Source organism: Peribacillus sp. NPDC096622 (genome assembly GCF_044762665.1).
Classification (GTDB): domain Bacteria; phylum Bacillota; class Bacilli; order Bacillales; family DSM-1321; genus Peribacillus; species Peribacillus frigoritolerans_B.
In genome coordinates, this window is record NZ_JBIWES010000011.1 from 1 (window position 1) to 115343 (window position 115343).

Annotated in this window: 104 protein-coding genes and 4 pseudogenes (1 of these 108 running past the window's edge); 80 read left to right on the top strand and 28 right to left on the bottom strand. The window is 39.0% G+C overall.

Features of this window, described 5'->3' with window-relative positions; translation table 11 throughout:
- The first annotated feature begins 236 nt into the window (after positions 1–236).
- The 3 genes from ACIQYG_RS18470 (at position 237) to ACIQYG_RS18480 (ending at position 1632) form a co-directional block, all read left to right on the top strand.
- Positions 237–812: a histidine phosphatase family protein gene (locus ACIQYG_RS18470; protein WP_402840737.1), complete on the top strand. Its 576-nt coding sequence runs from the start codon at positions 237–239 to the stop codon at positions 810–812.
- A gap of 39 nt (positions 813–851) precedes the next feature.
- Entirely contained in the window at positions 852–1061 is a 210-nt protein-coding gene (locus ACIQYG_RS18475; protein WP_402840739.1) for a hypothetical protein, read from the top strand.
- A 388-nt stretch (positions 1062–1449) separates the two neighbouring features.
- On the top strand, positions 1450–1632 hold the full coding sequence (locus tag ACIQYG_RS18480) for a hypothetical protein (RefSeq protein WP_100533861.1): 183 nt from the start codon (positions 1450–1452) through the stop codon (positions 1630–1632).
- An 857-nt stretch (positions 1633–2489) separates the two neighbouring features.
- Here the strand turns inward: ACIQYG_RS18480 and ACIQYG_RS18485 are convergent.
- A complete protein-coding gene (locus ACIQYG_RS18485) occupies positions 2490–2891 on the bottom strand; it encodes a hypothetical protein (protein WP_402840742.1) in 402 nt (133 codons plus the stop codon).
- 27 nt (positions 2892–2918) lie between these two features.
- Here ACIQYG_RS18485 and ACIQYG_RS18490 point away from each other — a divergent pair, with 27 nt between their 5' ends.
- Positions 2919–3164 carry a hypothetical protein gene (locus ACIQYG_RS18490; protein WP_402840745.1) on the top strand — a complete coding sequence of 82 codons (246 nt, stop codon included), beginning with the start codon at positions 2919–2921 and terminating at the stop codon, positions 3162–3164.
- Between the two features lie 15 nt (positions 3165–3179).
- Complete coding sequence (locus ACIQYG_RS18495; RefSeq protein WP_402840748.1) at positions 3180–3380, top strand: GNAT family N-acetyltransferase; 201 nt, start codon at positions 3180–3182, stop codon at positions 3378–3380.
- Positions 3381–3448: 68 nt separating this feature from the next.
- Here ACIQYG_RS18495 and ACIQYG_RS18500 read toward each other — a convergent pair whose 3' ends face one another.
- Complete coding sequence (locus ACIQYG_RS18500) at positions 3449–3682, bottom strand: CotD family spore coat protein (RefSeq protein ID WP_402841151.1); 234 nt, start codon at positions 3680–3682, stop codon at positions 3449–3451.
- A 205-nt stretch (positions 3683–3887) separates the two neighbouring features.
- Positions 3888–4808, bottom strand: coding sequence for an aminoglycoside phosphotransferase family protein (locus ACIQYG_RS18505; protein ID WP_402840751.1), 921 nt, complete (start codon positions 4806–4808; stop codon positions 3888–3890).
- 190 nt (positions 4809–4998) lie between these two features.
- Between ACIQYG_RS18505 and ACIQYG_RS18510 the strand changes: the two genes are divergently transcribed.
- Positions 4999–5775, top strand: coding sequence for an alpha/beta fold hydrolase (locus ACIQYG_RS18510; RefSeq protein ID WP_402840753.1), 777 nt, complete (start codon positions 4999–5001; stop codon positions 5773–5775).
- Between the two features lie 310 nt (positions 5776–6085).
- Complete coding sequence (locus ACIQYG_RS18515) at positions 6086–6775, top strand: N-acetylmuramoyl-L-alanine amidase family protein (protein ID WP_402840756.1); 690 nt, start codon at positions 6086–6088, stop codon at positions 6773–6775.
- A gap of 1112 nt (positions 6776–7887) precedes the next feature.
- Here ACIQYG_RS18515 and ACIQYG_RS18520 read toward each other — a convergent pair.
- Complete coding sequence (locus tag ACIQYG_RS18520) at positions 7888–8526, bottom strand: LexA family protein (RefSeq protein WP_402840759.1); 639 nt, start codon at positions 8524–8526, stop codon at positions 7888–7890.
- 136 nt (positions 8527–8662) lie between these two features.
- Between ACIQYG_RS18520 and ACIQYG_RS18525 the strand changes: the two genes are divergently transcribed.
- Both ACIQYG_RS18525 and ACIQYG_RS18530 read left to right on the top strand, forming a co-directional pair.
- The gene (locus ACIQYG_RS18525) at positions 8663–8887 is read left to right on the top strand and encodes a helix-turn-helix transcriptional regulator (RefSeq protein ID WP_402840762.1); all 225 of its coding nucleotides are present in this window, start codon (positions 8663–8665) and stop codon (positions 8885–8887) included.
- A gap of 747 nt (positions 8888–9634) precedes the next feature.
- Complete coding sequence (locus ACIQYG_RS18530; RefSeq protein WP_402841154.1) at positions 9635–11167, top strand: esterase/lipase family protein; 1533 nt, start codon at positions 9635–9637, stop codon at positions 11165–11167.
- A gap of 612 nt (positions 11168–11779) precedes the next feature.
- Here the strand turns inward: ACIQYG_RS18530 and lexA are convergent.
- On the bottom strand, positions 11780–12403 hold the full coding sequence (gene lexA, locus ACIQYG_RS18535; RefSeq protein ID WP_048685959.1) for a transcriptional repressor LexA: 624 nt from the start codon (positions 12401–12403) through the stop codon (positions 11780–11782).
- A gap of 155 nt (positions 12404–12558) precedes the next feature.
- Here lexA and yneA point away from each other — a divergent pair, with 155 nt between their 5' ends.
- From yneA to ACIQYG_RS18585, 10 genes are all read left to right on the top strand, one after another.
- The gene (gene yneA / locus ACIQYG_RS18540; RefSeq protein WP_402840766.1) at positions 12559–12870 is read left to right on the top strand and encodes a cell division suppressor protein YneA; all 312 of its coding nucleotides are present in this window, start codon (positions 12559–12561) and stop codon (positions 12868–12870) included.
- A 19-nt stretch (positions 12871–12889) separates the two neighbouring features.
- Positions 12890–13546 carry a YneB family resolvase-like protein gene (locus tag ACIQYG_RS18545; protein WP_402840769.1) on the top strand — a complete coding sequence of 219 codons (657 nt, stop codon included), beginning with the start codon at positions 12890–12892 and terminating at the stop codon, positions 13544–13546.
- Between the two features lie 65 nt (positions 13547–13611).
- The gene (locus ACIQYG_RS18550; RefSeq protein WP_063592970.1) at positions 13612–13845 is read left to right on the top strand and encodes a DUF896 domain-containing protein; all 234 of its coding nucleotides are present in this window, start codon (positions 13612–13614) and stop codon (positions 13843–13845) included.
- A 227-nt stretch (positions 13846–14072) separates the two neighbouring features.
- The gene (tkt, locus tag ACIQYG_RS18555; protein ID WP_402840773.1) at positions 14073–16076 is read left to right on the top strand and encodes a transketolase; all 2004 of its coding nucleotides are present in this window, start codon (positions 14073–14075) and stop codon (positions 16074–16076) included.
- A gap of 297 nt (positions 16077–16373) precedes the next feature.
- Positions 16374–16814: a sporulation inhibitor of replication protein SirA gene (gene sirA / locus ACIQYG_RS18560; RefSeq protein ID WP_402840776.1), complete on the top strand. Its 441-nt coding sequence runs from the start codon at positions 16374–16376 to the stop codon at positions 16812–16814.
- Between the two features lie 84 nt (positions 16815–16898).
- The gene (locus tag ACIQYG_RS18565) at positions 16899–17114 is read left to right on the top strand and encodes a YneF family protein (protein WP_034312934.1); all 216 of its coding nucleotides are present in this window, start codon (positions 16899–16901) and stop codon (positions 17112–17114) included.
- A gap of 778 nt (positions 17115–17892) precedes the next feature.
- Positions 17893–18312, top strand: coding sequence for an RrF2 family transcriptional regulator (locus ACIQYG_RS18570; protein ID WP_034312932.1), 420 nt, complete (start codon positions 17893–17895; stop codon positions 18310–18312).
- Positions 18313–18412: 100 nt separating this feature from the next.
- Entirely contained in the window at positions 18413–18796 is a 384-nt protein-coding gene (locus ACIQYG_RS18575) for an IDEAL domain-containing protein (RefSeq protein WP_402840779.1), read from the top strand.
- A 51-nt stretch (positions 18797–18847) separates the two neighbouring features.
- Complete coding sequence (gene trxA, locus ACIQYG_RS18580; protein WP_402840782.1) at positions 18848–19162, top strand: thioredoxin; 315 nt, start codon at positions 18848–18850, stop codon at positions 19160–19162.
- 81 nt (positions 19163–19243) lie between these two features.
- A complete protein-coding gene (locus ACIQYG_RS18585; protein WP_402840785.1) occupies positions 19244–20365 on the top strand; it encodes an NADH-dependent flavin oxidoreductase in 1122 nt (373 codons plus the stop codon).
- An 865-nt stretch (positions 20366–21230) separates the two neighbouring features.
- Here ACIQYG_RS18585 and ACIQYG_RS18590 read toward each other — a convergent pair.
- Both ACIQYG_RS18590 and ACIQYG_RS18595 read right to left on the bottom strand, forming a co-directional pair.
- Positions 21231–21629: a DoxX family protein gene (locus ACIQYG_RS18590; protein WP_214749530.1), complete on the bottom strand. Its 399-nt coding sequence runs from the start codon at positions 21627–21629 to the stop codon at positions 21231–21233.
- Between the two features lie 769 nt (positions 21630–22398).
- The gene (locus ACIQYG_RS18595) at positions 22399–22572 is read right to left on the bottom strand and encodes a Spo0E family sporulation regulatory protein-aspartic acid phosphatase (RefSeq protein WP_402840788.1); all 174 of its coding nucleotides are present in this window, start codon (positions 22570–22572) and stop codon (positions 22399–22401) included.
- A gap of 246 nt (positions 22573–22818) precedes the next feature.
- Between ACIQYG_RS18595 and ACIQYG_RS18600 the strand changes: the two genes are divergently transcribed.
- The 8 genes from ACIQYG_RS18600 (at position 22819) to ACIQYG_RS18635 (ending at position 31187) form a co-directional block, all read left to right on the top strand.
- Entirely contained in the window at positions 22819–23526 is a 708-nt protein-coding gene (locus ACIQYG_RS18600; RefSeq protein ID WP_402840790.1) for a cytochrome c biogenesis protein CcdA, read from the top strand.
- Between the two features lie 317 nt (positions 23527–23843).
- Positions 23844–24320 (top strand): CcdC family protein, encoded by a 477-nt coding sequence (locus ACIQYG_RS18605; protein ID WP_305161405.1) that lies wholly within the window; start codon positions 23844–23846, stop codon positions 24318–24320.
- Between the two features lie 163 nt (positions 24321–24483).
- The gene (locus tag ACIQYG_RS18610) at positions 24484–25539 is read left to right on the top strand and encodes a YeeE/YedE thiosulfate transporter family protein (RefSeq protein WP_402840793.1); all 1056 of its coding nucleotides are present in this window, start codon (positions 24484–24486) and stop codon (positions 25537–25539) included.
- A gap of 41 nt (positions 25540–25580) precedes the next feature.
- Positions 25581–25808: a sulfurtransferase TusA family protein gene (locus ACIQYG_RS18615; RefSeq protein WP_048685981.1), complete on the top strand. Its 228-nt coding sequence runs from the start codon at positions 25581–25583 to the stop codon at positions 25806–25808.
- A gap of 128 nt (positions 25809–25936) precedes the next feature.
- Positions 25937–26242: a DUF3219 family protein gene (locus ACIQYG_RS18620; RefSeq protein WP_402840796.1), complete on the top strand. Its 306-nt coding sequence runs from the start codon at positions 25937–25939 to the stop codon at positions 26240–26242.
- A gap of 80 nt (positions 26243–26322) precedes the next feature.
- Positions 26323–26751, top strand: a complete 429-nt coding sequence (locus ACIQYG_RS18625) for a DUF2621 domain-containing protein (RefSeq protein ID WP_034312903.1) — start codon at positions 26323–26325, stop codon at positions 26749–26751.
- Between the two features lie 162 nt (positions 26752–26913).
- Positions 26914–28056 carry an exonuclease SbcCD subunit D gene (locus tag ACIQYG_RS18630; protein WP_402840800.1) on the top strand — a complete coding sequence of 381 codons (1143 nt, stop codon included), beginning with the start codon at positions 26914–26916 and terminating at the stop codon, positions 28054–28056.
- Positions 28056–31187 (top strand): AAA family ATPase, encoded by a 3132-nt coding sequence (locus tag ACIQYG_RS18635; RefSeq protein WP_402840802.1) that lies wholly within the window; start codon positions 28056–28058, stop codon positions 31185–31187. Before ACIQYG_RS18630 ends, ACIQYG_RS18635 begins: the two co-directional genes overlap by 1 nt.
- Before the next feature lie 67 nt (positions 31188–31254).
- Here ACIQYG_RS18635 and ACIQYG_RS18640 read toward each other — a convergent pair whose 3' ends face one another.
- The 5 genes from ACIQYG_RS18640 to ACIQYG_RS18660 all read right to left on the bottom strand — a co-directional run bounded on the left by ACIQYG_RS18640 (position 31255) and on the right by ACIQYG_RS18660 (position 37394).
- Positions 31255–31662 carry an Hsp20 family protein gene (locus ACIQYG_RS18640; RefSeq protein ID WP_402840805.1) on the bottom strand — a complete coding sequence of 136 codons (408 nt, stop codon included), beginning with the start codon at positions 31660–31662 and terminating at the stop codon, positions 31255–31257.
- Positions 31663–32670: 1008 nt separating this feature from the next.
- Positions 32671–33873: an aminotransferase-like domain-containing protein gene (locus ACIQYG_RS18645; protein WP_402840808.1), complete on the bottom strand. Its 1203-nt coding sequence runs from the start codon at positions 33871–33873 to the stop codon at positions 32671–32673.
- Between the two features lie 114 nt (positions 33874–33987).
- A complete protein-coding gene (locus tag ACIQYG_RS18650) occupies positions 33988–35292 on the bottom strand; it encodes an MFS transporter (RefSeq protein ID WP_402840811.1) in 1305 nt (434 codons plus the stop codon).
- Between the two features lie 116 nt (positions 35293–35408).
- A complete protein-coding gene (locus tag ACIQYG_RS18655; protein ID WP_402840813.1) occupies positions 35409–36797 on the bottom strand; it encodes an aminotransferase-like domain-containing protein in 1389 nt (462 codons plus the stop codon).
- Positions 36798–37178: 381 nt separating this feature from the next.
- Positions 37179–37394 carry a hypothetical protein gene (locus ACIQYG_RS18660; protein ID WP_402840816.1) on the bottom strand — a complete coding sequence of 72 codons (216 nt, stop codon included), beginning with the start codon at positions 37392–37394 and terminating at the stop codon, positions 37179–37181.
- A gap of 203 nt (positions 37395–37597) precedes the next feature.
- On the opposite strand from ACIQYG_RS18660, the gene ACIQYG_RS18665 reads away from it, so the two are divergent.
- Entirely contained in the window at positions 37598–40249 is a 2652-nt protein-coding gene (locus tag ACIQYG_RS18665) for a hypothetical protein (protein ID WP_402840819.1), read from the top strand.
- Positions 40250–40385: 136 nt separating this feature from the next.
- Here ACIQYG_RS18665 and ACIQYG_RS18670 read toward each other — a convergent pair whose 3' ends face one another.
- The 3 genes from ACIQYG_RS18670 to ACIQYG_RS18680 form a co-directional block, all read right to left on the bottom strand.
- Positions 40386–40508, bottom strand: coding sequence for a hypothetical protein (locus tag ACIQYG_RS18670; RefSeq protein ID WP_402840822.1), 123 nt, complete (start codon positions 40506–40508; stop codon positions 40386–40388).
- 581 nt (positions 40509–41089) lie between these two features.
- Entirely contained in the window at positions 41090–41503 is a 414-nt protein-coding gene (locus ACIQYG_RS18675) for a hypothetical protein (RefSeq protein WP_402840824.1), read from the bottom strand.
- Positions 41504–42117: 614 nt separating this feature from the next.
- Complete coding sequence (locus ACIQYG_RS18680; protein ID WP_402840827.1) at positions 42118–42858, bottom strand: TylF/MycF family methyltransferase; 741 nt, start codon at positions 42856–42858, stop codon at positions 42118–42120.
- Positions 42859–43198: 340 nt separating this feature from the next.
- Here ACIQYG_RS18680 and ACIQYG_RS18685 point away from each other — a divergent pair.
- The 8 genes and pseudogenes from ACIQYG_RS18685 to ACIQYG_RS18720 form a co-directional block, all read left to right on the top strand.
- Positions 43199–43734 (top strand): annotated as a pseudogene (locus ACIQYG_RS18685) (HTH domain-containing protein); the annotation flags it as partial.
- A 733-nt stretch (positions 43735–44467) separates the two neighbouring features.
- Complete coding sequence (locus ACIQYG_RS18690) at positions 44468–46069, top strand: long-chain-fatty-acid--CoA ligase (RefSeq protein ID WP_402840830.1); 1602 nt, start codon at positions 44468–44470, stop codon at positions 46067–46069.
- A gap of 94 nt (positions 46070–46163) precedes the next feature.
- Complete coding sequence (locus ACIQYG_RS18695; RefSeq protein WP_402840832.1) at positions 46164–47432, top strand: MFS transporter; 1269 nt, start codon at positions 46164–46166, stop codon at positions 47430–47432.
- A 94-nt stretch (positions 47433–47526) separates the two neighbouring features.
- Positions 47527–48699 carry a thiolase family protein gene (locus ACIQYG_RS18700; RefSeq protein WP_402840835.1) on the top strand — a complete coding sequence of 391 codons (1173 nt, stop codon included), beginning with the start codon at positions 47527–47529 and terminating at the stop codon, positions 48697–48699.
- 111 nt (positions 48700–48810) lie between these two features.
- The gene (locus ACIQYG_RS18705; protein ID WP_402840838.1) at positions 48811–49959 is read left to right on the top strand and encodes an acyl-CoA dehydrogenase family protein; all 1149 of its coding nucleotides are present in this window, start codon (positions 48811–48813) and stop codon (positions 49957–49959) included.
- Between the two features lie 68 nt (positions 49960–50027).
- Entirely contained in the window at positions 50028–51212 is a 1185-nt protein-coding gene (locus ACIQYG_RS18710) for a thiolase family protein (protein WP_402840841.1), read from the top strand.
- 86 nt (positions 51213–51298) lie between these two features.
- Positions 51299–51703, top strand: a complete 405-nt coding sequence (locus tag ACIQYG_RS18715; RefSeq protein WP_063576637.1) for a PaaI family thioesterase — start codon at positions 51299–51301, stop codon at positions 51701–51703.
- Between the two features lie 71 nt (positions 51704–51774).
- Positions 51775–53373 carry a long-chain-fatty-acid--CoA ligase gene (locus ACIQYG_RS18720; RefSeq protein WP_402840844.1) on the top strand — a complete coding sequence of 533 codons (1599 nt, stop codon included), beginning with the start codon at positions 51775–51777 and terminating at the stop codon, positions 53371–53373.
- A 113-nt stretch (positions 53374–53486) separates the two neighbouring features.
- Here ACIQYG_RS18720 and ACIQYG_RS18725 read toward each other — a convergent pair whose 3' ends face one another.
- Positions 53487–54251: a hypothetical protein gene (locus ACIQYG_RS18725; protein ID WP_402840847.1), complete on the bottom strand. Its 765-nt coding sequence runs from the start codon at positions 54249–54251 to the stop codon at positions 53487–53489.
- 340 nt (positions 54252–54591) lie between these two features.
- Between ACIQYG_RS18725 and ACIQYG_RS18730 the strand changes: the two genes are divergently transcribed.
- The gene (locus ACIQYG_RS18730) at positions 54592–55164 is read left to right on the top strand and encodes a hypothetical protein (RefSeq protein ID WP_402840849.1); all 573 of its coding nucleotides are present in this window, start codon (positions 54592–54594) and stop codon (positions 55162–55164) included.
- Between the two features lie 162 nt (positions 55165–55326).
- On the opposite strand, the gene ACIQYG_RS18735 is transcribed toward ACIQYG_RS18730, so the two are convergent.
- On the bottom strand, positions 55327–55743 hold the full coding sequence (locus ACIQYG_RS18735) for a PaaI family thioesterase (RefSeq protein ID WP_402840852.1): 417 nt from the start codon (positions 55741–55743) through the stop codon (positions 55327–55329).
- A gap of 1247 nt (positions 55744–56990) precedes the next feature.
- Between ACIQYG_RS18735 and ACIQYG_RS18740 the strand changes: the two genes are divergently transcribed.
- The 15 genes and pseudogenes from ACIQYG_RS18740 to ACIQYG_RS18810 all read left to right on the top strand — a co-directional run bounded on the left by ACIQYG_RS18740 (position 56991) and on the right by ACIQYG_RS18810 (position 76281).
- Positions 56991–57848, top strand: a complete 858-nt coding sequence (locus ACIQYG_RS18740; protein WP_402840854.1) for a MurR/RpiR family transcriptional regulator — start codon at positions 56991–56993, stop codon at positions 57846–57848.
- A gap of 45 nt (positions 57849–57893) precedes the next feature.
- Positions 57894–59024: an amidohydrolase gene (locus ACIQYG_RS18745; protein ID WP_402840857.1), complete on the top strand. Its 1131-nt coding sequence runs from the start codon at positions 57894–57896 to the stop codon at positions 59022–59024.
- A 37-nt stretch (positions 59025–59061) separates the two neighbouring features.
- Positions 59062–60546, top strand: a complete 1485-nt coding sequence (locus ACIQYG_RS18750; RefSeq protein ID WP_402840859.1) for an amino acid permease — start codon at positions 59062–59064, stop codon at positions 60544–60546.
- 155 nt (positions 60547–60701) lie between these two features.
- Positions 60702–61532, top strand: coding sequence for a GNAT family N-acetyltransferase (locus tag ACIQYG_RS18755; protein WP_402840862.1), 831 nt, complete (start codon positions 60702–60704; stop codon positions 61530–61532).
- Between the two features lie 111 nt (positions 61533–61643).
- A complete protein-coding gene (gene menC, locus ACIQYG_RS18760; RefSeq protein WP_402840864.1) occupies positions 61644–62780 on the top strand; it encodes an o-succinylbenzoate synthase in 1137 nt (378 codons plus the stop codon).
- A 239-nt stretch (positions 62781–63019) separates the two neighbouring features.
- Positions 63020–64993, top strand: coding sequence for a transporter substrate-binding domain-containing protein (locus ACIQYG_RS18765; RefSeq protein ID WP_402840867.1), 1974 nt, complete (start codon positions 63020–63022; stop codon positions 64991–64993).
- 19 nt (positions 64994–65012) lie between these two features.
- Entirely contained in the window at positions 65013–66368 is a 1356-nt protein-coding gene (locus ACIQYG_RS18770; RefSeq protein WP_402840869.1) for a sigma-54-dependent transcriptional regulator, read from the top strand.
- Between the two features lie 364 nt (positions 66369–66732).
- The gene (gene hutG / locus ACIQYG_RS18775) at positions 66733–67677 is read left to right on the top strand and encodes a formimidoylglutamase (protein ID WP_402840872.1); all 945 of its coding nucleotides are present in this window, start codon (positions 66733–66735) and stop codon (positions 67675–67677) included.
- A gap of 5 nt (positions 67678–67682) precedes the next feature.
- The gene (gene gltS, locus ACIQYG_RS18780) at positions 67683–68876 is read left to right on the top strand and encodes a sodium/glutamate symporter (protein WP_402840875.1); all 1194 of its coding nucleotides are present in this window, start codon (positions 67683–67685) and stop codon (positions 68874–68876) included.
- A 394-nt stretch (positions 68877–69270) separates the two neighbouring features.
- On the top strand, positions 69271–69885 hold the full coding sequence (locus ACIQYG_RS18785; protein ID WP_402840877.1) for a HutD/Ves family protein: 615 nt from the start codon (positions 69271–69273) through the stop codon (positions 69883–69885).
- 684 nt (positions 69886–70569) lie between these two features.
- Positions 70570–71757, top strand: a complete 1188-nt coding sequence (locus tag ACIQYG_RS18790; protein WP_402840880.1) for a hypothetical protein — start codon at positions 70570–70572, stop codon at positions 71755–71757.
- Between the two features lie 17 nt (positions 71758–71774).
- Positions 71775–73008: pseudogene (locus tag ACIQYG_RS18795) on the top strand (allantoate amidohydrolase).
- Entirely contained in the window at positions 73001–74176 is a 1176-nt protein-coding gene (locus ACIQYG_RS18800; RefSeq protein WP_402840883.1) for a M20 family metallopeptidase, read from the top strand. Before ACIQYG_RS18795 ends, ACIQYG_RS18800 begins: the two are co-directional and overlap by 8 nt.
- Before the next feature lie 630 nt (positions 74177–74806).
- The gene (locus ACIQYG_RS18805) at positions 74807–74965 is read left to right on the top strand and encodes a hypothetical protein (protein WP_156500350.1); all 159 of its coding nucleotides are present in this window, start codon (positions 74807–74809) and stop codon (positions 74963–74965) included.
- A 455-nt stretch (positions 74966–75420) separates the two neighbouring features.
- The gene (locus ACIQYG_RS18810) at positions 75421–76281 is read left to right on the top strand and encodes an amidohydrolase family protein (protein WP_402840885.1); all 861 of its coding nucleotides are present in this window, start codon (positions 75421–75423) and stop codon (positions 76279–76281) included.
- Between the two features lie 136 nt (positions 76282–76417).
- Here the strand turns inward: ACIQYG_RS18810 and ACIQYG_RS18815 are convergent, their stop codons facing one another.
- Together ACIQYG_RS18815 and ACIQYG_RS18820 are read right to left on the bottom strand one after the other, a co-directional pair.
- Positions 76418–77407 (bottom strand): CobW family GTP-binding protein, encoded by a 990-nt coding sequence (locus tag ACIQYG_RS18815; RefSeq protein ID WP_402840888.1) that lies wholly within the window; start codon positions 77405–77407, stop codon positions 76418–76420.
- A gap of 38 nt (positions 77408–77445) precedes the next feature.
- Positions 77446–77814 carry a (2Fe-2S) ferredoxin domain-containing protein gene (locus ACIQYG_RS18820; RefSeq protein WP_402840891.1) on the bottom strand — a complete coding sequence of 123 codons (369 nt, stop codon included), beginning with the start codon at positions 77812–77814 and terminating at the stop codon, positions 77446–77448.
- A gap of 902 nt (positions 77815–78716) precedes the next feature.
- Between ACIQYG_RS18820 and ACIQYG_RS18825 the strand changes: the two genes are divergently transcribed.
- The gene (locus ACIQYG_RS18825; protein ID WP_402840894.1) at positions 78717–79118 is read left to right on the top strand and encodes a YybH family protein; all 402 of its coding nucleotides are present in this window, start codon (positions 78717–78719) and stop codon (positions 79116–79118) included.
- A gap of 272 nt (positions 79119–79390) precedes the next feature.
- On the opposite strand, the gene ACIQYG_RS18830 is transcribed toward ACIQYG_RS18825, so the two are convergent.
- The gene (locus ACIQYG_RS18830; RefSeq protein ID WP_402840897.1) at positions 79391–80824 is read right to left on the bottom strand and encodes an aldehyde dehydrogenase family protein; all 1434 of its coding nucleotides are present in this window, start codon (positions 80822–80824) and stop codon (positions 79391–79393) included.
- A 27-nt stretch (positions 80825–80851) separates the two neighbouring features.
- A complete protein-coding gene (locus ACIQYG_RS18835) occupies positions 80852–82486 on the bottom strand; it encodes an acetolactate synthase large subunit (RefSeq protein WP_402840900.1) in 1635 nt (544 codons plus the stop codon).
- A 532-nt stretch (positions 82487–83018) separates the two neighbouring features.
- Here ACIQYG_RS18835 and ACIQYG_RS18840 point away from each other — a divergent pair.
- The 11 genes and pseudogenes from ACIQYG_RS18840 to ACIQYG_RS18890 all read left to right on the top strand — a co-directional run bounded on the left by ACIQYG_RS18840 (position 83019) and on the right by ACIQYG_RS18890 (position 89400).
- Positions 83019–84002 carry a tRNA dihydrouridine synthase gene (locus ACIQYG_RS18840; protein ID WP_402840903.1) on the top strand — a complete coding sequence of 328 codons (984 nt, stop codon included), beginning with the start codon at positions 83019–83021 and terminating at the stop codon, positions 84000–84002.
- Positions 84003–84517: 515 nt separating this feature from the next.
- Positions 84518–84778 carry a metal-sensitive transcriptional regulator gene (locus tag ACIQYG_RS18845; RefSeq protein ID WP_402840906.1) on the top strand — a complete coding sequence of 87 codons (261 nt, stop codon included), beginning with the start codon at positions 84518–84520 and terminating at the stop codon, positions 84776–84778.
- A gap of 38 nt (positions 84779–84816) precedes the next feature.
- A complete protein-coding gene (locus ACIQYG_RS18850) occupies positions 84817–85122 on the top strand; it encodes a monooxygenase (RefSeq protein ID WP_402840909.1) in 306 nt (101 codons plus the stop codon).
- A 113-nt stretch (positions 85123–85235) separates the two neighbouring features.
- Complete coding sequence (locus tag ACIQYG_RS18855) at positions 85236–85715, top strand: DsrE/DsrF/DrsH-like family protein (protein WP_402840912.1); 480 nt, start codon at positions 85236–85238, stop codon at positions 85713–85715.
- Between the two features lie 26 nt (positions 85716–85741).
- A pseudogene (locus ACIQYG_RS18860) lies at positions 85742–86060 on the top strand (rhodanese-like domain-containing protein).
- 17 nt (positions 86061–86077) lie between these two features.
- Positions 86078–86380 (top strand): rhodanese-like domain-containing protein, encoded by a 303-nt coding sequence (locus tag ACIQYG_RS18865; protein WP_402840915.1) that lies wholly within the window; start codon positions 86078–86080, stop codon positions 86378–86380.
- Positions 86381–86423: 43 nt separating this feature from the next.
- Entirely contained in the window at positions 86424–86996 is a 573-nt protein-coding gene (locus tag ACIQYG_RS18870; RefSeq protein WP_402840917.1) for a sulfurtransferase TusA family protein, read from the top strand.
- A gap of 22 nt (positions 86997–87018) precedes the next feature.
- Positions 87019–87120, top strand: a pseudogene (locus tag ACIQYG_RS18875) (DsrE/DsrF/DrsH-like family protein); the annotation flags it as partial.
- Positions 87121–87168: 48 nt separating this feature from the next.
- Positions 87169–88299 carry an MBL fold metallo-hydrolase gene (locus ACIQYG_RS18880; protein WP_402840920.1) on the top strand — a complete coding sequence of 377 codons (1131 nt, stop codon included), beginning with the start codon at positions 87169–87171 and terminating at the stop codon, positions 88297–88299.
- Positions 88300–88341: 42 nt separating this feature from the next.
- Positions 88342–88569 carry a sulfurtransferase TusA family protein gene (locus ACIQYG_RS18885; protein WP_402840923.1) on the top strand — a complete coding sequence of 76 codons (228 nt, stop codon included), beginning with the start codon at positions 88342–88344 and terminating at the stop codon, positions 88567–88569.
- 51 nt (positions 88570–88620) lie between these two features.
- Positions 88621–89400 carry a sulfite exporter TauE/SafE family protein gene (locus ACIQYG_RS18890; RefSeq protein WP_402840926.1) on the top strand — a complete coding sequence of 260 codons (780 nt, stop codon included), beginning with the start codon at positions 88621–88623 and terminating at the stop codon, positions 89398–89400.
- 198 nt (positions 89401–89598) lie between these two features.
- On the opposite strand, the gene ACIQYG_RS18895 is transcribed toward ACIQYG_RS18890, so the two are convergent.
- The 4 genes from ACIQYG_RS18895 to ACIQYG_RS18910 all read right to left on the bottom strand — a co-directional run bounded on the left by ACIQYG_RS18895 (position 89599) and on the right by ACIQYG_RS18910 (position 94073).
- On the bottom strand, positions 89599–90081 hold the full coding sequence (locus tag ACIQYG_RS18895) for a DUF456 domain-containing protein (RefSeq protein ID WP_402840929.1): 483 nt from the start codon (positions 90079–90081) through the stop codon (positions 89599–89601).
- 242 nt (positions 90082–90323) lie between these two features.
- Positions 90324–91646: a CitMHS family transporter gene (locus tag ACIQYG_RS18900; RefSeq protein WP_402840932.1), complete on the bottom strand. Its 1323-nt coding sequence runs from the start codon at positions 91644–91646 to the stop codon at positions 90324–90326.
- Between the two features lie 392 nt (positions 91647–92038).
- On the bottom strand, positions 92039–93166 hold the full coding sequence (locus ACIQYG_RS18905) for an AbrB family transcriptional regulator (RefSeq protein WP_402840935.1): 1128 nt from the start codon (positions 93164–93166) through the stop codon (positions 92039–92041).
- A gap of 46 nt (positions 93167–93212) precedes the next feature.
- Positions 93213–94073 carry a LysR family transcriptional regulator gene (locus ACIQYG_RS18910; RefSeq protein ID WP_402840938.1) on the bottom strand — a complete coding sequence of 287 codons (861 nt, stop codon included), beginning with the start codon at positions 94071–94073 and terminating at the stop codon, positions 93213–93215.
- Positions 94074–94342: 269 nt separating this feature from the next.
- On the opposite strand from ACIQYG_RS18910, the gene tcuA reads away from it, so the two are divergent.
- On the top strand, positions 94343–95854 hold the full coding sequence (gene tcuA / locus ACIQYG_RS18915) for an FAD-dependent tricarballylate dehydrogenase TcuA (RefSeq protein WP_402840940.1): 1512 nt from the start codon (positions 94343–94345) through the stop codon (positions 95852–95854).
- A 694-nt stretch (positions 95855–96548) separates the two neighbouring features.
- Here tcuA and ACIQYG_RS18920 read toward each other — a convergent pair.
- Complete coding sequence (locus ACIQYG_RS18920; protein WP_402840943.1) at positions 96549–97676, bottom strand: 2-methylaconitate cis-trans isomerase PrpF family protein; 1128 nt, start codon at positions 97674–97676, stop codon at positions 96549–96551.
- 149 nt (positions 97677–97825) lie between these two features.
- Between ACIQYG_RS18920 and ACIQYG_RS18925 the strand changes: the two genes are divergently transcribed.
- Both ACIQYG_RS18925 and ACIQYG_RS18930 read left to right on the top strand, forming a co-directional pair.
- The gene (locus tag ACIQYG_RS18925) at positions 97826–98689 is read left to right on the top strand and encodes a LysR family transcriptional regulator (protein WP_048677804.1); all 864 of its coding nucleotides are present in this window, start codon (positions 97826–97828) and stop codon (positions 98687–98689) included.
- Between the two features lie 212 nt (positions 98690–98901).
- Positions 98902–100212: a CitMHS family transporter gene (locus ACIQYG_RS18930; RefSeq protein WP_402841157.1), complete on the top strand. Its 1311-nt coding sequence runs from the start codon at positions 98902–98904 to the stop codon at positions 100210–100212.
- A gap of 64 nt (positions 100213–100276) precedes the next feature.
- On the opposite strand, the gene yyaC is transcribed toward ACIQYG_RS18930, so the two are convergent.
- Positions 100277–100810 carry a spore protease YyaC gene (gene yyaC / locus ACIQYG_RS18935; RefSeq protein WP_402840947.1) on the bottom strand — a complete coding sequence of 178 codons (534 nt, stop codon included), beginning with the start codon at positions 100808–100810 and terminating at the stop codon, positions 100277–100279.
- Between the two features lie 607 nt (positions 100811–101417).
- Here yyaC and ACIQYG_RS18940 point away from each other — a divergent pair.
- The 10 genes from ACIQYG_RS18940 (at position 101418) to ACIQYG_RS18985 (ending at position 111480) form a co-directional block, all read left to right on the top strand.
- Positions 101418–102863, top strand: coding sequence for an alkaline phosphatase PhoX (locus ACIQYG_RS18940; RefSeq protein WP_402840950.1), 1446 nt, complete (start codon positions 101418–101420; stop codon positions 102861–102863).
- Between the two features lie 57 nt (positions 102864–102920).
- A complete protein-coding gene (gene tatA / locus ACIQYG_RS18945; protein ID WP_402840952.1) occupies positions 102921–103151 on the top strand; it encodes a twin-arginine translocase TatA/TatE family subunit in 231 nt (76 codons plus the stop codon).
- A gap of 43 nt (positions 103152–103194) precedes the next feature.
- On the top strand, positions 103195–104208 hold the full coding sequence (locus ACIQYG_RS18950; RefSeq protein WP_402840955.1) for a bifunctional metallophosphatase/5'-nucleotidase: 1014 nt from the start codon (positions 103195–103197) through the stop codon (positions 104206–104208).
- 937 nt (positions 104209–105145) lie between these two features.
- Positions 105146–106045: an ABC transporter ATP-binding protein gene (locus tag ACIQYG_RS18955; protein ID WP_402840957.1), complete on the top strand. Its 900-nt coding sequence runs from the start codon at positions 105146–105148 to the stop codon at positions 106043–106045.
- Positions 106038–107288: an ABC transporter permease gene (locus ACIQYG_RS18960; protein WP_402840960.1), complete on the top strand. Its 1251-nt coding sequence runs from the start codon at positions 106038–106040 to the stop codon at positions 107286–107288. The genes ACIQYG_RS18955 and ACIQYG_RS18960 overlap by 8 nt, the downstream gene beginning before the upstream one ends.
- A 151-nt stretch (positions 107289–107439) precedes the next feature.
- Positions 107440–107742 (top strand): hypothetical protein, encoded by a 303-nt coding sequence (locus tag ACIQYG_RS18965; RefSeq protein ID WP_402840963.1) that lies wholly within the window; start codon positions 107440–107442, stop codon positions 107740–107742.
- 350 nt (positions 107743–108092) lie between these two features.
- The gene (locus tag ACIQYG_RS18970; RefSeq protein ID WP_402840965.1) at positions 108093–108263 is read left to right on the top strand and encodes a hypothetical protein; all 171 of its coding nucleotides are present in this window, start codon (positions 108093–108095) and stop codon (positions 108261–108263) included.
- 164 nt (positions 108264–108427) lie between these two features.
- The gene (locus ACIQYG_RS18975; protein ID WP_402841158.1) at positions 108428–108766 is read left to right on the top strand and encodes a metal-sensitive transcriptional regulator; all 339 of its coding nucleotides are present in this window, start codon (positions 108428–108430) and stop codon (positions 108764–108766) included.
- Positions 108767–108782: 16 nt separating this feature from the next.
- Entirely contained in the window at positions 108783–108989 is a 207-nt protein-coding gene (gene copZ / locus ACIQYG_RS18980; protein ID WP_402840968.1) for a copper chaperone CopZ, read from the top strand.
- A gap of 76 nt (positions 108990–109065) precedes the next feature.
- Complete coding sequence (locus ACIQYG_RS18985; RefSeq protein ID WP_402840971.1) at positions 109066–111480, top strand: heavy metal translocating P-type ATPase; 2415 nt, start codon at positions 109066–109068, stop codon at positions 111478–111480.
- 171 nt (positions 111481–111651) lie between these two features.
- Here the strand turns inward: ACIQYG_RS18985 and ACIQYG_RS18990 are convergent, their stop codons facing one another.
- Positions 111652–112155, bottom strand: coding sequence for a DinB family protein (locus ACIQYG_RS18990; protein ID WP_402840974.1), 504 nt, complete (start codon positions 112153–112155; stop codon positions 111652–111654).
- Positions 112156–112899: 744 nt separating this feature from the next.
- Between ACIQYG_RS18990 and ACIQYG_RS18995 the strand changes: the two genes are divergently transcribed.
- The 3 genes from ACIQYG_RS18995 to ACIQYG_RS19005 all read left to right on the top strand — a co-directional run.
- A complete protein-coding gene (locus tag ACIQYG_RS18995; RefSeq protein ID WP_402840977.1) occupies positions 112900–113820 on the top strand; it encodes a patatin-like phospholipase family protein in 921 nt (306 codons plus the stop codon).
- A 704-nt stretch (positions 113821–114524) separates the two neighbouring features.
- Positions 114525–115109: a hypothetical protein gene (locus tag ACIQYG_RS19000; protein ID WP_402840979.1), complete on the top strand. Its 585-nt coding sequence runs from the start codon at positions 114525–114527 to the stop codon at positions 115107–115109.
- Positions 115110–115133: 24 nt separating this feature from the next.
- Positions 115134–115343 carry the 5' portion of a hypothetical protein gene (locus ACIQYG_RS19005; RefSeq protein WP_402840981.1) on the top strand. 147 nt of this gene lie beyond the right edge of the window, so 210 of the gene's 357 nt are visible here — the first part of the coding sequence; the start codon lies at positions 115134–115136; its stop codon lies off the right edge, out of view.

Genomic DNA, 115343 nt, shown 5'->3' on the forward strand with positions numbered 1-115343 from the left:
GTACATTATATGGTAAAATATGGAGTGATAACTGACTCCTTTATTTAACTATGCCTTCACGAAGCCTAACTGATCTGAACTCATTTCATTTACCCATAAGTCTAATTAAAAGGGTTGTGAAATCCTGCGAATAAGTGAGCATTCGAGAGATATTCGCATCAAACTGAGGGAGTTCAAGAAGGAAATTATCGAGAAATATAGAAACTAGTATTTACTACTTATGTGGGAGGATCTGTATGAAAAAGAAGATTTACATTGTCAGACATTGTGAAGCACAGGGGCAACCTTCGGAATCTCAATTAACAGAAAAAGGTTCGAAACAAGCGAAATATTTAGTTGATTTCTTCAGTAATGCAAAAATTGACCGAATAATATCGAGTCCCTTTTTGCGTGCTATTCAATCAGTAGAACCATTAAGTGAGAAAACAAATATTAAAATAGAGATTGATGAACGCCTCTCAGAACGAACACTAAGCACAACGGACTTACCTGATTGGTATGAAAAACTAAAAGCAACATTTAATGATATGGAATTAAAATTTGAAGGAGGAGAGTCAAGCCAAGAAGCGATGAATCGAATCGTAGATGTTGTAGAAGAAGTCTTTAAAAGTGGGACTGAAAACACAGTAATCGTCAGTCACGGAAATATAATATCCTTACTTTTAAAGAATTATAATCGTGACTTTGATTTTGAGAGTTGGGAAAACCTTAGTAATCCTGACGTTTTTCAAATAAACTGTATTAATAATGAAGTGATCTTGGAACGTATATGGGGTGAAGATAAAATGAATGGGTGTAGCGTGATCCTCTAGTAAGTATCGCGCAAATAAGATACCCGAAGGGAAAGTCTTATGCAAATTATTAGTGTTAGAGAACATCCAGAGTATAAAGAAAAAGCAATAAAATATTTTCAGTGCAAATGGGCAAACGAAAACAGTATGAAAGTATATGAGGCCTGTATTACACACAGCATAACAACGGATAGTCCATTTCCTATTTGGTATTTAATGGAGGATTCTGGTGAAGTTATTGGCTGCGCAGGTCTTATTAGCAATGACTAACGATGCGTTATTTTTTATATTAGGGGCTGATCATCAGCTCTTTTTTTATGGAACTATCTGGGCAGGTTAGTTCCATAAGAAATGATATTTATATGTTAATAATACAAACAAGATATTGAAAAGATTAAAAGTAAAAGAAGAAAATTTAATATAGGGGTCTACACATTGCCATCAATTTAAAGTTTTGTAGTACCCCTAGAACGAAATTTTGGACTCGGGCTTATGGTAGGACTCCTATTAGAAGTTGTATTTTAGTAAGAATTAATTAAAATTGTAAATGAAAGGGATTTTATTGTGGATTTAAGGCGATGGTAGGTTGGTAAAGATAAAACCTCCATTAAAATAATAAATTTCATTCTAAAATCTTTTGACCAAAGGAGGAACTTAAATGTATCGAAAAATTATGATTTTTCTTTCCCTGTATTTTATAAGTGCTTTTATTCTTTATTTTGTAATTGAGAAAACATCTTTTTTATTACCAGCAATCTTCCTTGGAGCATTAGCAGCACTAATCTTTTTAATAGGTTATCTTGCTTATTATTATTACACAAAAAAACAACAAAACAATTAATAAGAAAATAGTACATCATCCATCTAAATCTCACTTTATTTTACATAAAAGTAAGATTTTTTAGTTCTTTGATTTATACTATAATAGTATGTTAAAAACTAGGAGGCTATTTATGTTTAAAAAAGTATATATGTCAATGATGACCCTTGTTATTGTAGGTGGTGTTTCTGCTTCTTTTGCTAATGCTGAGACCCCTGAACCAAAAAAATGACAAGATTGATGAAGCTAGAGAGTATATCCTAAAAAAGTAAGGAGGAAACTATAAATTTTCTTGAAGATTTACAAAAAGTAAATCCTACTTTAGAAAATGTAGAAAAGACAATTGATAATGTGTGCTTCCCGTAGTGCGACAGTCGGTGGTACACCGTGGTCGTCGGAGTCAGACTAACGGATGGGCTCAAAGGCACCATAGTTCATCGACCTTCCTCTCCCAGCCGTAGAATTAGTATTGACTGTTCTGAACCATTTTTATTCTCTGTGGTGAAGCGCTGATTTTTGCGCTTCATGGATGGCTAACGGGTGCGTTAGCTGAAGATCTGGACTATTGGTAATTATATATGCTTATGATGCTGTTTAAGGAGTGAGATAAAATAATAAATTTATTAAGCTTTTCAAAAGTGAAGATATTAAAACTATCTGTTCATGCATTGTTAATAGGTGTTTTATTAACTTTAGTTAGTTTAATTGTCAATGATGTTATTTCAATTATTTTGAATGAAAGAATTACCTTGAATTTAATTTTTATTCATTTAATTATGGTTTTTTGGGTTTTGTGGGCAATACAAAATACAAAATATCAGAAATGATGAACTTGAGTTTAGTTAAATAAAGCATTTGTTATTCAGCTAACGGGTGCCTTACTTTCTCCAAGCTGTTGCACTCTCAAATACTGTTTCGGCATCTAGCGCTTCTCGGCCCATATTAGCAGCTTCTTTTACTCTCTCGTAAAAAGCTTCATATTCTTGTTCCTGATAGTCTATCGAAAACATCATGTTCAGGAACCCCATGATCTGGCATTTTCGGCTTCGCTTGATAATTAGCAACAATTTCTCCAAGGTGAGCATAATTCCTTCAGCAACGGAATCTATTGCTTCAGGAAAACTTTGACCAATCAGATGTTCTAATGGGGAACTTTTCGGCTGTTTTCCTTCAGGATCGTCAATTCTGCGCCACCATTTTAGTGCCTTTACAAGATTGACATAATGTTTAATAAATTGTACTTTGGAATGTGGACGTTGCTTGGTTAGTAATGTAAACATTCACAGGGTATAGACAGGGGGATAATTATGAATGTTATTCAAACCTGGGATCATGAAGTAATCGCAAAATTAAATCGAAATGTTCACAATCTGCATGCAAAACTATATCCTAAGTATTTTAAGGAATATAATTATAATGCAATGAAAGAAACCTTCAAAAATTTGGTTAAAAATAACAGTTTTGTTTTTCTGGTTATAAAAGATCATGAAGTACCAATCGGTTACGCATGGATTGAAATTAAAAACTATCCAGAAAGTGCTTTTAAAAATTAGTATAAATCAGTATATGTGCATCAGCTTAATATCGTTGAAAGTCAAGCCCATAAAGGCTACGGTAAAAAACTAATGAATGAGGTCTATGAAATTGCTAAAAAGAATGATATAGATTTAATTGAACTGGATTATTGGTTTGAAAACATAGCAGCAAAAGAGTTTTATAAGAAACAAAATTTTAAAAAATATAGGGAGTTTGCATTTAAACAGTTGTAAATCCTTTGTAAGATAATTCAAGAGGTTGAAGGAATTAATAAAAAAACCCCGATCCGGGGTTTTTTTAATTAATATCTTAACATTCTCCTCGAATAACTGGGGGGTTGAGGAACTCCACAAACAAAGCTTTGGGAATAACACTCTTTCACGATACTTCGGGTATGCGGTATATATGTGTTGAAGTGTTTATTCACGGTAGTTGTATGTGTCGGGTGAAAAACTGGAATCACAGTGTTAATGACATTGGTTTTAACATATTGCTTGGTCGGGGAGGTTTGAGATGGATTATATTGAGTATGCATTCTGTGAGGTGGGCAATATTGTGGTGGATATTGACCGCCTTTTGGATGCCCCCAGGGCTTATTATACATTTAAACACCTCCTGGATTTTTTTTGAAAGTCATTATTAGTTTATGATAATAAATGATAAAGGGACTGGTATAAATGCCTTTATCAAATATCCTGGGCATATCAAAATTTTCGCTCATTAAAAAAATTGATTAAACACTAATTTGAACGAATTTGGGCAATCGCTTGACGAACAAATGAATTGTGTCTTTTCCGCCATTTATTTTCCTTGCTCTTTTCCAAGCCCCATTCAGGAAATGTAGATAACCGTAAGGCGGCAAATAATTGCCAGTAGGGTAAGTTTGTAAAATTCACCTCCGGCATCATGGATTTATATTGATTGGTGAAGTCATTCATCGCTTGCATCCCAAAATGATATAAAATTTCGAGTTGACTATTGGCAAGGTCAGCCAAAGGGTCCCCTAAGCCTGAGTCTTCCCAATCAATTATGGAAACTAGTTTATCCTCTTTCCATAATATATTTCCTGGCCAATAATCGCCATGAAGGATCACTTCCTTATTCATGGAACGTAATGGCATGAAAGATTTTAGCAAATCTCTAATCAAGCTAAGATTTAATGTTTCGTCCAGGATTACCCTATCTTTATCATTTAACATCTCGATATATGTATTCCCTAATTTAGGCAGGAATGATAAAGCTAGTTTCGCACAATCAACACGGTGGATTTTTGCTAGATTGATTGCCAATTGTAAGATATGATCATTAAGATTTGAGGGCGTGAATTCTGACTTACCCTCAATAAACTCGATAAGTAAGCATGGCTTGGAAAAAATCTCGCAGGATTGCTCGAAGTAATATGGCATTGGTACAGGCAAGCCGGCAGCTTTCAATATCATTAAGAGCTTGTGTTCATTTGCTGCAATATTTGGATTCCGTTTATAGTCATTATCACCATGCTGACGAACGATCATTTTTACGATCCGCCCTGACGATTGTAATATTTCCAGTCCTGTCACCTGTGCAGAAATTCCGCCTATTAATTCCCATGCACGAATTAGCTTGTTTCCTTGATCCAACTTTTTAACTAATTGTTCAAATTTTCCATATTCATTTATCATACGATCTCTCCTTTTAAAATCCCGTACAATGTTTAGGGTTTAAAGTTCACATTCCCTCCATAGGATAAGTGTACAGTTTTTCTATAGCTTTCGAAAAAAATTCAAAGAATCCATTCAGCATTTTTTATAAATGAAACCCCTAGCTTGTTACACACGTAAAGTAATCTAAACAAAGTGGGGTGTGCTGACATTGAAAATAGAAAAATATAAAGTGGAAACACCAAAAGGGACGCTTCAATATAATATTAGTGGAAACGGCAAACCAAATATAGTTTTGATTAACGGTGGTTCTGGCCCGATAGAGGGTTGGATGAAAATACTGCCGGCAATTTCGGAGTCATCATCAGTATTTTCCTATAATCGTTTTGGTGTTGCTGGCAGTGATAAACCTAAGGAAAGCCAAGACGGGTTTAATATTGTTAACACTTTACGTGAAGTGTTAACAAGCGTGGGATTTGAACCTCCATTCTTATTGGTTGGACATTCGCTAGGCGGCCTATATGCTAATTTATATGCTCGCCTATACCCAAATGAAGTGGCGGGAATTGTTTTTTTAGAATCCAGTACCACGAAAGATAGCAGCCTTAATGAATATCAAGGCAAGGCAGTAAAAACCATTAATAAGCTGTTCAAGCTGTTTGATTCCTTGTCTTCACATCAACAATTCAATGAAGTTAATTTTGTGGGAAAAACTGTTGATCAAATCCATCAAACTGATACATTTCCCGAAATACCTGTATATGTCATTACTGGGGGACAAGAAAATCGAATGATGCCTGAGGAAGTTCGAAAAAAACGACTTGAGAATCAATTGGAATTACTTTCATTGACAAGAAACAGCAAACACATTGTCGCTGAAAAAAGTGGACATTTTCCGCAATTATCGGAACCGAATATAGTGATTGACTCAATCAAAGAATGTGCAGAAGCACTAAATAAAACAAACCTAAACCGATCCTTTTTGTAAAAGTATTTTTGTTAAAGTTGACTTTTTTTAAATCTCTCTATCTCCTTCCATCCCTTTGTTTTAAAGATGGCTTATTCTCCCAAAAAACTCCTGATGTGAAAGTGAAAAAAAAGAAGAAGTCTTTTTCAAGAAATTCTCGCCCATTGTGCAACTGTCATCATATAATGCCATAACACCTTTAAGGGTGTATTTTTTTTTGGAACTGCAGCCAAGAAGTAGAATTCTATATTATTTTGAAATTTCTTTATCCGATAGTTATGTGTACAAGCATTTGTTAATACGTAACATAAGATTAATAGAGGTGATAGAAATGGTAAAAGTATTTATTGATCCCGGCCATGGCGGTACGGATCCAGGCTCGGTGGGGAATGGATTGAGAGAAAAGGATTTAACTTTATCCATTGCAACTCGAATCAAAGACATCTTATTAATAGAATATAATAACGTTTCTGTGAAAATGAGCAGGACCCAAGATACCTACCCCTCCTTAAACGATCGTACGAATGCAGCGAACGCGTGGGGAGCTGACTTTTATCTCTCCATCCACATTAATGCCGGCGGCGGAACCGGGTACGAGGATTACATTTATACGTCCACAAACCAGATAACGAAAACGTATCAAGATCATATTCATTCAGAGGTCATGAAGCTTATCAACATCCAGGACAGGGGACAAAAAACAGGAGATTTACATGTACTCCGTGAAACGGACATGCCTGCACTCCTGACTGAAAATGGATTTATCGATAATGTCAATGACGCAGCCAAATTGAAAACGTCATCCTTTATCGAATCACTGGCTCGCGGACATGTAAACGGTTTAGTTAAATGCTTCAATCTTACAAAAAAAAGTACAGCTGTATACCACACTGTCGTTAGTGGGGATACAGTATATTCCTTAAGCATTGCTTATGGCAGTACGGTTCAGCAAATTAAAGATTGGAACGGTCTTGACAGTCAGTACACCATAACAGTAAACCAGAAATTGCGGGTGAAATGAATAATTAATAATTGACTGGTTAAATTATTTATAACTTCCAGAAGCAAACCACGCAGTAGGCCCTTCTCAAAAAGAGAGGGGCTTTTTTGGTTCAGGAATATGCATGTAATGAAATAACCATATACATTCTGCCATCCTGATTCGGTCCATTACTTCGATAATAGCGGTAGAAGTGTAAGGGGCAAATAATTTACACAGATGGCAAAAGAGGACTTGTGCAAATGGGAGTCACTTTCTGTGAGTATATATAATCGCAGTTTTCAGGAAACAAGCCTCTGACGGGATTCGAACCCGCACTCCTTTCGTAAGCATAGGCTAGGGGAGAACACGCTTCCCTACGGATTTTCACCGGCAGGAATTTCACCTGCCTCAGCGTAATTGCTTTTCGGTGCTTCTGAAACCCTTACCTTGCGACCCCTGTGGCTACAATGTTTTCCGGCGCTCTTCCCTTCTAGAGCTACAGAGGCAAATGCTTATCATCAATTATAAGATTCTTATATGAGGTTGTGAACCGAATATTAAAAATTAAGATAATTTTAATGCCCAATATAAACAATTTTATTCTTTTGCATGAAAGGAAAATATACTGATAGTTTCCAAATACATTCACTCAATGAAATAAGTAATCTGGGGATAACGGATATGATATATTTTAAATCACCGATAGATAATTGAAGGTGATCAATAGCGATTCCGGTTAGTTACGAAAATGATCGTTTTTCCTGAATTCATCAGTAGATGGTCAAAGAAAACTGATTCTGTAGGAATTGTATAAGGTGGTGATAAAGTTTTCATCGTTTGCGGGAAGTTGTTCGTATAGGCATAATGCCTTGGGGGTATTACGGTATCTTGGTTTCCAAATGGATAATTTTGCAATGAATTATTCCACTCACTATAATGTAAGGTATGCCTTTTTTTACGGGCTGACACACATTTAAATGGATTCTTTGTAAAGACAAATAAAAAAAACAATACTAAAAAGCACAAACCATGATGGCTTGTACCTAACATGCTACAGCGATTTAGTTGATGAACTGAAGGAATTGAATCTATGTATGGTTGCCCATTATTCATTTATTTTCCTTTCCGTAAAGAAACCCTCGAGTTGGATATTAATCGTATATTTTAATGGCTTGAACCACTTTTCCTAAAATACGGACTCTATCATTTTTGATGTTATAGGTTTTTTCTTCATAAAAAGGATCCGTGCTGCAGGGAGTGAGTGTGATGTTTTCTTCATTGATCTTCACTTTTTTGACTGTAGCATCGTGACCATTTACCAAGACCACACCAATTTTTCCGTTTTCGACGTAGGTTGTTTTTTCAACGAGAATCAATGATCCGTCTCTGAATTCTTTATTCATGCTATTGCCATTCACTCTAAGGAAAAAATATTCCTTATCCGATTTAAGCATCGAATTTAATGTCGGCATATAGGCTTCTATATATTCGTTGGTGAAATTAGGCTCTCCAGCAGTGATATTTCCGTAGACACCAATTAATCTTACGTTCTTTTCGTTTAGGAATTCCATTCCAGGATTATTTCTAACGATAGGTGCTCCTTCAATGAGGTGGGATAGCGGTATTTCAAAACAAGTGGACATCATGCTTAATTTATCCATTAAAGGTTTATTCCGTCCGGATTCCCAAGCTGATACTGCCGTAGGAGCCACTTTTAATATATTTGCCAAATCTTCTTGTGTCATTTTTCTTTCTTTTCTTAACATTTTGATCCGTTCACCAATGTGCATATTTCTTCACCTCTTACTTGAATATACACTATGAGTGAAAGCGAGTAAACTTAAAGTGCGTGAATTTTGCGAAAAAAATGTTGGTAACTATACTTCAAGTGTGATATTATTTTTTTTAGATAGGGGGTGACAAGATATGACAAGCGTTAAGTTCACACTTAAACAAGCCAGGAAGTATAAAGGATTAACTCAAGATGAAATGGCTAAAGTGCTGAAGATGGCCAAGAGGACTTACATTGACTATGAGCAATATAAGATTCCTTTGAGAATCGATAAGGCTTATTTATTTGCTGAATGTGTAGGATTCTCGATCGACGATATCATTTTTTTTGACCCTCAACTACACTTCAAATGTAGTTGAAAGTTCAATTGTACCAGCGTTTCTTCAACATGGTGGCGATTTGAATCCATGCACCCTAACTTCAATAAGACAAGATTCAAGTTATGATGGAAAGAAGGTGAACAAAGTGGAAAGGGAAATTAATTCTTTTGAAGTTTCATAGGATATGCTGCCATTAGCACATTTGTGAAATACGTGTTTGTAGTAAAAGGAGTAAAAATCCAAACTTCTTGGGAGTTCTTTAAAAAAGGGCCTGCAAATACTACTGAGGTCCCAATGAATGACAGCCAATTGCTGTGAAAGAAATTTATTTACTTAATGTATAGGACGGACTTCAAAACACCATGAATAGGAGCAATTGGACAATGGCAAATTCAAAGGAAAAAGTTAATCTGGATGAACAAGCCTTATCCTTTGCAGGATAAGGGCTTGTTCTTTTTTTTCTTGAATTGTGCATTCCGATTTCCTCCCTAAGTACGTCTTCCTTAAATGAAAAGATCTCATACATAAATGAATTGAAGGCAAATCTTCATACTTTATCTCCATTTTCAATGAAATTTCTTCTAGTTTTTTTCTCCCATCTTTATGAGGATAGCAGGTAATGGTATGCAAAAGTACAATTATATACTAATGAAGGGATGGGAAGGAGGGCATTGATAATTGGATGGGTTCGAAAAATATTCCACATGATATTGGAGGAGATAACAATTGAAAAGGAATGTAATCAATTATGTCGTTTTTCTTGTCCTCATTCTAACCATATTAATTATGGCTAAGCCAGACATTTCCTCAGCAGGAAAATTGAAGCCCCCCTCCGAAACTTTCAGTCCAGGGGATTGGTTTCTTGGAAGTATTCCTCCCAATCTTGATACAAAGAAACCACCGATCGTGTTTGTTCAAGGGAAAAACGGCAGTTCAACCAGCTGGTACGGTGAAACGGAATATCATGGTGTCAATGATATGTATACCAAAGCGTATGAAGCAGGCTACCAAACGGTTTTTGTTCAGCTTCATGACTCAGCTGGAAATGGATCAGTGAGCCAATATGCTAATGGAAGGCTTTTAGCTCAAATGCTTTCAGAAATCAGTAACCATTTCGGGGGCGAAAAAGTAAATATTATAGCTCACAGCAAAGGGGGCCCAGACACCCAAGCGGCTCTAGTACACTATGGAGCACACCAATATGTTGGACGGGTGATTACTTTAGCTTCCCCTCATCATGGTTCTCATCTAGCTGATTTGGCTTATAGCTGGTATGCGGGCTGGCTTGGTTCCTTATTAGGTCAAAAAGATGAGGGAACTTATTCTTTACAGGTTGGTAAAATGGCCGAATTTCGTTCTGTCACGGATAACCATGTTAACTCTCGTAAAAACTTATATTTCACTGTAGCTGGTATGAACAGAGGCCCAGTACTATCAGCCTTATCAATGGGTGGGCAATATTTATCTTCATATGGGGAAAATGATGGACTAGTCAATGTATGGAGTACAAAAATACCCTATGCAACACATTTATTTACGGATCCCAACTTTGATCACGACAATATTCGAGTTGGCTCAGCTGTATTTTCAAGAATTGAACCCTATTTAAGAAGCACTTCAACCGCTGGGATTCCTGAATATAATGTCAATTATAAAGAACGGGTTGAAGATGATGTCATTACAACCGCACTTGCTCAAACCGTTCTAGGTGATGTCCTGAAACAAAATGTCTGGGTCGAACAAAGCTTCCATGTAAATGAAGCGGCCCCAGGTAATATAAGCATATATACAGCCTCAAATGATGTGGAGGTTGAGTTGATTTCTCCATCCAATAAAAAGTATTCACCGTCCTTAAAGGTCCATTCAGCCAAAAAGGAAACCTCCTTTTTTAATGGTGCAACCATCCAGTCATTCTATAGAAATAACCTTGAAATTGGTGACTGGAAAGTACGAATGAAGACTAAATCACCAAAAGACGCCTACTTGTTCACAGCACAATTTAATGAAAAGAATCCCATTACATTTAGTATGGCCGGTAAAGTTAAGCAAAAAGATGCAAAGTTTTTAATAAAGAATCCAATGAATGGTAAAAAAAGACCAATCAGCACAACATTTTTGGTTCATCTGATAGATGAAACCGGTAATGAAATTAGTGAAAAAAACTCAATTAAGGTAATGGATACTGAAAATTTTACTGGTACCTTTCCAGAAGTACCTAAGTCAGGTGTTTATAATGTAACAATAGATGTCAAGGAAAAAAATGTGGATGGTACTGAAAGGACCCGGACGCTGATTCGTTCGGTCTATATTGAGAAATAGCGAAATGCCTTCTCTTAATTGAGAAGGCATTTTTTGGGGATGAAAAATGAGGGAGGTGCGATATGTTAGGGTTAACTAGGGTGATGGTAATTACGCAAATGGAAACAGCTTATAGAAGTATTTATATAACGGTTGTTAGATGGATATATTTAAAAATTGGTTCCCTGGAAATTATGCATAGCAATCAGAGATCTAACGAGCAAAGAAACAGCCATTTAGAAAATTGCTCATTATGCCCAGAAAAAATTAACAGGGCATATTGTGAAAAAGGGGTTTTTGTTTTCAACTCTTGCAAATTTCTCAACAAGTGCAGATTCAACAGTGGAATGGCTGAGGCGATCTTAACTTTATTAAAGTGAACCAATGATTAAGAGTGAAGAAATTTAATGGGAGGGGGATTTTAACCCACTCTTTTTTTATTTCGATGAGCTTTTTCAAAAGTACATATTACCAGAAAGGCGCTTGTATAACTTTCATCCGTTATAAAGGATGTTTAAATTTCCACGAAAACTTGATTCTATTAAAAAATTTTCAATATCTACTCTTCCATATGCATATTGAGAGAATAAGGTACATAAATTTAAACAAACAAAAAAAGCGCGGAAAGCGCTTTTAGTGTATTTGTCTATATAAGCCTATTACTTTTCCAAGAATCGAAACATCTCGTAAAATAATTGGTTCCATATTTGAGTTCTCAGGCTGAAGTCTTATGTAATCCGGTTCCTTAAAGAATCGTTTTACAGTGGCTTCATCATCTTCCGTCATCGCCACGACGATATCTCCATTATTGGCACTGCTTTGTTGTTTCACAATGACATAATCTCCATCATGAATTCCTGCTTCGATCATACTTTCACCCATGATTTCCAGCATGAATACATGGTCATCATGTGGAACCATGCTTTCGGGAAGCGGAAAGTATTCTTCAATGTTCTCAATGGCCGTTATCGGCATGCCCGCTGTTACTTTTCCAAGTAACGGCACGTTCACGACATTGGCTTTGGGAATATTGTTCGCTTCCTCCAAATTCATTATTTCAATGGCTCTTGGCTTAGTTGGGTCACGTCTAATAAGGCCTTTACTTTCCAGGCGGGATAAATGCCCGTGAACTGTTGAACTTGATGCAAGTCCCACTGCTTCGCCAATCTCCCGTACGGAAGGTGGATAACCTTTTTGGCGGACCTCTTCTTTAATGAAATCAAGAATATCTTGCTGCCGTTTTGATAGTTTTGTCATTTGTGCACCTCTTCCCCAATGTTCTTTGCTACATTATAGCATGGCGCCCAACTCTATACAAACATAAGTTCGAATTTTGTTGTTGACTGAAACAAACGTTCGTATTATAATTTGACCATAACATACGAACGAACATTCGCTTTGGAGGGATAATTATGAAAAAATTATACAAAAATTATATTTATACGATTCTATTAGCGGGATCAGTATTCATCTTTTCAATTTTATTCTCTTGTACACTGAACAATGATCAAAAAAAAGATTTCCTTTCTATAGAAGTAAGTGAAGGTGATACCCTATGGGGAATTGCCGAAGAATATGAAGAATCGAATTTGACAAAAAAAGAATTCATTGGTTGGATAGAAGAGCATAATGGAGTCAGGGCGGATTCGATAAAACCTGGTCAAGTCATTGTCATACCGGTTAAAGGGGAAGAACTTGTCCAGAATTTGGCCAGTGATCAGTAAGTAGTGAAGGTAGGGTATTATGAAGGCGGTAATCTATTGTAGGGTCAGCACCGAAAAAGAGTCACAGGAAACATCATTGGCAAGGCAGGAAGATGAATTGGTCAAATTGGCTGAAAAGATGGATGTGGAAGTTATCTCCATTATAAAAGAACAGGCAAGTGGTTATGAGTTGAATCGGGATGGCATTTTTGACATGCTCGAACTATTTAAAACCAAAGAAGCTGAAGTTCTATTAATCCAGGACGAAACAAGACTGGGAAGAGGGAATGCCAAAATAGCCCTATTCCATGTCATCCTTAAAGAAAATGTGAAAATTTATACGCTCTCACACGATGGGGAGCTGGAGTTATCGGATTCGGATGCCATGGTCATCCAGATAGTCGGCATTGTAGAAGAATATCAAAGGAAACTACATAATCTTAAAATAAAGCGCGGAATGATAAGAGCCGTTGAAAAAGGGTACCGTCCTCAAAAAAATCTTCAGAATCAAAGGAATTCCACTGGAAGGGACCGTATGGAGATTCCTATTGAAGAGATTATTAAACTTCGTGCCAATGGGTTGACATTCTCAGAAATCGCAGCCACATTAAGGGGCTTTGGATACAATGTATCTAAGGCTACTGTGAACAGGCGTTATCTCGAACATCAAATGAATACAAAGGAAAGTAAATCATAGAACTTGTAATTTCGCTTTTTTTTTAATACCATGACAATATCCGCAGAATATGAAGGAGCGAGATTATGTTATCAAAAGAAAAAATAGCCCGTATAAATGAACTTTCTAAAAAGGCAAAGGCCGAAGGTTTGACGGAAGTTGAGGCGAAAGAGCAAACCCAATTGAGAAGTGAATATTTGGAAACATTCAGAAAGTCCATGTCCGATACTTTGGAGCATGTGAAAGTCGTGGATCCAGAGGGTAATGACGTCACTCCTCAAAAGATAAAAAATATAAAAGAAAAAAGAAATTTACATTAATGCTTGGATTCTTCTGATGGAACATTCATTAGAGGATTCTTTGGCATTTTGGAGTAAAAAGAGAGTGCATTCATGTATGTATTCTCCTATTTAGTTTAATCTAAATAGGAGACTTCTTATTCCTAGAAAATTGTAATATTGGGGTATTAAATAGTGATTTTAGTTGTGATATTATGCTTGTCACTATAATATAAAGAGGTACATTACAGGAAGGGATGTTTTACGATATGTTAGATAAATTAGATGCACTTTCTATCAATACGATTCGTACATTGTCGATTGATGCAATTGAAAAGGCTAATTCAGGCCATCCAGGTATGCCGATGGGTGCAGCGCCGATGGCGTATAAACTATGGACCGAATATATGAACCATAACCCGAAAAATCCTGATTGGTTTAATAGAGATCGCTTTGTTCTTTCAGCTGGTCATGGGTCTATGCTGTTATACAGCCTTCTTCATTTATCGGGATATGGCTTATCTATCGATGATTTGAAAAGCTTCCGCCAATGGGGCAGTAAAACTCCAGGACATCCTGAATACGGACATACGGCTGGTGTAGATGCAACTACTGGGCCGCTTGGACAAGGTATCGCAATGGCAGTCGGAATGGCAATGGCAGAACGTCATTTGGCAGAAAGCTATAACCGAGATTCTTATAATGTTGTCGATCATTATACATATAGCATTTGTGGAGATGGAGATTTAATGGAAGGTGTTTCTGCAGAAGCCGCTTCATTAGCTGGACATCTACAACTCGGAAGACTTGTTGTTTTATATGATTCTAATGATATTTCCCTTGACGGCGACTTAAGTCAATCATTTAGTGAAAGCGTAGCGGACCGGTTCAAATCTTATGGATGGCAATATATTCGCGTTGAGGATGGGAACGATCTTCAGGAAATTGCTAAAGCGATTGAAGAAGCGAAAACCGACGATGCACGCCCAACATTAATAGAAGTGAAAACGGTTATTGGTTACGGTTCACCAAATCGTTCAGGTAAATCTGCTGTTCACGGCGCTCCGCTTGGTGCAGATGAGCTGAAATTGACAAAAGAAGCATACAAATGGACATTCGAAGAGGACTTCCATGTACCTGAAGAAGTGTATTCACACTTCAATGAAGCTGTTGTTGATGCAGGAGCTCAAAAAGAAGAAGCGTGGAATGAATTGTTTAAAAATTACAAAGAAGCTCATCCTGAGTTAGCACAGCAATTGGAACTTGCCATCAAAGGTGAACTGCCTGCTGAGTGGGATCAGGAAATTCCAGTCTATGAAGAAGGTAAGACATTAGCTTCCCGTGCTTCAAGTGGTGAAGTACTGAATGCGATCGCCAAAAAGGTCCCTAGCTTCATTGGGGGTTCTGCGGATTTAGCTGGATCTAATAATACTGCCATCAAAGGTGAGACAGATCTATTACCTGGTAATTACAGTGGCCGTAATATATGGTTCGGTGTACGTGAGTTCGCTATGGGTGCGGCTTTAAATGGTATGGCACTTCATGGTGGATTAAAAGTCTATGGAGGAACATTCTTCGTATTCTCTGATTATCTACGTCCTGCCATAAGAATGGCAGCACTAATGGGACTGCCTGTTAATTATGTGTTCACTCATGACAGCATTGCTGTAGGGGAAGACGGACCGACTCATGAGCCAATCGAACAATTGGCATCATTGCGCGCAATGCCTAACCTAGGTGTAATCCGTCCAGCTGATGGCAATGAAACGGCAGCAGCCTGGAAAGTGGCTATGGAGTCTACAAATAAACCAACTGCTCTTGTACTGACTCGTCAAGGGTTGCCAACTATAAAAGGTACTTCCGAAACAGCGTATGAAGGTGTTTCAAAAGGTGCTTACATCATCTCTGCTTCAAAGAAAGAAGTAGCCGATGCATTGCTTCTTGCAACTGGTTCCGAAGTGAACTTGGCTGTGGAAGCACAGAAAGCTTTAGCGAACGAAGGAATTGATGTTTCGGTAATCAGCATGCCATCATGGGATCGATTTGAAACTCAATCTAAAGAATATAAACAAAGCGTAATCAATCCGGCAGTGAAAAAACGTTTAGCTATCGAAGTGGCTTCACCGTTTGGCTGGGATCGTTATGCAGGTGATGAGGGTGAAATATTGGCCATCAATCATTTTGGAGCTTCTGCACCAGGCGGTAAAATCATGGAGGAATTCGGTTTCACTGTAGAAAATGTAGTTGCTCGTGTTAAGGAAATGCTTAAATAACGGTAATGCGGAACTGACACCAACTAGATTGGTGTCAGTTTTTTTATCAAAAACAATTCTATTTTATATTGAAAGTGCTCATATTCTAAAGCAAATCTTCCATTCGACAAAAAAAGAAGAAAATTTCTCCAGCAAACAACATATCTTTTTAGTTTGTCAATATATAATGAGAATAAATAAATTTCGTTTAAATGTGTCAGTTAAAGGGGAAAGTCATCAATGGTGGAAAATAGTGGAGAGGGTCCTGGTGGTAAGATGTTTTCGTGACAAAATAGGAAAGCTAGGAGGCATTGGCTGATGAGAACCTATCAAATTTATTTAATCGAAGATGAATTTGCCCATCATTATTATGGAAGAGAAAAGCTATTTTTCAATTTGTTTTTGGAGTATATTCAAGCAAGGGGCAGACTAAAGAGTATTTTGCAAAAACAAATCGAATATGTCACCAAAAAAGTCCCGACTATCCAGTTGCAGTTAGCTATAGAACAACGTTTGCAAAAAAAGATGAATTATTGGACTCAAAATGGAAAATACTATTTAGAAAAAACAAACGGATCAAGTAAAGCCGTTTTAATCATTCAGAATGATTCCATTACCCTTAAGGCTGAAGGAGATTACGAGGCGGAGACGGCTTTTTTTGAAAGTATTCGAAAATATGAAGCGAGTTTTTTGGCCATTGATTTTGAACATGAAAAATACGGCTGGTTAAAACCGATAAAAGAAAGAAAATTTGTCTAAATGGGGGACTTTTCGGTAGCGGGTATTGTATAATAACCTTTGGTCTAGTACACTGATGTTAGACAACACGAAGGAGGAAATAGTATGTGGGTTTACATTCTAGTTGGCGTACTGGCATTGATTGCTGGAGTAGTGCTGGGATTTTTCATCGCTCGTAAATACATGATGGATTACTTAAAGAAAAATCCGCCAATTAACGAACAGATGTTGAAAATGATGATGATGCAAATGGGTATGAAACCATCCCAAAAGAAAATTAATCAAATGATGAGCGCCATGAATAAACAACAAACAAAATAAGATAGCATGAAACCTTGATATATCAATGTTCTTGGAAGATTGGATGCAAAATTTTATATAATATCGAAATGGTTGATCCATTTAGACTGAATCCTTCCACCGATTTTATATAAAATTTTGGTTTATCTTTCATTTTTGTTTCTTAAGCCACTTTTTCTGAATGAATAATTCAGTAAAGGTGGTTTTTGTTTTTGATTGTAAGGTAAGTCCTCACTCTATGTGAGGGTTTTTTTAATTGGAAAGTTAACACGAAAAAAATATACTTGTCCACACTTTCTACAAAAAAGATGCATATATAGTATTAAGGAGGGGGATAGAATGATAAATGATTTTGTAAAAAAATGCATTGAGGATACTTGTAAAGTGTGGCTTCCTATATGTGAACATAAATTTGAACACAAATGTAAATTTAAAGACAACAAATGGGAATCAAAAATCAAATGGAAATCTAAATGTAAAAAATAAAAAATCTTTTCTATTAATCTTTTTATTTTAGCACTAAACCAATTAACCTGAATTGGTCGAGTGCTTTATTGTATTTATAAAGGTTAAAATTCGTTTCAGTAAAATCTAAAGCTGAAGAAAGAATTGAATCGTTGTCATTGATTGTGAATTTAATGTATTTATTAACTTGGGCAATAATAAAAGCGAAAAGTGGGTATTTCAATTAATAATAAATCGATAAAACATAGTTGAGGAAGCTGTTGAGTTTTTTGATTTGACTTTATCAACTGTAAATATTAATATTACAGTAATCTCCTTAAGGAGGATAAGTAAAGTGAATAGTGATTTTACAATAGCTGTGCATAGTTTGGTCTATTTAGCTTATCTACCAGATCATATGGCAAGCAGTGAGTCTATCGCAGAAAACGTTTGTACAAACTCGGCTAGGATTCGGAAAATGATGAGCAGCTTAAGAAAAAAGGGATTTGTTAAGACTAAAGAAGGTGTGGGCGGAGGCTATATTCTAGACTGTAACCCTGAAGAGGTAAGTTTGGCGGATATATATATAGCGGTCTCACATGGAACCCTGAAACCAAAGTGGTGTACAGGTGATCCTGAGAAAAAATGTGTCATATCTTCAAATACCCAGGTAGTCATGGATCAAATATTTGATGAAGCTGAATTATATTTTGAAAAATATTTAGAAGATATAACTCTCAGCACATTTTTGGAAAAAATTAAACAATGTCCGTGATATTGATTTAGTTTTTTCTTTGCACAAAATGTATATTTTATTAATACAGTTAATAACTATAGTTTTAATATTAAATGAACATAAAAGGGGTGCTAAGGAAATGGTTGAAAACAATCTATTCAAAAATGGGGATTGGGTACAGGGAAAATCAAGAGATGGGGAACTTATCCATGGTTTCGTTGAAACCGTAAGTGATAATCGAGAAATCGTTAAAGTGAATGTGGTTGAAAGTGACAATGAAAAAGTGGTTGGAAAATCGATTTGGATTCCGAGTAAATGGACTGAAAAACTGCCGGATCTAGAAATCAGTAACGAAACTCATCTTTTGGCCTTAATTGATCTGGCGTTACTTTCTAAAGATGAAACATGGTTTATGGAGTTATCCGGTAAATTGGAATCCATCAAAATCCACCCGAAAATAAGTGCCAGGAAATCAGAGGTTCTTATCCCGGGAAATAGAATTGCAAAACTTGATTTTAAATAAATGGTGAGTAAAGATCATAAATATTTCGGATAATACAAGGAGGAAATGATCATGACAATAGAACATGTTACAGATGATAATTTTGCTAGTGAGATCAAGGAAGGTTTAGTATTGGTTGATTTTTGGGCCCCGTGGTGCGGTCCGTGTAAAATGATTGCCCCAGTTCTTAGTGAAATCGATGAGGAAATGGGTGATCAGGTTAAGATCGTTAAACTTAATGTGGATGAAAATTCAGATACGACGAGCGAATATGGAGTGATGGGAATTCCAGCTCTTATTCTATTCAAAGATGGAGAAAAGGTAGATCAAGCTATTGGTTTCCAGCCAAAAGAAGCCATTTCGGCATTAATCGCAAAGTATGCATGATTATAATTATAATACGCGGATGATATTGTGAATGAAGGACTTATACTAACCAACGTGGGTAACAAAATGGAGGATTACTAAATGAAATCTCAATATACACCATTATTTGAATCGTTCAATTTAGGAAAGAAATTAGAATTGAAAAATCGATTGGTGATGGCACCTATGACAAATTTCTCTTCTAATCCTGACGGGACTGTAACCGACGCCGAAGTTAACTATTATGAACGTCGGTCAAGCGGGGTCGGTATGGTTATAACGGCATGTACTTACGTGACGGCTAATGGCAAAGGTTTTCATGGGGAATTTGGCGGAGATCAGGATGAATTGATACCTAGTCTAAGTCGTTTGGCATCAGCGATTAAAGCGAAAGGGGCAAAGGCAATTCTTCAGATTTTTCATGGCGGCCGAGAGGTTCCACCGGAATTGGTAAATGGGGATGTTGTCAGTGCAAGCAACATCCCATCGGAAGGCGAAGGGAAAGCGGTTCCGCGTCCACTATCTGAAAAGGAAATAGAATCAATCATTCTCGACTTTGGTGAAACCACCCGACGTGCCATTGAAGCGGGATTTGACGGTGTCGAGATTCACGGTGCAAATGGTTACTTGCTACAGCAATTTTTTTCACCTCATTCGAACCGTCGTGAAGACAAGTGGGGCGGTTCCCTTGAAAAGCGCCTGACTTTTCCATTAGCTGTTGTGGATGAAGTGAAAAAGGCTGTTGCTGAACATGCCAAGAATCCGTTCATCGTAGGATATCGTTTTTCACCGGAAGAGCCGGAATCACCAGGAATCACCATGGATGATACACTTGCATTAATTGATGGACTTGTAACAAAGGATCTGGATTATCTTCATGTTTCATTAATGGATTTCTGGTCGAAAGTAAGACGGGGAACCGATGTTGACCGACCTCGGATAGAAATCATTAAAGAACGTATCGGAGATCAAGTTCCCTTAATTGGTGTTGGTTCAATCTATACAGCGGATGATGCGATCAAAGCACTGCAATCGGGGATTCCGTTAATCGCATTAGGCCGTGAAATCATAATTGATCCTGAATGGGTACAAAAAGTGGAACAAGGCAGGGAAGCTGAAATCATGACAAAAATAAACAAAGAAAATCAGCAGCAACTTGATATTCCAGAACCATTATGGCAAGCGATCATCCACTCTCCAGGATGGTTTCCGGGGATTGAATAAACAGACGTTCATCTATTAGAGAAATAAAAAATGCATAATTTTCATATAACCCCGGTTAAGGAACACATATAAAAGTGTTCTTAACCGGTTTTTTTATGTTTATGGAAGAGTCATTTATATGAGTGAGAATCTAATAAGTGGTTTTGGAAATTGAATCCTTAAGAATGAATAACTGAGCATTCTATTTCTAAGCTGTTTCGGAAAATTAAAATGGGGAGAGATTTACGAATTTTCATTGACTGGCAATTAAGCTCAACGGCAGATACTTTCGGGAATTTTGGTGGGGAAAGGGGTTTTCTTTACGGAACGCGTGGAAAAGGTTAGGAAGGACGTTGGTAACACAAGAAGAGCAACCATTAATTAAAGGCTGCTTTCTGGTGTTATCTTCTTTTTAACAGAATAGCTAATATCAAAGATATTTGCAGTGAAATGATAAGTAAAAGTGACAATATAAAATGTTCAACTAAAGATGCATCATAGCTAAAGATAAAAAATAAGATCACTGATATGATTAGAATGAAAATGAAATTAATAATGATTTGCCTCATGGTCCCCCCTTTCTAACAACAGATCAAATGGACAGCGTTAATGCATATGACCTTGTATCTGTAGTTTTATTTGGTGTAATTGATAAACCGGCCGGATAGACTGACACGTACCAGAAATTCTTTTATGACCATACGTTATTTTAATGTTCATTTTCCCATTATTTGATGTAGGAACATATACGTATTGTCCGATATACCCTTTATGCTTTGATAACCAATAGAAAAATTCCTTAACAATGGGGAAAAAGTAAAAACACGGAGTGGTTTATCCAACTCCGTGTTTTTCATAATATGGGGATTATAAAACCCAAGCTTCCTTAAAATAGAAAGGAATCAAGTGAATATGGTCCAGCTCCGGTTAGCGCTATGCCAATCGCCACTGCAAGAATGGCAAGATTATATTCATAACCGTTTTGAGTTGCCCAGTAGCCATTTGCTCCATGGACTTTAACGATTGCAACGAGCATTGTAAGTGCAATTAATATACCTGCAAAGGGTGTAAGGAGACCTAAAGCAAATAAAGCTCCGCCAATAAGTTCAGATAGACCGGCAAATAGGGCCATGGTAACACCTGGCTTCATGCCAATCGAATCAAACCAGCCGCCTGTACCTTTCAAGCCATGACCGCCAAACCATCCAAATAATTTTTGAGCTCCATGTCCAACAAACGATAACCCTATTACTACACGTATAACCAATAAACCAATACCAATCATTTTATGATTCCTCCTGGAATGTATTTTGAATTTAGATATCTTTAAATCGAGATTTATGTCAAAAAAAACACAACAATATTATCTCGAGTTAATTTATCTTTAATTAAAGATAATATTTTTTGAGCGATTTGTCAAACACAATTTTTTATCATTTTTGAATGATTGCCGTCTAGGATAAGGAACGAGGATAGGAAAGGTTTCTTGGATGAATTAAAAATAAATACATTTTTTCTGTTTTTTTATTATAGGGGAGAAAAAACTGTTCCTTTTATTTGTAAGGCATATCTCTTAAACGAATGCTTCCCTGTAACATACATCTTACGCATAAATTACACACTGTTACTCGTGAGTTTTGCCACTGTGTTCGTGAATTTAGCTGATTTAGTCATGAATTCCGCGCATTTACTCGTAAATTTCCACTTTTACTCGTAATCATTATATATGAACTCAATTGAGACCGCCGTCGAGGATATAACAACATGCACACCAGGTGGCATAAGGGTAGGAAGTCTAGTGATCACTGTTCCGTTCGTACTGTTCTAATAGTGACAAACTATGCACCGACATCCGATGTTGATATTGCAAAAAGATTCATATTCATCATTTTAAATGGAAAAACAGGAAAACAGGCAGTGCCCATGGCGGTTGCCTGTTTTTTTATATGGTCATGCCTAAGTATCCTAATTGAGAAATAATGTAAAAAGGGGAAAGTGACAGCGAAATAAATCATATAATAACTTATGTGGTTATCAATGGGAGATGTACTGGATTAAAGATTTGTACCGGTTTTATAAAAAAGTTCATTATATTTATTTAATAATTGATCAAGTTGCTGGCTATATTCAACGGCAACATGCGAGTTTAAACCATCTTTAGCGACAATTTTGATAAGTTCATTTCTCTTTAATTCAATCTGTTCGAGAAATTCATTCTTTTTAGCCATTATATTTCCTTTCTGGCCCCAACGTTTATTACAAGGTACCCTTAATTTATGTGTTCGTTGTAAAATCTGTATGAATATAACAATTATATCGGCTTGGACTAATGAATTCAAATAAGTTAACTTAGCCCGTCGCCCTTCCAGTTATAAGCAATTGGTTGTCATGAAATATTCACAGTTCCATAAATGTATTTTTTTATCTTATTTGTTACAATGTTTATAGGTTGACATACATAGGAGTGAGCTTATTTGAATGATATTAATATGTTTTTAGCTTTTGGGGCGGGATTCCTGAGTTTTATTTCGCCATGCTGCTTACCGCTATATCCGGCCTTTTTATCTTATATCACTGGAATGAGTGTTGGCGAAATCAAATCCGAGAACGCCATGCTCCAAAGAAGGAGCATGCTGCATACTTTATTCTTTCTTCTTGGGTTTTCCCTGGTTTTTATTGCAATAGGTTTTAGCACATCATACCTAGGTTCTTTTTTCTCGGATTACAAAGAATTAATTCGTCAGATTGGTGCCATCCTGATTATCATTTTTGGCTTATTCATTGTAGGAATCTTTCAGCCGAAATCTCTGATGAAAGACAGTCGTTTTGAATTCAAGAACCGACCTAGCGGATATATAGGTTCCATTCTTATTGGACTTGCCTTTGCCGCTGGATGGACCCCTTGTGCAGGTCCGCTGTTAGGTGCTGTCATTTCATTGGGTGCTACTAATCCTAGTGCTGCCATGAGCTATATGACTGCCTATATTTTAGGATTTGCCATACCGTTCTTCATATTATCCTTCTTTGTCGGAAAATTGAAATGGATCAAAAAGTACAGCCAATACATCATGAAGATTGGCGGATACTTGATGATTGTAATGGGTGTGATTTTGTTTTTTGATTGGATGACCAAAATAATTGCAGTCCTGTCTAGACTATTCGGTGGCTTCACAGGTTTTTAGTCCATAATAAGTTATTTTTTCAATAAAATTCTAGTTGATTGCCTGCTATTAGGTGATATGGTGTCAATTTCGTTGACTTTGGGTATAAGGTCAGTCACAAATAAAATGGTCGACGAAGGCTATGGAAGCCGGGGCGCAAGGTTTAATCGTCAAGCCTTTTGTCAATGGCGGGGTATTGGAAGCATCAAAAGCGAGCTTAATTAATAACACCTCCTTGTTTATCTCAAATAGGTAATATATACTTTGTTTATAAATTGAAGTCATATATAATTTTTAATGGTACTTACCTATTTTTAGTTTAAAGGGATGGTTAAGAGATGATTTATATATCAACAGGTATAGCGATTGTGATGGCTATAGGTGTTTTCATATTACGGATGAAGGAAACGAAAAAACCAGTGAATGAAAAGAAGATCATTTTACCGCCGCTGTTTATGAGTACGGGTGCCTTGATGTTTATTTTCCCGATGTTTAGGGTCACTCGATACGAATTGTTGGAGGCTCTTGTTGCAGGGATGTTATTTTCCATCTTATTGATTAAAACATCTAAATTTGAAGTAAGAGATGAAAAAATTTATATTCTGCGCTCTAAAGCGTTCATATTCATATTGATTGGTCTCATGGTGATTCGACTGGTGGCAAAACTGATGCTGGGAAGCACGATTGAAATAGGTGTATTGAGCGGAATGTTTTTCTTGCTTGCTTTTGCGATGATCGTTCCGTGGAGAATTGCCATGCTTTACCAATATAAGAAAGTTAAAGCAGCAAGTTTTGGTGGAAGCAGTATGGTGTGATAATCAGATGATATTTAAAAAACCTGAGTCATTATTCATAATGACTCGGGTTTTTCATTTGCCCGGAAACTTTTCATGAGAAAAAAATCAATATAAAAACCTAGTAATTTCATCCGGATTATATTATATTAGTATTATTATTTTACTAAGGAGGAAACGGTACATGTTACAAATGATTGTGTTCGGGATTATTTGTGGTTTACTGCTGGGATTTGTGCTTCAAAGAGGCCGTTTCTGTGTTGTTGGTGCATATCGAGATTTGATTTTAGCTAAAGATGGACGGATGTTTTTGGCTACATTTGTTGTTATAGCGATACAGAGTATTGGTGTTTATGCATTGAATGATACAGGGGTCATTCAGTTTGGAAATGATGGTTTTCCATGGTTGGGAACAATTGTGGGTGGCTTTATTTTTGGTATTGGTATGGTTCTGGCAGGAGGTTGCGCCACTGGAACATGGTATCGTGCCGGAGAGGGCATGATCGGAAGTTGGGTTGCCCTTTTTGGATATATGTTAGGGGCAGCAATGACGAAATATGGTGTATGGAAAGTGGCGGGAGATAATCTGTTATCTTATCGTACAAATGATACGTATATTCATGAAACGTTAAATGTTTCGCCTTGGGTGCTTGTGATTATCGTGACACTCTTGGTTGGCATATTGGTGATTCGTGAATTGAGAAAACCGAAACTGCCAATTTTTAAAATGAAACCGAAAAAAACGGGATTGGCCCACATCTTATTCGAGAAACGTTGGCATCCTTTTGTTACAGCATTATTGGTTGGCATTATTGCAATCGTGGCATGGCCGCTAAGTGCCATGACAGGCCGGATGTTCGGACTTGGAATTACAGCACCTTCCGCGAACATTTTAACTTTCCTTATAACAGGAGATAATGCGTTAATCGATTGGGGGACGTTTTTGGTATTGGGCATTTTCCTTGGTGCTTTCATTGCAGCCAAAGGGAGCGGGGAATTCCGTTGGCGTTTGCCTGATATGAAAACGTTACGTAACAATGCGATTGGCGGTGTAACCATGGGATTCGGTGCAAGTGTTGCCGGGGGATGCACAATCGGAAATGGTCTGGTGAACTCGGCGCTATTTGCCTGGCAAGGTTGGATCGCGATTGTCTTTTTCTTGCTTGGTACGTGGGTAGCAACTTATTTCACGATCATCCGCAAGCAAAAGCAGGCAGCGGCTGCATCCAAAGCGGCTTAAGACACGGGCCAATAATTTTATGATCAAGGAGTGGAATATAAATGGCAAAAGTATTGGAAACGACTGGAATGGTATGTCCATTCCCTTTAGTGGAAGCAAAAGAAGCGATAGTGGACATGGCAAAAGGAGAGGAATTGATCATTAATTTCGATTGCACACAAGCAACGGAAAGCATTCCCCGTTGGGCTGCTACCGAAGGTCATGAAATCACGGAGTTTGAGCAAATCGATGACGCTAAATGGCGTATAATCGTGAAAAAGGGAAAGTAATTTGATTGGAATAAAAAACGTGCTCGGGTTTCCTGTGCACGTTTTTTATTTTACAAGGCTGAATGTTTGGCGCTGAAAGTTTCTAGTGATAACATGTCTTTAACCACTTTATTAAGGAGATGTTGATAATGGTAGATGAGGTTATTTTAAACGATGTTCCACTGCATGTTACTGATTTTCTTTCTGAAAATGTAAAGGATTCTGAAGGTAAGGAAATCAGAAAAGTCAGTTTCAATTTCAAGGTCACACATAGTGAATATCATGATATTACTACACTGCTATATCAAATGGTATTTGATTTAAAGATTCCGCAGTCAAACGAGGAGTTTAGAGCTGAGATCTTTAACTATGCAACTTCTGTCACGAATTTATATGAAGAAAATGCGGTGGGGGATTTTTCGCTCGTCTTGCTGGAAGTGAACGGTCAAGAATGATTGCATTGCCAGTCTTGTAAAGATATGGGTTACTGTCTATAATAATAGTGACGATCATTCTATACATATGAGGTGGTACTTTGCTTAGCGGATGGTTTTTATGGTTCATTCTATTTTGGGTAGCCCTTTTAATTATATTGATGAGCATAGGTGGCTTTTTCATGTTTCGAAAGTTCCTGAAAAGATTTCCCAAAGAAGATGGGAAATCCGATATGGATTGGGAAGAATACTATTTGGACCAAACAAAGCACTTATGGTCAAAGCAGCAAAAGGAATTACTGGAAGATTTAGTGAGTCCTGTGCCAGAACTTTTTCGTGATGTTGCACGTCATAAAATCGCGGGGAAAATCGGGGAGTTGGCGCTAAAGGAAAAAGCGGGCGATATTACGGAAGATTTAGTGATACGCGGCTATATCATTGCCACACCAAAGCGAGACCATAAATTTTTGCAAAAAAAATTAGCTGAAAGAAAGGTGAATATGGGTCCATATGAACACTTATTCAGCTAATGATGAAAAAAGCATACTCTATTGGAGTATGCTTTTTTCATTTTGAATCATACAAAAGAATGGAGCAGTGTGGTAAAAATTAGAACGTTTGTACCCAAACCATGCTATTCGTTAAATTTTTGATATAATAATAGTAAGTAAAAATTAGGACGGAGTGAAACTATGAAATTTATCCATACGGCCGATTGGCATTTAGGTAAAATCGTGCACGGGGTACATATGACAGATGACCAAAGGCATGCACTCTTGCAATTCATAGAAATTGTCGAAGAGGAAAAACCGGATGCGGTCGTGATTGCCGGTGATCTATATGATCGTTCCGTTCCGCCGACTGAAGCGGTGGAGCTTCTTGATGAAATCCTTTATACGATTAATGTGAAAATGAATACACCGATCGTTGCGATATCGGGAAACCATGATTCTGCGGAAAGACTCGCATTCGGTTCATCATGGTATCGTCATAGTCAGTTATACATTCATGGGAAATTGACAAAAGCATGTGAGCCGGTTCGCATCAAGGGCGTGAACTTTTATTGCGTTCCATATGCGGAACCTGGGACGGTCCGCCATCTTTTTGAAGATGATAGTATCCATTCCCATCAAGAAGCGATGAAACGGATAACCGGAACGATAGCCGAGAATTTCAATATGGATGAGCCGAATGTCTTTGTAGGACATGCTTTTGTATTAGGCGGAAAAACGAGTGATTCGGAAAGGGTCTTGTCGGTAGGTGGTTCCGGCTGTGTTTCATCCGACTTATTCAATGCGTTCGATTATACGGCACTTGGGCATTTACATAGTCCAGACGCGATACGTCATCCTAAGGTGTTTTACTCTGGGTCACTATTAAAATATTCTTTTTCCGAGGCCAAGCAGAATAAATCTCTTTCCATCGTCGATATGCAAGAAGATGGAAGCTTTAATATACGCTATCGTTCTTTGACACCCAAATTCGATATGAGGGAAATATCCGGGGTTATGGAAGAGTTGCTTGATCCCGCTTTCTATCAATCGCAAAAAAGGGATGACTATTTGAAAATAACACTAAATGATGAGGGTGCACTCATCGATCCTATTAACCGCTTGCGTCAGATTTATCCGAACGTACTTCATCTGGAGCGAAAATGGGATTTGACCGACCTTAGGAGAAAAAATTCCTTCACTTCTGTAAAAGATGAACGGAAATCAGAATTGGACCTGTTTGAAACGTTTTATCAAGAAATGACAGATAGGGATTTTGATTCACAAAAGCTGGATTTGATGGTTTCGGTAATTGAAGCCGTTAAGAAAGAGGAGGCTTTGTAATGAGACCGGATATTTTAACGATGCAGGCATTCGGACCATATGCAGGAAGGGAAACCATTGACTTTAATTCCCTTGGAGAACGGACCATGTTTGTCATTTCTGGAAAGACAGGCGCAGGGAAAACAACGATATTTGATGGGATTAGTTTTGCGATATATGGAAAAGCGAGCGGCGAAGATCGAAGCGGGCAAGATTTGCGAAGTCAGTTTGCCGAAGATGATATGTTGACGGAAGTCTCGTTACAATTTACCCTGCGGGGAAAAAAGTATTTGGTGACCCGGTCACCGCAGCAGGAACGGAAGAAAAAAGCAGGTGAAGGAACAACAACGGTTGGAGCAAAGGCAGAATTATATGAGATATTGGCCGAAGGAAAAAAATTGCTGGGTGCAAATGTACGGGAAGTTGAAGAAAAAATAAAAGTACTCATTGGACTTGATGCGAACCAATTCCGGCAAATCCTGATGATTCCACAAAATGAATTCCGAAAACTGTTAACTTCCGACAGTAAGGATAAAGAACAGATTCTCCAGAAATTATTTCATACTGAACTTTATAAACGAATAGAAGAAAAATTAAAAGAAGAGGCTTCCATCCTAAGAAGGCAAAGCGAAAAAAGTGCTCAGCGGCGAATTGAATTAATGAAAGGCATCCATCCTGGCAATCATGAAGAGCTGCAGGCGCAATTACAAGGGGAAGAGCCTAATGAACAGCAGATCTTGCCATTGTTAGAGGAAGTCATTTTGCAAGCAACAGAAAAAAACGAGGATATAAATAAACAAATACAGGAAAAGCAAAAAGCTCGTGATCAAGTAAATCAAGAGCTTTCAAAAGCTGTCGATTTATTAAATCGATTTTCGGAAAAAGAAAAACTGCGAAAAGAAAAGGAGGCCCTTGAAGCAAAGCTGCCAGAAATGGAATTAGTGAAAGTCCAAATAAAAATGGCACACAAAGCGGCTTCACTAGAAAAGCAGGAACAATACTATTTACGAATTGGCAAACAAGTGCAAGATGCGAATGCCGAACTTCAAAAGTTAAGTGAGCAGTCCGAGAAGTTACGAACTGAACGCATGGAGAAGCAGGATTCCTATGATAAGGAAATGTTGAAGGAAAATGAAAGGGAGCAGGCAGTCCGAACTGTTCATCAGCTTGAACAGGTAAAAGAGGCTGTCATGACTTTTACAAGCCTAAAAGCACAAGTTACCTTAGATGAAAAAGAGTGGCAAACTTGTAAACGACTTCGTGAAAAAACTGTTTCGGAACATCTGTCGATCGAAGCGGAAGCTGAGAAAGTCGCTCAAGAAAAAACAGAAGCGGAAAAAGCGGCTGTTCTTTATCGTGATCAGGAAATTGAAGCAGAAAGAAATAATTCAGCTTTATCGAAAATTCAAAAGCTTCAAGAAGTTCTTTTTGAAATCCAGAATACGAAACGAGTTCTGGATGAAAAGAATAATCGGTTCCAGGAGTTACAAAGAATACAAATTCAGGAGAAGGAAAAACTGGAAACCCTGAACCGAAACTGGCGATCAGGCCAAGCTGGTATGCTTGCTTCCATGCTGCACTCTGGAGAAAATTGTCCTGTATGCGGTTCTCAAAGTCATCCAAAACCAGCGCAAATGCATGAGCATATGCCGACGGATTTGGAATTGAAAGAGCAAGAAAACAAGCTGAAAATGGCGGAACAACAAAAAAGCCAAGCGGAAAGTGAATATTATCAAGCGAAATCCAAATATGATGCATTGTTAGAGTCTTCACAAGAAAAGCTTAGTGACTTACAAAATGACATGCCGGAGTTTAGGAATGAAGATATTGATGAGCATTTGCTGCAGTTTGTACAAAAAGGAAAAGTGCTGCAAGAGCAGCTAAAAGAATTGATGCGGAAAAAGTCTGTATTCAATGATCTGGAAAAAAGGTTGCTGGATTTAAAAGAGAAAGCATCCCAGTTAAAGGAAAATCTGATCTCTTTAGAGAGAAAAGAGGACCAAGGGAAAACCAGGTATATTGAAAACTCTACAAAACTAACAGGATTAACCGATTCCCTGCCAGACGGAATACGGACAGAGGAAGAATATAAAGCAGCTTATCAAATGGCTGTAAATACACAGAAACGCTTACAATCGGCCTTGGAAGATGCACAAAAAAACCTTCAACTGGTGAAGGAAAGAGAATCGGCGATCATTGCAAAAAAAGAATCCCTAAGTGGCAATATAGAGGCTTTAAATACAGAATTGAAAGAGGAGCGGGAAAAGTTAATTGCGGATATGACCAATCAAGGTTTTTCCAATTATAAAGAATATAAGGCAGCAAAAATATCGGAAGCGGCTCTTGGAAATTTGGAGGACCAAGTTCAGCAGTATAATCAAAATTGGCAAAGTGTTTTAAGTCTGTTTCATGATTTGGAAATGAAATTAAAAGATGTGACCAAACCGGATCTTGAAGGATTGAAAAAGACTTTCGATTTCATAGATGAAGAATTGGAGTCGTTACGCCAAAAACAGAATGAGTTGCAGGCTGACAAACGGACTAACGAAGAAATCGAAAGGAAATTGGCGCAAATCAGGGAAGATCAGAAAAGTTTAGATGAAAGGTACAGTATCGTCGGTCATCTGTCTGAGATTTCCAAAGGTCAAAATTCGTTCAAAATAACTTTTGAACGATATGTACTGGCAGCCTTTTTAGATGATATCCTAAAAGAAGCCAATTCAAGACTGCTGAAAATGACAAGCGGCAGGTATCAGCTGTTACGAAAGCTTGATCCTACACGCAGGAATATCCAGAGCGGTCTGGAGTTATCTGTGTATGACCAATATACAGGGCATGAAAGGCATGTCAAAACCCTTTCGGGAGGCGAGAGCTTTAAGGCATCACTTGCACTTGCTTTAGGTCTTGCGGATGTTGTCCAGCAGAATGCTGGCGGAATTTCACTCGAAACGATGTTCATCGATGAAGGTTTCGGTACGCTCGACCCTGAATCTCTTGATCATGCGATTGAAGCATTAATGGATATACAAAGCACTGGGAGATTGGTGGGGATAATTTCCCATGTCCCGGAATTGAAAGAAAGAATCGATGCACAGCTTCAAGTCATTTCGACACAAAATGGAAGTCGAACGTCCTTTTATTTTGCTGGATAATCAAGAAAAAAGAATGGCTAAGGGGGAAGTGGTTCCCTAGGCCATTCTTTTTATTTTTATGAACGAACTACTCAATGTTAATATCTTCAGCTGTTTTTCCGGGGGAAAACTTATGGATGCGAATCACCAATATTGGATTCGAGAATTCAGCGGTAATTCTTCGTGAGCAAATCGAAAAGGGGAAAGGGATCTTTCTCTGTGTGGGTAGTGTATCTTCTTTTTTTTCAAGTAAATGCTTATCTGTATCGTCAACGATGATCGATAGCTCATTATCACATAGGCAAACTTTTATATCTTTCACATCATGGTTTTCCAAAACCGCTTCCACCATATACTCATCGTCACTTTCGTATATATCAATTGAAAAAAGTTGATGATCCAACGCACAAGTTTCCGGATCCAGAAAAAAACTTTTTACCCATTCATCAAACTTTTCAACCTCAGTCATTTGCGATCCATGTTGATTGTCTTGCATGTTGATACCCCCGGTTTTCCTTTGAGGTATTATATGTTAGAGCATGAAGAATGGTGATTGAAAAAGTGAAAATGATGATGATAAAAAGTTTTCGGAAAAGTGGTCAAAAAAATGTAAAGCAACCAAGGCAAAGGAACGATGGTGTGGGTATTAAAGGGAATCCAAAAGTAGTTTGCCCACAAAGGATTATGAGTATCTTTTGAATAATAGCCGTTCCAAAGTGTTGGTTACTACTTGTGAAGAGTAGGAGAAGCTAAAGCTTGTTAAAAATAAATTACTATTCTAAAGCATGTCATTTTGGTTGATGGTATATGAACCTAAGGAAGATAACGAACATTTTTTCCATGATCTTACTGGCAGACAAAATAAAGACCTGCCCCTTGTTTTAGCAACATTAATGATCAAGCATTTTGGCATTATACATCAGGAAGTACAGGTGAACCAAAAGGGGTTATTTACCTTCAAACAGATATGGAAGAAGCATTTAAAAACTATGCCAAGAAGCCGTTTCACCAAAGGATTTCGGGAAAAGGCAGCCTGTTTTCGTTAATGTGGCTCATTAAAAGTTCCCAGGGTACTGCAATTTTAGGAATGCTTGATAAATGCGGATTATCCCAAAGCGTGTATCTAAGACCTTTACCGGGTGGTCCGATCGATTGAACCAGTTTTGCGGCTTGGACGGAAAGGACATGTTTATTTTAGAGATGGTTCGGTCAAGCCCGTGTCAGTTTTGAGCTCCTATAGCTTTAAAATAATAAAAAAATCCATTTTGAAAAAAGAATTTATCAAAATGGTTTTTTCTCCAGCAGATTTATGTTTTTATAGATAGCTTATTGTTACTTCCAGGTTCATTCCTAAACTCAATACAGAGAGAATTCAATTTGACACGCCACTATTCGAGGCTGCGGTGCTAGGATAACAGCATCTGCAGAAACTTTAAAAGTATAAAACATGGCACGATACATTGTTTATTTGTGTGTCTTCCTCGGACTGAGTATCGGATCTGAATCATAAAAGAGTTAATTCTTTTTTCAATTCACGATGTAATACTTCTCCTATACGCTTTATCCCTTCAATAATCTTCTCTTTAGACATATTGGAGTAATTTAAACGTAATGTATTTTTTTGTGTACCATTTGGAAAAAATGGAGTACCAGGAACACAAGCAACATTATTTTTTAAGCACTCTGTAAATATATGCCTTGAATCAATGCCCTCAGGAAGCTCGACCCAAATAAATAAACCACCTTCCGGCTTACTATAAGACAAGTTCTTTGGGAAAAATTCTTCAATACTGCGCATCATCTCTATACATCTTGTTTTATATACTGCTTTGATTTTATTTATGTGCTCTTCCATATCGTAAATTTCCAAATACTTAGCTGTAATTCTTTGAGCAAGGCTGTCCGTATGTAAGTCAGCTGTTTGTTTAAAAGCAACATACTTTTCAATGAAAGATTCGTCTGCACATATCCATCCAAGCCGAAGACCGGGAGTGAAAATCTTAGAGAATGTGCTTATATAAATTACTCTGTTCTCTGTGTCAAAATGTTTCACAGGGGGGAGTTCCTCTCCAGCAAATCTTACGGCCCCATAGGGATTATCCTCTACAATCAGTACATCATATTGATTTGCAAGCTCAATCATTCTTTTTCGTCTTTCGAGTTTTAATGTGCGACCTGTAGGGTTTTGAAAATCTGGAATAGTATAGATGAATTTTGTGTTAGGATGCTTTTGCAGCTTTTTCTCCAGCTCTTCCATAACCATTCCATCATCATCCATAACTACTTCAACAAATTTGGCATCGTATGACTTGAATACGTTAATTGCTGCAAGATAGGTTGGGCTTTCACAAATAATGGTATCTCCCTCATTGATAAATGATCTTCCAGTAAGGTCGATTGCTTGCTGGGACCCTGATGTGATAAGAACATTTTCAATAGTGGAGTTGATCCCAATATCTTTCATTCTTTGACTAATAGCTTCTCTTAAAGGAATATATCCTTCAGTCGTACCATATTGAAGAGAAGCTGCACCTTCTTCATCCAATACAGCATTGCAAGCATTCTTAAGATTTTCTACAGGAAACAACTCTGGAGCTGGCAGGCCTCCTGCAAAAGAGATGACTTCTGGTCTTTCCGTTACTTTTAATATTTCACGTGTCTCAGAAGATTTTACTAAACGAGCTCTCTCCGCAAATTTATTTTTCATCTATAACCATTCCCTTTTTTTTTTGCAATTGGTTACGTTTAACAATTAATTTAAAAGTCTAATAGGCTATCTTTATTCTAGTTAAATATTGAATTTTCAGTTATTTTAATATGGTTATACCTTACTCTGATTGACGCCTGCCCAAATAACAAATGGAATAAGCAGTAATGAAAGCACAGCACCAGCAATTGAAAGGGTTGCATAACTAGAATGTGCTACAATGATTCCTGATAAGCCTCCTCCCAATGCTCCTGACAAAGCAATCCAAACATCTACAGAACCCTGCGTTTTAGCCCTAGTGGATGGTGGAGTTGCATCCACCAGGATTGCTGTGCCGCTAATTAAACCAAAATTCCAGCCAAGTCCAAGTAAAGCAAGTGCTGTAATGAGGACTACCATCGAATCAGCTGGTCCCATAGCAGCTAGAATGCCTGAAGCAAGTAGCGTAACGGCAGAAGCTATGGCCATAGCGGAACGGCCAATTTTATCAACAAGAAAACCAGTTACTAATGAAGGAAAAAACATAGCACCTATGTGAAATCCAATGACAAGCCCTACTTCATTCAAACCATGTCCATGGTGTCCCATATGTATGGGTGTCATCGTCATAATTGCCGTCATCACAAATTGAGTTAGAACCATAACTGATGCTCCTGCAAAAATTCCTCGCCTGTTTACCGATAATGTATGAGAATTTCCCTCTAAAGGTAAATTACTGGTTTTTCTTTGAGCATCTGATAGTGCTTTTGCAACAATAAAGGGATCAGGACGAAGTAAAATTAACAGAACTAAACCAGCAAGTATATAAGCAGCAGCAGCTAATATAAATGGACCAGCTAAAGAAGGAATTCCTATGGATACCGCAAATTCACCCATTACATCCATCAGGTTTGGGCCTGCAACTGCACCGAATGTGGTGGAAACCATGGCCATACTAATAGCCTTCGCCCTTTGTGTTGAGTTTGCCAAGTCAGTTCCTGCGTAGCGTGCTTGTAAGTTGGTTGCTGATCCAGCCCCATAGATAAGCAGCGATATAAATAAAAGTAGAATGCTATTTGTTAATGCTGAAATGACTACACCAATGGCGCCGATGCCTCCAGCCAAAAATCCTGTCGTAAGTCCAGAACGACGTCCAAACCGCTGAGAAAGACGTCCCACAAGCAGTGCCGCCCCTGCTGACCCTAAAGTAAATAACGCCGTAGGAATTCCCGAAACACTATCTGTACCTAGCATGTCTTGGGCTATAAGAGCCCCCACTGTTATTCCTGCAGCAAGTCCTGCTCCTCCAAAAATTTGGGATATTACAACAACAATTAATGTTCTTTTATATAATTGTTGTTGTTTTTCTGAAGAACCAATGTAACCTTGTAACCAAGCCGATTGGACGTCCAACTCCTTTACACTATCTTTATGTAACATAACAACCTTCCTTTCTAGAAAGCTAATTCCATTTAATATAATTCTCCAACTGGATTTGAATCATCATAACACTCGTAAAAAAGCCATACAATATTATAATTGTATGGCGAACAATATTACGTAAAATCGTTTAGTAAACGTTCCAGGATAATCAATCCTCGCTCAAGCTCTTCAAGCGTTTCCGGTGCACAGACAGAAACCCTTACAGCCCTCTCTGGACAACTATTTCCGACTACAAAACGTTCAGCTGCATACACTTGCACCCCCTGCTGTGCAGCTAACGTTTCAAATTCAGCCCCTGTAATCTTGCCTGGTAATAGCAACCAACGAAAGATGCCTGTTTCCACACCTAAACACGTATAGTCTGCCAAATATCGATTTACGACTTGGTTTCTGCGAATAGTTTGTTCCCGATGACCCTCAATTAAGACTTCAAATTGATTCGATACAATCATACGTGCTGTAAGTTCTGCTAGTAACGGGGAAACGGTTATATTTAAATTATAAAGTGCCTTTGAAATTGGCTCCTTGAATTGACTCGGAACTGCTACATAGGCTAGACGCAACCCTGGTGCTAATGATTTAGATAAACTTGCAATATAGATGACCTGTTCTGGAGCAAATGATGCGACTGCTGGAAGTGGTTTTTTGTTGAGAAGATGGTACGATGCATCTTCAATAATGAACTGTTTATACTTTTTGGCAATTGCTGCAATCATTTTTCGATTTTCAACAGACATGAAGGAAGCTGTCGGGTTATGATAATCCGGGATCAAGTAACTGCCTTTGATATTGTCATTTTTACACGCATATTCAAAGGCAGTTGGACTCATTTCATAGTTCTCTGATTTTATCGGCACTATCTGCACACTAAGCATCGCAGCAACAGTTTTCAAACCAGGGTAAGTATGATGATCAACACCAATACGATCCCCAGGCTTACAAAGACTCGCCAGTGTGGCAGCAATCGCATTTTGACCCCCATTTGCAAATAAAATGTGATCAACTGTTGTTTCAAACCCACCTCTTTGGATTAGCTTTATAGCCGCATCCTTTTGCCAAAGGCTTTCGCCTGCTCGACCATAACCAAACCATTTTTCAATATCTGTTTCTTGCAGCATACTTTTCAGTTGAAGTAGCAGTGGCTCGTAAGAAGCATTATCTGGTAGTGTCGCTCCCATTTCAATTAAATGCTTCGGCTTTGTATCTTCAAGTAAATACGCATTTGATAACGCATCATACGATACAAATGTGCCACTTCCAACAGTTGCACTTAACAAGCCCTTTAACTCACACACTTTAAACGCTTTTGAAATGGTACTCAAATTCAAATCTAAATAATCGGCTAGTTCTCGCTGTGGAGGAAGTTTTGTTCCAGGTAATAAAACTCCGTTTAAAATATCCTGTTCCAATTGCCCTGCTAGTGCTTGATAAATAGGCTTTTCATTTTTATCAATCGATGGCTTCCAGCTCATCGGATAGTTTTCAAAAGAATTAATTGGCATGATACGCATCCTTTTTCATACAATTATATGATTGTGCCATTTATAAAACAATTAAACTTTTCTTAACCCTTTAACGAATATCTGAGTAGCAATTGTTTTGACTAAATTGCCAGCAATAATATCGGGTCTTATTTTATAAACAACTATATTATTTATTCACACCAAATATAGCTTTAATATAGAGCTCGATTAAAATTCCTTCCAACCTAGAAGACGATTCTTGGACACGGCGAAAAAATTGAAACCTTGAATTGTATAATCTGCACTCCTAGACACAAATAACAACTCCTTCTGATTACCTATTCTGAGTGTTCAACATAATAAAATGTTGCATTCAAATAAAAATGATACCCGTTTTTTGAATACTAACATACGCTAACTTTAGATCCTCTTTTTCGTGAAAACGGTTGTACTGACAATATTTAACTGCCAATTAGGATGTAAATTCATCAAGTTTAAGATAAAGAGGGGATGATTAATGGCAATTTTATCAACCGGACCGATTGAAAATCGTCTGGTTGGTGGGGTCAGACCCACCCAACAAGTGACAGTTAAAATCGTTAACAATGATTCAACAAATTCTTCTACTGTTTTCATACAGGGATATTACTTAAACGGGACCAGAACGTTGTATGTCCTTGAACTTTTCAACGTTGCCCCTAATAAAGTGATAACGAAGGATTATTTTGCCAACTTTGATGCATTTGAATTCGTTTTTACAACAAGTGGTCCAGCAGAAAGTACTGAAATTTCAGTTTGGGGGAAAAATGCCTCTGGACAGTTAGTAACAGCTCATCGTCTTGTATCGGATGAACTTTTGGGATCTGAAGCAGCAGGGCCCCAAGGACCACCGGGACCTCAAGGCGTTCAAGGACCCCAAGGAGAGCAAGGACCTCAAGGCGTTCAAGGACCCCAAGGAGAGCAAGGACCTCAAGGCGTTCAAGGACCCCAAGGGGAACAAGGGCCTCAGGGGGATCAAGGACCTCAAGGGGAACAAGGGCCTCAAGGCGTTCAAGGACCCCAAGGCGATCAAGGACCTCAAGGCGATCAAGGACCTCAAGGCGATCAAGGACCTCAAGGCGATCAAGGACCTCAAGGCGATCAAGGGCCTCAGGGGGATCAAGGACCTCAAGGCGATCAAGGACCTCAAGGCGTTCAAGGACCCCAAGGCGATCAAGGACCTCAAGGCGTTCAAGGACCCCAAGGAGAGCAAGGACCTCAAGGCGATCAAGGGCCTCAGGGGGATCAAGGCCCTCAAGGCGATCAAGGACCCCAAGGAGAGCAAGGCCCTCAAGGCGTTCAAGGACCCCAAGGCAATCAAGGCCCTCAAGGCGTTCAAGGGCCTCAAGGCGTTCAAGGCCCTCAGGGGGATCAAGGACCCCAAGGAGAGCAAGGCCCTCAAGGCGTTCAAGGGCCTCAAGGTGTTCAAGGACCTCAAGGCGTTCAAGGACCCCAAAGCAATCAAGGGCCTCAAGGCATTCAAGGACCTCAAGGCGATCAAGGACCTCAAGGCGTTCAAGGACCCCAAAGCAATCAAGGGCCTCAAGGCATTCAAGGACCTCAAGGCGATCAAGGACCTCAAGGCGATCAAGGACCCCAAGGCGATCAAGGACCTCAAGGCGATCAAGGACCTCAAGGCGTTCAAGGACCCCAAGGCGATCAAGGACCTCAAGGCATTCAAGGGCCTCAAGGCGATCAAGGACCTCAAGGGGAACAAGGGCCTCAAGGGGAACAAGGGCCTCAGGGGGATCAAGGATCTCAAGGGGAACAAGGGCCTCAGGGGGATCAAGGACCTCAAGGGGAACAAGGGCCTCAAGGGGAGCAAGGGCCTCAAGGGGAGCAAGGGCCTCAAGGAGAACAAGGGCCTCAGGGGAATCAAGGCGTTCAAGGACCTCAAGGCGTTCAAGGACCCCAAGGGGATCAAGGACCCCAAGGCGATCAAGGACCTCAAGGCGATCAAGGACCTCAAGGGGAACAAGGGCCTCAGGGGGATCAAGGACCTCAAGGCGATCAAGGACCTCAAGGGGTACAAGGGCCTCAAGGGGAACAAGGGCCTCAAGGGGAGCAAGGGCCTCAAGGAGAGCAAGGGCCTCAAGGAGAACAAGGGCCTCAGGGGAATCAAGGCGTTCAAGGACCTCAAGGCGTTCAAGGACCCCAAGGGGATCAAGGACCTCAAGGCGATCAAGGACCTCAAGGCGATCAAGGACCTCAAGGCGTTCAAGGACCCCAAGGCGATCAAGGACCTCAAGGCGATCAAGGACCTCAAGGGGAACAAGGGCCTCAGGGGGATCAAGGACCTCAAGGCGATCAAGGACCTCAAGGGGTACAAGGGCCTCAAGGGGAACAAGGGCTTCAGGGGGATCAAGGACCTCAGGGGGATCAAGGATCCCAGGGCGTTCAAGGGAATCAAGGGCCTCAGGGGGATCAAGGATCTCAAGGCGTTCGAGGGCCTCAAGGCGTTCAAGGCCCTCAAGGGGAACAAGGACCCCAAGGAGAGCAAGGACCCCAAGGAGAGCAAGGCCCTCAAGGCGTTCAAGGACCCCAAGGAGAGCAAGGCCCTCAAGGGGAACAAGGCCCTCAAGGCGTTCAAGGACCCCAAAGCAATCAAGGGCCTCAAGGCATTCAAGGACCTCAAGGCGATCAAGGGCCTCAAGGCGTTCAAGGACCTCAAGGCGATCAAGGACCTCAAGGCGATCAAGGACCTCAAGGCGATCAAGGACCCCAAGGAGAGCAAGGACCTCAGGGGGATCAAGGACCCCAAGGAGAGCAAGGACCTCAGGGGGATCAAGGACCTCAAGGCGATCAAGGACCTCAAGGCGATCAAGGACCTCAAGGCGATCAAGGACCTCAAGGCGTTCAAGGGCCCCAAGGAGAGCAAGGACCTCAGGGGGATCAAGGACCTCAAGGCGTTCAAGGACCCCAAGGCGATCAAGGACCTCAAGGCGATCAAGGACCCCAAGGCGATCAAGGACCTCAAGGCGATCAAGGACCCCAAGGCGATCAAGGACCTCAAGGCGATCAAGGACCCCAAGGAGAGCAAGGACCTCAAGGGGAACAAGGGCCTCAAGGGGAACAAGGGCCTCAAGGGGAACAAGGGCCTCAAGGCGATCAAGGACCCCAAGGCGATCAAGGACCTCAAGGGGAACAAGGGCCTCAAGGGGAACAAGGGCCTCAAGGCGTTCAAGGGCCTCAGGGGGATCAAGGACCTCAAGGGGAACAAGGGCCACAAGGCGTTCAAGGGCCTCAGGGGAATCAAGGGCCTCAAGGCGTTCAAGGGCCTCAAGGGGAACAAGGGCCTCAAGGCGTTCAAGGACCTCAAGGCGTTCAAGGGCCTCAAGGGCCTCAAGGGCCTCAGGGAGCCACGGGAGCAGGTTCTCAAGTATTTTTTACAGAAGTTGCAGGTCCAGTTCCCCTCACAACTAATGGTACAGAAACGTCAATTGGTATATTAAATGTACCAACAACTATAGGCCAAAGCATAAAAGTAGACTATGCGATTTCGGTTGATGTTATAACAAGTGCTAACTCGAACTTTACTTTTCAAGTGCGACTTTATCGAAGCGGCGTCTTGATGGATACGCGGTCAGTTCAAAGAAGTGTTACTGCTGCAACAACTTCAAGATTTCCAGTTGCATCGACTAATGTTAATATTGCTGCTATAACTGGAACTACATCGTATGAAATTAGAATTGCTTTTACAGCAGCAACCAATGTAACTTCAGCTAGTGCCATAAATTTAGATATAAACGCAATACGTTTTCCTTAATAAACCTTAACCATTTTTCAAAATAGGTTGTCCCATTTTCGAAAAATTGATATCCACCGCCTATTTTTGATTGGAATAGAACAAACCTAAGTTTACGCTTGTTATTCGGGTTCGAAGAGAGTTCATCAAGGCAACCAAAACTACGTTTGTAAGGGGTATCTTGCCACTTACTTAAAAAATCCCTTAAGCGTACTAAAGATTAACTACATGAAATAGTTAGCTAAAAAGCCAAACCCTTGATACATCTGAGTTTGGCTTTTTTTCATTTTTAATCGATTATGCATGATTTTATACATTATGATTTATCAACGTTTTTGGCTTCTAAAGAAGTCTGGAAACTGTATAAAAAAATGGGGTTTTATGCAATCTCTTATTCAACTAACACCACCTATTAGCCATTCATGCAGTAAAATCGGTTCTGCACCACAGAGAATGAAAATGGATTAGAACCGTCAATACTGATTCTATGGGTGGGAGGGGCAGGTCGGTAAACTATGCGTTAGAGCTTTGGAGTGATTATATAATATTATGGATAAGAATATGATATTCCTGAAAAATTAACTGGTCCAACAACATCTGCAGCGGATGCAGCATTTTCTAGTTGAACAGTTAACAAATATGATTCGTTGATTGTAGCAGGAACATTCGTATCAATTGCATGAAGTGTAACCGTTTGTTCTTGTCCTGCTGATAATAGTACTTCTTCTCTACTAGAAAAAATAATTTGGTTACCTCTAAATATGTTAAATATCAATACTGGGGCTAATACGGCAGATCTAACACCTACTGTAGCATTTAATATTACCCTATTCTCACCTTGTGGAATAACTAAACCAAATAATCCAAGAGAGATTGGTGCTGTAGTGACCTCTCTATCAAAAGCACCACTCACCTGAGGACCAGGTACACTTGTCCCAACACTTACAACATTTGCCATCATAACAACTCCTTTTAATATTTCCTTATATTTTATTAAGTTTTATTTTAATTGATTGGGTTAAAGCCAATTTTAATATAATTTAGCAAGGTTTATTTAAAGTAGCGTAGTTCCCGAAACTGTTGGAAGAGGAAAACTTTGATGGACTAACGATGTAAAAAATCATGCATAAACAAAAAAATAAGAATGCTATTACTGAAAAAAGCGAATCCCATTACCAAGGGATTCGCTTTTTTTTATGCCTCTTTTGGCTAACTTTCTAATTATTAGAGTGTGGGGAAATATGATGTTTGTTAATAGAATATTATTTCGCTTTGATGTGAAAGTTAATAAAAAGAGCAAATGGATCTCCGTCTGTTATCAACGGTTTTTCGAGCTAAATAGAATCTGAAAATATACTAGTTTGAAAAGACGAAAACCATGTTAGCTGCTGAACTATAAAAATGTGAGTCAATCACTTAGACATAATCGAGTTTTACCAAAAGAAGTACAACAATAACGATCAATATAGAGTTATACCAGTAAAGCTTAACTAGACTTGTATATCGTATTCATGTAATACTTTGGAATCTTGGAATACTATTCCCATGCAATAAAGTTCACCCTTGGTAACGAAGTTATTTCATCTTCCTCCAATAAACACCAGTTAAATCAGTATTATCAATTTTTATAAGTGGTTCATCAATTTTAAATTCTTTTCTAAAATCTGTTACTGCAGCTGCACAATTTGGTAAAGCGCCGTAATCATCAATAATAATGTATCCACCTATAGAGACTTTTGGATAAAGGTTTCTCAAACTTTCCATAGTTGAGGAATACATATCTCCATCAAGTCTTGCAACTGCGATCTTTTCAATGGGAGCAGTAGGTAACGTATCTTTAAACCATCCTTTTAAAAAATGGACCTGCTCATCAAGTAAGTCATACTTTTGAAAATTTCCCCGTACTTCTTCGAGTGATACACGTAGAAAATCAAATGTATGATGAGGGTCTCCCTTGTCTTGAGGGTATTGTTCAATGTTTGGTACTGGCAAACCCTCGAATGAATCAGCGACCCATACTTTACGATCATTCACTCCATGGACCTTCAAGAAACCTCTCATAAAAATACAAGCTCCACCTCGCCATACCCCTGTTTCTATAAAATCACCTTCAATGTTTTCCTCCAACACAGATGTCATACATTGTTGTAAATTTTCCATACGAAGTCTTCCAATCATACTATGTGCAATAGCTGGACAATCAAGACCTTGTCGCCGAATATCAGGGTCAACACCTTCATGTTCAAGCCATATCTCATACAAAATTGTTTTTTTAAGTAATTCTAAATATAAATCAATAGCTAAACTTTTAGACATTTTTACACTCCCTCTAATTAAAATAAAGTTCTAACATAACCATAGTGTTTCTTCTTACAACAAAAATCGTAGTAACAAGTCACAGTAATATCACTTTTTTCTATTAAGCTTTCTATCAATATATGAAAAACAAATAAAAAGGGAAGTATTCTTGTCTATATTGAAAACAAATTTCCATTTTGTATATCCCATTCATTTTTAGTTAACATAATGAGATGTTATAGGCAATTAAAAAAGTTTTGGATTCTATTTAAACCGTACCCTATAGAGTAGACACCTAAAAAAGTCTTCTATAGGGTAATTTTTTGTATAATTAAGAAACACAACGAGAAAACACAATATGGAACTGGAGAAGGTTATGAGTAAAAAGCTTTTTACAGAGAAAGAAATCAAACTGCTATCATCTAATAATTATGTTAAATCTAAGTTCAAAAGGGATTACTTATACTGATGAATTTAAGCAAATATTTATAGCGGAAAAACAGAAAGGCAAGTTCGCAAGGGGAATTTTTGAAGAATTTGGGTTTGATGTAGAGGTTTTGGGGACGGAAAGAATTAAATCAGCGAGTAAGAGATGGCAAGCTGTTTACGAGAAGAACGGGATTATTGGTTTATGTGACACTAAAGCAGGAAATTCAGGGCGCCAAAAAGAAAGAAAACTTACCCAAGAGGAGAAAAATGCTCGCTTAGAAGCACCAATCAACTTACTAAAGGCAGAAAACGAACTGTTAAAAAGATTCGTTTTGCAGAAAGGGGGATGAAGAAGTAGTTCTTCATCCTTTCAAAAAATATATCCTAATTCGTTCCGTGATAGAAAAATATCAGCTAAAACATATGGTGCAATACCTATGTAAAATAGCCGGTGTTTCAAGAAGTGGGACTAATTTAATGGAGCAATCAGGAGATATTCATTTGTTGATGACTCAACTCGGTCATACTTCAACCACAACGGCCGCACTCCATACAAACCCTGAGCAACGAAACTGCTGGGAGAGAGAAGAACCAATTATCGTGAAAAGGATTAAAAAAGGAGAAGTTTCTAGTCTTCGCCTTTTTAGTTTGAGAGTACAAAACAATGCCAAGTATAGTACTCCCTTATAGAGACACCTACCATTATTGGGATAAATTATGATGTCCTAACGAGTATTTTTATAGGAATCCGTAAAAGCTAAAAATACAGGAATGGAAGTTGAGCTATAGATTTAGTATATAATTTACTCGTAGGCCAAGTTTCAATAAAATTCGAAAAGCCCATCCTTAGCTGGATGGGCTTTTCGAATTTTTTAATACACCATGGATAAAGTCTAAATCACGTTTTATGAGTAGGGATAATCTATACTATGGTAAAAACCAACTTTTCAATACTGTTATATAAGCAATCAAAGCTGAGTTTGTTTAAATTCAAAAATGAATTATGGGCATTTCGATGAATCCTCTATAGAAAGGCATTATTTGTGAATAAAATTCATTAATGAATTGACTGTTCTTAATGATAAGCGCTTTTTTCATAAAAATGGGACTTGGCATGGGAGTTGCATAATCATAATAATAATAATAAGTATAAAACAAACATGCACGATATGAAATTCGTTTAAGTGGGGAGGGATATATGGTGCGAAAAACGATAAATAAACCATGGGAGCAATGGTATGTTGAAAGAATGAAATCTATGAATCTACCGGAAAAATCCGTCTATTCACTGCTTGAGATAACAGCGGGTAAGTTTCCACACCATACAGCCATCATTTATGAAGACAACTCCATGGATTATAAGAATCTAAAAATGCAGGTAGACAAACTTGCAGGTAAATGGAGAGAAATGGGCTTTGTTAAAGGTGAACGGATTGGACTGATGATGGCCAACAACCCTTATTTCATAATCAGTTATTATGCTGCCCAGGCGCTAGGTCTGTTGGTTGTACAAATAAATCCTATGTATAAACCGCGGGAACTATTGCAAATTTTAATTGACTCGGATACCAAGAATATTGTATTTGACCAAACGGCCGCAAATACAATCGAAGAAACGAAAACGATATATGAATTTGATGTTTGCATTGATACGAAAAATGATCATAATGGCTCTTATTCCCTTCAAATGATGATTGAAACCGGGGATGCCATCAAGAAGCCCGAAGTGATAAGCCCGCATGAAGATACTGCAGTCATCCAATATACTGGCGGCACCACTGGGAAGATGAAGGGTGTCATGCTTACTCACCATAATTTAACCTCCAATGTCATGCAGAGCTTTGAAATGTATGGGGATTCCCTGAAACCTGGTGAAGAAATCGTTTTGGCAGCAACGCCTCTTTATCATGTTTATGCAATGACAAGTGCAATGAATCTAGGTATCTATATTGGAGCTGCCATCCTCTTATTTCCTAAATTCGAACTTGAAGATGTACTTACAAAAATAAAAAAGTATCGTCCGACTTTCTTTCCGGGAGTTCCAAAGATGTATAACGCTTTCGTCAATCATCCAGGAATTGAAAACTATGGACTGAATTGTTTAAAAAGTTGTTCTAGTGGATCGGCGCCGCTGCCGGTTGAAGTAATTAAGCGATTTGAGGAGCTGACCGGCGCCAAAATCGGAGAGGGTTTCGGTTTGTCGGAGGCTTCACCTTCCACTCATCGTAATCCGCCTTTCGGAAAAAGGAAAATAGGAAGCATTGGCATCCCTTTTCCAGGTACGGACTGTATGATCATTGACGATGAAAATAATGAAGTGCCTAACACATGCGTCGGGGAGTTGCTCATAAAAGGTCCGCAAATCATGAAGGGTTATTGGAATAACGAAGCCGAAACCAAAAAGGCCTTACAGAATGATTGGCTATATACTGGCGATCTTGCTGTGATGGATGACGAAGGATATTTCTATATCGTCGGCAGGAAAAAAGAAATGATCATCGTCGGAGGATTCAATATTTACCCGCAGGAGGTAGAAGGGGTTCTGTATGAACATCCGGCAATTAAAGAGGCAGCTGTGGTTGGCATCCCCCATAAAGAAAAAGGAGAAATAGTGAAAGCATTCATCGTACCTAAAGAAAGCGCTTCCGTGGATCTTGAAGAAATAGAAGGATATTGTTATTCCCAATTGACGCCATATAAGGTACCAAAAGTATTTGAACTGAGAAAAGAACTTCCGCGAAATACAGTGGGTAAACTATTAAAAAGATTGTTAGTTAAAGAGGAATTAGAAAAGGATTGAAAGAGGGGAAATGTGGTTCCAACCATCTAAGTCGAAACATACTTTGGATGGTCTGCCAGTTTGCGAACAAAAATAAAGTAGAGGAGGGATTCATATGCGTTGGGTTGTTCTCATTCTATTATTCTTTGGAGCCGTCATCAATTTTGCAGATAAATCGATCGTGGGACTCGCAGCTGTTCCCATCATGAAGGAATTCAATCTTACCTATGCGGAGTGGGGTCTTGTTGGAAGCAGTTATTATTGGCTCTACCCAGTAACAGGGATTTTTGGGGCAGCTTGGGCTGATCGGCTGGGGGCTAAAAAAGTGCTTGGGTTTATCATGCTGACATGGACTGTTTTGCAATTCGGCGTTTTAGCCATTACCGCTCTTCCATTATTAATTCTATATAGGATTTTACTTGGCGCATTCGAAGGGCCTTATAGTCCAATTGCTTACAGTCATGCCGATAAGTGGTTTCCGCCGAAGCTGAAAGGTTTTGCCAATTCGGTAGTTGTTGGCGGAGGGACCGTTGGTGCGATGATCGTGGCACCGATCCTCGTTTCCTTAATTACGATATTCGGCTGGAAGGCTGCCTTTGCCGCTCTTGGAGGAGCAAGCCTTGTTTGGTTCTTCCTCTTTCAATTTTTAACAAAGGAAAATCCAGTTGAAGTATATGAAAACGTTCAAAAGAAAAAGAAACTAAAACTGGAAAAAATAAAAGTGAAAGACTTTTTGCTGCTATTGGCTTCACCTACTGCTTTGTTTACTACCCTCGCTTATTTTTCAACGTATATTTTAGTTGTTTGGTTTTCTGTTTGGCTCCCGATTTATTTAGTCGAAGCCGTAAAAATGACTCCAGGTCAAATGGGAACCAGCGTTGCGATAATCGGGGTCGTTTCCGTATGTATTTATATGGGTGTTTCGATGGCGTCTGATCATTTATTCAAGAAGAATCAGAATTGGCGATCATCAAGGGTATTCGTCGTTGCGGGCGCCATGATTCTTGGTGCATTGTTCTTTTCCTCAATCATGGTATTTCAAAATCCAATCTGGGTGATAGTCGCCATGTGTTTAGCAAAGGGTCTTACATACGCCATTTTACCAATTGGACCAACGATCATGATCAATGAAATGCAGGAGCGGGGGGGATTGATGACAAGTATCTTAACATCATCAGGAAATCTTGCGGGCATTATTGCACCTCTATTAACTGGCTATATCATAAGTTTAGCTGGAGGAAATCAACTATTGGGTTATAACCTATCGATATTGTTCATGGCCATCCTTGTCCTGGCTTTTGGCATCCTGTTTGCGATATTCGTTAAACCGGCCGGGAAATTTAAAAATAAAAGTTCGGATAACTTTGACCTTAAGTCCTCATAAGCAGGCGGAACCTGCTTACATTCAATGAAATTGGTGAAATGAAGGAATGCCTTCAAATAATGGTGTGAATAAAAGGAAAAGGAGCGGATGGGAAATGAATAGAGATGCCGTTATAGTTTCTGCAGTTCGAACAGCAATTGGAAAACAGGGAGGTGCACTTGCATCTGTTCCTGCCCACGTATTTGGAGCAGAAGTGATGAAAGAAGCCTTAAAACGAGCGAATGTCGAACCTCGAATGATAGATGATGTAATCATGGGGAATGTGTTAAGCGGGGGTGGAAACATTGCCAGGTTAACTGCACTGGAAACTGGCCTCTCGATTCATCTTCCGGGAGTGACTGTCGACCGTCAATGCGGCTCGGGAATAAATGCTGTTAACTTGGCTGCACAAGCGATCCGGGCTGGCGAAGGCGATGTCTATATCGCAGGTGGGGTCGAGAGCATGAGCAGGGCGCCATACTTGATGGACCGACCGGAAAAACCATACAGTGCAAAGCCACCGCAGTTTAGAAAGTCCCGGTTGTCCCCAAAAGAGATTGGCGATCCCCCGATGGGAATCACGGCTGAAAACTTAGCGGGAAAATATGAGGTCAGCAGGGAAGAACAAGATGCCTTCGCTCTACAAAGCCAAAAAAATATGGCCAGAGCCGTGGAAGAGGGCCGCTTCAATGAACAAATTGTGCCTATTCACATTCCCGTCAGAAAAGGTGACGATATCGAATTTAAATTGGATGAACATCCGCGACCGCAAATAACGAAAGAAGGGCTTGCCAAATTATTACCTGTGTTTCTAGAAGGCGGGTCCGTGACTGCAGGCAATAGTTCGGGATTGAATGATGCCGCATCAGCATTGGTCATCATGTCGAGGGAAAAAGCGGTGGAATTGGGGATTAAACCTTTAGCGACGATCAGGGCACAGGCTGTTGCAGGGGTAGATCCAAATTATATGGGAATAGGGCCTGTTCCCGCTATAAGAAAGGTAATGGAGAAATCAGGGCTTTCCTTAAATGAAATGGACATCATTGAAATTAATGAAGCCTTCGCTGCTCAAGTCATTGCTTGTAATCGGGAGCTTGATATGAATCTTGCAAGAGTGAATGTGAACGGGGGAGCCATTGCACATGGACACCCACTAGGTGCGACGGGTGCCATCCTCATTACGAAAGCGGTTCATGAATTGAAGCGTTCTGCCGGAAGGCTCGCCCTAATTACAGCTTGTATTGGAGGCGGACAGGGAATTGCTACGATAATTGAACGTGAAGCCTGATTTTTATAGCAGAAAAACAATGAATTTAACACAGCATTCAGCCCTATATGCCCTATGAAGAAAACTTGTCAATGGAACTATACATGAACAGAACTGAGGAGGAATAAACTCGTGACAATCACTTTAACTAAGGAAATGCAGCAAATGAAGGAAATGATCCGTAATTTTGTTGAAAGGGAGGTGGAGCCCTTTGCCATACAAATTGAAGAAGAAGATGCCATCCCGGAGCATTTGGTGGAAAAAGCAAAAGACCTTGGCTTATTCGGGATAAGCATTCCCGAACAATACGGTGGAATTGGCTTAAATTCGGTGGGAAAGGCTACCGTATTAGAGCAGTTAGGAAGGACCCATAATGGTTTCGTTTCATTAATAAGCGCTCACACCGGGATTGGCAGTACAGGTCTGGTTAAGCTAGCATCCGAACATTTGAAAAATAAATACTTGCCTGAAATGGCAGCAGGCACGAAAATTGGCGCCTTTGCTTTATCTGAACCCGGAGCGGGATCGGATGCAACCAATTTGGCAACGAGTGCAGAAAAGAAGGGTGATTACTGGGTGATGAACGGGACGAAACATTTCATCACGAATGGGCCGATAGCTGATGTTTATACCGTATTTGCTTTAACGGATAAAGATAAAGGGGCAAAGGGAGGGATTACTGCTTTTTTAGTGGAAAGAGACTTTCCAGGTTTGAATGTCGGCAAAAAGGACAAAAAAATGGGGTTAAGAGGATCATATACCTCACAGGTCATTTTTGAGGATTGTATCATACCAGAAGAAAATGTAATCGGCGAAGTTGGAATGGGATATATCTCTGCACTTAAAATTTTAGGTGAAGGGCGGGTAGGATTGGCTGCAAGAGCAGTGGGTTCAAGTGGTAAATTAATCGAATTATCAGCCAAATATGCAAAAGAGCGCATCCAATTCGGTAAACCAATCGCAGACAACCAAGCGATTCAATGGATGCTTGCTGATATGGCAACCGAAACGGAAGCTGCAAGAGCATTGACGATGATGGCGGCACAAAAGATTGATGAAGGAAAAAAAGTGATCAAGGAAGCCTCAATGGCAAAACTGTTCGCTTCTGACGTTTTTAATCGGGTGGCGGATAAAGCGGTTCAAATTCATGGTGGTATGGGATATATGGCTGAATATCCAGTTGAACGTTTCTATCGGGATGCCCGCATAACGAAGATCTATGAAGGAACGAATGAAATCCAACGTTTAATCATTGCAAGAAATGTCTTGGAAGAGTGTTAAATGTACTGCTTTATTCGGGCAGGCAGTCTTTTGCCCAAGTATCTGGTATTTCAAGGGGGAGGAACGAAATGGGAGAAGATATCGTGATCGTGAGTGCTGTACGAACACCAATTGGTAGGTACGGTGGAGCATTTAAAGAGATTAGTTCCGGTCATTTAGCTAGCATTGCCATTAAAGAAGCGATAAAGCGGGCAAATATTGCAGCTGAACAAGTGGACGAAGTCATTTTAGGGGAGGTTAGGCAAACGACCGAATCCTCGAATGTCGCGAGGGTGGCGGCATTGCGATCAGGGATTCCCGATTCTGCACCGGCTTTTACGGTAAACCGGTTATGTGCATCTGGAATGCAAGCCATCACCTCAGCAGCACAGCAGATAAGCTCAGGTCAAGCAAATATAGTCGTTGCCGGCGGTACGGAAAGCATGAGTCGCGCACCGCTTTATTTAAGAAGTGCCCGTTTTGGGGGAGACAGCACCAAACTAGTTGATTCTAATACTGAAGCTGGGCAGCAACCTCAAGAGATTTATGGGAAAAGTTTGGGGATGGGAATCACCGCTGAAAATGTCGCACAGCGATACAACATTTCCAGGGAAGAACAAGATGCCTTTTCAGTGGAAAGTCAACGAAGAGCGGCGCAAGCGATGGAAGAAGGAAAGTTCAAAGATGAAATCGTTCCTGTCCAGGTCTCTGACAGGAAGAGTACGGTTATCATTGAAACGGATGAATATCCACGCCCGGACACCACAATGGAAAAGCTTGCAAGCTTAAAACCGGCATTCAGGGAAAACGGGACCGTCACTGCCGGTAATGCTTGTGGCCGTAATGACGGAGCGACTGCATTGGTATTAATGAAAGCCAGTGAAGCGGAACGGTTGCAATTACAGCCAATTGCAAAGATTGTCGATTGGGCGACTGCTGGAGTTTCTCCTGAAGTAATGGGGATTGGTCCAGTACCAGCCGTTGGAAAACTTATGGAGCGCACCGGGAAAAAAGTAGAAGAAATTGGGCTTTTCGAATTAAATGAAGCGTTCGCTTCACAGGCATTGGCAGTAATCAGGGATTTATCGTTAGATGAAAACAAGGTTAATGTAAATGGTGGAGCCATTGCACTTGGGCACCCAGTCGGTTCAACGGGCGCCCGGATCGTGACAACACTAATATATGAACTGATTCGCAGAAAAGAAAAATATGGAGTTGCTACACTTTGTGTTGGCGGCGGACAGGGAATGGCCATCATGATTGAAACGATATAGTCCAACGATAAAGGAGTGGAAACCCCATACGTTTCTGCTCCTTTCCGTATATAAGTTGAATCGCGCATAAGTGAGGGGGAGGAAGATTGCCTGTTGAAGTGGAGGATATTCGGAATCAATTCGAAAGTAGTGCATTCTTTTCACATATTGGGTTTGAAATCATCCGGTTTGAAGAAGGTAATGTAACTATAAAGCTAAACATTGAAGAACACTTACTTAATGTCAATGGAACACTGCACGGGGGCATTCATGCCACCATGCTGGATACCATTCTGGGAATGGTGACTCGTTCCGTCACCAAATCTAAAGTCGTGACGACAAGCTTAACAGTACATTATTTAGCCAGCATATCAAGCGGGGAACTATTTGCGGAAGCAAAAGTCCTGCAAAAAGGATACAAAATAGCCTTTACTGAAGGAGAAATAAAAGATGCTGAAGGCAACATCATTGCGAAGGGCACAGGAATTTTTAAAATCATTCGTGATAAATGAGGCAAGGATGATCAAGTTGGCTGACAAGTGACTATGCTCCATTTTAATAGAAAAGAATGAGGTGTGAAAAATTGACTAGAACTTGGCATCGATTTTATCCTAAAGAAACCCCTGCTGAAATTGAGATTCCAGTATTGTCATTATATGGACTCCTTGAACGTTCAGCCCGACTTTACCCAACCTGCAAGGCCGTGATAGATGGGGATCGGGAAATGACATATATGGAATTAAAGGAAGCCTCAGATCGTTTTGCTGTGAATTTAGACAACCGTGGATTTCAAAAAGACGATCGTATAGCAATCATGCTGCCAAATTGTCTAGAATATATCATTGCCTATTATGCCATTCATCGTTTGGGGGGGATGGTCGTTCAAGTGAACCCACTGTATCAGTCAAGTGAATTGGACTATATATTACAGGATTCCGGAGCCAATTGGTTCATTGGGCGTGAGGTACAACGGGGAAAATTAGTGCTAACAAGTTTTTCTGACAGGTTAACGTTCATATCAGCCGAGCAATTAATGGAAACTGGAACTGATTTATCAAGTAAAGATAAGGAACTCCCTGCTCTGGATATCGACCCCAAGGAAGCTGTGGCTGTTCTTCAATATACAGGGGGGACAACAGGGAAATCAAAAGGGGTCATGCTCACGCATTTTAATTTGATCTCGAATGTATTTCAAGACTTTGCCTTCACGGCAAATGCCCTTCAACTCCAAAGTCCTGGCGAACGGATGCTTGGATTGACCCCATTATTCCATGTGTTTGGAAATGGAAGATTGAATAGTGCCATATATGCCGGATCAACTTATATCACATTAGAGAAATTTGAAATAAATAAGGTGGTAGATTTGATTCGAACACATCGGCCAACCATTTTTCCTGGTGTCCCGACCATGTATATTGCTTTATTGAATCACCCGGATTTAACGGCGGACGATTTATGCTGCTTTAAGTACTGCAGCTGTGGTTCTGCCCCGCTCCCGGTAGAAATCATTCAACAGTTCGAAAGAAAATTTCGGGTTACAATATTGGAAGGATTCGGAATGTCGGAAACTTCACCCACTACACACCGTAATCCAGTCATAGGACAGAAAAAACGAGGAAGTATTGGAATTCCATACCCAAATACCGATGCTAAAATCGTCGATTTGAAAACAGGCGTTGATGAATTGCCAGCAGGAGAAAGAGGCGAACTGATCATTAAAGGTCCGCAAGTAATGAAGGGATATTGGAAAAATCAAGAGGAGACGGCAACAGCTTTGCGGGATGGTTGGCTTTACACTGGGGATATCGCTAAGATGGATGAAGATGGATATTTTTATATCGTAGGCAGGAAGAAAGATATGATCATTACAAGCGGTTATAATGTTTATCCAATCGAAGTCGAAGATATTATTTATCAGCATCCAGCCGTAAAAGAGACTTGTGTATATGGAGTATTGGATTCATACCGTGGGGAAACGGTAAAAGCGGCCATAGTTTTAAAGAAAGGAAAGTCAGTGCCGGAGCAGGAAATCAGGGAGTTTTGTGAACAGCGACTGGCCAGATATAAAGTGCCGCGAAGTTTTGAGTTCAGGGAACAACTGCCAAAATCTGCTGTAGGAAAAATATTGCGTAGAATATTAATGGAGGAAGGAGCACAAAGCCCTACTGTAGGGGAAAGATAATCCCATTTCATTTATCGTTAGGAAGCTTATATGAAGCGCTAAATAAGTGAAACCTTTTTTCGAGGTTCCCCTTATTTAGGGTTTTTCTATCATATTCTTTATAGACTATAAAACTACTTTCCTTTTAGGGGAATTTCAAATGAAGTCCCATCCACCAATAATTCATGAGACTCACCATCCGCTATATCATCGGTAGTGAAAGAAAAGGAATCGAGCCGTTCGAAGTTTTCCTCGGGATCAACCAATAAGCCAATGGTGCCTTTTCTCATTTCTCCTGGTTGGTAGTCTGATCGACTTACTTTTTTTGTCCCCATAAAAGTATCTCCGGAATGGATGAAATTTTTAGAAGGCACATCATATGAAAGGTAATCATTGAAAGTAACATTTTCCATGCTGAAGAACTGAAGTTCCTTCGAATCTTTATTTTCAACAGAATAAGTTATCTCTAGATAAGAAACCTCTTCATCGATATCCGTTTTAGACAACGCCGCCTGTTGATCGATTTCCTCCATGGATAAATTCTCTTTATAATATATCGAATAGGCCTCTTCAAAACTCAATCCCGTATAGGGCTTGAGCTCCTCCTTCGCTTCATCTGTGAGTGAAGATAATTGAATCCTGCGGATATCCTTGACTGTGATGACCATGGGTGCCAATTCAAATGATTCATTAATGGACTTCGTTTCTAGTAATGTGAAGGTTCCCCAATTTTTATGGTGAACCTTATCACCGACTTTTTTTAGATGGGTCCCGCCATATTCCTCCACCTCAGCAATTTGAGATTCCTTTGTTTCCGGATTTTTCCCTTTTTCAGTTTTATCGCTCTCGAAATAATTGTAGGCAATTACACTCAAACAAGTAAGCAATAAACCAACCATTGCCGAAATGATCCAACTTTTACGAATACTTCATCACTCCCTGTCTTAACTTTGATGTCAAAGAGTAATATACCTTTTTTTGAAAATGAAGGAAAGAAGAGTGCCCAAGAGATCGTGGGTTTTTATTACCGAAAAATTCCATTTTCCCACTGATTTGAGGTTCCCTGTCCTTGATAATGATTTCTCAGCTACAGTACAAGCCGTTTTATAAAAGAGTCATATTATATAACGAAGGGGAAATCTTGAAAAAATGAGAACATGCTTTTATTCTTCTATTGTTTTTTCATCCCTGGAAACCTCTCTCTAGTAACAAATTATTATAAAAGGAGACGTTTAGGGAATGTGGCCAATTAACAATGGTAAGGAAAGGATACATCTGCCGAATAAAAGTGCAATGCTGTCCCGGCAAGAGATAAAAGCCATTGAGTCCTGGATATCTCAAATAGGGATATTCCAATTTTATAAAACAGCTGGACAAAAAATGTCTACTGCCAGAAAAACGCTAAAGTTCAAGTATAAAATCATTGGGCATGGATTTAACCGGGTCGTCTATGATTTAAATAATGGCTATATATTAAAAGTTGCATTTTCAGAAGTAGGATTAATCAGCAATGCAAACGAAGCCTATATATATAATAACTGTAATGAGAAAGTCAAAAAGTATTTATGTCCGGTTAAGGAGTATGGGACGGGCTGGATTATCATGAAGAAGGTGGACACGAACGTACCGTTTGCAATCAAGGAATATACAAAACTGATCAAGTTGGAATTGAATTTTCTAAGGTACGGAATTATTCCAATAGATTTGCGTTTGGATAATGTCGGATATAACGGGAACGATGAAATGGTTGTCATTGATTACGGTCTATTCACAATGGATCTCAAAAGCCCTGTGCTGCGATGGTTTGTTTGATGATGGAAGGTATCTGCAAGAAAAATATATAATGGAGATCAAATGAAATGATTGAACGAAGCGGTGAATTTTCTGAACTGTTCTTGATTTTATCGAATTATCTAAATGAAAGAAGCATGTTACAATTGGCTTTTTTTTGTGTAACATGCTTTTTTATCCGGTTCAAAGGACCATAACTGATGATACAACGCTTGCCACTTTTTTATCATTTTGAAATAAATCTGCGAGTACATAAGCTGTTTTTTTTCCGATTCGGTCAACTTTTGCTTCAACTTGTACGTCTCCTAATCTTACTGGTCGATGAAAGGTAGTATGTAAATCAATGGATGCGAAGGATTGTCCAATGCTTAATTTAGAAGATATCGCATAAGCCATTATGATATCTGCTGCAGAAGTGACAAAACCGCCCATTGCTACACCATTTCCATTTATAAATTTATCATCCACTTTCCATATTCCCCTTGCAATTCCATCCTGGGCATAATTTGCTTCAATCTGTAACGTAAAATCACAATTCGGTGGCTGTTTACCCTCTGTTATAACTTGTAAAAGCTCGTGTCCTTTAAATGATTCCCCCATTAAATTACCCCCCTTGAATAAGTTGAAACTACAGAATATTCTAACATATATCTTGATGTCAATGAAGTTGTTGATTTACAAATAAAGTAATTAGAGATCCGAAACAAGAAATGTAATTTGGTGGTGGTCTTGATTTCCACTCCAGGAACTCGCTTTCCGCGGGCGGTCTCCCCTAGACACGTTTTTCCCGCAGGGGTCTCGTACCTTTTGTTTCATTCAACTTTGTTTTATTTAGATAGAATCCTTTTGTCTACAAACTAGATAATTTTTGTTTGCCGACAGTCTTTTTTTGTGGGTTTATAAAATGGGAACGTTGATTTCCACTTCAGGCACTCGCTTTCCGCGGGCGGGCGGGAGCCTCCTCGGCGCGCCTGCGGGGTCTCCCATGCCACGCTTTTCCCGCAGGAGTCTCGTACCTTCCGTTCCAATCAACTTTGTGTTTTAAAAGAAAAAACTGTTAGCTGGTCTCATCACGAACCATGTTTAAGACCTGTTTATATTTCATATTTTTTCCTGTACTCCTTAATGGATGGAAGAAATATGCGACACTCCTGCCGAAATACTGTCTAGCCGAGACCCCACAGGCGCTCGTGCCGAGGAGGCTTGGCAGACAGTCGGCGGAGGGAAGCGGAATTCTGAAATCAGCTGTAATGATTTCTAGAAAAAACTGTAGGCTGATCTCATACCGAATTATGTTTGAGACCAGTTTATCCTTTAAGTTTTTTTCACCTATAATCCTTATTGGATGGAAGAAAATTGCGACACTCCTGCCGAAAAACTGTCTAGCCGAGACCCCACAGGCGCTCGTGCCGAGGAGTCTTGGCAGACAGTCGGCGGAAAGGGAGCGGATTTCTGGAATCAGCTGGAATGTTTTCTAGAAAAAACTGCAGGCTGATCTCACACCGAATTATGTTTGAGACTAGTTAATCCTCCTAGTTTGTTTTTTTACTATAATTCTTAATGGATTGAAGAAATTTACGAGACTCCTGTCGAAAAACTGGCTAGCCTAGACCCACAGACGCTTGCGTCGAGGAGGCTCGGCAGACAGTCGGAAAGGGAGCGAATTTCTGAAATCAATTGGAGTGGTTTTTATAAAAAACTGTAGGGAAGTTTGAAGTCAATAATTATCAAAAAAATCAAAAATCTTCTTCTTTTTCTAATTAAATTGTGATAGTGTATGAAATATAGAAGTATTTCCTTCATCTTAATTTTGAAAAGAAGTATTTAATTCGTCAGGAAGGAGTGATATGGTGGAACATCTTCCATTTAAATTATTAGTAAAAGAAAAATTTGATCATTTATCGGCAGGTCAAAAAAAAGTTGCCGCTTACCTGATTGAAAATTTGGATGAAGCCGCCTTTAAAACGGCATTTCAAATTGGCCGGGAAGCGGAGGTTAGTGAAACAACGGTCATTCGGTTTTCCTATTCATTGGGATTTGAAGGGTTTAGTAAAATGCAGGCGAGGATTCAAAAACAGCTGCTGCACCAAAATCAAATAGACTTATCCAACAGTGATTCCATTCTCCGCATTGATGACAAGCAAGATCCATTTACAAAAGTGATAGAAAACGAAGTTCATATTTTAAGACATCTTTTAGATCATACGAACGTTCAGGATATATGGAAAGCAGTCGATGTCTTGATCCAGGCTGACCAAATATTAATTGCAGGGCATCGGATTTCCCATGCCGCAGCCTATTGGTTCTCCTATACGCTAAGTTCATTAAGGGAAAATGTAAGTTTATGTTCACCAACAGGTGACTTCTATGAAAAGTTTTGTAATCTCACTAACAAGTCTGCGTTAGTTGTTTTTTCCTTTCCAAGATATGCGAATGAAACATTAAAGGTTGCAGAGGTTGCCAAAGAACAAGGAGTTTGTTTAATTTCAGTTACAGACCGCCTTCTGTCACCTGTCGGCCGCATCGCTGATATTTCATTGACCACTGAAGAAAACGCAGAAACCGGAACCAATTCAATCGCTTCCGTTATTAGCTTGTTGGACTTGGTCATTGCAGGCATACATCAAAAAGACGCAAAACGGATTTATACCCATCAGCAAAAATTAGAAAGGCTATATTCAAGCTATGAGGTGTTTAATGAATGAGTTTTAACAAAGTTAAAATTCATGTAAAGGAGGAGGGGCATCATCATGGACCCGATTCAATATATTGATCAGCATCAAGAATCATTGATAAAGTCCTACCATGACCTGCATTCTTTGGCTGAGCCAAGTTGGCAGGAGGAAAAAACGTCTTGCTATATTTTAAAATGTCTTATGGAAGCGGGCATAACCGTAAAAACATTTCAGAGCCATTATGGAATTATTGCCGAGATTCCAGGCATTTCAAAAAAGGTGGTGGCATTAAGGGCTGATATGGATGCGCTTGTTCAGGAAGTAGATGGAGTTGTTAAAGCCAATCATTCATGTGGACACGACGCACATAGCACAATGGTTTTATATACAGCATTGGCCATTGCCTCCAGCGGAATCCGGCCTAAACACACTCTCCGGTTTATATTTCAGCCTGCAGAAGAAAAAGGGGAAGGCGCTCTTCAAATGATCCATGATGGCGCGTTGGAGAATGTTACATATTTATTCGGGGCACATGTAAGACCCAGTACGGAGGTTCCTTATATGAAGGCTTCCCCCGTCATTGTCCATGGCTCAGCCGAAACAATAAGGGGTACACTCAAAGGCCTTCAGGCTCATGCATCCCGTCCGCAAGATGGAATAAATGTAATCGAAGCAGCAGCTTTAATTGTCCAAAAATTACAACAGATCAATCTGGTAACCGAAATCCCTTATTCCATCAAAATGACTCAATTTGAAACAAACAATAAAGCATCAAACGTTATCCCGGAAACAGCTGTCTTTGCTATTGATGCCAGAGCGCAGTCAAATGATGTAATGAATGAACTAAATCGCTTAACAAAGGAAGCTTTTGAACAGACAATGGAACAAACTGAAACATCGATCTCCTGGTCTGCGGAAGAATTTGTCCCAGCTGCGACCTTGAATGAAAAGGCGATAAAGCTGGCTGAGGTCGCAATTGCAGATATCCTTGGGAAGGAAAATGTCGTTCCGGTCTGTGTTTCTCAAGGAGGAGAGGATTTTCATTTTTATACAGCCGAAAATCCTGATATAACTGCAACCATGATAGGGTTAGGCTGCGATCTAACGCCTGGTCTGCACCATCCGGATATGAAGTTTAATTTACGAGCACTTATTTATGGAACGAAAATTTTAATTAACACAGTCATGATGGCTGCAGAAGAGTAAAATTTTTGTACTTAAAAAATTAATGAAGGGGTGTTTTATGGAAAATACGGCACAAACATCACAAACCGGGGACCAAACAGCTGCTGAAGAAAAACAACTTGAGCGAAAACTCAAACCAAGGCATCTTTCGATGATTGCAATCGGCGGCACCATTGGAACGGGGCTATTTTTAGCAAGCGGTTCCATTATTCATACTGCGGGTCCTGGAGGAGCTGTGGCTGCTTATATAATTGCCGGGATCATGGTTTACTTTCTGATGACAAGTTTAGCCGAAATGGCTGCCCTTATTCCTATTACAGGCTCATTTAGTACCTATACATCAAGGTTTGTCGATCCTGCATTGGGATTTGCGATCGGATGGAACTATTGGTATAACAATTCAATCGTAGTCGCACTGGAATTAGCAGCTTCCTCCCTGATAATGAAATATTGGCTTCCTTCTGTTCCGGGCATCATTTGGAGCGCATTATTTCTTGCACTCATATTTGGATTGAATATTTTATCGGTAAAAGGATATGGAGAATCAGAATTCTGGTTTGCCATTATAAAGGTTTTGACGATTATCATTTTTATTGCAGTAGGTTTATTAATGATTGTAGGAATCATGGGAGGGGATGACGTAGGTTTTGAAAATATCACCAAAGGGGAGGCACCGTTTAAAGGAGGCTTTTTATCTATTATAAGTGTCTTTATGGTGGTAGGATTTGCCTTTCAAGGTACCGAGTTAGTAGGAATTGCGGCCGGTGAGAGTGAAAACCCGAGAAAAAATATACCAAAGGCCATTAAGCAAATCTTCTGGAGACTTCTCTTGTTCTATGTATTGGCGATAATTGTGATTGGATTTTTAATAAGCTATAATGATCCGCGTTTGTTAAGCTCGGATATTGAAGATATTGCGGTAAGTCCCTTCACTCTGGTTTTTCAAAACGCTGGGCTTGCCATCGCTGCCTCCGTCATGAATATGGTCATTCTTACTTCCGTTCTTTCTGCAGGCAATTCGGCCATGTACGGAGCTTCTCGCGTGCTTTGGGTGCTGGCGAAAGAAGGCAAGGCCCCTTCGTTTCTAAAAAAAGTGAATTCAGGCGGCATTCCAGTGAACGCTGTGTACTTTTCTACCATCGTTGGGATGGCAGCTTTCCTAACCTCTCTTTTCGGTGAAGGCACGATTTATACTTGGTTATTGAATGCTGCAGGATTATCCGGTTTTTTATCCTGGTTAGGAATTTCGATTACACATTATCGTTTCCGGAAGGCATATATTGCACAAGGTAGAGATTTGAAAGATTTGCCTTATGTATCAAAATGGTATCCATTCGGTCCGATATTAGCCACACTTTTATGTGTTACGGCAATATTGGGACAAAATTACTCTGCATTTTTCGGTCCTGAGATTGACTGGTATGGAATTTTAATTTCCTATATCGGGCTTCCTTTATTTTTCCTGGCTTTTCTAGGATATAAAATCGTAAAGAGAACAAAAATGACTCCATTGCAAGAGGCCGATTTCAGTAAAGTGGAATAACCTCTTTTGTATAAAAGCAGGAAAGTATTTCTTATTATGAAAGACCATTTACATGATAGCTCCAGTGCCTCACAACGACATGCCGTCAGCTGTGGACTGCCTTGTCATCTTATGTTGTCAATAAGGGCACTTGTGCTATGCCAAGGAGGTTGACCATGACGAAATCACAGGAAATTATAATTCGTTCTATTCATGGAATTGAAGAACTAGAGGACGTAAGAAAGCTAGAGTCCAGCATTTGGGGAGAAACCGACTCAATCCCCACACACCAAACCTTAACAGCCGTGAAAAATGGCGGTTTGGTTATAGGAGCTTATTGCGAAGGAAAGCTGATTGGATTTCAATACAGCTTTCCGGGATTCAATGGGCAATCAGCCTATCTTTGTTCACATATACTAGGCATAGATGAGCAATTTCGCAACAAAGGTATAGGGGAGAAGTTAAAGTTAGCACAACGTGAGGAAGCGCTTAAGCTCGGCTATTCCCTTATTACCTGGACATACGATCCTTTAGAAAGTGTCAATGGGTATTTAAATATAGCCAAGCTCGGCGGGGTATGCTCCACATATATAGCAAACTGCTATGGTGAAATGGAAGATCTATTAAACAGCGGAATTCCTTCTGACCGCTTTCTTGTCGAATGGCATATTGATAAAAAAGAGACAACGGATTCTAGCGGAGGGGGAATGCCGCTGGACTTTATGATGGAAAACTCGCTTATTCAATGGGATACCATTGAAAAGGGATTACCTGTTCCATCTTTCACTCGCCTGCTGCCTGAACAAAAATGTGAAACAGCTTTTGTGGCCCTTCCAAAGGACTTCCGAACAATAAGAGTCACAAATATTCAAGCGGCCAATGAATGGCGGATGAAAACCAGGGACATTTTTACCGGATTATTTCAGCAAGGATGGCAGGTAACAGATTTTATGAAGAATTCCATGACGGAAATTCCCGTTCAGTTTTATGTGCTATCAAGGAAATGAACTAGAAGAATATATATAATGTTTAGTAATTTCAGGCTGTGTAAGCCTATTAATAAAAAATTTGTAAGACTGTGTCCATTAACAGTTTTATCACAGAAGGAGAATTTCTAAGTGAAAATTAAACAAGTTATTCTAAGGCATCTTAAGCTAGACTTGCTTGAACCTTTTACAACTAGCTTTGGGACGGAATGCGATAGGGATTTTATCCTTGTAGAAGCCATAAGCGATGATGGCATTTCCGGTTGGGCTGAATCGGTTGCGATGCTCGACCCTCTGTATAATGAAGAGACCTTAAAAACAAACTGGCATATACTGGAAGACTATCTAATTCCAATAATCCTAAAAAATGAAATCAAGCATCCTGATGAAATTTCCGAAAAATATTTCACCCATATTCGCGGAAATTATATGGCAAAAGCCGCTTTAGAGGGTGCCGTTTGGGATTTGTATGCTAAAAAGCAAGGTGCTTCTCTTTCAAATGTGTTAGGTGGAACAAAAAAGAAAATTGAAGTGGGGGTAAGCATCGGAATAAAGGATTCGATCGATTCGACCCTGGATATAATTGAAGCTCGTCTCGGTGAAGGCTATAAACGTTTTAAACTAAAAATCAAACCGGGCTGGGATGTTGAACTAATAGACAAGGTACGAAAAGTATATCCTGAAATCCCGCTCATGGCCGATGCAAATTCAGCATATACCTTAAAAGATATAGACCGGTTATCCGCCTTGGATGATTTTAATTTAATGATGATTGAGCAGCCGCTTGCCTATAATGATATCATTGACCATGCAGATTTACAGTCAAGGTTAAAAACACCTATTTGCCTGGATGAAAGCATACACTCATTAGAGGATGCCAGGAAAGCTATTAAATTGGGCAGCTGTAAAATTATTAATATTAAGATTGGCCGTGTCGGAGGTTTGACTGAATCTAAGAAAATCCATGATTTATGCCTTGAACATGGCATTCCGCTATGGTGTGGGGGTATGCTGGAATCAGGCATTGGAAGAGCACATAATATTGCAATCACTTCACTGCCGAACTTCACTCTTCCCGGCGATACCGCAGCTTCCTCCCTCTATTGGGCAGAAGATATCACTGACCCTGAAGTTACAGTGGAAAACGGAATGATCAGTGTTCCAGAATTGCCTGGAATCGGCTATGAACCAAGCATGGAAAAAATCAAAAAGTATACTATACACAGTCAAACCTATCATTTAAGTGAGAATGTTGCTAGAAACGCCTAGGGTGCTACAACATTGCATAAAGGCATGATTCCCGAAAAAGGGAGCATGCCTTTTTTATTTATAATCCACTTTCCATTCAAAATATATTGTAATTCGACCTTCTGCCATGTATGGTGTTATGAAATGCAGATTAGCTTTTCTAATATCCTTTAAAAAGTTATCATAATAGAGTCTTTGTACATTGTATATGTACACATTTATGATACAAAACTGTATGTATAGAAAAAAGGGGTGAGACGATGCGAAATTTACATATTATCTGTGCCGTAATAACCGTCTACCTTTTCTTTTTTTGCTGTTTCTTTCCTTCAGCAGTCCATTCGGAAGCCCAAAAAGTGATACGGGTTGCAGGGGATAATAACTTTCCACCTTTTGAATACTTGAGCGACTCGGGTGTTTATACCGGTTTTAATGTGGATATAATGAACGCCATTTCTATCGAGACTGGCATTAAGTTCGAATATTATCCCATGCCGTGGAACGAGGCAGTGCAAGCTATGCGCTCTGGAAGAGTGGATGCGATTCAAGGCATGAAGTACAATCAAGAACGTGAAGAGTTTTATGATTTTTCAGCTCCGTATTTCACAAGTTCACAAGGCATTTTTGTGTTGAAAGATAATATGTATATCCGAAAAATCGAAGATCTTAAAGGCCGGAAAGTAGCTGTACAAAAAGGAGATGTTGCAAGCGGTCTATTAAGCAAAGTCGATCGTTTGCAATTGGTGGAAACTAATAATCAACAAGAAGCCGTTCAGTCCCTGATAGACGGAAAAGTGGATGCTTTCATTGGAAATCGGATTACTGGTCAATATTTTCTACAGAAAAATGAGCAGCAATCACTCATTAAGATTGTCGGTGAGCCACTTGACACCACAAATTATGCTGTGGCTGTGATGCCGAAAAACAAAGAGTTGCTGACACTATTCAATCAGGCAATTTCTCAAATGAAGAAAGATGGAACGTATGAAAAGATAGAGAAAAAGTGGTTCGGGGAATATATCCTGCCAAATACTCAACGGCTACGCAAAACGCTGTTGTATTTGGAAATTGGTCTTATTCTTACCTTCATTGTGATTTCTCTCATCTTATGGTGGAATCTCAGCCTTAAACGCGAAGTGGCTAAGCGAACCGAGCAAATTGAGCACGTGAATAAAGACTTGGAAGAGAAGATGCTGCTTCTTGAGGAAAACATCAACTTTCAGCAGCAAGTATTAAACAGTGCCTACAGTTCGCTTATTACTCTGAATCAGCAAGGTCTTGTATCGATGATTAATGTTAGGGCCATGGAATATTTGGGGGTGGACGGTAATGTTGTTGGAAAACGTTTTCAGGATCTGCCAACTGCCCGTTTCATCCCGGAAAAGGAGATTAAGGCTGCATTAGAGAAAAAGAGAGTTTTCTTACAAAAGGAAACGGTATGGTCTCATTATGCGAGTGAAAAAAGGCATATAACTTACAGCATGTATCCGATTCAGACTATTGGGGGAGAAAGTGTAGGTGCGGTGTTGAATTTTTTCGATAGTACGGAACAAAAACAACTGGAGAGAAAAGTGGCTCAGGATGATCGATTGCGTTCACTGGGTCAACTCGTGGCGGGTATCGCTCATGAAATAAGAAATCCGTTAACATCCATCCTTACCTATACGCAATTGCTGCCGAAAAAATTTGCAAGCGCAGATTTCCGAACGTTCTTTTCCGAACAGGTCACTAGTGAAATTACCCGACTTAATACATTGATTAACGATTTGCTCGATTATGCCCGCCCTAAAAAATCAGAGCCTGTCACATTTTCGCTGAATGAGGCCATGGCAGGGATTGAGCTATTGCTTAAGCCGAAAATCAAAGAAAAAAACCTGAGCATTGTTCGAGAGTTCGCTGGAGACATTCAGGCAACTGCAGATACACAGCAAATCAAACAAGTACTGGTTAACGTCATTCTTAATGCCATTCAGGCGTCCAATATTGGGGGAACCCTTATTTTTCGGGCATATTATCGGGATATGTTCACTGTCGTTGAAATCGAGGATGAAGGAATCGGCATTTCGGAAGAAGACATTGATAAGATCTTTGAACCGTTTTACACCAGGAAACCAAACGGGGTCGGGCTAGGGCTTTCTATTACGTATCAGCTTGTCAAAGAAAACGATGGCACTATCGAGACAAGAAGTGAAGTAGGAAAGGGAACAGTAGTGACCATTTGTTTACAGCATTAATACAGAAAGGGTGAAGACGATGCACGATATCATGATTATTGATGATGAGCCAACCATTTGTCAGTCACTTACGTTTGCATTGGAAGACCAGTATCACGTTTATTCGTTTACAGACCCACGTCAAGCGCTTCCGCTTCTCGAAAGGGCAGAAATCGCCATCGTTTTGCTGGATTTGAAAATCGGGGGTTACAATGGGATGGAAGTGTTAGAAGAAATCAAACGCCTCTCCCCCTCGACTGTTGTCATTATGATGACGGCCTACGGTACCATCCCATCTTCCGTAGAAGCAATGCGTAAGGGTGCGTTTTCATATGCGACAAAGCCGCTTCATATTGATGAATTGGAAGTGCTGATGCAAAAAGCAGAAGAAGTATACACCCTTCAGTCCAAAGTGAAATGGCTGAGTGAAGAATTGGATAAGGTGGCAGGTGTGAATGGCCTTATCGGTGAAAGTTTGGCAATGCGCAAAATATTCTCCCTCATCGAAAAAGTGAAGGATATCGATTCAAACATCCTCATAGAAGGGGAAAGTGGAACCGGTAAAGAAGTCGTCGCCAGAACAATCCATAATCAAAGCAAGCGCAGAAACAAAAAGTTTCAGGCTATTAATTGTGCCGCCATTCCGACTCACCTGTTGGAATCAGAATTATTTGGGTACGAAAAGGGCGCATTTACAGGAGCGATACAGCGGAAATATGGATTGTTTGTTTTGGCGGAAGGAGGAACAATCTTTCTTGATGAAATCGGTGAGATGGATTTGGCGCTTCAGGGGAAGATTTTGCGCGTTCTCCAAGAGAGAAAGGTAATGCCCGTTGGCGGGATGGAAGAAGTCAGCATCGATGTCCGGATCATTGCAGCGACAAACAGGGACTTGGTTAAAGAAGTAAAAGAAAATCGATTTCGTGAAGATTTATTTTACAGATTGAATGTAATTCCGATTCACCTTCCGGCTTTACGTGAACGAAAAGAGGACATTCCTTTGTTGTTGGAATTTTTCATTGCAAAAATTGGTGATCGAATGGGAAAACCAGTAGAAGGAATTTCCCATGAAGCGCTGCAGCTTTTACAGCAATATGACTTCCCAGGAAATATTCGTGAACTTCAGAACGTGATTGAAAGGGCAATAGCGCTTACGAATGAGTCTTACATACAGAAAGCCGATTTACCTTCCGACATCCAAAAAAACTCGCGCGCATTTTTCGGCAATACCTTAATCCCTGTCTATGTAGGCGAACCGCTTGAAGAAATCGAAAAAAGAGTGATTCTTCATAACCTTGCCGCTTTTAACGGTCATCAAAGGAGGACAGCGCAAACAATTGGCATCGGGGAAAGGACATTGCGGGACAAGTTGAAGAAATATCGGGAAGAAAAGTAGGCGAAAATTGCCGAGCGGCAATTTTCGCCTGCTTTTTATTTTGAATATATCTGAATTTTCCACTGTTTTTAGGGAGATGGAGCTGGCATGAAACTTGCTTAAATAAAATTGTAGTAAACCATTAATCAGAATGGGGGGGGGATAGATATACACCATAATGGTCTACAGAGCTCAACTGGAAGTTACAGTGCGGCGAAAGCGGGGATGTGCGAAATGCATCAGGTAGTATAAGTCAATAGCCTATCAAAATTTAACGAAAACAAAAAGGACAAGCCATTGCACCAGATCTTTTAATATACTACAACCCGAATTTTATTGGCGATTGCAAATATGGAGTATTTTTATTTATGGGGAGGAAAAATAAATGTATGCGTTACCAAATATGGATTTATGGAAAGGCAGAACAGATAGTCTAATAGATAAAGATGAATTTAGAATTCATCAAATAGTTAAAGATAATCAGACAACATCAATAAATAATACATGTGGAATAATAGGGTTCTCATGTGAAGAAGGCGTACGCAGGAATAAAGGAAGACTTGGAAGCAAAGAAGCTCCCAATGAAATACGTAAATCCTTATCTTCTCTATCTTGGCATGGCCAATCAGCAGATAGTCTAATTGATTTCGGAAATATCATTTGTGAAAATCAACAGTTAGAAGCAGCACAAGCTGAATTGGGAAGCCACGTAGAGAAAATATTAACTAAAAATATGTTTCCCGTTATTTTGGGGGGCGGACATGAAACCTTTTATGGTCATTATCTAGGAATTAGGTCGAGTGTTGGACCCAATGCCAAAATAGGCATTCTTAACATTGATGCTCATTTTGACTTACGCTCATATGAAGAAATAACTTCTTCTGGAACGATGTTTAAACAAATATTAGATAATGATCATAAAGCTAGTTATTTGCCTATTGGCATTCAACGTTATGGAAATACAAAAAAATTATTTGACACTGCAACTACTCTTGGTTGCTCTTGGATATTGGAAGAAGAATTAGTAGATGGGAAGTCTGAGGAAAATGAAATTAAAATTCTGAATTTTATAAACCAACATGATTATATTATATTGACACTTTGTATGGATGTTATAAACGCTTCTGAAGCACCGGGTGTTAGTGCCCCCTCCTCATTTGGTCTTACTGGAAAAATGGTTAGACAATTGATTCGCAAGATTACTTCACATCCGAAAACTATTTCATTTGATATCTGTGAAGTGAATCCATCATTAGATTGTGATAATCGCACTGTAAAACTAGCTGCAAACCTAATAAATGAAGTATTCATGTGTGTGGAGAGGAGATAGACGATATGAACATCGAGATTAATCAAACGATCACTATTTTTTTAGCGATACTGCTTTTAGCACTAGGCGGTATTATCGTTAAGAATGTCAAATTATTTAGACACTTTTGTATCCCTGCACCTGTTGTCGGGGGGTTACTTTTTGCAATCGTAGCTACAAGTCTTAAAACCTTTTTAAATATAACCATTTCATTGGATACGGCACTCCAGGGATTATTCATGTTAACGTTTTTTACATCTGTTGGATTGGGTGCCAGTTTTCAATTAGTAAAAGTCGGCGGTAAATTATTATTAATATATTGGTTGTTATGTGGGTTTCTGGCATTTGCTCAAAATTTAATCGGAATTTCTTTAGCACCCGTTTTTGGGATTGATCCATTGATTGGTATGATGGCAGGAGCAATTTCCATGGAAGGTGGCATAGGTGCAGCTACAGCATTTGGTGGTACGATTGAATCGCTGGGAATTCAATCTGCCCAAGCTATTGGAATAGCAGCAGCTACATTAGGATTAGTATTTGGTGGATTAGTTGGAGGTCCAACTGTAAAGTATCTAATTAATAAACATAAATTAACACCAAGTAAAAAGGATATTGAAATTCAAGAAAAGAAAGAAATGGAAGACAAAATAGAATTGAATGTAGCTTCATTTATGAAACAAGTATTAATTCTGACATTTTGTATGGCTTTAGGTTCATATCTAGGAGAGTTATTTTCGGCGAAGACAGGTTATGTTTTACCGAATTATGTTGGAGCAATGATAGTGGCTGTAATAGTTAGGAATATTTTAGATAAAATAAATGGAAAAATTATCGAAATGCCTAGTATTAATTTTATTGGAGATATCACTTTAGGTATTTTCTTATCGATGGCATTAATGAGTATAAAATTATGGGAAGTTGCCGACCTTGCTTTACCAATTATTTTAATTGTGGTGATACAAGTAATTTTCATTATACTTTTAAGCATATTCATCATGTTTCGCTTTCTTGGCAAAAACTACGATGCGGCAGTTATGGTTGGAGGGTTCATCGGACATGGTATAGGGGCTACACCAAATGCTATGGCAAATATGTCAACAATTACTGCGAAATATGGGCCTTCAAGTAAAGCATATTTAATCGTTCCGATAGTCGGTGCATTTCTTATAGATGTTTTTGCCATGCCGATCATCATCATTAGTATTAATCTATTTAAATGATAATTTGTTCTTAATTAATAGTTTATCGGGATTATTAAGGCATGGAAAAAGTGGGTTTACTGCAAAGCCCGCCTTGGTCAAAAAATGGATTGGATATAGTGTTACCGAATGTTTTAGGAAATACCAAAACATTCGGTATTGATTTTTTTATTCCGAAATAGCCCATGTAGCAGGTAATTCACAATGGTTTCTCTGTATGATAATTAATGCACCGGAATCCTATCAATTTCAAGTAGGCATCATCTACCATGTGTGTAGCCTGATTTAGTAAGAATGATGCCGCGATGATCAGAGATAAGTAGAATAAGCTCTGTTATGCCTCTCTGATAATAGTATCCATCCTGGACGAAATTGATTTGTACAGAAAAAATTTAATAATTAAGGAGGGGAATCGTTGTCATATTCACTAGAAATAATAAGGAAAAGTGAACAAAAAACGAGTCTTTGGTCTGGTGGTAAAACAACTCAACTAGCCATTTATCCTGAAGAAGCTGATTACTCGAAGCGTGATTTCAAATGGCGGATAAGTACAGCAGATGTCGAGGTGGACGAATCCTTATTTACTCATCTTCCAGGCATTCAGAGAATAATCATGATCCTTGATGGTGAAATGTCGCTGCAATATCAGGGGAAAAACGGTGTACATTTAAAGCCATTTGAAAAGGATCGGTTTGATGGAGGCTGGACAACCCGCAGTATTGGAAGGGTCACTGACTTTAATTTGATGTTAGCGGAAGGATGCGAAGGAGACATTAGCACGATTAATGTGAATGATGGAACCCATGCTGAAGTGTTGGATAATGGGGAAGCTTCGAAAAGGACCGACGCCTACTATTGTTTCAAAGGAAAGAGTACAATGAGTATCGATGATCAAGAGACTATTGTTTTAGAGCAAGGTGACTTGGTAATCTTAAACATAGATCATTTCTGCAACCATTTAAATATAAAGTTATCAAATCACGATGACGACTCCACGGCAACAATTATTAAGGTAAGTATTTTTTATTGATAGAGAAATTCTGGGTTGTCAAAGCATCCTTCTCATATATAAATTGATTGCACCCCAAAGATGAGATTTGCCGTCATCACGTACACTGCCCAATGGTTGACAAAAGGTTCTGCCGATCACGTACCTTTTTTAGAGTAATAATGCATCTAAGATTATATTTGTAGAAAGAGTTTACTTAATGATATTTTTTAATAATTAATCAGAGCTGGCCTAGTCGACTAAGTTTGTATCAAAAGGGGTTCCATCTGGAGTTTTAAACAAAGTTGATTGGAGCGGGTAATCGAGACTCCTGCGGACCGCCCGCGGAAAGCGAGTGCCTGAAATGGAAATTAAGGTTCATATTTTATGTAGGCTATCTTAATTAATATCGAGTTTGTCTACAGCCTTAGCCGTCCTTAGACGGCTTTTTCTTTTTGAAATAAATGGACAGATTAGTTGGTGTTAAAATAATTCAGTCACTTCAGGAGATAAAGTGTCTATTATATGATTAAATTATTTTGATATATCCAAGCCCTTAATTATTTGTGAATATTTGGTATGTGAAATCAAATTAAAACACTTACATTTCCTTTTATCTGTGCATAATTAACTGAAAATATAAAATTATCTTTAAATTCAAATAATTCAGTGTTATTATCTTATAAGAATATTTAAACTATTAAACTGGAAGGTGAGGGAACTCATATGTCACAGATGTTGGCTTTAGTTATTGTAATTCTGATTTTATTTGTAGGAGACATAGTGGCGGTTCGAACAAAAGCATGGGTACCTTCCGTTTTCATTTCAGCAATCCTGTTTCTATGTGGTTATTGGACATTCTTCCCGCAAGACATCGTTTCAATAGCAGGTGTTCCACCGGTAGTGGCAACCATGATGATGTACCTATTGATCACGAATATGGGAACATTGCTTTCAATAAGGGAATTGGTAAATCAATGGAAAACGATTGTAATCTCCTTATCTGGTATTTTTGGAATTGTTGCACTATTATTCGGAATTGGCATACTTATATTTGATCTGCAAACTGTCCTTGTAGCGATTCCGCCTTTAGTGGGCGGGATGGTATCCTCAATAATCATGTCGGAAGGAGCGGCAGACGCAGGACTTACAAGCTTGTCCGTTTTTGCCATTGTTATTTATGTAATGCAAGGCTTTGCTGGATATCCTTTAACTTCAATTGTCTTGAAGAAAGAAGGGAAGAAGCTTTTGGGGCAATATCGCAATGGGCAATTAACGGTAAAAAAGAGTGATACTGCAGGCGCTGCAGAAGGCATGACTGAACTTAAGCTGTTTAAAAAACTTCCTGAAAAATATAATACGGAATATTTTAAATTTTTCAGACTTGCTGTTGTTGCTTTTCTCGCTTACCTTGTTTCGACTGGGTTAGCCCCAATTATATCCATAAATGCATTTGTTCTTTGCTTACTATTCGGGGTTGTCGGAAAAAGTATCGGTTTCTTGGAAAGACAGACTCTGCAAAAAGCAAATGGATTTGGATTTGCCATCATGGCCCTTATGCTTTTCGTCTTTGATGGATTAAAAAATGCAACACCAAGTATGATGATGGAGATTCTTTACCCACTTGTTGTTTGCATTTTCTTAGCTGTGATTGGCATGTATATATTCTCATTCATTGCAGGGAAATTGTTAAAAGTCAGCAAAGAAATGGCCTTTGCTGTATCTTTAACAGCATTATACGGATTTCCAGCCGATTACATTATTACCAATGAAGTCGTCAATTCATTAACAAAAGACGAAAATGAAAAAGAAGCATTGCTAAGTCATATGCTGCCGCCAATGCTTGTTGGTGGATTTATATCGGTTACAATCGTATCGGTTATTTTGGCAGGAATATTCGTACAATTCTTGTGAAATAGGAGGGATTCTAAGTGAGTCTTATCGAACGTATAGAAAAGCAAATAAATGATTTAAGCGAATTTACATCAACACCCGGAAAAGGGACTACCCGGCTTACTTATAGCAAGGAAGACTTACTTACACGCAATTATATTAAAAATAAAATGATGGAATACGGTCTAACAGTACAGGAAGATGGGTTTGGAAATATTTTTGGAAAGCTTGAGGGTACTTTAAAAGATGCACCAAGCGTTATGGTCGGTTCACATTTTGATTCCGTACCAAATGGCGGTGCGTATGACGGACCAGCTGGTGTAATTGTCGCTCTTGAAGTGGCTGCCTTATTTGCAGAAAATCAATTAACACCTAAATATCCATTGGAAATCGTTGCCATGATTGAAGAGGAGGGTGCTCGTTTTGGCGGAGGACTAATGGGTCGAGAGGAATAGTGGGAACGCTTAGTGAGGAAAGTTTTAAAAACTTAAGGGATGAAGAAGGTATCACAACGATTGAAGCGATGTCAAAATTGGACTGGATCCATCTCTTCCGAAAAGGAGAAATCCCAATAAAATTAAAGCATTTCTCGAATTGCATATAGAACAAGGACCTATCCTTGAAGAGAAGAATATCCCCATAGGTGTCGTTGAAGCTATTGTTGGTTTAACTCAATTTGAAGTAACCATTGAAGGTAAGGCCGGACATGCAGGCACAACCCCGATGGATCGCCGTACGGATGCACTGGTTGCTGCCGCTCAAATTATTTCTCAATTACCGGGCTTTGCAATTGAGGAAGGAGAAGGAACGGTTATCACGACAGGACGACTGAATGTTTTACCAAATGGAGCCAACGTCATCCCAAATAAGGTCGTATTTTCGGTAGATATTCGATCAAGCAAGGAAAAACATATTAACAATGTCATCAAGCGGATGAAGGAATTGATCGAATCCTATCATGGAAAGGGGATCCATACAACTGCGGAACAGCTGTTATATATGCCGCCAAAGGTATTGAGCAATGAAATTAAAGCTTTGTTAAAAGATAAAAGTTCTGATTTGGAAATTCCATACTGCTCCATTAATAGTGGTGCAGGTCATGATGCGATGGTTTTTTCCGATGTTACTGATGTTGGCATGCTCTTTGTTCCAAGTAAAGCAGGACTAAGTCATTGTCCGGAGGAATGGTCTGATGCACGTCATTTAGCAAATGGAGTGCAAATCTTTTACGAAGTGGCTAAAAGTTTAACGGAGGTAGAAAAAAATGATTAATCAAACGATAAAAGAAGCGATTCATAATTATAGTGATGAATTAACAGAAATACGCAGAAAACTTCATAGCGAACCTGAGTTATCATGGGAAGAAGAAAAGACAACTGGCTTTATTTGTGAATACCTTGAGAAATTAGGGATCTCTTATCGAAAAGCGGAACCTACAGGTGTCATTGCAGAAATTAAAGGCGGTAAACCTGGAAAGACCGTAGCATTAAGAGCAGATATGGACGCCCTTTCTGTTGAAGAATTAAATAAAGACTTGCCGTATGCTTCAAAAGAGGAAGGAAAAATGCATGCATGTGGTCATGATGCACACACATCCATGCTATTAATTGCAGCGAAGGCACTAAACGAAATAAAAGAAGAATTACCTGGGAATGTGCGCTTAATATTTCAACCAGCCGAAGAAGTAGCAACAGGTGCAAAGGAAATGGTTAAACAAGGGGCCGTTGAAGGGGTTGATAATATTTTTGGCATACATATATGGTCGCAAATGCCAACAAACAAGGTCGCTTGCACTCAAGGACCTTCATTCGCTTCAGCAGATATCTTTACAGTAACATTTAAAGGAAGAGGGGGACATGGTGCAATGCCGCAGGACTGTATCGATGCAACTATTGTCGCCTCTTCATTCGTCATGAATGTACAGTCCGTCGTATCAAGAACGGTCGACCCCCAAAATCCCGCTGTTTTGACAGTAGGAAAAATGGTCGTTGGCACACGATTTAATGTCATTGCAGAAAATGCCGTCATTGAAGGGACTGTCCGTTGTTTTGATCCTAAAACACGTGACCATATTGAAGAACAGCTCCAGATTTATGCTGAAAATGTTGCTAACATTTACGGTGCGACCGCAAAGGTTGATTACTACCGTGGCACGCAAGCTGTCATTAATGATGAATATAGTGCCAAACTAGTGCAAAAGGTGGCCACACAAGCGTTTGGCGAAGACGCAATATACAATGAAAAGCCAACAATGGGTGGAGAAGATTTTAGCTTCTATTTAGATGAAGTACCCGGAAGCTTCGCTTTAGTTGGATCTGGAAACCCTGAAAAGGATACGGAATGGGCCCATCATCACGGGAAATTCAACATCGACGAAGATGCGCTTTCTACCGGTGCAGAACTTTATGCTCAATATGCATGGGCGTATTTGAACGAATGACGGACTGGATAAAAGAGGGGATACGGAAATTGTTAAAAGGTTATTTTAACGCCAGAAGGCCGCCGATTGGCGGCCTTCTGGTGTAAAGGGTTACATTCACCTGTGCATCATATTAAGTGAAAATCTGTTTCGTATTGTAGGTAATATTATAAGCATTATGCAGGAATTAAAATTCATTTTTAAATTCCGGGATATCATCTTGTTCTTTCTACGACGGTATATAATTTCTATTTTTGGGTGTTAAAAGTAATGATATCGTCTTTTTCCTTTTCAGTTAGAGATAAAGTGCATTTGAAAAATAAGAATTATCCCACTGTCGGTATGATTTTCTGGTTACTAAAAAGGCTTCATTGTTAAACCACAAAATATATTAGTTGATTAATATGGTCAATGAAACTATGTTATTTAACCTGACATACTAATTGCTTTTTTTTCCATTACCAATTATATTTATAAAAATACCTTCTATTAAGTCTGTCTAAATCTCAGAAAAGAGTTTTTAATTGAAGTGATTAGTTATAAAGTAAAAATGAATGGGGAAATAAATGTGAGGCAATGGTCCAGAAAGGTGAAAAATTTATACTAGTCCTCTTTTGGTTAAAGGAATTTATAAACAAAGGTGGGTATGGGATGGGCTTGTTAGGTAGAGTGGTTTTTTTAAAAAGATTACGAGATGAACTGTTGGAAAAAAGAAAACAAGGAGCCACTAACCTTCAAATTGATGAAATTGACAAGCAAATACGGAAGATTAATATAGAGATACAGAATATGAGGAAGATGATGGAGTAAATATTTTTAATGGGGCGGCCCTACAATAAAGTATGGACGTTTTTTCTTATTGAACATTACGTGCGGTAGCACTACAGACTGTACAGAAAGAAATGAACCGCTACCTTACATGTCGTGTCGCTTCGGTATTAAATGATGCGATAACGACTACTTGTATGACTCATGTTTCGCCTACATTCCGCAGGTTCCTGTACCATTTACAGCTACTGCCGCCATTTCAAACGAGCCGAAAGCCGTGAGATTAAGGCATTAGTAGAGTATTTTTACACAAAACCATTTAAGATAAAAACCAACTTCATGACTTAATCTAAGGTTTTTTTTTCAATTAGGGAGTTGCATGGGCAGCTCTTTTTCTTAAGGTGCTAAAGAGGCAGTTTAGTTCGGGTCATGGATGGTGATACAGTTAAGTGGTTTGATCATATAATTAAGAACGTTTAATTCGAAGGGGGATTAAAATGATTATTGATTGCCATTTTCATGTGGATGAAACAATGTTGACTCTAGAAAAAATGATAGAGGGTATGGATAAAAATGATGTAACCAAAACAGCGCTAATTGCCCCCATGAACGGAACAATGTTTGAATTGGATAGCATTTTTCAACAAGGTTTACAACACTTATTCCGTTTTCTAATACTAAATGTACCTCAAATTGGGCTCGGAATTTATGATGGTCTAGTAAAGGATGGCTATTTGAAACTTTATGGAAATTCATACAAGATTTTCACCAAGCCGGACAATGATATTGTTGCTACTGCAATTGATCGATTTCCAGACAGGTTACTAGGCTGGGTAGCAGTTAACCCGATGATTCATGTATCAGTGGAAGAGGTAGAAATATATCTTAATAAACCTGGTTTTATTGGGGTGAAAGCTCATCCATTCATGCATGAATATAGTATTAAGGCACTTGATCCAGTTGCAGCTATGTGTGAAACAAAAGGTATACCAATGATTATTCATCTATCTTCTGAACCAGATTCCTATAAATACTTACCTGAGAATTACCCAGAGCTTAAATTAATTTATGCTCACGCCGGTCTTCCTTTTTGGAAAAAACTATGGAACTACGTTAAGAATCAACCAAATGTATTTGTTGATACCTCAAGTGATTATCTTAATCCATCTATTGTAAAGAAGGCAGTGGAATCTTTAGGATATCGTAAAGTTCTTTATGGTTGCGACGGACCATATGGAATGAAAAAGTTTAATGATTATGACTATTTGACAAAGAAGAGTTGGGTTGATTCACTTCAAATTCCTGATAACCAAAAGGAATACATACTTGGAAAAAACTTTTTAGCATTGATTGATTAATTCATATCAACAGATCAGTTAAAAGATTATTTAGCTAAGTGAAGTGAACAAATATAGGTAAGGAAGTTGCCTTTTCATTGTGAATGTAGAGATTAACTGAAAATTTTCAGTTAATCTCTACATCGGGTTCTTTCCGTTAGTTCGCTATGCAATTTTTAAATTGCTGTTCTAACTCATCTTTATTTAGGTCCTTTCCAATAAAAACAAGTTCACTTCGTCTTGTTTCACTGTCTTTCCATTTCCGATCTGGTCTTCCTGAAAATAACATATGAAGTCCCTGGAATACTATTCGTTGTTGGATTCCTTGTATATGAAGAATGCCTTTATATCGTAATAGATCTTCCCCTTTTTCTTGAACAAGGTAACTCATCCATTCATTTATCTTTTCGAAATCGAGTGGCTTCTCTTCGCGGAAGGCGATCGATGACACTTTATCATCATGATGGTGATGGTGATGATCTTCTAAGAAATGTGGGTCAATTTCAAGCTTGCGATTCACATCGAACGTATTAATTCCCAAAATGTCCCTTAAATTTATATTGCAGTTTTGAGCATGCATTCTCTTAGCTGCAGGATTCATGTTGGTAAGTCTTCGCTCCAACGTATTCAGGTCGTCATCAGATACTAAATCCGTTTTATTTAGAATAATCACATCAGCGAAAGCAATTTGCTCTTGTGCCTCATCATGACTATCCAAATGCTTTGTAACATGCATGCTATCCACTACAGTGACAATACTGTCCACTTCGAATTTATCGGATAGTAATTCATCCATAAAAAAGGTCTGGGCAACAGGTGCCGGATCAGCTAAACCTGTTGTCTCAATCAAAACACGATCGAATTTTGTCTTGCCCTGTTCACTTGAAAAGACCAGAGTTCGTAGGATACGAATTAAATCCCCTCGAACCGTACAACAGATGCAACCATTGTTCATCTCCAATATTTCCTCATCAGCATCGACTACTAACTGGTTGTCTATCCCAACTTCACCATACTCATTAACAATAACCGCGATCTTTTGATTGTGCTTTTCTGTAAGGATCCGATTTAAAAGCGTTGTTTTACCTGCACCTAAATATCCAGTCAGAATGGTGACCGGGATTTTGTTTGTTTCGATTAAATTCATATTTTTTCTCTCCATTTATTTTATTTTTGATACTCTGATTACTTTTTCCTTGTCTTTTGAAGCCCGGTGACAACCCCTTCTGCGCGTTCAAAACCATCTCCAAGAAATGAGTGACTTACTTTCGATGTATAATCCTCATTAGCAAGGAGTGAATCGACGAAGGGGGAGGCATCCTCAGGTTTTAAATCCTTATACCATGTCCCTCTGGGATAGGCGATGACAACGCACTTATCATGGCATCTTCCATTACAACGTGTGCGAGTTGTATGAATGGTGTCGTCTACCTGTCGGTCTGAGATTTCTTTACGAATTGCTTGAGTCAGTTCCTCTGATCCGACCTCATTACAGCTGCTACCGTTACAAAGGAGAACATGATGCTTCGTATTACTTAAATTCCATGTGGCCATATTTAATTTCCCTCCCAATAAATCGTAATAATTACGATTTACAATCGATTATTAGCTCATTTTAAACTTTCTAAACAACTAAATTCCCTATATCGAGTAATTATCAGTAGAGCTAAAACCTTGAAAGGCTGTGTTAACCAACTTGATTTTTTGATGCCTGGAAGTAAACCTTTATGTATTAACTCCCAAAAGGGCGATTCTAAACACCTTAATCTTTCTTAAATATCCTTAAGGTCATCCCGTAATCTAGAAACGATTATGCAGTCAAGTAGGGGAAGTCTACTTTTCCGCTTTTAATTCCTTTTTCAGGTCAAACGAGATTTTCAACTAATATCAGTGCTGCTTCACTTTTGCCACCTTCGATTTCTTTGTTACGTATTTTTCTCCTTTCTCATAAATATTGTACGAAATATTAAAACGTAATCATTACGATTTATATTATTTTACCCCTTTTTTAAGCCATGTGCAAACACTAAAACGTTCAGCAAGAGTTAATGTTCCAAGGACATGCTATTTTATTCTAAATTACTCAGTGATTTCTTTAGGTAGCAGTAGCCTAATCCATCCCCGATAAACACTAGTATATTGTTCACCTTTAAACCTGATTTTGGATGAAAGGGCATGCTATAAGCATATTGGAAGAGAAATGTTTCCCGTTTATCTGTAAAATTGATATACCTTTAATTCGATAAATGGAGCCAGGCATTGTTCATAAAAAGTCTTCTTGTTAATAGGGAGAAGGAAGGGAGCAGGGATGGCACCATCGTATTTCATTCTTACTTTGTTCTTTACTTTGTTTATTTTTCTTATTCACTATAGAGCAGGAAACTCCATCATGGCAGTCGAACATCAATTAGTAAAAGAGCGGTCTAATTTAAGAGAAGCTGAATAGGAGGGTGAATATGCAGAATCACGAGCTGGAACAAGTCATAAAAAATGCGGACAGGGCAATAAATAATGAGGATTTCGATCATTTAATGGAGTTCTATTCAGAGGATGCAACTTTAGTTGTCAAACCAGGAAGATTCGCAAAAGGGAAAGAGGAAATTCGCCGGGCATTCATTGCTATCGCTGAATACTTTAATCACAGTTTAATCGTCAATCAAGAAAAGATGGCAATAATCGAAACGGGTGAGACGGCATTGGTTGTGGCAAAAGCCCAGCTAAGTGCCAATCAAAAGGACGATTCCGAATTCTCGATGGAAAGAACAGCGACATATGTTTTTAAAAAGGATCCCACGGGTACATGGCGCTGCTTAATCGACAACTCTTATGGTGCTGAAATAATTGAAGAATTGAAGTGACTGGTGAAAGCTGCCGTTTATGGTGGCTTTTTATTTTTTTTCGACTAGATTACTTCAGTATGTAACTAATAGGCATTTTTGAAAGAGAAAATAAAAAAACAGTTTTTAGTTATGAAAAAATCGCTTATGATAGAAGCGATGATGAAATGAAGAAATGATTGTGCCCATTAATTATAAGAACAAAGACTACAATAAAAACATCAATTTACGACAAAACAAGAAGACGAAATCTTTAAGATATCGCCGTCTCATATACTACGGGTTAATATTTCTCAATGGTCGCTAATTTTAAAGCTGATAAACTTCTGCTCCATCATTTCTTGCATCGCATATTTGACGCCTTCCCGGCCAACTCCGCTATCCTTCCAGCCGCCATAAGGCATATTATCAATCCGGTAAGTTGGGATATCATTGATTACGACTCCACCTGTTTCCAAGCGTTCCGCCGCATAAAAAGCTCGTTCGATACTCGGAGTCATCACACCTGAGTTCAATCCGTAACGCGAATCATTTGCATCATTGATGGCATCATCCAATGTATCGAAAGGGAAAATGCAGACAATTGGACCAAATACTTCGAAACGAAATACCTTTGAGTCACGATTTACATTTGTTAAAACGGTAGGCAATAGTACATTGCCTTCCACTGTACCGCCACACTCAATTTTTGCTCCTTCCTGTACTGCCTCGTCAATCCAACTTTGTAACCGTTCCAATGATTTTTTTGAAATAACCGCTGTAATATTTGTATTTTCCTCCAGGGGAGAACCGATGACAAGCTGTTTTGTAGCACTGACGAATCGATCTAAAAATTGTGGGTATAGTGATTTGTGGACATAAATTCGTTGAATCGAGATGCACACCTGCCCATTATTCGTAAATGAACCCATTACACTTCTTTGAATAATTTGATCGATGTCGACTCCTTCATCAATGATGAAAGGGGAATTGGACCCGAGTTCAAGTGTAAGCTTACGGAAGCCTGCCTGCTGCTGGATAAGGTGTCCGACCTCTACACTCCCAGTGAAAGTCACTTTTTTTACATGTGGATGGGTCGTCAACGCTTCACTTAAAACATCCCCTTTGCCCGGTATGATGTTCAATACTCCATCCGGCAAACCTGCTTCTTTAAAAATATCGGCAAGAACCAGTGAACTCAACGGGGTTTGTTCGGCAGGTTTTAACACAATCGAATTTCCAGCCGCAATAGCCGGGCCAACTTTATGGGCGACCAGATTAAAGGGAAAGTTAAATGGGGTAATCGCGGTAACGACGCCAATCGGGGTGCGAACCGTGAAGCCAAAACGGTTTACCCCACCAACTGCCGCATCCATCGGGATTTGTTCTCCATAATTGTTCTTTGACGCTTCTGCAGCAAAACGATAGGTCTGAACCGTACGATTCATTTCTTCACGAGCGTTTCGAATCGTTTTCGCCGCCTCTAGAGAAATGATTCTTGCAAGTTCTTCACTGCGTTCTTCCATGATTGCTGCAGCTTTAAATAAAATTTCTGCTCGTGCATGAGCCGGATAGGATCGGTATTTCTGAAAAGCTGCATTGGCCTCAACAATCGCTTCAATGGCATCCGCTGGTTCAGCCTGTCCGATTTGTGCAATTTCTTCGTTTGAATGGGGATTATATAATGGCTCATATGATTTAGCCTCCCGCCATTTACCACCGATCCACAATTGCCACTTTTTCTTCATTTGAAATCCCTCCAATAATATCTGCTTCTATAATTTACAAATATAATCACCTAGTGTTTTCGAGAGCTTTACATTTTCCGAATAATCGACATCCACATCAATCAAGACAATTTCCTGACTCGAAATCGCTTCTTCTAATGAATGAAGCAATTCATCAGAGTGGGTTACTTTCACTCCTTTAACCCCAAAACTTTTTGCGAATCCTAAAAAGTCTGGGTCTGTAAATTCAATCGCATTCGTACGATCAAATTTATTCAATTGCTTCCACTCAATTAGGCCGTATTTTGAATCATGGAAAATGACTATCACGAAGGCAAGGCCTAGACGTTTTGCTGTTGCCAATTCAACTCCATTCATCAGGAATCCACCATCCCCTGTAACCGCAATGACAGGTTTATCAGGCTTTGCCAATTTGGCTGCAATTGCGCCGGGAATGGCGATTCCCATCGATGCAAAGCCATTAGAAATGATAGTGTGATTAGGGATTTCCGGCTGATACATCCGGGCAATCCATAATTTATGGGCACCCACATCCGAAATGACAATGGCATTGCCCTTTTCCGCCCTTTTCAAATCGGCAATGATTCGCTGAGGGATGATAGGGCTTCCTGATACATCATCCGAGGCATGAAATTTTTCAATGATTTGAGACCTTAACCTTTTCACTTCTGGCCAAAGTTCTTTTTTTGCTACACCAGTCGTCAAGGCTTCAAGTGCCTCCGTAACGTTCCCGACCAATTCTGCTTGAACGGGGTAATAAGCATCTATTTCGGCCGGTCGAGCATCAATATGGACAATCGGATTCATTGCTTCATCGTTCCAATACTTTGGCAAATACTCGACGAAATCATAGCCGACGGTGATAATAAGATCGGCCAAATCAAACCCGCATAGAACATAATCCCTTGCTTGCATCCCTACTGTAAAAAGGGACAATGGATGGTCAGAAGGTAAAACTCCTTTGGCCATGAACGAATTCACAACGGGAATTTGCTTCTCTTCTGCAAATTTCCGCAAAACCTCAGCAGCTCCATCGCGGATCACGCCATTACCAGCTAGCATAATAGGCTTTTTAGCGCGATTTATTAATTCGACGGCTTTTTTGATTTCTTCCTCGGCTGGGCGGGATCTAGGCATTGGTGTAACCGGAAGAGGTTCCCCTTCCGTATCCATCATCGCCACATCTTCCGGAAGTTCTATATGAACAGCTCCCGGCTTTTCTATGACAGCCGTTTTAAATGCTTTACGGATAATTTCGGGAATCGTATGCGGCACCTTAATTTGTTGATTCCATTTCGTTACTTCCTCAAAAACGCCAATAATGTCCACATATTGATGCGACTCCTTATGAATGCGATCAAGGCCCGCCTGACCTGTAATCGCGACAACAGGGGAATAATCCAGATAAGCACTTCCTATCCCTGTCAATAAATTAGTTGCACCCGGTCCCAATGTACCCAAGCAGACGCCAGGCTTCCCAGTTAGCCGGCCATAGATGTCTGCCATAAAAGCTGCAGCTTGTTCATGATGAACCAAGATAAATTCAATATCAGAGTTTATTAAAGAATCAATAAGATCCGTATTTTCCTCACCAGGTATCCCAAAAATATACTGAACCCCTTCATTCTCTAAACATCTTACAAACAAATCAGATGCCTTCAAATTATTCCCTCCTCGACCATTTCAATTTCTTTCCCTATATGTTGGCTTTGGCTACTCGAAATTATGTACTTGGGTATATTAAAACCATTTCGAACATTCAACTCTAATTCAGGTTTTATTAAATTTACATCAATAGTCATAACCTGGAGAAGTAAAATGGAAATCGCAAGTCGTTTATTTATCATCTCATTTATACTTTTGCGATTTTGGGGGCTTTTTCCTGTTAACCGCTTGTCAATCCACTGTTCTTTCAATTTGCTTTTCAGTCTTTTTTTAGCAAAACTTTATTTTAACTCGAACAGTGGGATGCTGGTTAATGGGGTGGATTTCAGCAGGAGATATTTTGGTTGTGGTACAGAGATTGTGAAGTTATAATAAACATTTCCGATACAAACCCGGATGTCGGGATCAGTTTGATAAAAAGTGTTTTAGCATGGTAAAAATGTAAAAGAAGAAGCAGGTACATTTTACTTTTTAATTTTGGGATAAGAGGTTGGCCTGGTTTCCCATATGGAAGGATTTGAATTTTACTATGATAGATAATTTTTGGCGTGATTTACCACGACCTTTTTTTATACTGGCACCAATGGAAGATGTGACGGATGTAGTTTTTCGCCATGTAGTGAGTGAAGCAGCCAGACCTGATGTGTTTTTTACAGAGTTTACAAACACGGAGAGTTATTGTCACCCAGAGGGCATCCGCAGTGTGCGTGGGCGTTTGACTTTTACAGAGGATGAACAACCAATTGTAGCCCATATCTGGGGGGATAAGCCTGAATACTTTCGGCAAATGAGCATAGGTATGGCGGAACTAGGCTTTCGGGGTGTGGATATCAATATGGGCTGTCCTGTACCTAATGTGACACAGAATGGGAAGGGAAGTGGCCTTATCCGTCGTCCAGAAGTTGCAGCAGAATTAATACAAGCAGCAAAAGCAGGAGGATTGCCCGTAAGTGTAAAGACAAGGCTTGGTTACACGGATGTAGACGAATGGCACGACTGGCTAACACACATATTGGAACAAGACATTGTTAACCTTTCCATTCATCTACGTACAAGAAAGGAAATGAGTAAAGTAGATGCTCATTGGGAACTAATCCCGGAGATTAAGAAACTTCGTGACCGGGTGGCGCCAGATACGCTCTTGACGATCAATGGGGATATCCCTGACCGTCAAACTGGCTTAAAGCTCGCTCATCAATACGGTATTGATGGAGTTATGATTGGGCGTGGTATTTTCAATAATCCATTTGCCTTTGAAAAGGAGACGAAAGATCATAGTAGTAAGGAATTGCTTGATCTCTTAAGGTTGCATCTGGATCTCCATGATAAATATTCAAAATTAGAGCTACGTCCGTTCAAGGCTCTTCATCGCTTTTTTAAGATATATGTCCGTGGGTTTCGAGGGGCAAGTGAATTAAGAGTTCAATTAATGAACACAGAGTCAACAGATGAAGCGCGTGCTTTGCTCGAAAACTTTGGGTCAAACAATCTTGATGGAATGGGGGAACAGTAGAAGTTTCCCCATTCAAGGTAAAAGCGTAGTAGGACGTTAAACTGCGACCAATATCGCTTGTATGCGAATTTAGATTCAGGTAGGACCAAAAATAAAAACGTGCCCACAAAAAGGCACGTTTTTATTTTTGGTGATTGTTAAACAAATGAAATTCCCGCCAAGAGGTCAGTTTAATCCTTTTGTTTTTAGTACTAGGTGGCGTTTATTTTTTAACAGTGAAGATTAAACGGCTTGACAATATACCCAGGTGGGTATAATATGAACCTACCAGTTAAGAAAACACAAACTCACGAGTAAAACGTGTAAATTCACGAGTAAAATGCCCAAATTCACGAGTAAAACGTGTAAATTCACGAGTAAAATGCGCAAACTCAAGAGAAAAGCACGCAAACTCACGAGTAAAATGAACAAATTCACGATAATGGCTTTTGATAAATAGGGAAGGTGAACTTGGTGCTGCGCTTTTTAATCAAAAGGAGATTAGTGATTGTTGTAAATAGATGGGAGGGCGGAGTATGGAGTATGATAAAAGTGTCATTAATCGCTTGAAGCGGATTGAAGGTCAAATCAAGGGTGTTCTTGGAATGATGGAGCAGGGTAAGGATTGCAGGGAAATCGTCACTCAGTTGTCAGCTGCTCGAAGTGCCATCGATAGGACCATGGGTGTTATCGTAAGTGCCAATCTTGAACAATGCGTCCGGGAAAACGTCGAGAATGGAGAAGGCACTGATAATCTAGTCAAGGAAGCGGTTAATTTACTAATAAGAAGCAGGTAAAAGAATTGACCTGACCTGTAGAAAAAGGAGTGTTATTCATGTCTTATATTTTACAAGTGGATTTTAAAATGGAGGGACCATTCGGCAACGAAATGGTAAAAGAATTTACAGATTTAGCAAAAAGCATTAATGGTGAAGAAGGCTTGATCTGGAAGATTTGGACGGAAGATAGTGAGGCAAAGGAAGCAGGCGGCATTTATCTGTTTGAAACGAAGGAATCCGCATATAAGTACTTGACTATGCATACAGCTCGGTTAAAAGGGTTTGGTATAGAGAATGTTAATGGGAAAATATTCGAAGTGAATGAAGGTTTGACTTCAATCAATCATGGACCAAGTAAATAAAGAAAATCATTCATTTTTTTGTGAAGTGGGTTGACCAACTATTTTTTTAGCATAACATATACCCTGTTGGGTATAAAAGCTTGAAATGAAATTTCGAACAGGGGGAAAGCATAATGACTGAAAAGAAAAGAACGACGATCATTTTATTTAGTGGTGATTATGATAAGGCAATGGCGGCTTATATCATTGCAAATGGTGCTGCGGCTTACGATCATGAAGTGACCATCTTCCATACATTCTGGGGATTGAACGCTTTAAGGAAGAATGAGCCGGTTTCATTAAAAAAAGGATTTCTTGAAAAAATGTTTGCAAAAATGATGCCGCGTGGTTCTGATAAAATGGGGTTATCCAATATGAACTTTGCTGGGATGGGTCCCAAAATGATCAAACATGTGATGAAAAAGCATAACGCCATGTCACTCCCAAATTTAATTGGGTTGGCCCAAGAACAAGAAATCAAACTGATAGCCTGTACGATGACAATGGATTTATTAGGCTTGCAGCAAGAGGAATTATTGGCTGGAATTGAGTATGCAGGTGTTGCGGCTTATTTAGCTGAAGCAGAGGATGGAAATGTAAACTTATTTATATAAATTTGGGTACCGGAGGGATGAGTCCAATGGGAACTATATTTAATCTCATCATATTAGGTTTCATCGTTTGGTTTTTATATCAGCGCTTTGTCCCTGTAAAGGGGATAAAAAATATAAATGCTGCTGAGCTAAAAGCTGTGTTGAATAATAAAGGAAATAAGCAATTGATTGATGTCCGTACCCCTAATGAATTGCAAAAGGACACAAGAACTTTCAAAAGATAGTGAAGTGATTGTAATCTGCCAAAGCGAGATCAGGAGCAGTAAAGCGAGTAAAGCATTGAAAAAACTAGGCTTTAATGAAGTCACCAACGTAAAAGGCGGCATGATTTCTTGGCGCGAATAAAAGGAGTATCTTAAAAGATGAAAGAAATTTTACAGAATGAAGTGAACGCATTATTGAAGGGTAACTCGCCAGTCCACATTATTGATGTGCGGGAGGTGGATGAAGTAAAGGCAGGGAAAATACCAAATGCTTTGAACATCCCGTTGGGCCTAGTGGAATTTAGAATGCAGGATCTGGATAAATCAAAAGAGTATATCATGGTCTGCCGGTCAGGGGGCAGAAGTTCAAAGGCTGCACAGTTACTTGAGGGTCATGGATATAAAGTGTTGAATATGATGGGTGGTATGAATGAATGGGAAGGTCCTACAGAAAAATATTAAATTTGAATATACCCCCATCCCTATGATAGAAGGAGGAAATAAAATGATTAAAACAAATTCCGTTTTGGATGCTATAGGTTTAGCTTGTCCAATGCCAATCGTAAAAACGAAAATAGCAATGAATGGCCTGGAAGCGGGGGAAGTACTGGAAGTTCAAGCAACTGATAAAGGGTCAACCGCCGATATGAAAGCCTGGGCGGAAAGTTCAGGTCATCAATACTTGGGTACGGTTGAAGAAGGAACCACACTAAAACATTATCTTCGGAAAGCAAGCGGAGAAGAAACAGAAGTGAAGAAGCATGGAAAAATCATTTCAAATGAAGAACTTCTACAAGTAATGGAAGAAAACAGAAATACGATCATCCTGGATGTCCGAGAATCCGCAGAATATGCTTTTAATCATATTCCAGAAGCAAGATCCCTTCCATTGGGTGAATTGGAACAACGTATGGATGAACTGGAAATAGAGTCAGAGATTTTCGTGATTTGCCGTACAGGCAGCCGAAGTGATCTTGCTGCACAAAAACTGACCGCGGCTGGATTTGAACGGGTTTTCAATGTTGCACCAGGTATGAGCCAATGGAACGGTCCTTCACAAAAATCCGTGAATGAATAAAGGGGTATCAAATGACCTTGGTATGGGCATGGGAAAAGAAGCTTTCGTTGACGGAATCGAAGTAGGTGGAGCGGTCACATTTTTTGAGTTCGCTAAAGATGATGATGTTACATTAACCTTTTAATGAAGGAAAAAATTTTTGAAAATATTAATACTATAGGGGGTATAAAGAATGACGTATAAGCAAATGACAGCCGCTGAGGTTTCAAAGAAAGTAATCAATAAAACTGACTTATTTATTTTGGATGTTCGAAATGAAAGTGACTTTAATGATTGGAAAATTGAAGGGCGGAATTTCGAATTCGTTAATATCCCTTACTTTGATCTTCTGGATGGCGTGGAAGAAATTCTCGATCAACTCCCGGCGGCCAATAAAGAAATCCTGGTAGTATGTGCAAAGGAAGGCTCATCCGTCATGGTAGCTGAAATGTTATCTGAAGCTGGATTGGATGTTTTTTATTTAAAGGGCGGCATGAAAGCATGGAGTGAACACTTGGAACCGGTGAGGATAGGCGAATTGACAAATGGTGCCGAAATTTACCAATTTGTTCGACTTGGTAAAGGCTGTTTATCTTACATGGTCGTTTCCAATGGTGAAGCAGCAGTTATCGATTCCACAAGAATGATAGATGCCTATCTTGATTTCGCCGATGATATCGGGGTGAAGGTTACACATGTTCTGGATACGCACTTACATGCCGATCATATTTCAGGTGGAAGACGAATCGTGGAAGTAACAAATGCAGCTTACTGGCTGCCGCCAAAAGATGCGGCTGAAGTAACTTTTGAATATCAGCCATTAGAAAGCGGGAAAGTGATAACGATCGGTCATACAGCGATTGATATCCAAGCATTATACTCCCCGGGCCATACCATTGGATCCACTTCATTTGTGGTGGATCAAAAATACTTGCTAAGCGGGGATATACTATTCATCGATTCCATTGGCAGGCCGGACCTAGCTGGTTTGGCTGAAGATTGGGTAGGGGACTTGAGAGAAACACTGTATACACGTTATAAAAAATTATCAGACGAGTTAATTGTATTGCCATCACATTTCATGATTATTGATGAATTGAATGAAGATGGAAGTGTCGCTAAAAAGTTGGGTACGCTGTTTGCTGAAAATCACGGATTGAACATAGCGGATGAAACGGAATTCAGAGGGCTGGTAACAGGTAATTTACCGCCACAGCCAAACGCCTATCAAGAAATTCGCGAAACCAATATGGGGAAAATCGAACCCGATGATGAAAAACAGCGCGAAATGGAAATTGGACCAAATCGCTGTGCGGTTCGCTAATACCGATAAAAATAGAAACCAAGAAAATAGGAGAGATGAAATATGAATTCAGATATAGTGCTAGATGCTAAGGGACTTGCATGTCCAATGCCGATCGTCAAAACGAGAAAAGCCATGAATGATTTGCAAACCGGGCAAGTGCTGGAAATACATGTAACCGATAAAGGAGCTAAAGCAGACTTGGCCGCTTGGTCAAAATCCGGTGGCCATGAACTGGTGGAAATGGCAGAAGAAAATGATATACTGAAATTTTGGATCAGAAAAGGCTGATAAAGAGGAGGGGACCATTTGGGTTCCCTTCTTTTAAGGGAGGCACTTACAATGGATATAACCTTTATCATTACCATCTTTTTGATTGGTTTTATAGGTTCATACGTTTCAGGGATGCTCGGCATCGGCGGTTCGATAATAAATTATCCAATGCTGCTGTTTATTCCCCCAATCTTCGGTTTAGCGGCATTTAGTGCCCATGATGTGACAGGTATAAGTGCTGTACAAGTCTTATTCGCTTCCATCGGAGGTATATGGAGCTATCGTAATAGCGGACATTTAAATAAAACGCTTATTCTCTACATGGGGATCAGTGTGTTGATTGGAAGCGTGGTTGGAAGTTTTGGATCACAATCGATGTCGGAAAACGGAGTGAATATCGTCTATGGCATTTTGGCGTTGATAGCGGCGGTCATGATGTTCATTCCGAAGAAAGGGATAGATGACATTCCTGTGGATCAAGTTACCTTTAATAAATGGCTTGCGGCCATCCTAGCACTAATCGTTGGTTTAGGTGCCGGGATTGTCGGTGCCGGAGGCGGCTTTCTATTAGTTCCCATCATGCTTATCATTTTAAGAATTCCAACAAGGGTCACGATTGCGTCTTCATTAGCAATCACATTCATTTCATCCGTTGGTGCAACAGCAGGGAAAATCTCAACGGGGCAAGTTGACTTCTATCCGGCTTTGATCATGGTGGTAGCGAGTTTAATAGCATCCCCGCTTGGGGCAATGGCCGGTAAAAAAATGAATGTAAAAGTGCTGCAAGTCATACTGGCTCTATTGATTTTAGCGACGGCTGTGAAAACTTGGGCGGGGATCATGACTTGAGTTTTGACACGGAAGGGAGCAGTTGTGAAAAGTTATATCGTTAAAGAATTGTTCACAATAGACCACACTAATAATTCCTTTTCCTCCATCACTTTTTTTCTTATTATCTTGTACCAGATAAGTTAATGGGACTTCTGTTAATAGAAAAAGCTGACTGTTGAGAGTCAGCTTTTTCCTTATGTGACCGTTTATAAATAATTAAAAGATTACTGCTAAAATAAACCAAACAATCATCAATAATTGAATTAATACTTTGGCTAAGCTGCCGCCTAAAAAACCGATGATAGTTGCAAACCCAACTTTAGTAGCCTGCATTATATCTTTTTGAATGATTAATTCCGAAACGAGGACTGCTAAAAATGGTACGAGAATTATTCCAAAAGGAGGAAAGACAAATGAACCAACAATCGTGGCAATAGCTGCTATTGTCTCGGATATTTTTGACCCCCCATACTTTTTAACAAAATAACTATTTGCTATAATGTCTGCCGCGATTAATACACCGCTCAACACAACCATACTGATCCAGAACCATAACGATAACTCATCAGGATTAATGAGGAATTGATAAACTGCGAATCCTCCCCAAATGGCAACAACCGAAGGGATAATAGGATAGATAATTCCTACAAAACTTAAAGCAAATAAGACGATCGTTAACCCCCACCATAAAATATCCAATGAAACTCCACCTTTTCATACTTACTTTTTCATATATCTATTAAATTATATTTCTATTTAGGGACAAACACCATATTAGATTACCATGTGTAGAATATGTAATTATCCGTTAATGATATGCCGCTGAGTCATTCTTTCAAGAGTTGTTGTTCCTCACATCTATGAAATTGATAAAAGTCCTTAGTAGTTGTTTTTGGAAAGGGTCATTTACTAGCAAACAAGTAGACAAGGACTTGTATACTTTACAAAAAAGAAATAGCGCCACTAATTATAGCTAATACTGTTAAGATTAACGATGTCAAGATGACCCATTTGTATGCAAATTTCTGATATTCTCCAAGGTCTTTATCAACCATGCCAACTAATAAAATGGTTGATGCAACAAGTGGACTCATTAAATGAGCGGGTTGTCCCAATATAGAAGCCCGAGCAATTTCTAACGGACTGATACCATAGGCTGAAGCTGCCTCTGCAAGAATAGGGAGAACTCCAAAATAATAGGCATCATTCGATAAAACGAATGTGAATGGCATACTTGTAATGCCAACAATGACAGGGAAAAACTGTCCTAATGAAGCTGGTATTATCGCAACCAGTCCATTAGCAATAGCATCAACCATTTTTGTACCGGAAAAGATTCCTGCAAATACTCCAGCTGCAAAAACTAGTAGAACAACAATTAGGGCATTTCCAGAGTGTGCCAAGATACGTCTTTTTTGCATTTCCAGATTAGGGTAGTTAATCATTAAAGCAATAGTGAAACCGACCAAAAATAAAATAGGGGAAGGTACCAATCCCATAATAAGAATGACCATAATGCCTACCACAATTAATAAGTTAACCCATAAAAAACGAGGGCGTTTAATGTCAAGATGAGGTAATGCATCAGTGGCTTCATTTTCTACAGTAGCAGCTATTTCATTTTTTAACTCTTCTATGTGTATTACACCCAATCGTTTACGTTCTTTTTTCCCTAAAATAAATGCCACGAAAATAACCCAAATAGCACCACCGATCATGGTAGGAATAAGTGGAACAAAAAATTCGGATGCATCAAGTCCCAATACTGCTATTGCTCGGGTAGCAGGTCCACCCCAGGGGGTCATGCCACTCATAACACTTAAAGCTAGCATGGCTACTGTAGCTAAAACCAATGGATTCATACCGATTCGTTTATAAAGTGGATACATAGCAGAAACAGTAATGATATACGTTGTTGTCCCGTCTCCATCTAGGGCCACGAGTAATGCAAGAATTGTGGTACCTATCGAAATTTTGACAGGATCACCCTTGACAACTTTTAATAACTTTTTGATAAGTGGGTCAAATAAGCCTGTGTCTATCATAATACCAAAAAACAATATGGCGAATAATAATAGAGCTGCAGAAGGAGCGACTAGCTTAATGCCTTCCATCATCATAGTGCCAATTTTACTTCCAAAACCACCAACTACTGCAAAAACGATCGGAACTAAAGTTAAAGCAACAATGGGTGATAAACGTTTGGACATAATTAAATAGGTAAAAACGGTAACCATGGAGATGCCTAAAATTGTAAGAAACATTATTAAATCCCCTCCCATATTTTGAATGCGCTTTCAAATGATCTCTAGGTGACTAGAAATAATTTTGTGATTTTTCGGAAAAATCAGCTGGTAGATTAATAAGTTTTACACTATGCTTATGCGCTTTTCTTTATTAAAGGTAATACAGGGAGAACAATAAGTTAAATACATATTTTTTTTGTATTGGTATCAAAATAATTTATTCTTAAAAAAAGAATGGGGAGGAGAACAAATAAAGCCAAAGGATAAGTGATTCAATAACGAAATTTTTTTATATTTAATGCTACTTTTAGTAAAAAAAAGAAGGTCATCATCTAAATATTGTGTATGATAACCTTCTTTGCTTTATAAATCTGAATTTTTCATTGTCCTTGAGCAAAGCTTCCTCTTTTTTATTTAACATTTAGTTTTACATTTCTGTTCTTGTCTTTTTTTCTTAAACTTAATTTTAATACCAATTTTAGTAATGGAGGCACTGCGGCATAAATAAAAGCCATCCGAAATAGTTGATAGCTGGTAACAGTAGATACATCAGCATTTACTTCTTGTGCAATGATTCCCATTTGATCCATTCCACCAGGGGCTAAACTTAAAAAACCCGTAATAGGCGATAAGTCATAATACTGGGTCAGTAGAAAACTAAAAAACATTGTTGCGCAGATCAAGATTAGTCCGTTCATCAAAACCAATAATAAGGTTTTTCTTTTGTTATCAAGTTGTTCCGGTTTTAATAGTAAACCGATATAACCGCCAACCATAAATTGAGATATATCAAGAAGTGAAAGAGGAAGTGGTGGTCCCTGCAAACCTAAAAGACCTATTGCAGCAGTAACGATTACTGGTCCTAAAAAGTAAGGAGCTGGTAACTTGAATATTTTCCCTATTCTTGCTGCGAGAAAACAAATAAGGGTGAACAGAAAGATAAGAGGAAATAAATCACTCCACTCTGGAATAACGTTATCCATTATTTTAGAGGAATCATTGGTACGATTCGCTGCAAAAATGGGACTGATAATTAAAAGGGGAACTAAGAAAACCACCATTATCACTCTTGTAACATGGAAAAAGGTTACGGTAGTAATATCAATACCTTTCATTTCTTCTGCAAACACAACGATTTGTGACAAACCTCCAGGAATACTACTCGTTAAGGAGGTAGGAAAGTCAATGCCGGAATATTTTGACATAACAAAAGCAGAACATGCACACACAAGGACAATTAAGATTGTAAGGATCAACATTGAGGGAAGGTGACTAATCATATCAGACAGTGAGCTCTTGGTAAAGGAGATGCCTATTGAATAACCTACAATAATTAATCCAGTATTTCTCATCGAAACGGGCCAAATCAATTTAACGTTTTTGAAACGTGATGCAATTAATAGGGCTGCCATTGGACCAAGAAGCCAGGGGATTGGAAACCTGATAAGAGAGAAAAGGCCGCCTCCAATAAAAGCAGTTAGAAGTGCAGCCGAAAATTGGATTGTCTTGCTTGCATTATTTAAATCCCACTTTTTCATATTAATTCTCTTCCTTTGAATTAGTTTTACTTCGTTTCGTCTTGCTTCATTGTTTAGAATCATTAAGAAAATCAATAAATGCTTTCACTTGTGCCAAATCCATAGTCACATCCCGATAAAAAACCCAAGTTTCTCTAAGCAAATAATTATTATCGCTTAATACAATGGGGAAAGTATACAGTGGTTCATCATTTTTAATGCAGATTTCTGGTAAAATGGCATATCCTAAACCATTAAGAACCAGTTCCTTACATGTTTCAATCCGATCTACCTCCATTGAAATCTTAGGTGGTAACGCAAATGTTTCCTGCCACCAGTTTTCAATAGTATTTCTTAACGATTGGTCTGTCTGATAATTAACTCTAGGAAGAAAAGGAAGTTCTTTTAATTCAATTTTCTTACTGGAGGCAATACAAATCTTTTCTTCTTGAAATAACACTTTATTTTCCTGCCATTTGTAAGGACCTCTAACGATCCCGAGGTGTGCTTCTTCTTTTTGAAGCATTTGATGAATTTGAGAACTCCATCCAGTTTTCAAACTGATTTCAACCTCTGGATATAGGGTTAGAAATTCTTTTAATAATACTGGTAGTTTATATCGGGCAAACAAGCCAGATACACCCAAACGCAAAGTTCCTTTTACTTTTTTATCCAAATTTGAAATGTGTTCTTTTGCAGCTCCTAATTGCTTACGCATATTTTTCGAATATTGAACGAGGTATTCCCCTTCAACTGTAAACTCGACACCTCTTTTGCCTCTAGAGATTAAATTTGTTTTGAACTCTTTTTCCAGCTGTTTTATTCGATAGGATAAAGCTGGCTGAGAAATAAATAGTCGTTGTGCTGCCTTTGTTATATTTCTTTCTTCGTAAAGAGTAATTAATATAAGCCAGTCTTTTTCATCCATAAAATTTTTCTCCTTTAACCATAAAAAATATTTATGGGTAATTATAAATAATGATAATTTATTTGATTTCTAAAAAGTATAATACAACTAATGAAAAAAGAAATCTATCTTTTTATGTAAATCAATAGACTCACTATAGTTTTGCCTTTCCAGCATTCTTTCATAAAATATTTCTATGGCAACGAATAAAAAAACAATATTATTTTTATTCATTATTTTCACTTATTATTTACATGAAGAGTTATCACTACTTAACAGGAGGGATAAAAATGTCAAATACACAAAATTATGATGTAGTTGTAGTAGGGGCAGGAAACGCAGCTTTATGTGCCGCAATCTCAGCAAAAGAGGGAGGTGCTAGAGTTCTTGTATTAGAACGGGGACCAGTGGAAAAGCGTGGAGGGAACTCTTTCTTCACGGATGGAGCCATTCGTGTTGCATACAATAATTTGGACGCAATCAGAAATATAATACCTGAATTAACAGATGAAGAATCCGAGTTAATTGTAATGCCTGAATACACGGAATCCGATTATTACAATGATCTAATGCGAGTAACAGGTGGACAAAGTAATCCAGAGTTAGCAAAACAGCTGGTTTCTAGATCGTATGAAACAATTGCCTGGATGCGTGATCAGGGAATAAATTTTGAATTGAATTATGAAAATCAATCTTTCGTACAAGCTGGCAAGCGCAATTTCTGGGGAGGGCTGCCTATCAAAACGGAGGATAAAGGCGTTGGCTTAATGAGACAGCTCTTTGCGCGGACAGAAGAAATTGGCATCGACGTTTGGTACGATTCACGTGCAGTGGAGCTTGTATCAGAGCATAATTCAATAACCGGTGTCGTTGTTGAGAAGGATCATACAATGGTAACAGTTCAGACATCCGGTGTGATTTTGGCTTGTGGCGGCTTTGAAGCCAATAAGAAAATGAGAAGTGAAAATATTGGTGAAGAATGGGAAGCGGCTATTGTTCGTGGAACCGAGTTCAACACAGGAGACGGCATTTCCATGGCTATGGCAGTAGGGGCTCAAAAATTTGGGCAGTGGTCTGGATGTCATTCTATTGGGACAGATTATAATGCGCCAAAAGTAGGGGACTTCACGAAGCCGGGAGATATTTTTAAAAAGCATTCTTATCCGTACAGCGTCATGCTTAATAATGAAGGGAAACGGTTTGTTGATGAAGGAGCAGATTTGCGAAATTACACTTATGCCAAATACGGCCGTGAGGTATTAAAACAGCCTGGACATGTGGCATATCAAATTTATGATTCACAGGTACGCCCGATGCTGCGTAAAGAATATGACCTTGAAGAAGCGACTTTTTATAAAGCAGATACGCTTGGAGAGTTGGCTAGTTTACTGCCGGTCAATCAAGCACAATTTCTTAAAACGATCGAAGAGTATAACAGTGCGGTACAAGATGGCGAGTATAGACCCGCAGAGAAAGATGGCAAAGGAACGAAAGGAATTACCCCTCCTAAATCCAACTGGGCACTTCGAATTGAGCAAGGTCCATTCTATGCTTTCCCTGTAACGTGCGGAATTACCTTCTCGTTCGGTGGTTTGCATGTAGATACAACGGGTCATGTGTTAGACAAAGAAGAACAACCGATAAAAGGTCTCTTTGCGGCTGGTGAAATGATTGGGGGGATTTTTTATGAAAACTATCCTGGTGGATCCGGGTTAATGTCTGGAGCAGTCTTTGGAAAATTAGCTGGCTCATCCGCAGCACGCTATACTCAAGAAAAGGTTGAAACGATCAATAATCACTGAGTCTTTTCACTGAATGGCTTATTAGATGAGAATGTGTCCAAAAAATAATGGGGATATGTGAAATAGATGAAGGAAAAATAGCCAAGGCTAAAAAAAGTCCTTGGCTGTTTGGTATTTTAACATATTAAAAGTCTTTATGCTTTGACTAAAACTCATATCATATAGGTATTTAAAAGGATCAAACTTATCTATTTGAGTTTTTTCAGATGAAGTGATTGTATAGCTTTAATCGTCCTGATGGCCAGACAATAAGGTTCTTCATTACTAGCTTTTCGAGTTCAGCAACAGCTTGATTGGATAGATGGGCATTAACGCGTATGAATACAGTCCTGACTTATCAAGATTTACTGGTTATATTGCTATTTACCACTCGATACTAAAATTCAGCATGAAAAAGGGTAGTGATTTTGTGTATTGGAATTTCTCTAAACAAGATGATGGATAGTAATTAGCTTTTTAAAAATATTATAGTAACCATAAAAATCTGGTTTCAGTAACTATACCCTAATTTTTATGGAGGTTTTAGCCTATCTGGGGAATTTTAGTGCCTTTCATATTTTTGAATATTTCTTTCGTTTCTATGTCTAATTCAAATATTTTACTATTTTCCTATAAAAAGATAGTAAAGACCCACATTTGACAAAGCCCCCAAGTGAAAGAAAATTTTTTGCTGTAATATGCAGATCCATTCCTATCAAGCTAATTGATAGGAATGCTCGTAATTTTTTTTCGTGTACACGTATCCCTCCAATATGATTCTTGCTGTGCGTACCACTTTAATAGCTCGTATGTGTCCTGCCAAGAAATCAACCTTTGTTTCCATTATCCCCGCAGGATGGGCTAATCGGAAAATTTCTTGTTTAATGTTCACCATCTCAGATAAAACCGTTTCCTGTAAGTAAGCCCCTGCTGTTGCACAGATGGCTCCTGTAATAGCAAGCGCTTGATGGGGCTTTTGCATCGACATCATTCGGATCATCAAATCCATCTCTGACGCTTTTCTTTCAGATCCGTTTAGATCGACGTAATCCATAGGAGGAGCGATTAGAGTCATTTTAGGTACAGCAGGAGATTTGACAGTAGCTGATTTCTTATCGGAAAATTGACACATTTCAGCTGCAATTGACCGGATTTCTTCCAGTTCAATTAATTTTTCCTGTGAATAATCATTGGGTAATTCGGCTCCGCTTAGACCAATATCTTGTGCCCTTACAAAAACGAGTGGATTGGCAACATCAATAATAGAAACTTGAATTAGCCGATCCTTGGTTTTAATCATGTCAATCGGATTTCCTGTAGGGAAAAGTTTTCCTGTAACTGCTCCTTCTGCACGAGTAAAAGAAAGATAAATAGGTGATCCTTTACCAGGCACCCCAGGTATTGAGCAGCATCCTTCTGATTTCACATGTCCATTTTCAACCTCTACTTCTGCAATAATCAGTTTTTGTGTATTCACGTTAAAAATTTTCACCGTTGTAACAGGTTCTTGTATAGGGACTAATCCTTGCTCAATTGCGTAAGGTCCTACAGCAGATGATATATTTCCACAATTTCCTTTAAAATCAACCATTTGATTATCGATGCTGATCTGAGCAAATGTATATTCCACATCGAATTCCGGTGAATCTGACTTTTTAATAATCGCTGCTTTACTTGTCAACGAATTCGCTCCTCCAAGTCCATCGATCTGTCTCCGATCCGGACTGCCCATCACGTCAAGTAAGAAATCCTCCCAGTGTAAGGGATTCGAAGGCATATGTTCAAAGTTAAGGAACACACCTTTACTTGTCCCGCCGCGCATTACAACTACAGGTACTTTCATTGTATAACCACCTTTTCTCAAATCAATATTTATAGCACTACCGGTTCCTTTGAAAATATAGTATGATATGTTTATTCATAAGTAAAATACATATTTTTTTAATAAAAATGATAAAAAAACTTATAATCCAAAAATCGGGAGATGGTTAAGTGGACGAAAAAGATTGGATTGCGATAAGGGTACTATATGAAGAAAAAAACATTAGCCGTGCCGCAGAGCGTTTATATATATCGCAGCCGGCGCTAACGTACCGGCTTAAAAATTTAGAAAAAGAATTTAGCACAAACCTATTTTTCAAAATAAAAGGAGGCATTGAGTTCACTTCAGAAGGGGTACATTTAGCGGGCTATGCGGAAGAAATGGTGAAAAAGTTGCAAAAAACAAAAGATTATATGCTGAATATGAAAAATGAGGTAAGAGGAACGTTAAGGCTTGGCGTTTCCAGCAACTTTGCCCAATATAAACTACCAGAAATATTGAAAAAGTTTTCAACACAATATCCTCATGTACAATTTAATGTGAATACAGGGTGGAGTACTGAAATCATGCATCTTCTGGATTCCTCTAGTGTTCAATTAGGCATTCTGCGTGGAAATTATGAATGGTATGGAATCAAATCGTTACTGCATAAAGAAAGACTTTGTTTAATTTCCAAGAAAGAGGTAGACTTGGATAATTTGCCAGAACTTCCATTCATAAATTATAAGACCGACAGTTCTTTAAAAAACTTAATAAATGGCTGGTGGCATGATAGATTCCCAGAGCCACCATTTGTAACTATGGAAACAGATCGGCAGGAGACGTGCAAAGAGATGGTCAAAAATGATCTTGGTGTTTCCATTCTGCCGGAAATATGCCTGCAGCCTTCAGATAATTTGCATACATACGGGTTATCCTACAAAAATGGGAAGCCGGTGTTAAGAAATACATGGTTAATGTATAACCAGGATTCATTAAAACTCTCTACTGTGAAAAACTTTATTGATTTCTTGAATAAAAATTCCAATCTTTAACGAAAAAGCACAATGAAATGATTGACCATTTCATTGTGCTTTCTTAATTTAATATAAAATGGATTATAAGTTTTTTTTTCGTAAAAGTACAAAAAAAATGTATTTCACTTATTTAATGATATGAACTATTCTAAAAATAGATAAAGCAGCAGGGAAATTATTTAAACTTTTCATCCAATTTGTAAGCGGTTTCTTTAATGGGAGGGATTAATATTCTAACGTTACTTGGAATTTCAATGGTCGTTGTCTTTACTTATTTAATCATGTCTAAACGGTTATCACCTGTTAATTCTCTTGTAGTCATTCCAATAATCTTTGCATTAATTGGCGGATTTGGTCCAGAGCTCGGAGATATGATGCTCGATGGAATAAAGGTAGTCGCACCTTCAGCCGCTTTGCTATTGTTCGCTATTTTGTTTTTCGGAGTTCTGATTGACGCTGGATTATTCGATCCACTTATTAAAACCATGTTGAAAATCGTAAAAGGGGATCCGGTTAAAATAGCGATAGGAACAGCAGTAATCGCAATGACGGTTGCCTTAGATGGTGATGGTACCACGACTCATATGATTACGATTTCCGCTATGCTGCCCCTTTACTTACGACTTGGTATGAATCCACTTATTCTTGCCACTATTTCTTTGCTGGCTGTCAGTATTATGAGTGGTATGACTCCTTGGGGAGGGCCTGCAACTAGAGCAATAGCATCTTTAGGTCTGGATGCAAATGAATTCTTCATCCCGATTATCCCAACACTATTCTCAGGAATAGCAGCTATTCTTTTTACCGCTTATGTACTTGGTAAAAAAGAGCGCAAAAGGCTTGGCGTTGTTTATATCCAATCTGCACCTGAAATGAAAGGGGCTCTTGCTGAAGCAGCGGTAGCTTCCGCCATACAAGACGATTTAAAGCGCCCTAAATTAATATGGGTCAATCTTTTGTTGACGCTTACAGTCATGGTCGTTCTTGTAATGGGCTTAGTACCGGTACCGGTGTTGTTTCTAATCGGGTTTGTTCTTGCTTCGATCATTAATTACCCTAATTTAGAACAGCAAAAAGAGCGAATCGGGTCACATGCAGGAAACGCTATAACCGTTGTCACATTAGTATTTGCGGCTGGTATTTTCACAGGGATCTTTTCCGGAACGAAAATGGTAGACGCTATTGCAAATTCATTAGTGGCCATCATTCCGGATTCTTTAGGCTCTTTTTTACCGATGGTCGTTGCGTTCACAAGTATGCCATTTACGTTCGTATTATCAAATGATGCTTACTACTTTGGTGTTTTGCCAATTCTTGCTGAAGCAGGAGAAGCATATGGGGTAAGTCCTTTAGAAATTGCCAGAGCTTCCGTCCTGGGGCAGCCTGTACATTTCTTAAGTCCACTCGTGGCCTCGACTCTTTTACTAGTAGGGATGGTAAAGACGGATATCGGGGAACTACAGCGGTATGCATTTAAATGGGCTCTAATTTGTTCATTAGTCCTTATTATTGTTGCTATCTTGTCAGGGGCTATTATTTAAGTATAACGTTTAGGGCTGTGCCAAAACCAATTATTATTAGTGGTTTTTGGGACAGCCCATTCTTTTAATAAGGTTTAGAAGTCTCGCCGTTCGCTTGAGTAATGATTTTTACGATTTTATTCGCCAAATTCATAACCGTGTATAGACGAGTATCATTTAAAAATTGCATTGTTGGCAGCGGATCTATATAATTTACCATTCCTATAATATGATAGTCTCCCACTTCAGGTAATACTTTTTTTAAAGCTTTCCCTGGGACAAGAGGTCCATCCTTCAAGAAAACAGAACCGACCTGGTTTTGATCCCCTAAACATGCATCCACACTAAAAATAAGAGGCTTTTTGAATTGTTTTTTAATTTCTTTCAATGTCTCTTTTAAATTAAATGCATGAACGGGATTTTCCAAGGTACCATAAACACGATAAGGCACCTTATGTTCTTTAAGCATCGTCCCGACTAAAGGGCCCAATGAATCCCCAATAGATCGGTCTGAACCAATACACAGAAAGATTACATCTTCATGTTGACATCCTGAAGAATGAATAATCTCTTTGACTTTTAATGCTAAGCAGTTTATTTCTTCGCCTATTGGATTCACAGAACAAATTGCTCCTCTTCTTGTAAATTAGACTCATCTTAATTCCCCTTTATTCTATTATACGAACAAAAAAGATATCATGCTTGAGAATGTTAAATCTTTTTTAATTATTAGTATTTAACACCCTCTGAAAAAATGGCAGTAATTCAAAACATCCCCTTAAATTTATTTGGCATGGAATTGGGAGTAGGGTTACATTAGAATAATTCTAGATCAATTATATAGCATGTCAATAACCGATCCCTCTTTCAAATATTCATTAGATTTGGATTAATAATCGGGTTTAACTAGTTTGTAATAGTGTATCTCTTATATTTACAAATGATTAATAAGCTTTAATATTTTGCATCGGTCTTTTTATGACAAAATCCTTAGGTTTTTCTCCTCTTTTGACTTATACCATCAATTTCCACCCTTTACATGTTATAAATTTGGTTATAAATTCCCCTTTTTTCGATATACCGTGACTTTTGGTTTATTTTCCTTGCGAAGGAATAAAAAACACATGGGATTAACAGAGCATTTAAAAAGGTCTGTTAATTTTGAGGGTAGGGTTTGCTATAAGGAATATAGCACCCCTCAATAAGATTTTTTGGAGGTAATGTTGATGAAATCGAGCAATAGCGGTTTAAACAGACGTAATTTCTTAAAAGTTGGCGGAATGAGTACTTTAGCATTAACACTTGGTTCAACTGGGGTATTTTCTCTTGCGGGGGCTACAAAAGGATTTGCAGCGGATTCTAGCAATCCAACAAGTGGATTTGGCGGATATGGCCCACTAGTAAAGGATCCAAATGGAGTTCTTGATCTGCCAAGGGGATTTCATTACAAAATGCTTTCGAAAACTGGTGATATCATGCCTAATGGTGACCTTGTCCCTTCTGCTCACGATGGAATGGCTGCCTATAAAGGGGAGAAGGGTACAACCATTCTTGTAAGAAACCATGAAAATGGGACAAATTCAGATTACCCTGTAAACGGGAAAAAACCTTGGAGCGCTGGTGCTGCCGGCGGCACCACCACAATAATCGTTGGACAAAATAACAAAGTCATTGATCAGTATGTATCAAGTTCAGGTACGATCCGTAACTGTGCGGGTGGAGCTACGACTTGGGGGACCTGGTTAACAATGGAAGAAACTCGTGATATGGGACATGGCTTTGTATTTGAAGTAAATCCGCTTGATCCTGAAAACGAAATGTCAAGAACACCGATCCGTGATATGGGTTATTTCTCACATGAAGCTGGGCATGTTGACCCTTCAACAGGAATTTGGTATTTAACCGAAGACGCAAGTCCAAGCTTCTTGTACCGTTTTACACCACATGACCGAAGTCAAAAGCTAGGTTCTCTGCAAAAGGGAGGAATCCTTGAAGCAGCAGCGATTGATGAATTGCCAGCTGCAGCTGCAAGTCAATTTAGTACTAGACAAAAATTCGGGGTTGTTTGGAAAAAATTAAATCCTGAAATCGCACAGCAAGATGCTAAGGATAAAGGCTGTATTCAGTTTAGCCGCTTAGAAGGGGCTTATTTTTCTGAAGGTACTTTATGGTTTGATGATACAAGTGCAGGTTCAGCACACCTTGGCCGTGTTTATCGCTACACTCCAGCGACAAACAGCTTAGAACTATTCTATGAGTCTACTGATAAAAATGAGTTAGAAGCACCTGATAACATTACAATCACTCCTTGGGGAGATCTTTGGATCGCCGAAGATGGTGGCGGTAATGATCGTATTGTCGGATTAACTCCTGAAGGAAATATTTATACTTTCGCTGAAAATATGATGAACGGTTCTGAATTTGCTGGCCCTACATTTTCCCCGGATGGAAATACTTTCTTTGTAAATATGCAAACACCAGGTATCACCTTCGCGATTTGGGGACCATTTGCACGCAGAAATTCTACCCGTAGACGAGCTATGAACCAGGCTCTGCCGCCAGCAAGTATTGCTCCTGTTGTTTCGGATAAACTTACTGCATTCGCAGAAGAACAAGGCATGTCTATATTAGAAGCAGCAGCTTTAGAGCGTCATGGTATGCCAATTTTATAAGTAATGATGACATTTTTTGAGTACTAACAAACCATCATGGAATAGGAGGTGGGAAGTTTGTTATCCAGTATCGGCATCCCTGGCCTAATTCTCATTCTAGTCATTGCGTTAATCATTTTTGGTCCTTCTAAATTACCGGAAATCGGAAGTGCTTTTGGAAACACTTTAAAAGAATTTAAAAAAGCAACAAATGATTTGATCAGTAATGACAAAGAAGAAAAAACTAACTCTGAAGAGAAAAATAAACTAGTAGCTCTTGAGAAATCTGAAAAGACTGGAACTAAATAACTTGTTTTACAATTTATAGAGTAATTGCTTGGAGGTAAATATTATGAAAAAAATGGGGAAGATATTTTTGACGGGCTGCTTTTCGCTGGCTATGGCTGCCGCTTTTGTCGCAAAGCCCGTTACGGCAGATGCGGAGGAAAAGCTTAAGGAAGGAGAGAAGTTTAAACTCACCATTCTCCAGACGAATGACTTTCATGGTCATCTGGATGACATCGTCAAGCTGGACGATGGAACCCTTCATCACAATTCTATTGCGAAGTATGCCACCATCATTGAAAATGTGCGCAATGAAGAGGAGAATGTGCTTCTCGTCGATGGCGGGGATGTCTTCCTGCGCGGCGAGTTTCAAGCGGGTCAAGGAGAGTTGGAGACGTCTCTTTTGAAAGCTTTGGACTATGATGCGATGGCGCTAGGAAACAACGACTTCCGCGTTTACCCTGCCGGGGAGGGCACACCGGACAGCCGTTATGAACAGTTAAAGGATTACCACCGCAACGTGAATTTCCCCATCCTTACTGGTAATGTCATTGACAGGGAAACAGGAAAGTACATACAGAATGTCAAGCCTTGGAAGAGTTTTACTTTCACTGGCGTTAAAGTCGGCATGATCGGCCTTACTTCGATGAAGCCGGAAATTCGCGGTTGGGATGATGTTGCAGACCTTGATTTCATCGAACCGGTTGAAGCGTTGAATGCGTTGCTTCCTGAAGTGAGTGAAAAGTCAGAAGTTAGCATTATCCTTTCGCATGCCGGAAACCCAGAAGACCATAAGCTGGCTCAGGTTCCTGGAGTCTCGGCGGTAATCGGCGCAGATACACACAAGGTCATCGAAACTCCCGAATACGAATTCAACGGAGAGGTGATGGTGCCAATTACTCAAGCTGGAGGAGAACAAGAACATTATTTGGGCCGCCTGAATTTGACTTTTGAAGTCGTCGACGGAAAAATGACTTTGATAGAATCCAATGGATTCCTCTACGACGTCACAAATGTTCCGGCAGATCCGGAGATACAAGCGATCATAGAAGATTATCGTGCAGATTTGAAAGCGCAATAATCAAGTCTTCATAATAATATGAGGTATGGACAAAGCGAGATCATTCGCTTTGTCGTTTCTTTCTTGATTATGAAGGAAGTATGCAAGGGGTTGTCCAGAAAGTCAGTGAAAACTAACTGACTGGCGGCCTTTTATTTTTGCCCATTTCCCGCCCTTCCCACAGACAATCGTCGAGCTTAGAGTAGGTTTTTCCGTGTCGTTTAGTTTAAAAGGATCGTTAGGAAAATGCTTTTGCCATAGAGATTGCGAAGGGTTTTACTTAAATAGGGTTCATTTTACTGGAACCTATCATGTTATAGAGTCTAAAACGTCTTTTCAACGCAGAATATTCTTGTCCAAGATGAAAAGACGGTAAATACTTGATCGCTGCTGGATTCAATCCTAAAGTGTTAGGTTAAAGAAATGAATGAAAATTTGTTATTTATAAATATTTGCGTTTGGCCAATTCTTGTATAATATTGTTTTTATTGGATCCATTTGGATTCATATCATCTCGGTCTCATCACCTTAAGATACAGGTTCCTCAATAAGAAAGTAGTAACTAGTTTTAGACAAGGGTTTAAGGGGGTCCAATAAGATTTAGTGGTTTTATTTATCCATTTAGGCAGTTTATATATTACTACAAATATCTCGTTAGAATACATGTTCTAAAACAATGTCATCATTAAGAGTTATCATATCGCACATATTCAAGGAATTCGTGATGGTGGCACTATGGATATTTAAGGTTGTATGTAATGGTGAAATTTCATTTGAGAGTTAGCCCTTGAAAGACGCCGGTGGATTGTAAATATCTTCGTAGCAGGACGGGACATCATTTGCGTAAACTTACATATAATCGAAGGAGAAAAAGTGATATGTGGTTCTTGGTGATAGTTGAAGTTGGAAAACATTTCCGTTAACATATAATAAGAATCATATAATAGGAGGTTGCACATTGGTTTTACAAATTAAAGAAGTTACGAAAAAATTCGGGGATTTCACTGCGGTCAACAAGCTTGATTTAACTATCCCCGAAAAAGAAATGTTTGGCTTTTTAGGCGGGAATGGAGCGGGGAAAACGACTACGTTCCGGATGATACTCGGCCTGCTTGACCCAACTGAAGGGGAAGTGATCTGGGATGGTAAGAAAATCGATTATACGACCAGTTCATTGATTGGCTATCTTCCTGAGGAACGCGGACTATATCCAAAACTGAAGGTGCGCGATCAAATTGTGTATTTGGCTAGATTAAGAGGGATGAACAAACGGGATGCTTTGAAAGAGTTGGAGTATTGGTTGGACCGCTTTATGGTACCCGAGTATATCGATAAGCGAGTTGAAGAGCTTTCAAAGGGAAATCAGCAAAAGATCCAGCTGATCGCCTCCATGATTCATAAACCTGAATTGCTTATCCTGGACGAACCCTTTAGCGGGCTGGATCCGGTGAATGTGGAAATACTGAAGAAAGCGGTCATCGACTTAAGGGACAGCGGCACGACGATCGTTTTCTCGAGCCATCGCATGGAGCATGTTGAGGAGATGTGTGAGCATCTTTGCATCATGCATAAAGGGTCCCCCGTTGTGGCGGGAAAATTAAAAGAAATAAAGCGTTCTTTTGGTAAAAAGAACGTGTCAATTAAAGCTGATTTCGATTTATCTTTCTTGGATACTTATGCAGGGGTAACAAAAGTAAAGAACACGATGGAAGGGAAAATTCTTCAAGTCACTGGTGAAGATGTGGCTGAGAACATGATTCGTGACCTTGTTCCAAGAGGTTTCGTCAGGAAATTCGAATTGGAAGAACCATCGCTGACGGATATTTTCATTGAAAAAGTAGGTGCGGTCTATGAATAAATTTTGGATTGTCCTTTCCCATACATATCTATCAAAATTAAAAACGAAATCTTTTATCATTTCTACAATCATTATGATGGCACTGATTCTCGTCCTAACGAATATTTCGAATCTTATTGATAAATTCGACAGTGATGATCAGGAAAAGGTTGCCGTCATCGATCAGACTGAAGGTAGTTTATTTGATTCTTATAAAAAAGCAGTAGAAGGTGTGAACAATAACCTATCGATAATATCCGCCCAGGATGAAAAGGAAGCGGAGGAAATGGTCAGCGCAGAAGAAATCGTTGGGTATTTATTAATCAAAAAGGATGAAACTGTCGGCTTCAAGGGAACGTATAAAGCGAATCAAATTTCAGATTCTGCGGTAAGTAATGATTTGCTTTTAGCGCTTACTCAATTGAAGAGTCAAACAACTGCGAAGGAATTGAATTTGAAAGAGCAGGAAATCGCTCAATTGAATACGCCGCCAGCATTTGATACGATTGCCCTTGAGAAAAATGCAAAAACGGAAGAGGATCTCAATCAAGCACGAGGTCTCGTGTATGTGCTCCTATTCGTCATCTACTTCGGTGTGTTGATGTATGCAACGATGATTGCAATGGAAGTCGCTACTGAGAAAACATCACGAGTCATGGAAATCCTGATTTCAAGTGTCCCGCCAGTCACACAGATGTTTGCCAAAATAATGGGTGTTGCTTTGCTTAGTCTTACACAAATGATTTTATTTTTTGGGGTGGGCTATTTCTCGATTAAACAAAACTTGACAGGTATGGATGAGGGATTCTTCTCGTTTTTCGGTTTCGGCAGCACCGATATCTCAACGATCATTTATGCAATCATCTTTGCTTTGCTTGGCTATTTTCTGTACGCGACTCTTGCGGCATGCCTTGGATCCGTTGTCAGCAAAATTGAAGATGTCCAGCAAATGATTTCACCGATGACCATGTTGGTTGTCATCGCCTTCATGATTGCGATGTTCGGACTGGGGAATCCGTCAGCGAGTTATATTACGATTACATCATTCATTCCATTTTTCACGCCAATGATCATGTTCTTACGCGTAGGGATGCTGGAAGTTCCATTCTGGGAAATCGCCATCAGCATTGCATTGTTAATTTTAACCATTGTTTTACTTGGAATAATCGGAGCAAAAATCTACCGTGGTGGAGTCTTGATGTACGGTAGCTCAAAGTCACTGAAAAGCATTAAGAATGCCTTGCAATTATCCAAGAAAAATTAACATGAAACCTGGATCCTTCATTCCAGTTGGAGGGGATTCAGGTTTTTTTAGATAATAATATTGATTTATGAAAAAGGAACGAAAAGTAGCATAGATATAAGGGAACATAAATATATTCCAATTATGCAACCACGATTAGGAGTGAATTATTATGAGCAATCTGGTAACGATGACGATAGCTTCAGAAGCGTTTCTCTTGCTATCCTTCATCATTATTATTTTATCAACAAGGAGTCCGAAAAAGAATGTTCTCTGGGTTATCCTGTTCATCATTGGAGCTGCACCGCTTTTATATTTAGCCATAGATCATGTGAAAAACGATTATATTGACGCAAATATCGGATTGGGCCTTGCCTTTATGTATACATGGTCATACAGCGCAGTAGCTTTTATCATTGGTATCATTCTTTTAGTGAAAAAGAAAAGGAATAATAATATTTCAAAAGAACTGTGATTATCCCATTTTGGAATCTAAATTAAATGAAAATAAAAACGCTGAGGATACATTGAGTATCCTCAGTCATTTTTTTACAAAATGAGGTTCGGAATGATCTCACCCCGAACAAGGAAAGTTGATTTCCTCTCCAGGCACTCGTTTTCCGCGGGCGGTCCGCCCTCGACGCTTCGCGTTCTCCCTTGGACTCGCTATTCCCGCAGGAGTCTCGTACCTTCCGTTCCAATCAACTTATTCATATAAAAACACTTTTCTCTAAATAAGGGGGCCGAAGTATTTCAACCCAATTCCTTTTTTAAAAATTGTTTATCCTTCATGTTTTTTTCTTTTTATATGGATGAAACACGAGATTGAAAAAATTTGCGACACTCTTGCCGAATAACTGGCTACCCGAGACCCCGCAGATGCTTGTTTTATGGCAGACAGTCGGCGGAAAAATCATGCTGGAACTTTTTTTAGAAACGTTGCAGGACAAATCACTTTTCTTAAAGTTTGTCTACAGTCTTGCTGAGGATACATGAGAATCTTCAGTGTTTTTTTGTTTAATAAACTGGCTACGCGTTTCTAAAGAATAGAAAAAGTTATTAAACGAATAGTAATAAATAAGGAACATAAATCTTTCTCTTTGCATAGGGTAGGAGGGTATGGTATATTAATTTTTGAGGAGGGATGGTTAATGGATGAAATGATGAACGGGCAAGAAACGATGAATGAAGAAGAATGCTGTACGACCTCTTCCCACGGCCGAAAGAGTCATCACTCAGAAGTAGTAAAAAAGAATTTAACGACCCGGTTAAATCGAATTGAAGGTCAAATTCGCGGTATAAAGGGTCTAATTGAAAAAGATACGTACTGTGATGATGTGATCACCCAAATAGCAGCTACACAAAGCGCGATGAATAGTGTGGCCAAGATTTTATTGGAAGGCCATCTAAGGAATTGTGTGGTTGAACGTCTGAATGAAGGGGATACAGAGGTTATAGATGAAGTACTTGTAACGATACAAAAATTAATGAAAAAATAAAGGAGTAGTGGTTAAGATGGTAAATGTAACATTGAATGTAAGTGGAATGTCTTGTGGTCATTGTGTGAATGCAGTTGAAGGGAATGTAGGAAAACTTGCAGGTGTTGAAAGCGTAAAGGTGCATTTGGATGCAGGAAAAGTGGATGTTGCGTTTGACAAGGAAAAAGTATCACTTGAGAAAATAAAAGAAACAATCGATGATCAAGGCTACGATGTCGAGTAAGTTATGAGAGTGCTGTTAAGCACTTCTTTTTTACAAATGAATATACCCCATAGCGGTATAGGGAGGCGGGGATGAAGTGAGCAGCCAAATAAAAGAAACTAGTATACAGATTTCAGGAATGACTTGCGCTGCCTGTGCAAACCGAATTGAAAAAGGGTTAAACAAAATGGAAGGCGTTGAGGAAGCCACCGTTAATTTGGCTCTTGAGAAATCGGTCATTAAATATGATTCGGAAAAAGTAAACAACCAGGACTTTGAAAGGAAAATTCAAGATCTTGGCTATGATGTGGTAAAAGAGAAAAAGGAATTTGCGATTACTGGCATGACCTGTGCTGCCTGTGCAACAAGGATAGAAAAAGGGTTAAATAAGATGGATGGGGTGAGCATGGCTAATGTGAATCTAGCACTTGAAAGTGCGACCGTCGAATATGATCCTTCCGAAGCCTCCCCAATGGACATCATTCAACGGGTGGAGAAGCTGGGTTATGGGGCGATCATCAAGGAAGATAAAATGGAATTAGTGAATTTCCGTCAGAAAGAAATTCAAAAACAAAAGAATACATTCATCTTTTCGGTCATTTTTTCTTTTCCATTGTTATGGGCGATGGTAAGCCATTTTAGTTTTACTTCGTTTATCTATATGCCTGATTTCCTCATGAATCCGTGGGTACAGATGGCATTCGCTACCCCCGTGCAATTTCTGATTGGAAAGCAGTTTTATGTAGGAGCTTATAAAGCCTTGAAAAATAAAAGTGCCAATATGGATGTATTAGTCGCGATGGGAACATCCGCTGCCTATTTTTACAGTGTTTATCAGGCGATCATCTCGATGGGGTCCCATCACAATACGGCACAGCTTTATTTCGAAACTAGTTCGATTCTTATCACCCTCATTCTTTTAGGGAAGCTGTTTGAAGCGAAAGCAAAAGGACGTTCTTCCGAGGCCATCAAAAAATTGATGGGGCTTCAGGCCAAAACGGCATTGGTTTTAAGAAATGGGGAAGAACGTGAAATACCACTTGAAGAAGTCATCGTGGGGGATACGATTTTGGTGAAGCCGGGTGAAAAAATCCCTGTCGACGGAGAAGTGGTTGAAGGGAACTCTGCCGTCGATGAATCCATGTTAACGGGTGAAAGCATTCCAGTCGATAAAACAAACGGGGATACTGTAATCGGTTCAACATTGAATAAGAATGGGTTTCTCAAAATGAAAGCGACAAAAATCGGAAGGGATACAGCTCTTTCCCAAATCATCAAAGTCGTCGAAGATGCTCAAGGTTCGAAAGCGCCGATTCAACGTCTTGCGGACCAAATTTCCGGTGTCTTCGTTCCCATTGTAGTCGGCATCGCTCTTTTAACTTTTCTGGTTTGGATGATTTGGGTTAACCCTGGAGAATTCACCCCGGCTTTTGAAGCGATGATTGCAGTGCTAGTCATAGCCTGCCCATGTGCTCTAGGTCTGGCCACTCCCACATCCATCATGGCAGGATCAGGTCGGGCCGCCGAATTCGGCATCTTATTTAAAGGCGGGGAACATCTGGAAACCACTCATCATATTGATACGGTCATCTTGGATAAAACGGGAACGGTAACGAATGGCACCCCAGTGCTGACCGATGTCCTCATCGAGAATGGAATGGAGGAAGAACAGTTTTTATCACTAATCGGTGCAGCTGAAAAACAATCTGAACACCCTCTTGCGCAATCGATCGTTCAAGGAATTCAATCAAGACAGATATCACTTGCTGCGGTTGAGGAATTTGAAGCGATTCCTGGATACGGGGTGAGAGCTGTAGTGGATCAAAAAGAGTTATTCGTCGGAACGCGCAAATTGATGAAGCAAAATAACGTCGATATTACAAAAGCGCTAACAGCGATGGAAGAATTTGAAGAGCAAGGGAAGACGGCAATGCTCGCTAGCATAGAAGGTGAATATGCAGGACTCATTGCCGTTGCGGATACGATAAAAGATACCTCGCTAACGGCGATTGAAAGGTTAAAAGCAATGGATATCCAGGTCATCATGATAACCGGGGATAATCAAAGGACAGCAAATGCCATCGGCAAGCACGTTGCCATTGACCATGTGATTGCAGAAGTCCTTCCTGAAGGGAAAGCGGAAGAAGTGAAAAAACTGCAGGCCGCCGGAAAAAGAGTGGCAATGGTCGGAGATGGGATAAATGATGCTCCCGCGCTGGCACTAGCCGATATAGGAATGGCGATAGGAACGGGGACGGACATAGCCATGGAAGCTGCCGATATCACTTTGATCCGGGGTGATTTGAACAGTATTGCTGATGCAATCCTCATGAGCAGGAAGACGATGAGAAATATCAAACAAAACCTCTTCTGGGCTTTTGCCTATAATGTAATCGGAATACCAATTGCGGCAATCGGACTGCTTGCCCCGTGGTTAGCGGGTGCTGCCATGGCCTTCAGTTCCGTGTCAGTAGTATTGAATGCACTTCGCCTTCAAAGGATAAAGCTTTAAAGATCATGTAACATATAATGAAGGCAATTTTACTGACTGAATATAGCCATTCTACGAACGTATGGATTTTAATCATCCAAATTAAGCCGATGATTCCCTGGCAAGGGGATCATCGGCTTTCATCTGGAATGAGCGGCATGTTACAGCGAATCCTATAGGTTGTCAAACCGCTTATTTTAAACAGTAAAATACATAATCTGTAGGTGTGCCACTCTCGCCTTGTTGGTGGAGCATCGCTGATACATTACCGCGATGATAGGTCCCATGATTCACTACATGATGGATGAGGTCGGCAAGTACAAACTCACAAACCCCCATTTTGGGATGTTCGGTTACAATGGTCCGTTCAAGATCAGGCTGCGAAGTAAGAAAATTGTCATAATCCTTTGCAAGTTCACCATATGAGGATTCCAGTTCATTTAATGAGATTCCGTCCACTTCTTTCCGCCGCTGTTCAACTATCTTAAAAGTTTCTTGAACTGTGCTTCCTTTCATTATTTCCAACCAGGTAATATCAGTTGCGTAAAGGTGAACTAGGACTTCCTTGATGGATGGAAAGACACTTTTTATCGTGTCTCCATAGACTCCGTCCGGTAATTGTTTTAGGTTGTGGAACACTTGCTGATTAGCCCAAACGTGGTAATCATACATTTTCTTGGCACGGTTATTTTCCATTTTCTCACTCCTTCAATTGTTACATATCCTTTTCGACATAATTTAAAGAATACCTTTATCAAAGGCTGATTTCATAGTTCTCAATACTAATCTAATCTTTGTGTCTATAGTTTACATAAATGACCTTCTCTCCAGGCATTAGTTCTACAACGTAAACATTATTTTGATATTATAAAGTTTTTAGTAGAGGTCTGATAATTTGTCCATGCAAATGTTTCGTTTTATACATACCATGGAAAAGGTGCTATCTTACTACTGTTATGCCATCAATGTGTTTGGTTCACCACTGTTAAGGGGGTCTATCCACTTTTGATAATATTTCAGAAGAGCCGAGTTTTATCAAGTAGGGAATCCATAGACATGAAGTAATAATGATGGTGATAAAACAAACTTGATAGATATGCAACCAATTGTCAATCAGGGATGGAAAGCATAACCAGTGATTAGAAGTACGGTTAATTCATGCGAACAACCTGAAAAGCTGGCAAGGTCAAAGAACATGACAATACAGAGGGTGTGTTATGGGTTGTAATACACAACCTTATAGACTCATGAGATTCTTGATATTGTTAGCGAATTTTTTGATAGAAAAATAGAACCGTCATTAATTCCAATCAGGGATTGGGATCTGGTTTTATTCTATAACTGACGGGGCCGATTTTCGGGATGGAAGAGTGTGAAAATTCGCTTTATTTTCAAGTATTGTTAAAAATAATAATAACTCTTATCGAGAGGTGGAAAAAAATGAAAGCAGATGCCGTTTTTGAAGGTGGGGGGGTCAGGGGAATTGCTTTTATTGGAGCGATTCAAGCAATGGAAGAGGAAAAAGTCGAATGGGAAAGACTTGCTGGGACATCAGCAGGAGCAGTAATAGCTGCTCTTTTGGCTAGTGGCTATAAAAGCCATGAAATTAGAGAACGGTTTAGTGAAATCAATTACTCAAAGATGCGAGGCAGGACAATTTTGAATCGAATTCCCATTTTGGGCTTCTTTTTGGAACTTATGTTTCATCTTGGAATTTACAAAAACGATTATTTGGAGACGTGGGTGGATTCTCTTCTTTCAGAAAAAGGGATTAAGACATTCGCTGATCTTCCAGACGGAAAGTTGAAGATAATTGCTTCTGATGTTTCGAATGGCCAGATGCTTATTTTGCCGGATGATTTGGTCCGCTATGGGATGTCTCCTGCTGATTTAAAAGTTTCAACTGCCGTAATGATGAGTGCCTCCTTACCATTTTTCTTCCGTCCGGTTATTTGGAAATCAAAAGACCGGAAAAAATCCTACATTTTAGATGGTGGTTTACTTAGTAACTTCCCAATATGGATATTTGATACAGACAATCCTCGTTTTCCAACTTTCGGATTCCATTTTGTGAAAGATGAAGTTAATATAGATCCGGTTATACCAACGCCAATCCACCTTTTCAAAAATATATTTAAAACGATGCTTCAAGCCCATGATTTACGACATATGAACAAAGAAACGATTGAACGTACGATTCAAATTCCTACTGGCAGCATCAACGCAACGGATTTTGAACTGAATGAGGATGAATTCGACTTTCTCTATAAATCAGGTTATACTTCTGCAAAAGAATTTTTGTCAAATTGGGATTTTGAACAATATAAGGTCAAACGCATGCAAAGAGTAAAAAATGAGTAGAAACATTCCTCTATCATTTGAGGGGGGAAAGCGAGGGACAAGGAGCTGTTACAACGGCTCTTTTTTTATTGAACTAACGAATCAATAGTTTAATATGAGGCATAGTTGTCTTGAGCTTTTTAAAAGCAATAAGTGTAACTGCGAAATATAATATATTAATTTTGATATTGCTTAACAAATATTATGAAAGCATTTAAATGTATGAGGAAATGATACTTTTAAAAATTATTAGAAGTCATAATAAATAGTATCTTTTACGACGACTATGTGAACCAGTCAAAGAATTGTCCGAACATAAAAAACTACTTCTTTAGAAAAGAATCTTGACCGAGACATATTCCAAGTTTGAATGAAGTCATAAAAACCCACAGCTTATAAAAGAGGTAACGATAATTCAATAATGATTCTTAAGACCCTTATTTTTTATATTTTTTTATAAAAATAAAATAAATATAGTTATATTTTCGTGCTAATGTTAATATAAAGTGGTAGATAATACCTGATCGTGGAAAGGAGAGGATTTTATAATATAAACAGATATAGAAATCGGAATTGTGCCCGCCTCAGCCTTCAGCCTTAAAACCTTGTCCTTCAGCCTCTACTTAGATCATTCCATAAACAGCATCTTCTATGAGAGAGAATTTATTTCTTAAATGTAAGAAAAATGTTAAGAAAAAAATCTACTAGAAGGGGAATAGAATATTATGAAGAATATATTTGCCTTTTCATTATCTTTGATTATTTTATTTAGTTTTGTAGCTCCTTCCTTTGCAAGTATAGAAGTTAGCAACGAGACATCGAAACAACAAGCAGTAAACGAACATGCCTATTCTTTTAATGAACTAGAAATAATAAGTAATACAATTTTAACGGAGCAAGAGATTGAAAATCTATATAATGAAGTTATGAGTATTAATTCACTAAACTCTGGTGGTATAACTGCATATGGACCTATTTCAGGTGGCTCAACAAAAACTGAAATAGCTCCTATTTATAGAACCTACAAAAATACCGGTGTAAATGAAGCCAAAAATCTAATTTTTGCATATATGATGAAAAAGATTCCTAAAAAATTGACAGATAGTGTATTCGCTAATTGGCTTTTTGTAAAGTTAAATAGCTGGTCCAAAATTAGTCCAACTTATGTGGGTTCTTGGGTATCAAGTTCATATAGCACTGCAGAAAAGAAAAGAAATTATCATGCGACAGTGGTTCATTACGGCAAAAGTAATTACACATCACCTAAATCAGTTCAATATTTCCAATGCAATTACTGGTTTGGGAAATAATAAATCGAGGAAATGGGGAATAAGATGAATTTGAAAATATTATTGAGAATAGGTATCTTTTTATTATTTTCTTTTCTTATGATTTTTGATTATTTCCCTCATCTCGTTCTCAAAGACATTCCTAAAACTGCATTGACAATTGGAATGGTCTCATTAGCGGTTGTCTATATTGTCATTAATCGAAAGACTGAAAAAGATTGTGAAAATTCATTAATTGGAGAAGCAGTATTTATT

What these genes read in the sequence shown, in the direction of transcription:
- ACIQYG_RS18695 (WP_402840832.1), top strand. Translation starts at nt 46,164, where the DNA reads ATGCGTTGGGTTGTTCTCATTCTATTATTCTTTGGAGCCGTCATCAAT.
- yneA (WP_402840766.1), top strand. Translation starts at nt 12,559, where the DNA reads ATGAAAAAATTATACAAAAATTATATTTATACGATTCTATTAGCGGGA.
- ACIQYG_RS18855 (WP_402840912.1), top strand. Translation starts at nt 85,236, where the DNA reads ATGACTGAAAAGAAAAGAACGACGATCATTTTATTTAGTGGTGATTAT.
- ACIQYG_RS18790 (WP_402840880.1), top strand. Translation starts at nt 70,570, where the DNA reads ATGTCACAGATGTTGGCTTTAGTTATTGTAATTCTGATTTTATTTGTA.
- copZ (WP_402840968.1), top strand. Translation starts at nt 108,783, where the DNA reads ATGGTAAATGTAACATTGAATGTAAGTGGAATGTCTTGTGGTCATTGT.
- ACIQYG_RS18505 (WP_402840751.1), bottom strand. Translation starts at nt 4,808, where the DNA reads ATGATAAATGAATATGGAAAATTTGAACAATTAGTTAAAAAGTTGGAT.
- ACIQYG_RS18840 (WP_402840903.1), top strand. Translation starts at nt 83,019, where the DNA reads ATGATAGATAATTTTTGGCGTGATTTACCACGACCTTTTTTTATACTG.
- ACIQYG_RS18995 (WP_402840977.1), top strand. Translation starts at nt 112,900, where the DNA reads ATGAAAGCAGATGCCGTTTTTGAAGGTGGGGGGGTCAGGGGAATTGCT.
- ACIQYG_RS18830 (WP_402840897.1), bottom strand. Translation starts at nt 80,824, where the DNA reads ATGAAGAAAAAGTGGCAATTGTGGATCGGTGGTAAATGGCGGGAGGCT.
- ACIQYG_RS18815 (WP_402840888.1), bottom strand. Translation starts at nt 77,407, where the DNA reads ATGAATTTAATCGAAACAAACAAAATCCCGGTCACCATTCTGACTGGA.
- ACIQYG_RS18585 (WP_402840785.1), top strand. Translation starts at nt 19,244, where the DNA reads ATGAAATCTCAATATACACCATTATTTGAATCGTTCAATTTAGGAAAG.
- ACIQYG_RS18480 (WP_100533861.1), top strand. Translation starts at nt 1,450, where the DNA reads ATGTATCGAAAAATTATGATTTTTCTTTCCCTGTATTTTATAAGTGCT.
- ACIQYG_RS18590 (WP_214749530.1), bottom strand. Translation starts at nt 21,629, where the DNA reads ATGATTGGTATTGGTTTATTGGTTATACGTGTAGTAATAGGGTTATCG.
- ACIQYG_RS18870 (WP_402840917.1), top strand. Translation starts at nt 86,424, where the DNA reads ATGATTAAAACAAATTCCGTTTTGGATGCTATAGGTTTAGCTTGTCCA.
- ACIQYG_RS18545 (WP_402840769.1), top strand. Translation starts at nt 12,890, where the DNA reads ATGAAGGCGGTAATCTATTGTAGGGTCAGCACCGAAAAAGAGTCACAG.
- hutG (WP_402840872.1), top strand. Translation starts at nt 66,733, where the DNA reads ATGTATGCGTTACCAAATATGGATTTATGGAAAGGCAGAACAGATAGT.
- ACIQYG_RS18565 (WP_034312934.1), top strand. Translation starts at nt 16,899, where the DNA reads ATGTGGGTTTACATTCTAGTTGGCGTACTGGCATTGATTGCTGGAGTA.
- ACIQYG_RS18820 (WP_402840891.1), bottom strand. Translation starts at nt 77,814, where the DNA reads ATGGCCACATGGAATTTAAGTAATACGAAGCATCATGTTCTCCTTTGT.
- tkt (WP_402840773.1), top strand. Translation starts at nt 14,073, where the DNA reads ATGTTAGATAAATTAGATGCACTTTCTATCAATACGATTCGTACATTG.
- ACIQYG_RS18650 (WP_402840811.1), bottom strand. Translation starts at nt 35,292, where the DNA reads ATGTTACATAAAGATAGTGTAAAGGAGTTGGACGTCCAATCGGCTTGG.
- ACIQYG_RS18525 (WP_402840762.1), top strand. Translation starts at nt 8,663, where the DNA reads ATGACAAGCGTTAAGTTCACACTTAAACAAGCCAGGAAGTATAAAGGA.
- ACIQYG_RS18800 (WP_402840883.1), top strand. Translation starts at nt 73,001, where the DNA reads ATGATTAATCAAACGATAAAAGAAGCGATTCATAATTATAGTGATGAA.
- ACIQYG_RS18530 (WP_402841154.1), top strand. Translation starts at nt 9,635, where the DNA reads ATGGCTAAGCCAGACATTTCCTCAGCAGGAAAATTGAAGCCCCCCTCC.
- ACIQYG_RS18940 (WP_402840950.1), top strand. Translation starts at nt 101,418, where the DNA reads ATGAAATCGAGCAATAGCGGTTTAAACAGACGTAATTTCTTAAAAGTT.
- ACIQYG_RS18975 (WP_402841158.1), top strand. Translation starts at nt 108,428, where the DNA reads ATGATGAACGGGCAAGAAACGATGAATGAAGAAGAATGCTGTACGACC.
- ACIQYG_RS18635 (WP_402840802.1), top strand. Translation starts at nt 28,056, where the DNA reads ATGAGACCGGATATTTTAACGATGCAGGCATTCGGACCATATGCAGGA.
- ACIQYG_RS18655 (WP_402840813.1), bottom strand. Translation starts at nt 36,797, where the DNA reads ATGCCAATTAATTCTTTTGAAAACTATCCGATGAGCTGGAAGCCATCG.
- ACIQYG_RS18710 (WP_402840841.1), top strand. Translation starts at nt 50,028, where the DNA reads ATGGGAGAAGATATCGTGATCGTGAGTGCTGTACGAACACCAATTGGT.
- ACIQYG_RS18575 (WP_402840779.1), top strand. Translation starts at nt 18,413, where the DNA reads ATGGTTGAAAACAATCTATTCAAAAATGGGGATTGGGTACAGGGAAAA.
- tcuA (WP_402840940.1), top strand. Translation starts at nt 94,343, where the DNA reads ATGTCAAATACACAAAATTATGATGTAGTTGTAGTAGGGGCAGGAAAC.
- lexA (WP_048685959.1), bottom strand. Translation starts at nt 12,403, where the DNA reads ATGACAAAACTATCAAAACGGCAGCAAGATATTCTTGATTTCATTAAA.
- ACIQYG_RS18615 (WP_048685981.1), top strand. Translation starts at nt 25,581, where the DNA reads ATGGCAAAAGTATTGGAAACGACTGGAATGGTATGTCCATTCCCTTTA.
- gltS (WP_402840875.1), top strand. Translation starts at nt 67,683, where the DNA reads ATGAACATCGAGATTAATCAAACGATCACTATTTTTTTAGCGATACTG.
- ACIQYG_RS18700 (WP_402840835.1), top strand. Translation starts at nt 47,527, where the DNA reads ATGAATAGAGATGCCGTTATAGTTTCTGCAGTTCGAACAGCAATTGGA.
- ACIQYG_RS18680 (WP_402840827.1), bottom strand. Translation starts at nt 42,858, where the DNA reads ATGTCTAAAAGTTTAGCTATTGATTTATATTTAGAATTACTTAAAAAA.
- ACIQYG_RS18660 (WP_402840816.1), bottom strand. Translation starts at nt 37,394, where the DNA reads ATGAAAACAGTAGAAGAATTTGTTGAATCATTGTTAACGATTTTAACT.
- ACIQYG_RS18810 (WP_402840885.1), top strand. Translation starts at nt 75,421, where the DNA reads ATGATTATTGATTGCCATTTTCATGTGGATGAAACAATGTTGACTCTA.
- ACIQYG_RS18770 (WP_402840869.1), top strand. Translation starts at nt 65,013, where the DNA reads ATGCACGATATCATGATTATTGATGATGAGCCAACCATTTGTCAGTCA.
- ACIQYG_RS18475 (WP_402840739.1), top strand. Translation starts at nt 852, where the DNA reads ATGCAAATTATTAGTGTTAGAGAACATCCAGAGTATAAAGAAAAAGCA.
- ACIQYG_RS18640 (WP_402840805.1), bottom strand. Translation starts at nt 31,662, where the DNA reads ATGCAAGACAATCAACATGGATCGCAAATGACTGAGGTTGAAAAGTTT.
- ACIQYG_RS18765 (WP_402840867.1), top strand. Translation starts at nt 63,020, where the DNA reads ATGCGAAATTTACATATTATCTGTGCCGTAATAACCGTCTACCTTTTC.
- ACIQYG_RS18845 (WP_402840906.1), top strand. Translation starts at nt 84,518, where the DNA reads ATGGAGTATGATAAAAGTGTCATTAATCGCTTGAAGCGGATTGAAGGT.
- ACIQYG_RS18730 (WP_402840849.1), top strand. Translation starts at nt 54,592, where the DNA reads ATGTGGCCAATTAACAATGGTAAGGAAAGGATACATCTGCCGAATAAA.
- ACIQYG_RS18735 (WP_402840852.1), bottom strand. Translation starts at nt 55,743, where the DNA reads ATGGGGGAATCATTTAAAGGACACGAGCTTTTACAAGTTATAACAGAG.
- ACIQYG_RS18885 (WP_402840923.1), top strand. Translation starts at nt 88,342, where the DNA reads ATGAATTCAGATATAGTGCTAGATGCTAAGGGACTTGCATGTCCAATG.
- ACIQYG_RS18755 (WP_402840862.1), top strand. Translation starts at nt 60,702, where the DNA reads ATGACGAAATCACAGGAAATTATAATTCGTTCTATTCATGGAATTGAA.
- ACIQYG_RS18610 (WP_402840793.1), top strand. Translation starts at nt 24,484, where the DNA reads ATGTTACAAATGATTGTGTTCGGGATTATTTGTGGTTTACTGCTGGGA.
- ACIQYG_RS18500 (WP_402841151.1), bottom strand. Translation starts at nt 3,682, where the DNA reads ATGCATACTCAATATAATCCATCTCAAACCTCCCCGACCAAGCAATAT.
- ACIQYG_RS18490 (WP_402840745.1), top strand. Translation starts at nt 2,919, where the DNA reads ATGAATGTTATTCAAACCTGGGATCATGAAGTAATCGCAAAATTAAAT.
- ACIQYG_RS18485 (WP_402840742.1), bottom strand. Translation starts at nt 2,891, where the DNA reads ATGTTTACATTACTAACCAAGCAACGTCCACATTCCAAAGTACAATTT.
- ACIQYG_RS18630 (WP_402840800.1), top strand. Translation starts at nt 26,914, where the DNA reads ATGAAATTTATCCATACGGCCGATTGGCATTTAGGTAAAATCGTGCAC.
- ACIQYG_RS18740 (WP_402840854.1), top strand. Translation starts at nt 56,991, where the DNA reads ATGGTGGAACATCTTCCATTTAAATTATTAGTAAAAGAAAAATTTGAT.
- ACIQYG_RS18690 (WP_402840830.1), top strand. Translation starts at nt 44,468, where the DNA reads ATGGTGCGAAAAACGATAAATAAACCATGGGAGCAATGGTATGTTGAA.
- ACIQYG_RS18990 (WP_402840974.1), bottom strand. Translation starts at nt 112,155, where the DNA reads ATGGAAAATAACCGTGCCAAGAAAATGTATGATTACCACGTTTGGGCT.
- ACIQYG_RS18905 (WP_402840935.1), bottom strand. Translation starts at nt 93,166, where the DNA reads ATGAAAAAGTGGGATTTAAATAATGCAAGCAAGACAATCCAATTTTCG.
- ACIQYG_RS18900 (WP_402840932.1), bottom strand. Translation starts at nt 91,646, where the DNA reads ATGTTTCTTACAATTTTAGGCATCTCCATGGTTACCGTTTTTACCTAT.
- trxA (WP_402840782.1), top strand. Translation starts at nt 18,848, where the DNA reads ATGACAATAGAACATGTTACAGATGATAATTTTGCTAGTGAGATCAAG.
- ACIQYG_RS18750 (WP_402840859.1), top strand. Translation starts at nt 59,062, where the DNA reads ATGGAAAATACGGCACAAACATCACAAACCGGGGACCAAACAGCTGCT.
- ACIQYG_RS18605 (WP_305161405.1), top strand. Translation starts at nt 23,844, where the DNA reads ATGATTTATATATCAACAGGTATAGCGATTGTGATGGCTATAGGTGTT.
- ACIQYG_RS18550 (WP_063592970.1), top strand. Translation starts at nt 13,612, where the DNA reads ATGTTATCAAAAGAAAAAATAGCCCGTATAAATGAACTTTCTAAAAAG.
- ACIQYG_RS18850 (WP_402840909.1), top strand. Translation starts at nt 84,817, where the DNA reads ATGTCTTATATTTTACAAGTGGATTTTAAAATGGAGGGACCATTCGGC.
- sirA (WP_402840776.1), top strand. Translation starts at nt 16,374, where the DNA reads ATGAGAACCTATCAAATTTATTTAATCGAAGATGAATTTGCCCATCAT.
- ACIQYG_RS18920 (WP_402840943.1), bottom strand. Translation starts at nt 97,676, where the DNA reads ATGAAAGTACCTGTAGTTGTAATGCGCGGCGGGACAAGTAAAGGTGTG.
- ACIQYG_RS18620 (WP_402840796.1), top strand. Translation starts at nt 25,937, where the DNA reads ATGGTAGATGAGGTTATTTTAAACGATGTTCCACTGCATGTTACTGAT.
- ACIQYG_RS19000 (WP_402840979.1), top strand. Translation starts at nt 114,525, where the DNA reads ATGAAGAATATATTTGCCTTTTCATTATCTTTGATTATTTTATTTAGT.
- ACIQYG_RS18725 (WP_402840847.1), bottom strand. Translation starts at nt 54,251, where the DNA reads ATGGTTGGTTTATTGCTTACTTGTTTGAGTGTAATTGCCTACAATTAT.
- ACIQYG_RS18910 (WP_402840938.1), bottom strand. Translation starts at nt 94,073, where the DNA reads ATGGATGAAAAAGACTGGCTTATATTAATTACTCTTTACGAAGAAAGA.
- ACIQYG_RS18950 (WP_402840955.1), top strand. Translation starts at nt 103,195, where the DNA reads ATGAAAAAAATGGGGAAGATATTTTTGACGGGCTGCTTTTCGCTGGCT.
- ACIQYG_RS18865 (WP_402840915.1), top strand. Translation starts at nt 86,078, where the DNA reads ATGAAAGAAATTTTACAGAATGAAGTGAACGCATTATTGAAGGGTAAC.
- ACIQYG_RS18520 (WP_402840759.1), bottom strand. Translation starts at nt 8,526, where the DNA reads ATGCACATTGGTGAACGGATCAAAATGTTAAGAAAAGAAAGAAAAATG.
- ACIQYG_RS18805 (WP_156500350.1), top strand. Translation starts at nt 74,807, where the DNA reads ATGGGCTTGTTAGGTAGAGTGGTTTTTTTAAAAAGATTACGAGATGAA.
- ACIQYG_RS18880 (WP_402840920.1), top strand. Translation starts at nt 87,169, where the DNA reads ATGACGTATAAGCAAATGACAGCCGCTGAGGTTTCAAAGAAAGTAATC.
- ACIQYG_RS18965 (WP_402840963.1), top strand. Translation starts at nt 107,440, where the DNA reads ATGAGCAATCTGGTAACGATGACGATAGCTTCAGAAGCGTTTCTCTTG.
- ACIQYG_RS18595 (WP_402840788.1), bottom strand. Translation starts at nt 22,572, where the DNA reads ATGGCTAAAAAGAATGAATTTCTCGAACAGATTGAATTAAAGAGAAAT.
- ACIQYG_RS18745 (WP_402840857.1), top strand. Translation starts at nt 57,894, where the DNA reads ATGGACCCGATTCAATATATTGATCAGCATCAAGAATCATTGATAAAG.
- ACIQYG_RS18645 (WP_402840808.1), bottom strand. Translation starts at nt 33,873, where the DNA reads ATGAAAAATAAATTTGCGGAGAGAGCTCGTTTAGTAAAATCTTCTGAG.
- ACIQYG_RS18675 (WP_402840824.1), bottom strand. Translation starts at nt 41,503, where the DNA reads ATGATGGCAAATGTTGTAAGTGTTGGGACAAGTGTACCTGGTCCTCAG.
- ACIQYG_RS18825 (WP_402840894.1), top strand. Translation starts at nt 78,717, where the DNA reads ATGCAGAATCACGAGCTGGAACAAGTCATAAAAAATGCGGACAGGGCA.
- ACIQYG_RS18515 (WP_402840756.1), top strand. Translation starts at nt 6,086, where the DNA reads ATGGTAAAAGTATTTATTGATCCCGGCCATGGCGGTACGGATCCAGGC.
- ACIQYG_RS18960 (WP_402840960.1), top strand. Translation starts at nt 106,038, where the DNA reads ATGAATAAATTTTGGATTGTCCTTTCCCATACATATCTATCAAAATTA.
- ACIQYG_RS18890 (WP_402840926.1), top strand. Translation starts at nt 88,621, where the DNA reads ATGGATATAACCTTTATCATTACCATCTTTTTGATTGGTTTTATAGGT.
- ACIQYG_RS18470 (WP_402840737.1), top strand. Translation starts at nt 237, where the DNA reads ATGAAAAAGAAGATTTACATTGTCAGACATTGTGAAGCACAGGGGCAA.